Below are 114436 nucleotides of genomic sequence, written 5' to 3'. Positions count from 1 at the left end.
CGCTGCCGCGGGGCGGTCGGATCGTGGTGTTGTCCTACCACTCCCTGGAGGACCGCATCGTCAAACGCACCTTCGCCGACCGGGCGAAGTCGCGGACCCCCTTGGACCTTCCGGTGGAACTGCCCGGGCACGGTCCGGAGCTGCGCGTGCTCACCCGAGGGGCCGAGTTCGCCGACGAAGGGGAGGCCGCGAGCAATCCCAGGGCGAGTTCGGTGCGCCTGCGGGCGGCCGAGCGGATTCAGGAGGGGGTATGACCACTGCTTCGGCGCGCGGCGGAAGCCGAGGGGAGCGCGGAAGGGGGCGGAAACGGCAACGTGGTGAACAGCGCTCCGAGACGCGTGTCGACCGCGGGGTACGGGTACGTTCCTCCAGCGCGGAACGCGCCTACGAGCGCAAGCGTGAACGCGGGGAACAGGCGGAAAGACACCGGGCGAACAACAGCGGTGGGGACGCGTCCACCACCACGGTGAAGCGCGTGGCAGGACCCTCCGACAGCGGAGGCTCTCCGTCCTTCGGCACGAGGATGGTTCGTCCCGCGCGGGAGTTCGTCGCCCGGGGGGCGAGACGGCTGGCACACTCGCCTGCCCCCTTCGTGGGAACGGTCATGGTGGTGCTCGTGTCCGGAGTCGTCGCCACGCTGTGGTTGTCGATCGCCGCCGTGAGCAATTCGTACCGCATCCAGGACTCCAAGGAGCGGGTGCAGGCGTTGACCGAACGCAAGGAGGACCTGCTGCGTTCGGTCAGTAGGATGAGCTCCATCTCCGAGGTGCAGCGACGCGTCGAGGAGATGAACATGGTTCCGGCTCCCGAACCGGCCCATCTGGTGGTGGATCCGGACGGTTCGGTACGGCTGGTCGGTCACCCCCGCGCGGCCACCGCTCCGGAGGAAGCTCCCGAGGAGTCCGCTCACTCGGACGGGCAGGTCCCGGAAGGGGACACCGAGGACGCGGATCCGCACTCCTCACGGGAGGACACCTCCGACGGGCGGACAGCGGACCCCGAGTCGTCCCACTCGAACGATCCGTCGGCGGGACAGGAATGATGACTCCTCGCGACAGGAAACGTGTCAGCCCCCGTCAGGGCCCCCAACGAGCCGGAACGCGCCGCCGCACCCTGGTGCGTCCCACCGGCAAACGCCCCGAGGCCGGGCGGAAGGGAAAGCGACCACGACTCTCCCGCACCCCGCGGACCAAGGTCGCCGCCAGCGGGAGAAGACTGGGAATAGGCCGGTTGTTCCTCGTGCTCGTGCTGGTGGCCTCCGGGGTGAAGCTGGTGTTCGTGCAGGGGTTCGATGCCGGTGCGCTGTCCGAACAGGTCGACGACCAGCTGATGACCAGGCAACCCATCTTCGCCGAACGCGGGGCGATCACCGACGTCAACGGCAGGGTCCTGGCCTTCAGCGCGGAGGCCCGCCGACTCTATGCGAATCCCCGGCTGCTCACCGAGCAGCAACGGACGGCCCACCGGAAGGATCCCGAGAAACCGACCGCCGAGGAATGGAAACGCAGGATAGCACGGGGGATAGCGGAGATAACCCGAGGTCGGATCAGCGAACGGGAGGCCGCGGAGGCGCTGTTCTCCGACAAGCGGTTCCTCTACTTCGGCCCGTTGCTCGATCCCGGTGTCGCCAGGGAGGTCCACGAGCGGTATCCGCAGATCGGCAGTGAGTACCGGGCCGTTCGTCGTTACCCGGCCGGTTCGGTGGCGGGTGACATCGTGGGAGCGGCCTCCTGGCGCAAGGGGGAGCGCAAGATCCGCGGCACCGTCGGCCTGGAGAACGCGTTGGACGACAGGCTCAGCGGTGAGGACGGGGTCCGCATCTCGAACACCGCGATGGGCAGCAGCCTGGTCATCCCCGGAACGAAACGGATCAAGGCCGCCGAACCGGGTTCGGACGTGCGGTTGACCATCGACTCCGACCTGCAGTTCGTGCTGAGCCGGACGCTGAACTCCTACGTCGACGAGTACGGGGCTCTGGGGGGCAGTGCCGTGGTGCTCGACGCGCGGACCGGCAAGGTGCGTGCCCTCTCCCACGTGGACTCCTCCGGAGAGGAGGAGGGAAAGAGCCGGGCCCAGCGACACCTGAGCAACCCCGCGGTGACCACACCCTACGAACCGGGTTCCGTGAACAAGCTGGTCACCGCGGCCGGAGCGATCGAACACGGCATCGTCGGTCCCGACACCGTGCTGCGGGTTCCGGAGAAGATCGAGATGGGTGGAACCACGGTCAGGGACGCCTGGGCACATGACACCCTTCCGCTGACCTTCCGGGGGGTGGTGGCGAAGTCCTCCAACGTCGGAACCCTGATGACGGCGAAGAAGCTGGGCAAGGAGCGTTTCGCCGACCTGCTCGACGGCTTCGGACTCGGGCAGCGAACGGGTATCGCGCTGCCCGGGGAGAGCGCCGGAGTGGTGCCCGCACGCAAACAGTGGTCGGACACCCGATTCGCGAACCTGCCGATCGGACAGGGGTTGTCGATGACCGTGCTCCAGATGGCGGGGATGTACCAGGCGATCGCCAACGACGGAGTACGGATACCCCCGCGGGTCATCGAGTCCACGGTGGACGCTGACGGCACCGAGTCGGCCTGGCCACGTCCGGACGGGGTTCGGGTGGTCAGTGAGTCGACGGCCGAGACGCTGCGGAACATGCTGCGTGGGACGGTGCAGCGAGGTGAGACCACCGAGCAGACCGGCACCGCTCCGCAGGCCGCCCTGGACGGTTACCAGATCGCGGGCAAGACCGGTACGGCACAGAAACCCGATCCCGCCTGCGACTGCTACAGCAACTCCAAGTACTGGGCGACTTTCGCGGGCATCGTCCCGGCGGGAGATCCCAGGTACGTGGTGGGGATCATGCTGGACGAGCCGGAGAGCACGCACGCGGTCGCTTCGTTGTTCCACGACGTGGCCGCCGACCTGACACGTCGCTACGACATCCCGTTGTCGCCGGAGCCGGCACCGGAGCTGGCGCTGCGGGCGCGCTGAACGGTCCGGGGACGTGCTCGGTGGGTCACCCGGTTCCCGTCCGGGGGCCGGGTGACCCGCTGTTTTCCGTGTGGAGCGGGGGCGGGCGGCGTCACCCGCGTGGGGCGCCCACCGTGAAACCACTCCGTGGGGCGGTACGGGTAACCTTTTCGCCGTGCCTTCCGCGGTTGCGATTTCCCCGCCTCGTCCGACACGTGTCGAGCCGGTCAGCGTCCAACGGTTAGCAGCATCGATCGGTGCCCGTGTCGTGTCCGCCCACGGTGAGACCGTCGCGAGTTCCTCCGTGAGGACCACCGGTGTCACGTTGCGGGCGCAGCACGTCGCCGTGGGCGACGTGTTCGCCGCGTTGCCCGGTTCCCACACCCACGGTGCGGAACACGCCGCAGCCGCGCTCGACGCGGGGGCGTGTGCCGTACTGACGGACGAGGAGGGGGCACGGCGGTCGGCGCTGGCCACGCACCCGGCGGTGACCCGGGGGGACGTCCCGCTGTTGGTGCATCCTGAGCCTCGCCGGGTGCTCGGTGAACTGGCCTCCGAGATCTACGGCAGCCCCTCCGAAAGGCTTTCCGTGATCGGTATCACGGGGACCTCGGGCAAGACCACCACCAGTTATCTGGTGGAGGCGGGACTGCGCCGGGCCGGACTGGTCACGGGACTGGTCGGCACGGTGGAGACCAGGGTGGCCGGCAGCAGGCTGGACAGCGCGTTCACCACCCCCGAGGCCCCCGACCTGCAGGCCCTGTTGGCCGTGATGGTCGAGCGTGGGGTCACACACGTGGTCATGGAGGTCTCCAGCCACGCGTTGGCCCTCGGTCGGGTCTCGGGCGTCGGTTTCGCCGCGGGCGGTTTCACCAACCTGTCCAGGGACCATCTGGACTTCCATCGGGACATGGAGGACTACTTCGCGGCCAAGGCCATGCTGTTCGACGGGCGCTGTGCCCGGGAGGTGGTGTGCACCGACACCGAGTGGGGGAGACGGTTGGACCGACCCGGGGTGGTCACGGTGGCGACCCGGGGACGGGCCGACTGGACGGCCACCGACGTGGTGGCCCACCCGAGTGGGGAACAGTGCTTCACCGCCCACGGACCCGGCGGCGTTCGGACCGGGATCCGGTTGCGGCTGCCCGGACCGTTCAACATCGCCAACGCGCTGTTGGCCACGGCGCTGCTCCACGAAATCGGTGTGAGCGGTCCCGCCGTGGAGGAGGGACTGGCCGAGGTCGACGTTCCCGGACGGATGGAGCGTGTCGCAGCCGGACAGGACTTCGCGGCGGTGGTGGACTATTCCCACAAGCCCGATGCCGTCGAGGCCGTGCTCGAGGCCGCCCGCTCCCAGGCGGGGGGAAGAGTCCTGGTGGTGCTCGGCTGTGGCGGGGACAGGGACGCGGAGAAACGGCCGCTCATGGGGTCCACCGCCGCACGGCTGGCCGACCTGGTGATAGTCACCGACGACAACCCTCGTGGAGAGGACCCGGCCGCGATCAGGGCGAGCGTGCTCGCGGGGGCGCGTGAGGTCCCCGAGGAGGAGCGTGCCGTGCTGTGTGAGATCGGTGACCGGCGAGAGGCGATCGGCGAGGCGGTACGCCGTGCCGAGCGGGGTGACGTGGTCGTCGTCGCGGGCAAGGGGCACGAGACCGGACAGGAGGTGGCCGGGGTGACCCATCCCTTCTCGGACAGGGACGAGCTGGCCGCCGCACTGAGCGAACGACGTGGAAGTCCGCAGCGGAGCGAGACCGCCGCAGCGCGGCGGTCCCCGGGGCACACCCGGGACAGTGACGAGGAGGCAAGGTGATCCGGCTCAGCCTCGACGAGATCGCTGAGGCGGTCGGTGGCAGACTGCACCGCGCCGACGGTAGTGAGAGTGTCACCGCGGCCGTCGAATTCGATTCCAGGAAGATAACTCCCGGCGGGCTGTTCGTCGCGGTCCCCGGGGAACACGTGGACGGGCACCAGTTCGCCGAACAGGCGGTCGCCGACGGTGCCGTGGCGGTGTTGGCGGCGCGGGAGGTGAACGCCCCAGCCGTGATCGTTCCGCGTGTGGAAGCGGCCGACCGTTCCCGCGTGATGGCACTGTCCGGAGACACGGACGGGGCGGGGGCCGCCGTGCTGGTCGCCATGGCGCGGTTGGCGCGGTCGCTGGTGGACCGGTTGGAAGGGCTGACGGTGGTCGGCGTCACCGGTTCCTCCGGCAAGACCTCGACCAAGGACCTGATCGCGCAGTTGCTCGACCCTCTCGGCAGCACCGTGGCACCACCGGGATCGTTCAACAACGAGATCGGTCATCCCTGGACGGTGCTGCGTGCCGACGAGAACACGGCGCACCTGGTCCTGGAGCTCTCCGCCCGGGGCAAGGGCCACATAGCCGAACTGTGCCGCTCGGCCCCTCCCCGGATCGGGGCGGTGCTCAACGTGGGGAGTGCCCATCTCGGCGAGTTCGGCTCCCGGGAGGCCGTCGCGGAGGCCAAGGGCGAACTGGTGGAGGCGTTGCCCGCCGCGGAGTCCGGAGGGGTGGCCGTGCTGAACGCCGACGACCCGGCGGTCTCGGCCATGGCCTCCCGGACGGCGGCACGGGTCGTCCGTTTCGGGCAGCACCCCCACGCCGAGGTCCGCGCCGAGGACGTCGAGGTGGACGAGCAGGCCCGTCCCCGCTTCACCTTGGTCACCCCCGAGGGGAGCGCCGAGGTGCGGCTGCCGCTGCACGGTGAGCACCACGTGAGCAACGCGCTGGCCGCAGCCGCCGTGGCACGGGAACTCGGAGCGAGTCCGGCGGAGATGGCCAGGAACCTGGAAGGGGTTCGCCAACTGTCCGGAAAACGGATGGAGGTCACCGAAACCCCAGAGGGCGTGACCGTGGTCAACGACGCCTACAACGCGAATCCCGAGTCGGTGCGTGCCGCGTTGAAGGCGCTCGCCTCCATGACCCGGGACTCGCCGGGGAGGGGCTGGGCCGTGCTCGGCCCCGTCGGGGAACTGGGGGAGGAGGGGCCCACCGCTCACGACGAGATCGGTCGATTGGCCGTACGGCTGAACATCGACCGTCTGGTGGTGGTCGGTGAGCAGGCACGCGCGATGCACCAGGGCGCCTCGCTGGAAGGATCGTGGGGAGAGGAGTCGATTCTGGTGCCGGACGTCGAGGCCGCCGTCGAGCTGCTGAGATCCGAGCTGCGGCCCGATGACGTCGTGTTGGTCAAGGCGTCCAACGCCGCGGCGCTGTGGCGGGTCGCCGACGAACTGACCGCCGGGCGGAACCCCTCCCGGGGTGGTGGTACGGCGTGAAGAGCATCCTCGTCGCCGCAGCCGTGGGGCTGGTCGTCTCCATTCTCTTCACCCCCTACCTCATCCGGGTGTTCTCCAAACAGGGATTCGGTCAGGAGATCCGGGAGGAGGTACAGAAGTCCCACTCGGCGAAGCGGGGAACCCCCACCATGGGTGGGATGGCGATCCTCGTCGCCATGTGGGCCGGTTACCTGGCCACGCACCTGACGGTGTCCGAGGCGTTGCCCAGCGTCACCGCCCTGCTGGTGCTCGGACTGACCACGATGCTGGGTGTCGTCGGGTTCCTGGACGACTTCATCAAGATCCGCAAGCGGCGCAACCTGGGACTGAACAAGACGGCGAAGCTGGTGGGCCAGATGCTGGCCTCGGTGCTGTTCGCGATCCTGGCCTTACGTTTCCCGGACGAGAACGGTTTCACACCGGCTTCGGACAACCTGTCCTTCATCCGGGACATCAGCGTGGTGTCCTTCGGGGTGATCGGCTTCGTGGTGTTCGCCTACGTCGCCATCAGCGGCTGGTCCAACGCGGTGAACTTCACCGACGGCATGGACGGTCTGGCGGGGGGCACGGCCGCCATGGTGCTGGCCAGCTACGTGCTGATCTCCTTCTGGCAGTTCCGGAACTCCTGCGAACTGGTCTCCGACATCGGTCCGGCCTGTTACCAGGTACGGGACCCGTTGGACGTCGCGGTGGTGGCCGCGGCCGCCATGGGGTCCTGTGTCGGCTTCCTCTGGTGGAACGCGGCTCCGGCCAAGATCTTCATGGGCGACACCGGTTCGCTCGCCATCGGCGGTCTGGTCGCGGGGCTGTCGATGACCACCCGGACGGAGCTGCTGATGATCGTCATCGGCGGGCTGTTCGTGGTCGAGGCCCTCTCGGTGGTGTTGCAGATCGTGGTGTTCCGCACCTCGCGCAGGCGGCTGTTCCGCATGGCACCGTTCCACCATCATTTCGAGCTCGCGGGATGGGCCGAGACCTCGGTGATCATCCGGTTCTGGATACTGGCCGCCATCAGCTGTCTGTTCGGAGTGGGACTGTTCTACGCGGACTGGCTGGCTCTGGCCGGGGGAGGCTGACCTCCGGAACGGGAGTCGCGTGTCGAGCAGCGGTGACACGGTTGTCACGGGAATCGTGGGTGAGGTAATTGAGCAGGCTGGGTAGACGGGTGCTGGTCGCCGGGGCCGGTGTTTCCGGCAGGTCCGCTGCCGAGGCGTTGCTCGCCGAAGGAGCGGAGGTCACGGTCACCGACGCCTCGCGGGAGCGGCTGGCCGGGCTGGCGGAGCTGGGTCGTGCGGGGGCGCGACTGCTTCCCGCGCTGAGCGAGCCCCCGGAGGGCACGGATCTCGTGGTGACCAGTCCCGGCTGGCGTCCGGACTCCCCGTTGCTGGAGAACGCGGCGGCGAGGGGCACGGAGGTGATCGGCGAGACGGAGCTCGCCTGGCGGCTGGACAGGTCGAGGGAGAAGCCGGCCGAGTGGCTCGCCGTGACCGGTACCAACGGAAAGACCACCACGGTGGGGATGCTGGAGTCGATCCTGCGGGCGGCCGGGATCGACGCGGTCGCCTGCGGCAACGTCGGACTGCCCGCCGTCGACGCGGTACGTGCCGGGCACGAGGTGCTGGCCGTGGAGCTGTCGAGTTTTCAGCTGCACTGGTCGGACACGCTCGCTCCGTACGCGGGGGTGGTGCTCAACCTCGCCGAGGACCACCTGGACTGGCACGGCTCGCTGCGTGCCTACGGTTTGGCCAAGTCCGCCGTGTACCGGGGTAACACCGTCTCGGTGTACAACCTCGACGATCCCACCTCGACGCGTCTCGCGCGGGAGCACGTCGGTGCGGCGGGTGTCGGTGTCACCCTCGGCCCTCCTTCGGAGGGCCAGCTCGGCATCGTCGACGGGCGACTCCTGGACCGCGCCTTCGGGGGGGAGGGGACGACAGAGGGTGGTTCCGTGCCGCTCGCCGCGCTGACCGACGTCCGACAGGTGGGTGAGCACAATCTCTCCAACGCGCTCGTGGCGTGCGCGCTCGCCCGCTGCCGGGGGGTGCCCGCCCGGGCCTGTGCCGAGGGGCTGCGCGCGTTCGCTCCCGGACAACACCGCTCCGTTCCCGTGGGGGAGGAGGACGGTGTGGTCTATGTGGACGACTCGAAGGCCACCAACCCTCACGCGGCGGCGGCCGCCCTGCGTGCCCACTCCCGGTTGGTGTGGATCGCGGGTGGGTTGCTGAAGGGAGCCGAGGTCGACGAGTTGGTGCGGGTGCACGCCTCCCGCTTTCTGGGAGTGGTGCTCATCGGCACCGAGTCCGGGCGTATCGCCGAGGCCCTGGAGCTCCACGCTCCGGGGGTTCCGGTGGTGAGGATCCCTCCGGAACACGAGGATCCCATGGGGGAGGCCGTACGATCGGCGCGGGAGCTGGCCGAACCGGATTCCGCCGTGGTGCTGGCACCGGCGGCGGCTTCGATGGACATGTACACCGACTACGCCCACAGAGGGCGGGAGTTCGCCGCTGCCGTGCGTGCGGTGCTGGCCGGACCCGAGAGTGGGCCCGCCGAACGGCCCAGGGAGTGATCGCCCGTGGCGGACGGAAGGACCACCGTGGCCAGGGAACAGGGCAGACAGGGGCTCGGTGAGGGACTGCGTGGGGTGACCTCGGCGCTCACCGCCTGGTTGACCAGGCCGTTGGCCTCCTTCCACCTGTTGTTGGCGGTGTTCGGGCTGTTGGTCACGTTCGGCCTGGTGATGGTGCTTTCCGCCTCCAGTGTGGAGTCGTTCAGCGAGGCGGGGTCCTCCTACAGCATCTTCCTGAGACACCTGGCGCACTGTGCGCTGGGGGCGGTGGGGTGCTATGCGGCCATGCGCGTTCCGGTGTGGATGCTGCGCCGGTTCAGCCACGTGTTCCTGCTGGTTTCCCTGGTGCTGCTCGGGCTCGTGCTGACCAGCCTGGGGGCGAGGGACAACGGCGCCCAGAGCTGGCTCGTGCTGGGCCCGCTGTCCTTCCAGCCGGTGGAGCCGGCCAAGATAGCCCTGGCGCTCTGGGGGGCGCACGTGCTGGTCACCAAACGGGCGTTGCTCGGGCAGTACCGTCATCTGCTCGTCCCGGTGGTTCCGGCGGCACTGTTGATGTTCGCTCTGGTGATGATGCAGCCGGATCTCGGCTCGACGGTTCTGCTCGGCGTGGTACTGCTCGCGCTGCTGTGGTTCGCGGGGGCGCCGTTGCGGCTGTTCAGCGCGATCCTGCTCGGTGGCCTGACGGCAGCCGTGACCCTGGTTCTCGTGGGGGGCTACCAGATCGGGCGGGTGACTTCCTTCCTCGATCCGCAGAGCGACCCGCGGGGGGCGGGATTCCAGGCCAACCAGGCCCTGCTGGCGCTCGCGGACGGGGGGATGTTCGGTGAGGGCCTGGGACGGGGCTGGTCCAAGTGGCAGTACCTTCCCGAGGCCTACAACGACTTCATCTTCGCGGTCGTCGGGGAGGAGCTCGGTTTCGTCGGTTGTGCGACCCTGCTCGTGCTGTTCGGCGTCACCGCCTATGTGGGGATGCGGATCGCGGCGCGCAACACCGACCCGTGGATCAGACTGGTGGCCGCGACGCTGACCACCTGGTTGGTGGCCCAGGCCGCGATCAACATCGGTTATGTGGTCGGGTTGCTGCCCGTCACGGGGCTGCCGTTGCCGTTGATCTCCTCCGGGGGAACCTCGGTGGTGACGACGATGATCGTTTTCGGGTTGCTGGCGAACTTCGCCCGGCACGAACCGGAGGCCATCGCCGCCTTGCGTTCCCTGGGGCCGGGTAGGGTCGGCAGGCTGCTCAGACTGCCCACGCCCGCTCCCTACCGCCCTCCCGCCAGACGGTCCCCACCGGCGGGGAAACGGACGGTGCCCCCGGCGGAGAAACCCTCGGGCAAGTCCGGAGGGGGAGCCTCGCGGGCGAGGAGGAACCGGGCGAACACCGGATCCTCACGGAGGCCCCGCGCGAGCAGGTGACCGGAGCGGCTCCGGGCGGAACGTCCGTCCGAGGGGTGCGACACCCCGACATGATCGTATGAATCACCCGAACAGGTGGGCTGGTTGCGGAGGACCAGCGGCGAGCGTCGCGGTCCCACGAGACACGAGGAGGACTTAGTTGAACACACCACAGCCGGGTTCCCCCGCCGGAGGCGGCGAGTCCCCACACCCCGAACGGAAGGGGCCCACGGTCGTCGTGGCCGGGGGTGGCACTGCCGGACACATCGAACCGGCCATGGCCCTCGCCGACACGGTGCGCCGCCTCCGGCCCGACTCCCGGGTGGTCGCGCTCGGCACCGAGCGCGGTCTCGAAACGGAGCTGGTCCCCAAACGGGGGTATCCGCTGGAACTCGTCCCCCCGGTCCCGATGCCCCGCAAGGCCAGCGCCGAGCTGTTGCGGATGCCGATGAAGGTGCGTGACTCGGTTCGTCGCACCCGTGAGGTCCTGGACCGGGTGGGCGCCGACGTGGTGGTCGGTTTCGGGGGCTACGTCTCCCTGTCGGCCTACCTGGGGGCCCGTGGTCGGGTGCCGATCGTGGTCCACGAGGCCAACGCCCGCGCCGGACTGTCCAACAAGGTCGGAGCACGTCTGGCCGCGCGGGTGCTGGCCGCGGTGCCGGACAGCGGATTACCCGGAGCACGTGTCATCGGCATCCCGCTGCGGGAGTCGATCACGGGGTTGGACCGCGCCGCCCTGCGGGCACGGGCACGCGCGCACTACGGCCTGCATCCCGAGGCCCCGACGATCCTCGTTTTCGGTGGCTCCCAGGGCGCCCAGACGTTGAACACCGCCTTCTCCGGGGCGGCCGACGCGCTGGGACGGGCGGGAGTGGGTGTGCTGCACGCGCACGGCCCGAAGAACACCGTGGCGGTGCAGCAGGTCCCCGGTGCTCCCCCGTACGTCCCGGTCCCGTACCTGGAACGGATGGACCTGGCCTACGCGGCGGCCGATCTGGTCGTGTGTCGTTCCGGGGCGATGACCGTGGCCGAGGTCTCGGCGGTGGGACTACCCGCCGTCTTCGTTCCGCTTCCCCACGGCAACGGTGAGCAGGCGCTGAACGCCCAACCGGTGGTCAGTGCGGGAGGCGCCAGACTGGTCACCGACGAGGAACTGACCGCACAACGGGTGGTCGACGAGATCCTTCCGCTGGTCAAGGACCCCGACGTGCTCGCCCGGATGAATCGCGCGACCCTGGAGACCGGCCATCGCGAGGCAGATCGGGTGTTGGCCGAGACCGTACTGGAGGTGGCCGCGCGGTGAACGGCGACACAGCCGAGAACGACCCGCAACGGGCTTCGTCGACACGACAGTCCTCCCCGGCCGGGGAGGAACTGCTCCGTCGGGTGCATCTGGTCGGCATCGGAGGGGCCGGGATGAGCGGTATCGCCCGCATCCTGCTGGCCCGGGGGCAGTCCGTCTCCGGATCGGACGCCCGGGACTCCCGGACCGTGCTGGCACTGCGCACGCAGGGCGCGCTGATCGGCATCGGCCACCACGAGGACAACCTGGACCAGCACGGGCGGGAACCGAGTGCCGTGGTCGTGTCCACGGCCATCGACGCGGACAACCCCGAGCTGCGTGCCGCGCGTGAACGCGGGATTCCCGTGCTGGGCAGAGCTGAGGCACTCGCCGCGTTGATGCGGGGAGACCGGGTCGCCTGCGTGACGGGCACTCACGGCAAGACCTCGACGACCTCGATGCTCACTGTCGCCCTGCAACACTGCAAACTCGATCCCTCCTTCGCCATCGGAGGAGACCTCAACGACTCCGGGGCCAACGCCCACCACGGGGAGGGAGGCGTCTTCGTCGCCGAGGCGGACGAGAGTGACGGGTCCTTCCTGGAGTTCTCCCCCGAAGTGGCGGTGGTGACCAATGTGGAGGCCGACCATCTGGACCACCACGGAAACACCGAGGCCTACACGGGGGTGTTCGAGCGGTTCCTCGAACGCGTCGAGCCCGGGGGTGTACTGATCGCGGGTGTCGACGACCCCGGAGCGGCGTTGCTGGCCGACCGCGCCGAACAACAGGGGCTGCGGGTGCGCCGGTACGGTACCGAGGTGACCGGGGAGGCGGACGCGCTGATCGCCGCTTACCGTTCCGGTCACGGCCGGGGTTCGGTGGAACTGCGACTGCGGGTGGCGGGCCGCCCCCGGTCGGTGGAGCTGGAGGTCTCCGTCCCGGGGGAACACATGGCCGACAACGCGGTCGCCGCCCTGTTGGCCGGTCTCGAACTGGGAGCTCCGTTGGAGGGGCTCGTGGAGGGGTTGGCCGCTTTCGGCGGGGTACGTCGTCGTTTCGAGTTCAAGGGCAGGGCCGACGGGGTCCGGGTCTACGACGACTACGCGCACCATCCGACCGAGGTGCGGGCTCAGCTGCGCGCTGCCCGCACCGAGGTGGACTCGGGCAGGATGGTGGTGGTCTTCCAACCCCATCTGTTCTCGCGCACCGCCGCCTTCGCCGAGGAGTTCGCGCGGGAACTGGCCGTGGCCGACGAGCTGGTCGTGCTCGACGTCTACGGGGCCAGGGAACAGCCCAGGCCGGGTGTGTCCGGGGCGTTGATCGCCGATGCCGTGCCGCTGCCGGCGGAGCGGGTGCACTACGAGCCGTCGATCACCGAAGTGGCCCCACTGGTGGCCGGACTGGTTCGGCCGGGGGACGTCGTGCTGACCATGGGTGCGGGAGACGTGACCATGCTCGCCCCGGAGATTCTGGCCGAGATCGACAGTCGTTCGGCGGGCACCGCCGTACCGGACGGTTCGGAATCCTCATGAGGAAGTCGACGACGCGGGAGTCGTCCGGCGGACCCCGTGACCGGGGACGCCGCGGACAGGTGGAACCGCGGCGGAGGTTCCGAGCGGGGCGGTGGATCGTTCTCGTCCTGCTCGGCATGGTGACGGTGGCGGCGGTGCTCGTCTTCTTCACCCCGGTGTTCGGCGTTCGTTCGGTGCAGGTGCGTGGTACCGAGACGCTCAGTTCCGACCGCGTGCGTCAGGTGGCCTCCGTCGGGCAGGGGACACCCTTGGCGCGGGTGGACCGGGACGGGATCCGGCGGAGGCTGAACGAGCTGTCCCGAGTGGATTCCGTGCGGATCCGGTTGGTGTGGCCCTCGACCGTGAGCATCCGTCTCGTCGAGCGTGAACCGCTTCTCTTCGAACGGACTCCGGAGGGGATCCGCCTGGTCGACGACGACGCCGTCCCCTTCGCCGGCTCGGCTCAGCCCCCCGGCGACCTTCCGGAGCTGCGGTTGTCCGGGGAACACCCGGAGAGGGCGCGGCGTGCGGCCGTGGCCGCCTTCACCGCGCTGGACGAGCGGGTGCGTGCTCAGGTGCGGGTCGTGGAGTTCGTCCCCTCGGCGGGGGTGCGGATGTCGCTGACGGAGGACCGTACCGTCGAGTGGGGCGGTGCCGAGAAGTCGGCGCTCAAGGCGGCGATACTTCCCGCCCTGCTCACTCGGGAGGGAAACACCTACGACGTGACCAGTACGGAGCTGCCCACGGTCTCCTCGTGACCGAGGGCCGTCCGCACCACGGGTCCACCGAGGACGTCGAGCCGAACGTGGAGCACACCGGTCGAAAGGTCGCTCTCACCGGTGGCCCAGGTAGAGGTGGTACTCGGTCTCCGTCGTTCCCAGTGTCACCGGAATCTCCCGGTGGTCCACCCGGTCGAACACCGTCCGCATGGTCGCGGACAGTTCCGGTGCCGGTGCCGCCGACCAGACCGCCAGGGCCCCGGAGGGGCGCAGGGTGGCGCGGCACTCGGCGAGGAACCACCCGTCGTACACGGTGGAGTTCGCGGAGTGGACGAGGTAACCGGGTCCGTTGTCCACGTCGAGCAGTACAACGTCCAGGCTCTCCTCCCGCTGGGAGGAGACCAGGGCGGTCACGTCCTCGGAAACCAGGTGCGCCCGTTCGTCGAAGCGGTCCGGAGCGAGCTCCGGGACCAAGCCCTGTCGGAACCATTCGACCACCGCGGGTTCCAGCTCGGCCACCAGCACCCTGTCCACGCGAGGGTTGGCCAGTACCTCGTGCAGGGTGAAACCCAGTCCCAGCCCTCCCACCAGCACCGTCAGCGAGCGGTTCTCCTCCGTGGCGGCGGCCGGCGCCTCCAGCGCGACACGGGCGAGTTCACGTTCGCTGGCGGTGTGCAGTGTGTCCATGACGAACACCCCGTTCACCCGCAGTTCCAGCGCTCCGTTCTCCCGCCGCAGCAGGACGGTCTCCCCCCGGGGTGAGGTCGCGCTCGCGACCCGTCGTACGGTCACGGTCCTTTCCCCTCCCTGTCGTGCGTGGCGGGTACGATTCTCCTCCCGTCGGTCTTCGGCGGTGCCGGGTGGCCTTCGTGTTCCTGACGATCCGACCGAACCGGACATCGACCACGGTGGACTTCGCTCGGTGCGTGGTACTTCGCGGTACGGTGTGCACCGTGGTCGTGATACGGCGGAATGAACGCGTTCGAGGTGTCGTGGGTGGAGAGCGGACGCTTCCCGGAATCCGGGAGGGTACTCGTGGCGGGAACCTCCGGACGACACGCGACGGGCGACACCGGCGTGCCTGCTGGACTCGACCCGACCGCGGTACCTAACGTCCGATCACGTACGAGGTTGACGCCAGCCAACCCCGTAGCCGTTGATCGGCGACACGACCATGGGGCGCCAGCCGGCGTCCGCGAACAGGACCGTCAGGTCCACCACAGCGAGCGCTTCAGCCACGACCAGGAAGGCGGATGACGATGACGCCCCCGCACAACTATCTCGCGGTGATCAAAGTCGTCGGCATCGGTGGCGGCGGTGTGAACGCCGTGAATCGGATGATCGAGGTCGGGCTCAAAGGCGTCGAGTTCATCGCGGTGAACACCGACGCCCAGGCCCTCCTGATGTCGGATGCCGACGTCAAACTCGATATCGGCCGTGAGCTGACGCGCGGACTCGGCGCGGGTGCGGCACCCGACGTGGGGTATCAGGCGGCCGATGACCACAAGGACGAGATCGAGGAGGTGCTCAAGGGCGCCGACATGGTCTTCGTCACCGCGGGTGAGGGTGGTGGCACGGGGACCGGCGGTGCTCCGGTGATCGCCTCGGTGGCACGCAAACTGGGGGCTCTGACGATCGGGGTCGTCACCCGTCCGTTCTCCTTCGAGGGCAAACGCAGGGCCACCCAGGCGGAACAGGGCATCAAGGACCTGCGCGACGAGTGCGACACGCTGATCGTCATCCCGAACGATCGTCTGTTGCAGCTCGGCGACATCGGCGTCAGCCTCATGGACGCCTTCCGTTCCGCGGACGAGGTGCTGCTTTCCGGTGTCCAGGGCATCACCGACCTGATCACCACCCCCGGGCTGATCAACCTCGACTTCGCCGACGTGAAGAGCGTCATGTCGGACGCGGGTAGTGCCCTGATGGGCATCGGTTCCGCCCGGGGAGAGGGCAGAGCGGTGGAAGCCGCGCAGAAGGCGATCAACTCGCCGCTGCTGGAGGCTTCCATGGAAGGCGCACACGGTGTGCTGCTGGCCATCGCGGGCGGTTCCGATCTCGGACTGTTCGAGATCAACGAGTCGGCTTCCCTGGTACAGGAGTCCGCGCATCCCGAGGCCAACATCATTTTCGGTACGGTGATCGACGACTCGCTCGGCGACGAGGTTCGGGTGACGGTGATCGCCGCCGGTTTCGACGCGGGAGCCCCCACACACAAGAAGCTGGATCCGGACAGGGTCGGTTCGCGTGCCGACTCGGAGGACGCGGTCGCGGGCCGGGGGCAGGTGGTCGAGGGACAGGCCGAGCCGGTGCGACCGGAGGGAAGCACCCGGCAGGAGGCCGACCAGCCCGTCGGCTCCGGCGCCTCCTCGGCAGCCGCTGACTCCGAGCAGGGAGCCCGTGCCGCGAACGCCGGCGCCCAGCCGACGGGGGAGTCCGAGCGTGGCGGAACGTTCGGTGCCTTCCGTTCCCCCTCGACCGGTTCCGGTGAGGAGCGTCCAGCCGGAACGGCTTCGGAGCAGGCCGAGTCCCAGTTCGGTTCCGCCGAACAGCGTTCCACCCAGCACGTTGCCGGTCCGATCGGCACCGACGGCTCCACCATCTCCGGTGAGCAGCACGGTGGTGGAGTGCCTCCGAGGAACACGGGGGGACACACGGCCAGCGGCAGCGGTCTCGGTGGTTCGCTGCTCGGTCGTTCGCGGAACCAGAACGACGACGACAGCGACGACGACGAGGTGGATATTCCACCGTTCATGCGGCGATAGTCACTGAGGTGCTCCTCCCCCGAGCGGGTGCGGGACAATGGGGTTTCGTGACGGCGCCGTCGTCGGTGAGCGGCGCCTCGCGAGCAGTACCGCGAGCACTCGGGGAGGGCTTGTCTTGCTGATACGTCGTGTCGTCACGACCAGGGAGGGTGGGCGTTCCGCCCCACCCTTCGACTCGTTCAATCTGGGGGGCGGCCTCGGCGACGACCCGGAGGCCCTGGCCGCGAACCGGGCCAGGCTCGCCCGGGGGATCGGGATCCCCGAAGACCGCTTCGTGTGGATGGAACAGGTCCACGGCAGAACGGCCACCTCGGTGGACGGCCCTCGAGAGAAACCCGTGGAGGTCACCGACGCCCTCGTGACCGCGGTGCCGCGACTGCCGCTGGTGGTGCTGACCGCGGACTGCGTTCCGGTCCTGCTGGGCGATCCGGTGGCCGGTGTGGTCGCCGCCGTGCACGCGGGCCGCGTGGGGGCGCGGGTGGGAGTGTTGGTCTCCGCCCTGCGGGAGATGACCGCGGCCGGAGCCCGGCTCGAACGTGTCGAGGCGTTGCTCGGGCCGGCGGTGTGCGGGGACTGCTACGAGGTTCCCGGCGAGATGCGCGACGAGGTGGAACGGGCCCTGCCGGGAAGCGCCACCAGCAGCCGGGCGGGTGCTCCCGCCCTGGACCTGCGGGCTGGTCTGTGGGAGCAGCTGGCCGCGGCGGGAGTGGGCAGGATCGGTCGGGACCCGCGCTGCACCATCGAGTCCCCCGAGTTGTTCAGCCATCGCCGTGACGGCGGTCGCACGGGCAGAATCGCCTCCGTCGTGTGGTCCGAACCGGAAGGGACAGCCGAGTGAGTGACGGGGATACCGGGCGACGTCGTGCCGAGCTGGCCGAGGCACTGCGGCAGGTGCGGGGAAGGATCGATCGGGCCTGTGTCGCCGCCGGACGTCCTCCCGAGGAGGTCGAGCTGCTCGCGGTGACCAAGACCTTCCCCGCCGAGGACGCGGCGCTGCTGGCGGACCTGGGGGTGGTCGATCTCGCGGAGAACAAGGACCAGGAGGCCCGGGCCAAGGTGGAGAAGTTCTCCGAACTGAGGCCGCGTTCGGGGGTACGTTGGCACATGGTGGGACAGCTGCAGCGGAACAAGGCTCGCTCGGTGGCCCGTTGGGCCGACGTCGTGGAGTCGGTGGACAGCGGGCGCCTCGCCGAGACGCTGCGACGCGCCGTGGCGAACGCCCTCGAGGCGGGGGAGAGATCCGGCCCGCTGGACGTGTTGCTGCAGGTGAATCTGGACCAGCGTACCGACCGGGGCGGATGTGCTCCAGAAGATCTCCCCGAATTGGCGGAAATCGTGACGCGAATGTGTGAGATTCGACTCCGTGGTGTTATGGCTGTCGCCCCGTTGGGCGAAGATCCCAATGTGGCGTTCGCCACCCTTTCGGAGATTTCCGAGCGGCTCCGGCGGGACTTCCCCGACGCTCGGGACCTGTCGGCAGGGATGAGCGCGGACCTGGAGAGTGCGATAGCCCACGGTGCCACTCGGGTGCGTGTCGGAACGGCCTTGCTCGGCGGGCGCCGGTTAGTCTCGCCGTGAGCCACCGAGCGGGTCGAAGCTCTGCCGTCGCTGTACCTTTCGCGGAGGAAGGGGCTTGCCGATGAGTAAGCTACACAAGCTGAAGGCGTACTTCGGCATGGTCCCGGCCGAAGAAGTCGACGAGTACGGCGAAGCGCGGGATGGTTACGAGTCGGACTACGACGCGTACGACGCGCCCGAGGATCGTGTCGGGGGAAGCCGTCGGTTCTCCGGTGCGCGTGGCGCTTCCCAGGACGAGGAACACGAGGATGACAACGAGGACGAGCCGCGTCCCCGCATGGGGCGCGGGCGTAGGCAGTGGGCGAGTGAGCCCCCGGTACGTGGTTCGCTGGCCGTGGACCCGAACCTGGAACAGCCCCCACGGTTGCGCGCGGTGACCGACACGGGCAGTCACTACAGCCTGAGCCGGATCACGACCCTGCACCCGCGTAGTTACAGTGAGGCGCGGACCATCGGCGAGCAGTACCGCGACGGTACTCCGGTGATCATGAACCTGACGGAGATGGACGAGGCGGACGCCAAGCGGCTGGTGGACTTCGCCGCCGGACTGGCCTTCGCGATGCGTGGCTCCATCGAGAAGGTGACCAACCGCGTGTTCTTGCTCTCACCTCCCAACGTCGATGTCGCCGCCGAGGACAAGCGGCGCCTCGCCGAAGGGGCCTTTTTCAATTACGGGTGAGTGGTGGCAGAGTTGAGCTGTGCAATTGGCCCTGATCGTTCTGTACTATCTGCTGTTCTTCTTCTGGTTGCTTCTCATCGGCCGTATAGTGGTGGAGCTCGTTCGCGCGTTCGCTCGCGACTGGCGCCCCGGCGGTGGGGTTGCGATCGTGCTGGAGACCATCTACACAGTGACCGACCCACCCGTACGCTTGTTGCGTCGGGTGATCCCGACGATCCGGATAGGCAACGTCGGGTTGGACTTGTCCATTATGGTGCTGCTGCTGGTCGTGTACATCCTGATGCGACTGGCTCAACCCGGGTAACGGGGAACCCGGTGACTCGCAGCCGAGGAGTGCGTGAGGTGATCTTGTGGGCCTGACCCCCGCTGACGTTCATAACGTGGCGTTCAGCAAACCTCCGATCGGCAAGCGCGGCTACAACGAGGACGAGGTGGATGCCTTCCTCGATCTCGTCGAGGCCGAGCTTGCGCGGCTCGTGGAGGAGAACGGCGACCTGCGTAACCAGGTCGAGCAGTTGGAGGCGCAACTGCAGTCCGCTCATTCCGACCTCGACGAGGCCCGTAGCCAGCCCGCGCCGGCTCCGGAGGCGGGTGCCTCGGCCGCGGCCACGAGCTCCGAGGAACCCCGTCGTCTGCAGCCCGTGCCGCCCCCGGCTGCTTCCGAACAGACCTCGCCCGGTGGTGACCAGCACGTGCAGGCGGCCAAGGTGCTGGGGTTGGCCCAGGAGATGGCCGACCGACTGACCGGCGAGGCCAAGACCGAGTCCGACAACATGCTCTCGGAGGCCCGCACCAAGTCGGAGCAGTTGCTGTCCGACGCGCGGACCAAGGCCGACAGCATGGTCAACGACGCGCGCAGCAGGGCCGAGACGATGCTCAACGACGCGCGCAGCAGGGCCGAGACCCTGGAACGCCAGGCACGCGAGAAGGCGGCGGGGCTGGAGCGCGACGCGCAGCACAAGCACGCCGAGGTGATGGGCAACATCACCCAGGAGAAGAACGCGCTGGAGAAGAAGATCGAGGCGCTGCGCACCTTCGAGCGCGAGTACCGGTCACGGTTGCAGAGCTACCTGGAGTCCCAGCTGCGTGAGTTGCAGGAGCACGGTTCGGCCGCCCCGACGGAGAGCTCCGGTGGGGCCAGAGCCGCCGGACAGCAGCAGAGCGGTGGTTACAACTTCGGCGCCCGCGCCGCTGAGGCCGGCTGACCCCGTCAACGTGTCGGGCAGTGCGTGACGCGGGCACTGCCCGCTCGTTGACCCTCGGGGATCCCCGCGCGGCGCGGGTGTGCCCGTAGCCGACCGAAAGCGTGGACGTCCGTGTTGCTGATCGTTCTCCTTCTCCTGTTGGTCGCGGCGGGGGTGTTGGTTCTCGCCGTGTCCGCCGGACTCGCCCAGTGGGCCTGGCTCACGGTGCTGCTGTGCGCGGTGGCCGGTTTCGTGCTGCTGGTGGCCCGCAGGCGGGACCGGGCGCGGGCGACCGGTCGGGGGGAGGTCGAGGCCTCCGAACGGCCCGGTTCCTCCGACGGGGATCCCGGTGCGGTCGTCACCGGGCAGGAGGACGAGCGGGAGGGGGATCCGGAAGGGGGCGAGTCCCCCGCCGAGCCCGTGCTGGATCCGGAGACCGAGCCTCCGGAACAGCACACCGACGCCGCCGACGCGCTGTTGGTCGCCGAGTCCGCCATCGAGGTCCTCGTGATCGACGAACGGCCTCGGTACCACCTGGACTCCTGTTCCTGGGTGGGACGCAGGTCCACGGTGCCCCTGCCCGCCCACGAGGCCAGGGAGCTGGGGTTCACCCCCTGTTCGGTGTGCCGGCCCGACCACTCGATCGCACAGCGGGAACGCTCCCGCTGAGGTGGCCGGTCCCCCGGTGACGTTCGTGCTCTGTTCACTCCCGCGGGTGGCGTGTTTCCCCGGTACGAAACCGACTGGCGAGCACCCGCTATGCTGGTGCCAACGGCGTTGATCCGGCCATCACCGGGGAGCCTCCGGAAGAACGGGTGGAGTTCACCTCAGTAGAACCGGACGGGTAGGCCCGTGACAGCTGTGAAGGAGTGGCCGCGCACCTCGTGTGCGTGGCAAACGGGGTGGTACCGCGGTACGCGAGTGTCCCTTTGCCCGGGGCTCGCCGTGTCGTCCCCGTGCGGGTGCCGTCCGACCGGTGCCCGGCGAGGAGGAACCACGACACACTCGCGAGGAGCGCATCCGCGATGGCTTACCCGAAGGTCCCGTTCAACGGTGCGAGTTCCGAGGACCCCGAGCAGGCGGGGACCGTGGCCGCCCAGCCGTCCTTCCCCGCCGTCGAACGCGAGGTACTGGACTTCTGGGCGCGTGACGACACGTTCCGGGACAGCGTTCGGTCCAGGCGGGCGGGTGTCAACGGCGCCAACGAGTTCGTCTTCTACGACGGTCCCCCGTTCGCCAACGGTCTGCCCCACTACGGACACCTGCTGACCGGCTACGTCAAGGACGCGATCCCGCGCTACAAGACCATGCGTGGCTACCGGGTCGAGCGCAGGTTCGGATGGGACTGCCACGGTCTGCCCGCCGAGGTGGAGGCCGAGAAGCAGCTCGGCATCAACACGAAGTCCGAGATCGAGTCCATGGGCATCGCCGAGTTCAACGAGACCTGCCGCTCCTCGGTACTGCACTACACCGACGAGTGGCGGGACTACGTCACCCGGCAGGCCCGGTGGGTGGACTTCGCCCACGACTACAAGACGCTGGACCTGGACTACATGGAAAGCGTCATGTGGGCGTTCAAGCGTCTCTGGGACAAGGGGCTCGTCTACAACGGGTTCCGGGTGCTCTGGTACTGCTGGCGCTGCGAGACCCCCCTGTCCAACACCGAGACCCGGATGGACGACGTCTACCGGCAGCGCCAGGACCCGGCCGTGACCGTGGGGCTGCGCCTGCACGCCGAGAGCAAGTCCTTCGACGGGGCCCACGCGCTGGTCTGGACGACCACCCCGTGGACGCTGCCGTCCAACCTGGCCGCTGCGGTGCACCCCGACATCGAGTACGTGCTGGTGCGTCCGCCCGAGAGCGAGCGCCGGTACGTGCTGGCCGCCGACCGGCTCGGCGCGTACTCCCGCGAACTCGGGGGGGAGGACGCCGAGGTGCTGGACCGCTTTCCGGGAAGCGAGTTGCTCGGGGCCGGTTACGAGCCCCCCTTCGACTTCTTCCTCGGCAGGCCGAACGCCCATCGGGTGCTGGAGGCCGACTACGTCACCACCGAGGACGGCACCGGCCTCGTCCACATCGCCCCCGCCTTCGGTGAGGAGGACAAGGTCGTCACCGACGCCGCCGGGATCGAGCCGGTCGTGCCGGTGGACGCGCACGGCCGGTTCACCGAGGAGGTGGCCCCGTACCAGGGCCAGCAGGTCTTCGAGGCGAACAAGCGGATCATCCGGGACCTCAGGGACGCGGGACTGCTGCTACGGCACGAGACCTACGACCACCCGTACCCGCACTGCTGGCGCTGCGACAACGCGCTGATCCAGCGGGCCGTCTCGTCCTGGTTCGTCGCCGTAAGCCAGTTCAGGGACCGGATGGTCGAGCTCAACCAGCGGATCGACTGGGTCCCCGAACACATCCGCGACGGGCAGTTCGGCAAGTGGCTGGAGAACGCCAGGGACTGGAACATCTCGCGGAACCGCTACTGGGGTTCGCCCATCCCGGTGTGGGTCTCCGACGATCCGAACCACCCGCGCACGGACGTCTACGGCTCGTTGGACGAACTGGAGGCCGACTTCGGGGTACGCCCGAGCGACCTGCACCGTCCGAACATCGACGAGCTGACGCGGCCGAACCCGGACGACCCCACGGGCAGGTCCACCATGCGCCGGGTCCCGGACGTGCTGGACTGCTGGTTCGAGTCCGGGGCCATGCCGTTCGCCCAGGTGCACTACCCGTTCGAGAACACCGAGTGGTTCGAGCACCACTACCCCGGTGATTTCATCGTGGAGTACAGCGGGCAGACCCGGGGATGGTTCTACACGCTGCACGTGCTGGCCACCGCCCTGTTCGACCGTCCGGCCTTTTCCCACGTGGTCGCCCACGGCATCGTGCTCGGACACGACGGACTGAAGATGTCCAAGTCCAAGCGCAACTACCCGGACGTGCGTGAGGTCTTCGAGCACGACGGTTCGGACGCGATGCGGTGGTTCCTGATGTCCAGCCCGGTGCTGCGGGGAGGCGACCTGGTCGTCACGGAGAAGGGCATCAAGGACGCGGTCCGGCAGGCCGTGCTTCCGCTGTGGAACTCCTGGTACTTCCTGGCGCTGTACGCCAACGCCGAGGGGCTGGAGGGATCCTGGCGGACCGACAGTCGACACGTGCTCGACCGGTACGTGCTGGCCAAGACCCGGGACCTGGTCGAGGACGTGCAGTCCGCGTTGGACGGTTTCGACCCCGCCGGGGCGTGCGCCGCGGTCCGTGACTTCCTCGAAGTGCTGACCAACTGGTACGTCCGCCGTTCACGGGACCGCTTCTGGGCCGGGGACCGGGAGGCGGTCGACACCCTGCACACGGTCCTGGAGATCACCTGCCGGGTGCTCGCCCCGCTTCTCCCGTTGACCGCCGAGGCCGTCTGGCGTGGTCTGACCGGGGGGCGTTCGGTGCACCTGCAGGACTGGCCGGACGCCGAGCGTCTCCCCGCCGACGCCGAGTTGGTGGGGGCCATGGACAGTGTGCGGCGGGTGTGCTCCACCGCCCTGGGACTGCGCAAGTCGAACAAGCTTCGGGTGCGTCTGCCGTTGCGGCGGTTGACCGTGGCGTTGCCCCAGGCGGAGTCGCTGCTCCCGTTCGTGGAGCTGATCCGGGACGAGGTCAACGTCAAGAACGTGGAACCCACCACGGACGTCGCGGCGCACGGCCACTTCGAGGTCTCGGTCAACGCACGGGCCGCCGGTCCCCGGCTCGGCGGTGACGTGCAGAAGGTGATCAAAGCGGTCAAGTCCGGGGAATGGACCCGGACCCCGAGCGGAGGGGTGTCGGCCGCGGGGATCGAGTTGCGCCCCGAGGAGTTCTCCGAGCACCTGGTGTCCACCGATCCCGGTGCCGCCGCCGCGTTGCCGGGTGGGGAGGGGATCGTGGTGCTGGACACCGAGGTGACCGCCGACCTCGCCGCCGAGGGGCTGGCCCGCGACGTGATCCGGGTGGTCCAACAGGCCAGGAGGGAGGCCGGGCTGGTGGTCTCCGACCGCATCGTGGCCACGATCGCGGCTCCCGCCGCCGTGCGTGAGGCGATCGAGGAGCACCGTTCGTTCGTCGCCGGTGAGATTCTGGCCGACTCGGTGGAGCTGGTCGAGGAGTCCGACGGTGAGGCCCTGGTCGGCACCGTGGGGGACAAGGACACCGAGATCGCCGTGTCGGTGACCCGGTCCTGAGCCCAGGACTGTGGTACCTCGAGTGTGCAGCTCGGAGGGGTGAGGTAGTTCCCGCGCGAGGTGTCGTGGTCGTTTCCGTGGGGGCGTGTCCGGAGGGGGCACGCCCCCACGGGGTTTCACGCCTCGTGTTCGGAGCGGTCTCCGGCCCATTCGGTGTGGAACACGCCGTCGAGGTCGGTGCGCCGGTAGGTGTGGGCGCCGAAGTAGTCTCCGAACGCAAACGGCGCCCCCCGGAAGGTTCCGGGGGGCGCCGTGTGTCAGCGGCTCATTCGAAGCGGTTGTTCTTGACCGCCTCCAGGAACGCGGTCCACTGGCCGCGGGTGGTGGTGAAGTACCCGAGGTCGCGGTTCTTGGTGTCGCGCACGGCGGCGCCGTCGCCGAGGCGGCCGACCTCGACGCAGTTGGTGCGCAGGTTCGAGCGGCTGGATTTCCTCCAACCCTCAGGGTGTACCGTTGTCACAGGTTTGCCTCCATCTCCTTCGCGATGTTGGCGATGAGTTCCGCCGACGCCTCTGGGGTCATCGCCACGTCACGAAGGTTATCCGTCGCTTGCTGGTAGGACTGTATGTCCCCAGGGCGGCTCAGGAACGCATCTGAGCTCAGGTGTTCGACATGCACGACCGGGGCTGCCTTGGGGAACTCGAACAGCATGTACTGACCCGCGTGCATCGGCGTCCAGGCTCCCGAGCCGGTACGTACTACCTGCACAGTGACGTTGTTCATCTCCGACATCTTCACGATGTGCTGAAGTTGGTCCGCCATCGTGGCTTGATCGCCCATCGGTTCACGGAGCGCCCATTCGCCGAGGATGGCCAGGAACTCCGGAGCGTTCCGGTGGCTCAGCACGTCGCGGCGACCGACGCGCATCGTAACTTGTGCTTCGACTGCCTCCGGTGGCATTCCAGCTGACATGACTGCCCGTGCGTAGTCCGAAGTCTGAAGCAGACCGGGAATCATGATCGGAGCGACGTCGACGATGTTGGTCGCCGTGCGTTCGAACTCGATCAGTGCGATCAGGTCTTGGTCTGTGGCCGATTGGCCCCACTGGCCCCGAGGCTTGATCCAGTTGGATTCTTCTGTCGCATCGCGGGCCATGGCGGCGAGTCTGTCGCGGTCGGATTCTGGCGCTCCGTATGTCGTCAGCAGTGCGACAACGATTTCCGGTGTGGGTGGGATCTGTCCGGTTTCGATTCGGGCGACTTTCGAGTGGTGCCCGCCGATCCGGGTGGATACGTCGCGCACGGTCATTCCCGCGTTTTCGCGGTACTCGCGCAGTTCTGCACCAAGTGCGCGGATGCGTGGTGAGGTGCGTTTGGTGTTGGCCATGCGACAAGCGTATGTCGCTAGATCGTGGCTGTGTACCCACGTCAATCGATTGGAGCATTGTAGACGGCGCACGCGACGCAATAATGTCGCAGCATCAGAAAGGGGAAATCGAAAAGGATTGGATTCTATTCCATGTCGCAGATTCCGTTTGCGTGGGTGCCCGCCGGTGGGGGGCGCCATGTCAGCGAGGACAGGCGGCCGTCCGGGCGGACGCAGTTTCCGGAGGGGCAGGTGGTGTCCACCCTGTGTGGGCAGGCCCTGGAGGCCCGTGAGGGCGAGCTGGCGTGGTTGTGGTGGACGTGTCCGGAGTGTGACACCAGAGCCAGGGAGATCGTGGGGGCTCCGCCGCGTCGGGACACGGAGAGCCAGGCGTGAGCGGGCCGAGTGCGGCGGCCGGGCTGGCCGAGCTGCTGATGCGGGGCGTGTGGCTGGTGGAGCAGACCGCCTACGAGGTGGGCGGGCGCCGCGCCACCGCCGGGCGGTGTCGGGACGTGGCCGAGGCGTTGGACGAGCTGTCCGCCGCGTTGCGCGAGCACGCCGAGACACGGGAAACGGCTCCGGTTCCGGGGGAGAATTCGGCCAGCTACGGCGGCACCGATGCCTAGGCCCTTCTCACGGCCGGCCGAGCTGGGTCTGGCCGGGCTGTGCTGGCCCCGCCGGGTGTCCTGGCTCGCACCCTGCCGCTGGCGGCGGTGGCCAGACGCCGACCCGGCGGCTCCAACCCGGCGGGTCGGCGGCCCGAGCCTAGCCCGGAGCTGTCCCTGTCCCCGGACCGGGCGCTGTTGGCCCGCGTGCTGGCGCGGCTGCGCGCCCTGTAGAGACCACGGCCCGGTGCCTGCCTCCACCCGGCATCGGGGTCGTTCGGCCCGGCCGGTGCCTGCCCCCGACGGCATCGGCCGGGCATCCATCCGTGGCAGACCGCGAAGGCGGTCTGACTGTCCTCCCACGCTGAGAGGAGACCAGTGATGCTGGAAGAGATTCGCGGCCGGTTACAGCAGATCATCGACACCGCGCCCGCCGGCGAGCTGCAAGCCGTGCGGACCACGCTCGAGGAGCTGCGCGGACAGCTACACCAGGTCGCCGGGACCAGCACCAACCACGACGTACAGCAGGCGATGCAGCTTCTCGGGATTGCCCACGAGAAGGCTGGCGAAGCGGTCCAAGCCGTAGCGCAGGCCGCCGAGCATGTGCGTGCGTTCTCCGCCGTGCTGTGAAAGGGGGCCCGACCGTGTCCGAGGTGGAAGAGCTGGCCAACACTCTGGCCGGGATGTTCGGGCGGCTGCCTCCCGAACATCTACACCGGGTGCGGGCCTGGATCGAGGAGTACGCCCTGCCCACCCTGGCCGAGATCGGCCCAGGCAGCAGCTCGCCCGAGCTGGCCCAGGCCGTGGCGCTACTCGAACGAGCCCGCGAACGCGTCGACGAAGTCCTGGGGCTGTCCGAGAGCACCCGCGGGCATCTGGTGGGCTATCTGGCCACCCTCGGCATCAGCGGCGAGCAGCCCCCACCGAGCCTGCCGCACCCGTCGACCTACCGGCCACCGGTCAGCGACGACCCCGACGCGGTCGATGAGTGGGTACGCCACGCCCGCGAGAAACTACCGGAACGCCCCGGCGGGCGCGGAAAAACGGTTGGCATTCTGCGCGGTATCCCCGGATCCGGTGATGTGAAGGTGCAAAGCGGCGGCTCCGGCCGCCGTGTGTGGAAACCTGGAACCGAACGGTGGGAACGCGAACCCGAGGACGAACACAACGAGACACCACAGACTCGGCAGGAGCGTCAACTCATCGACCGGATCGACACCATGCTCGTCACCGTTGGTGAGCGGTTCCCGATCCCACGGCCGGATCTGGCCATGCCTGAGACATCGACCCACGTCGAGACCAAGGTGGCGATGCGGATGCGGGAAGCTGGAATCACCCACGCGGCGGTCGCCATCAACAACGAGATGTGCGACGGCCCGCTCGGGTGCCGGGCCGCGGTCGCCGCGATCCTGCCGAAAGGCTATGTGCTCGACGTGTACGAGCCAGGCGCGACACGACCAGTACGAATCGAGGGACAGGCATGACAGCGCTCGACACCGCAGCCGTACTCACGGTCATGTTCGACCAGCATCGCGGGTCGCAGTACGCCTACACTCCCGAGGAAACCGGGAGGCTGCTCGACCGCGTGGTCACCGAATCCACCGAGGGGAACCGCACCACCCTGGTCACGGTGTGGGACCGCCCTGCCCGGTCGCACCACGATGAGGACCAACCCCAGTACCCACCTGCCTATCTCCGTGTCGCGGTGAATCCCGACACCGGGTGGGGCGCGATGGCCTGGATCGACATGACCGCCGGAGACGTACTCGACACCTACAACCCGACTGACTCGACTGATCGTCCCGCGCTCATGTTCGCCGCCGACGAACCCACCTATTTCCCCAGCTCGGCGTCCCTGCCTCTCGAACGGATTCGCCACGCCCTCGGCAACTATGCCGCCACCGGCACGCGCCCCACCACCGTGCAGTGGCAGCAGGGCTACCTCGCCCTCTGACCCGGGAGTCGGCGCAAGTTCTGGCCTTTAGGCGGGAGTGAGTCGATTAGGAGTGTTCTTCGTCGGGCACGCTATGCAGGGCGACCCTGGTTTTCCACGTACTGTCGAATGATCGACAGCGGCGCCCCGCCGCACGAAGCGGCGAAGTACGACGGCGACCACAGATGCCCCGGTAGGTCCGCATTCGGAAGCGCTGTTTGAGGCGCCGGGAGGCCACGCCTTGAGGCTGTTCACCAGCTTCGACACGGCTACCTGCGGCGGATACTCCACGAGCAGGTGCACGTGGTCGTCTTCGCCGTTGCACTCGGTCAGGCTCGCGCCGAAGTCGGCGCAGACCTTCGCGAACACCTCACGCAGGAAGTCGTGGTGTTGGCCGGTGAGCACGTTCCTGCGGTACTTCGTCACGAAGACCAAGTGGACGTGCATTCCAAAAACACAGCGTCTGCCAGTGCGATAGTCCTCGGTGTTTGCCATAGACCAACATGGTGCAGTGATCAACGAAGGGAGGTGATCAGTCGTGCAACTGCGGTGCTGCTACCGGCTCTATCCGGACGAGTCCCAGCGTCAGGCGCTGGCGCAGGCGTTCGGCAACGCCCGTGTCGTGTACAACGACGCCGTGCGTGCCCGGCAGGACGCCCACGCGGCGGGGGAGAAGTTCCCCAGTGGCACCGTGCTTCAGAAGCGGCTGATCACCGACGCCAAGCACACCGACGAACGCGGCTGGCTCGCGGAGTGCTCGAACATCGTGCTGCAACAGGCCATCCGCGACTGCGACGCCGCCTACCGGAACTTCTTCGATTCGCTGAAGGGCAAACGTGCGGGACGTCGGGTGGGCACACCGAGGTTCAAGTCCAAGCGCGACCGGTGGCAAGCCGTTGGGAGTGCGCATCTGGTCCTGCCCGTGTGGAGCGGTGCACGACCGCGACATCAACGCAGCACGAAACATCCTCGCCGCCGGACGGGCGGAGAGGCTAAACGCCTGTGGAGGCGACGTAAGACCCCACACCGGGGCGGTTGCTGCGGAAGCAGGAAGCAGCGGAACCCCGCGAGGGAACGCCGCTCCGCACGCGGTATAGCCGCGTCGGAATCCCCGCCGTTCACGGCGGGGAGCACGTCAACAACGTCTGCTGCCGCCGCGTGGCCGGGTGGGGAGGGGCTCGTGGTGTTGGACACCGAGGTGTCGTGGTCGTTTCCGTGGGGGCGTGTCCGGAGGGGGCACGCCCCCACGGGGTTTCACGCCTCGTGTTCGGAGCGGTCTCCGGCCCATTCGGTGTGGAACACGCCGTCGAGGTCGGTGCGCCGGTAGGTGTGGGCGCCGAAGTAGTCCCGCTGTCCCTGTACCAGGGCGGCGGGCAGCCGTTCGGCGCGGACGGTGTCGTAGTAGGCCAGTGCGGAGGAGATCCCCGGTGTGGGCAGGCCGAACTCCGCGGCCGTGGCCACCACCCGTCGCCAGGACTCCTGGGCCCCGGACAGGGCCTGCCGGAAGTCCTCGTCGGCCAGCAGGCTGGCCAGTCCCGGGTTCTGTTCGTAGGCGGCGCGGATGCGGTCCAGGAACTTCGCCCGGATGATGCAGCCTCCGCGCCAGATCGCGGCCACCGAGGCCAGGTCGATGTTCCACCCGTAGGCGTGGCTTCCCGCGCGGATCTGGTCGAATCCCTGGGCGTAGGCGACGATCTTCGACGCGTACAGGGCCTGTTCCACGTCGGCGACGAACTGCTCCCTCTCGGGCGTCCGTGCACCACGGGGGCCGGGCAGCCCGGAGCCCGCAGCGCGCAGTTCGGTGTTGCCGGACAGGGAGCGTGCGAACACCGCTTCGGCTATTCCGCTGACCGGGCTGGCCAGTTCCAGGGCGTTCTGCACCGTCCAGCGTCCCGTCCCCTTCTGCTCCGCCTGATCCAGCACGACGTCCACGAACGGGCGACCGGTTCGCTCGTCGGTGTGGTCGAGCACCTCGGCAGTGATCCCGATCAGGTAAGAGTTCAGCCGCCCGCGGTCGAAGGAACGGAACGTTTCGGCGCTCTCCGCCGGAGTGTGTCCCAGCACCCCGCGCAGCAGGTCGTAGGCCTCGGCGATGAGCTGCATGTCGGCGTACTCGATCCCGTTGTGGACCATCTTGACGAAGTGGCCCGCCCCGTCGGGACCCACGTGTGTGACGCAGGGGACGCCCTCCACGTCGGCCGCGATCGAACGCAGCGTGGGTTCCAGGTCACGGTAGGCGCTGGAGTCCCCTCCCGGCATGATGCTCGGCCCGTGCAGCGCCCCCTCCTCGCCGCCGGAGACCCCGGCTCCGACGAACCGCACCCCCCGTTCGGCCAGCTCGGCCTCCCGGCGGCGGGTGTCCTCGAAATTGGCGTTGCCCGCGTCGACGACGATGTCCTGCTCGTCCAACAGGGGGACGAGTTCCGCCAGCACCGCGTCCGTGGGGCCTCCGGCCTTGACCATCACCACGACACGTCGGGGGCGTTGCAGGGAGTCCACCAGTTCCCGCAGCGAGTAGCTCGGCACGAACTCCCCCTCCGAGCCGAACAGCTCCAGCAGCTCGTCGGTCCGTTCCCGGTGCCTGTTGTGCACCGCCACCCGATGACCGTTGCGTGCGAGGTTGCGGGCCAGGTTGCGGCCCATGACCGCCAGGCCGGTTACCCCGATGTGGGCCTTGTCGCTCATGTGTGCTCCGTTCGTTCCCGATCCGGTGAGCCGGAGAGTTCCGTTCCGGTCAACATCGTCGACCGGGTGAGGTGTTCCCCCGGATTGCCTAGCTCATGTCGGTGCGGTGCGCAGTGTGGGTGTTCGCGCCCATCGCCTCAGTCCGGTGGAACGTCACCGGAGCACAGTGCTGGTCGTGGGAGGGGGCGGCGCATCCTGCTGGGCGCGGGCAGCTGTCGGTCGGGGACAATGGGGCCGTGAGCGAGAAACACCGCCAGTCCGGCCCGGGGGCCGGGGACGGAAAGCAGCACGTGTCGGTGGCCTCCGGGCAGGGCCCCCGCTGGGGTCTGCTGGGGCTGTTGTTCGGGATCGCGGCCGTGATGCTCGTGCTGGACGTGCTGACCAAGTCGTTGGCGGTGGCCAGGCTGGAGGGCGAACCTCCGGTCAAGCTGCTCGGCGGGGCGCTGTACCTGGTGCTGTACCGTAACCCGGGGGCGGCGTTCAGTATCGCCACCGGTCATACCTGGGTGTTGGCCCTGCTGGCGACAGCCATCGTCGGAGCCATCGTCTGGTTCGCGCCGAAACTGCGCTCCCGGGCGTGGGCCGTCGGCCTCGGTCTCGTGCTCGGTGGGGCCCTCGGGAACCTGGTCGATCGGATCTTCCGGGATCCGGCTCCGCTGCACGGCCACGTGATCGACTTCCTGTCGGTCTTCGCCCCGGACGGCAGTGTGTGGCCGGTGTTCAACCTGGCCGACTCGGCGATCGTCTGCGGTGGCGTGCTCATCGTGCTGCTCGCGCTGCTCGGCCGTGACTACGACGGAACCGTGCAGCGGGGAGGAAGTCGGGCGGCGGGGAGACGGGCCCGTGGTGGTCCCACCTCGGAACGAGGGGGTGGACACGGGGAACCGGACCGTTCCGACAGCGCTGATCCGGAACGCGGTAGCGACGAGGGGAAACGTGACTGATCTGCGAACACTTCCGGTCCCGGACGGTCTGGACGGGATGCGGGTCGACGCGGGACTGGCCCGGCTGCTGGGATTGTCCCGGAGCGCGGTCGCAGCGCTCGCGGAGTCCGGTGACGTGGAGCTGGACGGTTCTCCGGCGGGCAAGTCGGACCGCCTGTTGGCCGGGTCCTGGCTGGAGGTGCGGCTTCCCGGGCAGGAGGAGCCCGAGGCCCCCCCGGTGCCGGTCGACGGTCTGACCGTGGTGCACGAGGACGAGGACCTCGTGGTGGTCAACAAGCCCGTCGGCGTGGCCGTGCACCCCAGCCCCGGATGGGAGGGCCCGACCGTGCTGGGCGGGCTGGCAGCGGCCGGGATCAACCTGGCCGAGTCGGGGCCTCCGGAACGACGGGGCGTGGTTCACCGGCTGGACGCCGGAACCACCGGTGTCATGGTGCTCGCCAAGTCGGAGCACGCGTACTCGGTGCTGAAACGCGCGTTCCGGGAACGGACCGTGGACAAGCACTACCACGCGCTGGTGCAGGGACACCCGGACCCGAGCAAAGGGACGATCGACGCCCCCATCGACCGCCACCCACGTCACGACCACAAGTTCGCGGTGGTCTCGGAGGGCAAACCCAGTGTCACGCACTACGAGATCGTCGAGGCGTTCCGTGCCGCCTCGCTGGTGGACGTGAAGCTGGAAACGGGCCGCACCCATCAGATCAGGGTGCACTTCTCCGCGGTGCGCCATCCCTGTGTCGGGGATCTGACCTACGGGGCCGATCCGACACTGGCACGGCACCTCGGAATCACCCGTCAGTGGCTACACGCCTACTCCCTGGTCTTCGACCACCCCGCCGACGGCCGCCGCGTCACCTTCGACAGCGAGTACCCCCCCGACCTGCAGCACGCCCTGGACGTGCTGCGTGCCCAGGACCACTGAGTTCCTCCGGGCGAACCGCACCCAGCGCGGGGAGGGACTCACGAGTCCGTGATGTCCCAGACCAGGGAATGGGGTCCCGGTTCGGGTGTGGGAGACCACTCGACTGTGCTCAGCTCGGTTTCCTCCGGCAGGACGAAGACGGTGTGCCCCCCTCCCGTTTCCCCGGGCGAGACCGTGGGACCGTGCGGCGGCCGTGAGGACATCGACACCGAGGACTTGGAAACGGTCGTTCCCTCCGTGGTCACCAGGACCAGATGCCGGTCCGGTGGGGCCGTGAAGGCCGTGGGGCCCCGGTTGGTCAGCTCGGTGTGCACCACCACCGCCCGCTGTCCCTCGGAGAGCTGGTGACCCGCCGCGCTGAGCAGGAAGTCCGCCGGGTCCACCACTTCGACCAGCAACACGGAGACCGGTTCCCCGTTGGGGCCCACACCGTCCAGTTTGGTTCCGACCTTGCCCGAGCGTGGAACCGGTGGTCGCGGCGGTGCTCCGCTCTGGGCGGCGTGCGTGGCTCTGGTCCAGTTCCCGGAGGCCGGCGGTCCCCATCCGGTGGGGGCGCCCTGGGAGGGTGGAGCGGAGTGGCCGCGGGGTGGGGTGCTGGGACGGTGCGGAGGCGGTCCGGCGGCGGGCTGTTGTGGTGGTCCCTGTGGGGGGACCGGAGCCGGGTGTGGACCGCTCTGCGGGGGATAGGGGCCGCTCGCTCCTCCGTACACCGGGTGAGCCCCGCTGTGCGGGCCGGAGGGCTGGTTCGGTTGCCCCGCTTGGGGAGCGGGAGGAACCGGGTAACCCCCACTCGGTGGGTTCTGTGCCTGCGGGGGAGCGTACTGCGGTCCGGCGGGGACTCCCACTGCGGCCAACGCGTTACGAATTCCGTTCGGATCACATTCGACGCCGACCACGAGCGGAAGCCCGCTGGTGGACAGTGCCGCCAGGCGGGCCGCCACCTCGCGCACGTCCATGCCCAGATGAGCGGCGAGTTCGGGGATGGAGGCGCGCCCTGTCTCGGCGACGGCGTTCAGCAGGTGTATGTCCACGGGATCCGGTGCAGCCACATCAGGCCACGCTACCCGCCGGTGGAACGGGGGTGTCCCCGTGGTGCCCGCTCCGGGGTGGAAACAGTGAGGTCGCGGCGGGCCGTCGGTTGGCGGCCCGTCGAACATGAGGTCCTTTCGGGGGAAACGTGTCCCGACTCCGCTGATCGCGGGATGACAAGATCGCGGTAAACGGTGTCAACTGAGGACGGCACCGTGTTTGTCTGGAGGGCTTCATGACCGCGTCGCAACAGTGCCCGCACACCGCTCCGTCCGTTCTGGACGACGAGTTCCTGCAGGACCCCTACGTGCACTACGCCCGGATGCGGGAGAACGACCCCACCCGCCGGGTGAAGACGGTGACGGGGATGCCGGTGTGGCTGGTCACCCGCTACGCGGACGCCAAGGCCGCTCTCACCGACCAGCGGTTGCGCAAGGACTATCGCGAGATCCGCCGGGTGATGGACAACAAGGCGGCCGAGGAGGGGGCCGAACACCCGGACATCGGGGACGCGGTGCAGGCCCACATGCTGAACATGGATCCTCCGGACCACACACGCCTGCGCAAACTGGTGGTCAAGGCGTTCACCGCGCGCAGGGTGGAGGCGTTGCGCCCCCGGGTGGAGGAGATCACCCGCGAGCTGCTCGACGACATGGCCGCGCGGGCTGCCGTGGGAGAGACCGGGATCGACCTGCTGGACGCCTTCGCCTTCCCACTTCCCATCCGGGTGATCTGCGAGCTGCTCGGTGTTCCGGAGGACCGCAGGGACGACTTCCGTACCTGGTCCAACAACGTGGTATCGGGCAAGGACCCGCGCGCCGCCGAACACGCCGCCGCGGCCATGGCCGAGTACCTGCTCGAACTGATCGAGACCAAACGCACACATCCGGGCGAGGACCTGCTGACCGGCTTGATCGAGTCCAGTGAGGACTCCGATCGCCTCCAGGGCAACGAGCTCGTCGCCATGGTTTTCCTGCTGCTGGTGGCCGGACACGAGACGACGGTCAACCTGATCGGCAACGGCACGCTCGCCCTGCTGGACTCCCCCGAGCAGCACGAGAAACTGCGTACCGAACCGGAGCGGGCCGCGAAGGTGGTCGAGGAGGCCCTTCGGTTCGACGGTCCCGTGAACCTGGCGACGCTGCGTTTCACGAGTGAGCCGGTGACGGTGGGGGAGGTCGAGATCCCCGAGGGGGAACTGGTGCTGGTCTCCTTGGCCTCGGCGAACAGGGACGAGGACAGGTTCCCCGACGCGCAACGTTTCGACCAGGACCGGGCGACCGGTGGGCACCTCGCGTTCGGGCACGGCATCCACTTCTGTGTGGGTGCCCCGCTCGCCCGCCTGGAAGGGGAGATCGCGCTGCGCCAGTTGAGCGAGCGTTTCCCGAACATGACCCTGGCCGTTCCGCGGGAGGAACTGCGCTACCGGTTCAGCACACTCATGCGCGGTCTGGAGCGTCTTCCGGTGACACCGGCCTGAGAAGGGGACGTGCGAGTTCCACGCGGCCTCCGCTCCAGGACGGGCCGGTCACCGCCGCTTCGAGGGCGAGCCCGTCCTCACCGGCGTGCGATCACGGTGTAGGGCCCCACGCGGCGGGTGACGAACGCGGGATCCCGGAACAGCTCGGCATCGAACAACACCGGGTAGTTGTGCACGTTCGGCTGACGGGGGAAGGCGTCGGCCTTCAGCGTCAGGGACAGCGTGCCCTCGGGAGGATTGACCTTCTCGGCGTCGTCGAGGACCTGGGGGACGTACACCTCCTCCGAGTCCGAGTGGTGCCGCACGACGAACACCTCGGGTGCGGTGAACTCGGTGTCGTCGAGCATCCGGAGCAGCTCCTGGCTGCTCGTGGCGTTCGACCAGCGTCTGATCGTGGCCGCGCGGTGCTCGTACTCCGCCAGGGGGTTGGCGTAGTGCGGGGTTTCCTGCTGGAAACCCCAGTACGGGTGGTAGGGCAGCAGGTCGTAGTTCGTGGTGAGCAGCACGGTGTTCTGGGGAGGCTCGTCCGTGAGACCGGTGATCGTCGAGTTCAGCTCGTCCAGCCAGGCTCCCGGATCGTCCCGGTCGCTCTCGTCCAGCGCGGTTCTGCCGTTGGGGTAGTAGTCGTTGTAGGCGGACTCCGTCTCGGCCGCCAACCCCACCCGGAGTTCGTGCTGGAACACGCCCAGTGAGCCCGTGATCCCGAGGATCACGGCGAACACGGTCAGCCGCGGTCCGTACCAGCCGGAGAGTTTCCGGCGCAGCCAGCCGAACAGTTCCACCAGCCCCAGCGCTCCCGAGACCGCCAGCGCGCTCTCCAGCACCACCCTGAGCCGGAAGGCCAGTAGGGTGGTCTCGGCCAGCAGGGCCAGTGTGGACAGGCCGAACCAGATGTAGACGCCCCCGACCACGGTGAGCAGGGCCGGAGCGACGCGGCTGGTGGTGGACCGAACGATCAGCCACACCAACCCGCTCAGACACAGCAGGCCGAAAGTACCCACGTTCGTGAACGGAAGGGGCAGGAAGGCGCTGGACTCCGGCAGGTAGTGCTGTGCGGCGCTGCGTTCGAACAGCCCCCCGGCGAGCAGGAAGGGCAGCCACACGACCAGCGCCAGCAGCCCGCTGGTGATCCCGACCGGAACCAGCCGCAGGAACAGCTCCCACGCCGTCCTTCCGATCGCGGCGCCGTTGCGGACCCGCAGGATTCCCACGACCACGGCGAGGCCGACGATCAGCAGCACGCTGAATCCGAAGTGCAGGGTGTAGGTGACCGCCGCGAACCCGGTGAACACCCCGATGCCGATCAGTGTGGGCAGCGGGGGCCGGCCCGGGCGGCGCAGGGCGTACCAGGCCAGCACGATGATCGGGGGCAACCAGGCCGCCGACGGCCAGGCGTAGGGTTCGAGCAGTCCGTGGCGTGTTCCCGCGAGGACGGTGGCCAGCGCCGCGAGCAGGGCCAGCCGCCGTGACAGCACCAGGCTCCACAGGGCGAAGGCGACCACGGCGGTCACCGAGAACCAGAGCACGGCGTAGGGCTTGTAGGCGGCCCAGCCCTCCCATCCGATCAGCTCGGCGAAACGGCCGCCCAACCAGAACCATCCGGACGGGTAGTACGGGGGGATGCCCAGGTAGTTCATGTCGGCGGGCAACGCGTGTCCGGCCATGCGGGTCAGGTACTGCATACGGAAGGCGTTGTCCCCGCTGGAACCTCCGTAGTAGAACCGTGTTCCCTGCAGGGGCAGGGCGAGCAGCAGGGTGCTCAGCGTGGTCAGTACCGCCCAGGCACCACCGAGACGCAACCATTCCGCACGCGGTAGCCGTCCGGGAAGGACCACGGCGCCGAAAACGAGCACGAGCAGCCCCGTGGTGCTCAACACGGCCAGGGCGTCGGGACCGTAGCTCGGTTCGATGATGCCGATGTGAGCGACCACGAACTGGAGGGCGAGACTCAGGGCGGCAGCCGTGATCGCCCCGAGCAGGAGCTCGGCGACCGTCCGTCCGGCCGGTACTCTCGGCGCGGAGCGTGGACGTTCGCTCGGGGCGGGGGCCGGTCCGGTCGACGTGGGATCTGGCAAGGCGTCCGCCACTTTCCTGGTCCGGGAGTTCGGATATGACTGTGCACGAAGAATAATCGACGTACGGACGGGCCCTCGCGGACCCGCGAGCAACGGGGGCCGGACGCAGGTGTGTGAGGAGGACTCGTGGGATCGGTCGACGTGCCGGGAGGGGAGCCCGCTTTCGGTCGCGGTGCTCCGGAACCGGAGGAGGACGAACCACGGAGGAAACCTCGCGTGGTGGTCAGGGCGGATCTGCTTCCGGGGCTGAGCGTGTTCTCACTGCTCGCGCTGCTCGGACTTCCACTGGGCTGGGTCTGGTCGAGACTGGCGCCCGCCCAGGAGAGCGTCATGACCGCGGACGGCGAGCTGGTGCCCGTGCTGGTGGAGAGTTACCACGAGTTCGACGGTCTGGCGATCTTCCTGCTGCTCGGCCTCTCGGCCGGGGTGCTGGTGGCCGCGGCGCTGTGGCTGCTGCGTGGCAGGCGCGGGCCGGTGTTGTTACTGGCGGCGGTGCTGGGCTCGGTGCTGGCGGGATGGCTCGGCACCCGCGTCGGCACCTCGCTCGCGGCGGGGATGTACCCGCTGCCGGAACGGATGGAGGCGGGGGACCTGGTCGAGGTGGCCCCTCGGATCGACACCCCGGCGGCCCTGGTGACCCAGCCGTTGGCCGTGGCGTTGGTGTACGGTCTGCTCGCCTCCTGGAACGGGCTGGACGACCTCGGCAGACGCCGGGGCTGAGGACCTCCGTCCACCCGGCCGGCGCACACCGAGGGGTGCTCCGGCCGGGTGGGGGTCATCCGCTGCGTTCGAGCGTTCTCGACAGGCGCCCGCCCAGTCGACCGGCCAGCTCGACCAGCTTCGAGCGACGTCGTTGCCTGCCGGGGATCCTGCCCGCGACCACGTCCTCGATCAGGCTGCCGACCGTCTCCTTGGCGCAGCTCCGGTTCGCCCCGATCCCCCCGGAGGGGCCGCGTTTGATCCAGCCCACGACATAGGTCCCGGGCCTGTCCCACACGCGTCCCGCCGTGTTGGGGACGGTGCCGGTTCGTTCGTCGAAGGGGAGTCCGGCGACCGGTCGGCCCCGGTGGCCGATCGCCCGCACGACCAGTTCCGTGGGAATGTCGACGCTTCCGGAGTGTCCGGTCACCCGCACCCCCCGGACCCGGGTCTCGCCGAGGAACTCCTCGGGAGAGGAGTGGAACCTCAGGACGATGCGTTTCCGCCCGTGTGCCGGTGTGGCGTTCCAGTCGACGGTTTCCCGGGTGAGTCCGCGCAGCAGTCCCGCCTTGCTGTTGGAGGGGGCGGCGTCGACGGTGCGTGCGACGTCCGGGTCGTGGGTGTCCACGACCAGCTCGACATCCTCCCGCTGGACGAGGGCCAGCAGTTCGGGTCTGGTGTAGGCGGCGTTGTCCGGACCACGCCTGCCGAGCAGCACCACCTCGCGGATCCCGCTGGAACGGAGTTCGCGCAGTGCCCTCCGCGAGATCTCGGTGTGCTCCAACTCGTCCGGATCGGTGGTCAGGATGCGGGCCACGTCCAGGGCCACGTTGCCGTTGCCCACCAGCACGGCACGTTCGGCCGAGAGGTCGATCGTCGTCTCCGCGACGTCCGGGTGCCCGTTGTACCAGGCCACCGTGGTGGTGGCCGGCACGCTTCCCGGGAGTTGCTCACCGGGGACGTCGAGAGTGCGTGCCGCCGAGGCGCCGACCGCGTAGATCACCGCGTCGTACTCGGCGGCCAGCTCCTCGGTGGTGATGTCCCTGCCGACCTCGACCCCCAACCGCATCTCGACCCTCGGATGGGTGTGGAACCGGGCGAAGGTTTCGCCGATCTTGCGGGTGGAGGGGTGGTCCGGAGCCACGCCGTAGCGCACCAGACCGCCGGCTGTGGACAGGCGGTCGATGAGTGTGACGCGGCAGTTCGTGTGCAGCAACAGGTCCTCGACCGCGTACATGCCCGCCGGGCCGGTGCCGACCACGGCTATCTCCAGCGCCGGGAAGTCGCTGGGAATGGCGCGGTCGAACACCGGCGGTCCCCACGCGTGGAAGTTCGGTGAGTGCTCCTCTCCGGTGGAGGCGACGGGCTCGGACTCCCGGGCTTCGGCGTAGTAGTCGGCGTTGACCTGGGCGTAGGCCCGCATCGGACCCGTGAGGGCGTCCACCGGGAAGATCGCGTCGACCGGGCAGGCGTCCGCGCAGGCACCGCAGTCGATGCAACTGGCGGGGTCGACGTAGAGCATCTCGGTTCTGCCGAAGTTCGGCTCGTCCGGGGTCGGATGGATGCAGTTGACCGGACACGCCGCCACGCAGGAGGCGTCGGTGCAGCAGGTTTGTGTGATCGCGTAGGCCATGTCAGATCAGGTTCGCGCGTTTGTAGATCCAGGTCGACGCCTTGGTGAGCAGGCCCGCCGAACTCAGGAACTCCATCAGACCCGAGCAGCTGGAGCGCATCAGGGACTTGTGGTGCTGGTTCGCCTTGGCCTCGCGGACGGCTCGTCTGACGTCCAGCCCGGCCTTCTCGTAGACCTTCTTGTTCACCATGCTGGTGACGATGAAGTAGGAGGCCACGGCCACGACGAACGCGTTGATCTGCTTGCGCAGCCAGCCCGCCTTCTCCAGTCGCTCCTTGGTCTCCTGGCGGGCGAACTTCATGTGTCGGGACTCCTCGACCACGTGGATGTTGTTGACCGTGCGGACGAAGGGCACCACACGCTCGTCCCGCATCCAGTCCCGCTGCATGACGTCCAGGACCTCCTCGGCCACCAGGATCGCGGCGTAGGCGGCCTCGCCGAAGGCGAGTGCCTTGAACACGCGGCCCAGTTCGACCACTCCCCGGGGTGGCCGGTAGGCGGGGGCGCGGAGTTTCGCCGCCCCGCGCGCGAACATGATCGAGTGCCTGCACTCGTCGGCGATCTCGGTCAGCGCCCACTGGAAGGCCGGGTCGGTCGGGTCCTTGGCGTAGAAGTCCCGCAGCACCATCTGCTGCAGGATCATCTCGAACCAGATTCCCGTGCTCGCCACCGACGCGGCCTCCTGCCGGGTCAGCTCGCGTTGCTGCTCGGGAGTCATCTCCTTCCAGTACGCGGTGCCGTACAGGGTGCTCCACTCGGGGCTGGTGCCGTGGTAGTTCGTGTCCAGCGGGGTGTCCCAGTCGACTTCCTGGGCCGGGTCGTAGGACAGCGTTTCCGAGGACTCCAACAACCTGCGGGCCACGTCGTCGCGGTCGGGAGTGTCGGAGGGAGTCCCGTTCTCGGTGATGCTGCTGGTCATGGCTGCTCCCTGATGGGCTGACGATGACGGTCTGGTGTTACCGACATTTAGGGGTTACTGAAGGTAACACTTACTTGCTCGGCACGACGAGATCCCAATCACTGTGATATGAATCACAAAAATTGATGATTTCGGATGAGGGGGAAAGTCGTTCCCGAAGGGAGAGCCCGAGAGAGGCGGGAAACGGGATGAGGTCCGGGCGGAACAACCACGTCGCGGACCTCACGAGGGCGAACGGGGGCAGGTCGGGTGAGCGGAGCCCGTTTCCGGGTCGTGTGGGAGCGGCACCGGCCGCCGCGGCGGCCGGTGCCGGTCAGATCAGCCGCAACGACTCCAGTGAGCGGTCGATCTCCTCGGGGGAGACGCTTGCCACCGTCTCCTGGTCGGCGATGCCCACCAGAGCGACACTTCCTCGGTCGGTGGAGACCGTCACCACGCCGAGGTAGGTGGAAGGTGCCCCGCACGGGCCCACGGAGTCGGGGACGACCGTGCCGGACAGGAAGCTCCCCGTGATCGCTCCCCCGTCCAGCTCGACCGGGCGCGGATCGTCCAGTTCGGTCTTCGGGGGTGCTCCCTCCGGAGTGGTCCAGCCGAGTTCGGCGATCCGGCGCAGCACGTGCTCCGCCGCCGCGGCGGAGTCGGACTTCTCGACGGAGGTCAGCCCCACTATGGCCCGGTACGAGGTGGAGGCCTGTGAACAGAATCCGTCCAAGAAGGTCGAGTAGTTGCTCAGTGCCATTCGCTGGCCGGACTCGGTCTCGAAACCGGTGATCCCCTCGTGGTCGGTCTCCCAGAGCGGTGGGACGTCGTAGGCGATCCCGGCGTCGCGGACGGGAACCGCCTGCCACCCCGGTTCCAACGGGGAGACCGGAGTGCTCGGAGCGGCACTCGCCGAGGTCGTCGCTGCTCCCGCTCCGCCCGCCGTGGAGCCGTCCCAGGGTTTGACCAGCACCAGGGTGGTGACGATGGTGATGACGCTGGCCACGGCGGTGGAGGTCACCGCGATGGTGGGACCGTACCTGCGTAGTAGGGACTCTCGGGCAGTGCCGGCGCCCCCGGAGCCGGAGCTCTGGGGGTCGGCGGGAAAACGTCCCGACGTGCCGGCATCGGCGGAATACGGTCCGGACTGTCCCGGTCCGCTCCGGGGCGGGACGGGGTGCCGGGGGTGACCTCCCTCGTGGGAAAGCGGTTGCCCACTCAGTGGGTCGTAGTAGTGCCGCCCCGAGTTGTCCGTCCCGTGCCAGTTGTTCGACCCACCAGGTAACGACATGGTTCGTGATCCTAGCGAGCACCTGGCGGACGCCGTGCGGCGATCCGCGTGGTCGTGCCGGTCAGTTGATCCCGGCCTGCTCGGCGAACTCGGACAACTGGGCGGGAACGGCGCGGAGTCTGCGCACGAACTCGGTCTCCCTGATGAGCAGCGCACGGACCAGTCGCAGTCGCGCGAGCGGATCGGTCTCGGCCAGCAGGTCCTGGCGGTCCTCGGTGGCCAGGACACAACTTTCGGCCAGCCCGTAGGCGAGTGTGGAGGTGTCCGTGTTCTCGGGCGGTGTGGTGCTGCCCTCCACACGCAGTCCCGTGGCCAGGTAGCGCTCGTGCGCGGCGCGTGCCGAGGCGGCCAGACGTTCCCCGACCTGTTCGGTCTCCGGGTCGGGCTCGGTGTCGGGCAGCCACTCCACACGCGCCATCGGGTACGGCGCCGCCTCGGTGTCCAGCTGCAACAGTCTGAAGCGTTGTTCGCCGGTGCTGGTGGTGTCGTAGCGGCCCTCGGGAAGCTGCTGCACTTCGCCCATGCGGGCCGAACACCCTACTTCGTACATCGCGTCGACGTTGTTCTCGCCGACCTCCCAGCCCTGGCGGATCCCGACCACACCGAAACGACGGTCCGGGACCACTTCGTTGACCAGGTCCTGTACGAGTCGGCGGTACCGTGCCTCGAAGATGTGCAGCGACAGCGAGCCGCCGGGGAACAGCACGCTTCCCAGCGGGAACAGTGGGAGAGTCTCGGTCACTCCTCCAACCTACGTGCCCCGCCGCCGCACTGACCAACCGCGCGGCGGCGGGAGGGAGTCAGGTGGGTGGACGGAGCACGGCGAAGGCGTCGGTGATCTGCAGATCACGTGAGGTGAAGCGGAACAGCGCCGGGGGGCGTCCTCCCGCGGGCCCGGAGGACACCGTTTCCCCGGTGGCTTCCAGCGCGCCGCGTCGGGAGAGCACCCGTTGCAGGTTCGTGGCCGAGACGCGGTAGCCCAACGCCGCCGAGTAGATGTCGCGGAGCTCGGCCACGGTGAATCTCGGTGGGGCCAGGGCGAACCCGATGTTGGTGTAGGAGAGCTTCGCCCGCAGCCGTTCCCGGGCGGTCAGCAGGATCTCCTCGTGGTCGAAGGCCGTGGCCGGAAGGGTCTCCACCGGGTGCCAGGCCGTGTCCTCCGGCAGGGTCGGGTCGGCGTCGCAGGGGATGAGTCCGAGGAAGGCGGTGGCCACCACACGTTTTCCCGGTACGCGTTCGGGGGCGCTGAACACCGAGAGCTGTTCGACGTGGGTGAGTTCGCGCACGTCGACCTTCTCCGCCAGCTGCCTGCGGATGGAACGCTCCACCGTTTCGCCGGGGCCGAGTCTGCCTCCGGGCAGGGACCAGCGGTGCGTGTGCGGAGGTCTGGCGCGTTGCCAGAGCAGTGCCTGCAGGGCTTGGTCCCGGATCCGTAGGACACCGGCGAGCACCGCGTGCTCGACGGGTGAGTTCGCACACGGATGGTCCTCGGCTTCCGACGTGTTAGCATAGGGCACGTTTTCGATTATAAGACGAAAACCCTGGTTGGAAAATCAGGAGATCGAGGTCCCGGGGAATCGGGGCCCTTGGGAATCGGCGCGGTGCCCCTTCGCCGCGCCGGTGAGGAGGAGACATGGCCGCGACAGCAGCCAGTCACGGCGTCTCGGCCGGGCTCGACACGGCGGCGGTGCGGCGTACCGAGGACGGCTACACGGGTGTGTCGGCCACCGAGGAGTGGGCCGCCGAGGTCCGTCGTTTGGCGGAGCGGCGCAACGCCGTGCTGCTCGCGCACAACTACCAGCTTCCCGAGATCCAGGACGTCGCCGACCACACCGGCGACTCCTTGGCGTTGAGCCGGATAGCGGCCGAGAGCACGGCCGACGAGATCGTCTTCTGCGGCGTGCACTTCATGGCCGAGACGGCCAAGATACTGAGTCCGGACAAGACCGTGCTCATTCCCGACGAACGTGCCGGATGCTCGCTGGCCGACTCCATCACGGCCGAGGACCTTCGCTCCTGGCGGGAACGGTTCCTCGACGCGGGTGAGCCCGAACCGGTGGTCGTCTCCTACGTCAACACCACGGCCGAGGTCAAGGCGGAGACCGACGTCTGCTGCACCTCGTCCAACGCGGTGGACGTGGTGCGTTCGATTCCCGAGGACCGGCCCGTGCTGTTCTGTCCCGACCAGTTCCTCGGTGCGCACGTCAAACGGGTCACCGGCAGGCAGAACCTGCACGTCTGGGCCGGGGAGTGTCATGTGCACGCCGGGATCAACGGGGCCGAGCTCGCCGAGCGCGCCGCTTCCGAACCGGACGCGGACCTGTTCATCCATCCGGAGTGCGGCTGCGCCACCTCGGCGCTGTACCTGGCCGGGGACGGCACGGTGGACTCCGAGCGGGTGAAGATCCTGTCCACCGGCGGGATGCTGGACGCGGCACGCAGCACGGGCGCTTCCTCCGTGCTGGTCGCCACCGAGGTCGGAATGCTGCACCAGCTGCGCACGGCGGCCCCGGACATCGACTTCCGCGCGGTCAACGACCGCGCCTCATGCCGGTACATGAAGATGATCACTCCCGCGGCGCTGCTGCGGTGCCTCACCGAAGGCAAGGACCGGGTGGAGGTCTCCGACGAGGTGGCGCGGCGAGCCCGTTCGGCGGTCGAACGCATGATCAGTATCGGACGTCCCGGTGGTGGCGAATGACCTGGCGGGCCAAAGCCGATCTGCTGGTCGTCGGAACCGGGGTGGCCGGGTTGAGCGCGGCCCTGCGCGCCCGTGAGCTCGGCATGCGGGTGCTGGTCGTGAGCAAGGAGGAGGTCTCGGCGGGCAACACCTCCTGGGCCCAGGGAGGTGTCGCCGCTGTCCGCCCCGAGGAGAAGGACCCGGGCGACAGCGTGGGGAAACACGTACGGGACACGCTGGAGGCCGGAGCGGGACTGTGCTCACCCACGGCGGTGAACAGCATTCTCGGTGACGGAGCCGCCGCCATACGTCGGCTCCGCGCCTGCGGGGCACGTTTCGACACCACCTCCGGGGGAAGGCTCGCCCGCACCAGGGAAGGGGGGCACAGCGCTTTCCGGGTGATCCACGCCGGCGGGGACGCCACCGGCGCCGAGATCCAGCGTGCGCTGGGCACGACCGCCTCCGCGGAGGGGCTGCCGGTGCTGGAACGGCACTGCGTGGTGGAGCTGTTGCACACCGAGAACGGTGCCGTGGGAGGGGCTCTCGTGCTCGACCACGCCGGACGTCCCGGTGTGCTCCGTGCCCCGGCCGTGCTGCTGGCCACCGGCGGCCTGGGACAGCTCTACCGGGCCACCACGAATCCGGAGGTGGCGACCGGCGACGGGATCGCCCTGGCCCTGCGGGCCGGTGCCGAGGTGGCGGACCTGGAGTTCGTCCAGTTCCACCCCACCGTGCTGCACGTTCCCGGTGAGAACGAGGGCAGGCGACCGCTGGTCACCGAGGCGGTGCGTGGCGAGGGGGCGGTACTGGTCGACGCCCACGGCGAGCGGGTGATGCGGGACGAACACCCCGCTGGTGAGCTGGCCCCGCGCGACGTGGTGGCCGCCGCCATCGAGCGGCGGATGGCCGAGACCGGTACGGAGTCGGTCTACCTGGACGCCACCAGGGCGCTGGGTTCCGCGCTGCCCGACCGTTTCCCCACGGTGTACGCGGCGTGCCGTGCCGCGGAGATCGACCCTGTGGTCGAACCGATCCCGGTCACCACGGCGGCGCACTACTCCTGCGGCGGAGTCGTGTCCACGGTGGAGGGCAGGACCGGTGTGGCCGGACTGTACGTGGCCGGTGAGGTCGCCAGGACGGGACTGCACGGCGCGAACAGGCTGGCCTCCAACAGTCTGCTGGAGGGAGCCGTGCTGGGGGTACGGGCCGCGGAGAGCGCCCGGCACGACCTCGCCCGTGTCCACCAGGGACGTGCGAGACCGACACCGGAGCGGCTTCCCGCCGCCCCGGTGGTCGACCGGGGCGTGCTCCGGAGGATCATGAGCGGCCACGCCGGAATCGAACGCGACGGCGCGGGGCTGGACCAGGCCCGCACGGCGCTGGAGGCGGCCTCGGTGGTACGTCCACTGCGCACACGGGGAGAGGCCGAGGACGCGGCCCTGACGCTGACGGCCCACGCCCTGTTGGTGGCGGCCTCCCACCGCACCGAGTCGCGGGGATGCCATCGTCGACGTGACCACCCGGACACCGACGATCTCCACTGGCGGCGGCCCAATCCGCTGCGGCTGGACGCGTCCGGCTGGCTGATCCGCTCCGCTCCGGAGGAAACGAGGGACGTCGCGTGAACCTGTCCGAAGTCACCACCCGGAACCTGCGCGTGGCCGGACTGGATCCGGCCGAGTCCGAGGTGCTGGTCCGTGCCGCACTGGCCGAGGACCTCAGGTACGGCCCCGACGCCACCACCGAGGCGACGGTGTCCGAGCACTCCGTGGCCACGGCCGCGTTCAACACCCGCGTCTCCGGGGTCCTGGCGGGGCTGCCCCTGGTGCTCGCGGTGTTGGACCAGGTGGTCGGCGCCGACCGCTACCGCGTCGAGCACGCGGGCGTGGACGGCTCCCCGGTGGGGTCCGGCGAGTCCGTGCTCACGGTTCGGGCACCGGTGCGAATACTGCTCACCGCCGAGCGGACCGCGCTGAACCTGCTGACGCACCTCTCCGGAGTCGCCACGGCCACCGCCGCCTGGGTGGAGGCGGTGGCCGGGACCGGTTGTCGGATCCGGGACAGCCGCAAGACCCTTCCCGGCCTGCGGGTGCCCCAGAAGTACGCGGTGCGCTGCGGGGGTGGCGAGAACCACCGTTTCGGGCTCGGGGACGCGATGCTGGTCAAGGACAACCACGTGGCCGCGGCCGGTTCTCCCGGGGCCGCGCTGCGTGCCTGCCGCGAACACGCCCCCGGCCTTCCCCTCGAAGTGGAGGTCGGGGATCTGGACGAACTGGACGAGGTGCTGCGGCAGCGGCCCGGACTGGTGCTGTTGGACAACTTCACTCCCGAGCAGTGCGCCGAGGCGGTGCGACGTGCCGGCGCGGTCTCCCCGGAAACCGAGTTGGAGGCCTCCGGGGGGCTCACCCTCGACCGTGCCGCCGACTACGCGGACACCGGGGTGCACTGTCTGGCCGTCGGGGCGTTGACGCACTCGGCGCCCGTGCTGGACATCGGGCTGGACATGTAGGGAGGAACTCCGAGGCGCGGGCGCGCGATCGTGGGGCGACCGGCGGGCAGTCCGAGTCTCTCGGCCGGTGGGAGTTCAGCCCGGGGCGGGACGGGAGGACGCCCCGAAGGACTCCTCACCCCGCAGGTCGGGCACCTCCGGGGATGAGGTGTCCAGCGGGACGGTCCCGGAACGCACCATCCCGAGCTGTACGCACTGTCGCTGTGAGACCGCCTCCAGGGCCCAGTCGACCGCCACCCGCAACCGGTTCGCGGGCATAGCCATCAGGTGGTACCCCCGGGTGACCACCTTGGCGGGGAATCCCGACACGGGAACGTGCAGCGGGTTGGCCGCCGCCTGGTGCGCACCGAGGTCGACCACGAAGCCCAGGTCGCGGTGCCGGTATCCCCGCAGCTTCCCGTTCCGCAGGGAGGCCACCACGTTACTGGCCGCGAGCTTGCCCTGTCGGGTGGCGTGCTGGGCCGTCATGGGGGTGAGTCCGCCGGGATTGCCCTTGTCGGGGACACCGGCGGCGTCGCCGCAGGCGAAGATCCGGGGGTAGCCCGCGACGTTGAGCGTCTCGTCGACCGCGATCCTGCCCTGTCGGGTCTCCAGTCCGAGGGACTCCACGAGCGGGTCGGGACGCACCCCCACGCACCAGATCAGCGAGTGGGTGGGGACGTGTCGTCCGTTGTCGAGCGTGACCCCTTTCTCACCGGCCTGTTCGATCGAGGTCTCGGTCAACAGCTCGACTCCGCGGGCACGTAGCACGTCGGTGGCCGCCTCCGACAGCCTGTGGTCGAGCCCGGGCAGCACGCGCGGGGCCACGTCGAGCAGTTTCCAGTGGATCGGCTGGTTGGACAGCTCCGGGTGCCGGTCGGCCAGCAACCGGGTGAAGTCCGGTCCCTGGGCGGCCACCTCGGTGCCGGTGTAACCCGCCCCGACGACCACGAAGGTGCAGCGCGCGTCGCGTTCGGCCTGGTCGGTCGTGGCAGCGGCGAGTTCTATCTGCCTGGTGACGTGGTCGCGGAAGTACAGCGCCTCCGGGATGCCCCGGAAACCGTGCCCGTGGGTGGCCACTCCGGGAATGGGCAGCAGCTTGTTCACGCTGCCCGCTGCCAGGATCAGGCGGTCGAAGTCGAGTGCTCCGGTGTTGTCCTCGGGGTCGGTGTAGGTCAGCCGCTGACGGTCGGGATCGACCGAGGTGACCTCGCCGAGCACCAGACGCACCCGTGGCAGGGTTCCCGGAAGGGAGACCGTGATCGCTCGGGGGTCGAGGATCCCCGCGGCGACCTCGGGCAGCAGTGGCAGGTAGAGGAAGTAGTCGGTGGGATTGACCAGGACGATCTCGACTTCCTCCCGCCGGGTTTGCCGGGCCAGCCGCTCCGCCGCGTGATAGCCGGCGAATCCCCCGCCCACGATCACTACTCTGTTGCGTCCCATCGTGTCCCCAACTGGTCGGCTCGTCCTCGACGGCCGGGTACCCGGCGGGGAACTCGATCAAACCGGCCCGTCACCCGTGTGACGGTCGCCCGCCGACCCTCGTCCGCCGCGGAGCCGCACGCACGAGCCGCCCTCCGGGGAGGAAGGCGAGGAGCTTTCAGAGTTTCCGGTTGGCCAGCACCGGAAGGGCCTCCCTGGCCTGCTCGACCTGGGAGGGGTCGATGTCGGTGACCAGCACGTCGGGTTCGGCCTCCAGCTGGTCGTGGATCATTCCGTACGGTGTGACCACGGTGCTGTAGCCGATTCCGGTGGGGGCCTTCGGCGAGGGGTCCCTACCGATGCTGCGCGGATCCGCCTGACCACAGGCCACCACCCAGGAGGTGGAGTCGAGGGCCCGGGCGCGGACGAGCAGTTCCCACTGTTCGCGTTTGCCGCTTCCCGCCCCCCACGAGGCAGCCGTGAGCAGCACCGAGGCACCCCGTTCGGCGAGAGCGGTGTAGAGACCGGGGAAACGCAGGTCGTAGCAGATGCTCAGCCCCACGGTCGCGCCGGGCAGGGGAACCGTCACCGGTTCCTTCCCCGGCGAGACCGTCCGGGACTCGGTGAATCCGAAGGCGTCGTAGAGATGGATCTTGTCGTAGTGCGTGTGCTGTTCGGGGCCGGTGACCAGCAGGGTGTTGGTGACCCGCCCGTCGGCGGCCGGGGTGAACATGCCCGCGACCACGGTGATCCCCGCGTCCTCGGCCAGTCTGCCGACCTCGCCGGCCCACGCCCCGGTCAACGGCTCGGCCAGCGGAGCCAGCGGGGTCCCGAAGCACGCCATGGTCGCCTCAGGGAACACCGCCAACTCCGCACCCGCCTCGCCGGCACGGCGTACACCTCCGGCCACGAGCTCCAGATTCGCGTCGGGGTCCGATGTGGACGAGATTTGGCACAGTGCGACGCGCACCAGCTCACCTCCGCTCCGGCCGGGTCCGTCTCCGCCATCCTCCCATCCGCCCGTCCGGTCACGGGGAGAGCGGACCGGACTCTCCGGCAGGAGGACGGACGTCGCCCGAGGCGCGGGCGCGGAGAGTAGCCAAGATCTCATCGTGTTGCCAGGAACTTGCAGTAATCTCTAGAGTCTCGGCGTGTTCAACCGCCGCACCCTGATCACCTCGTCCCTGGCGGCCTTCGCTCTGGCGGGGACGGCCTGTTCGGCACCGTCGAACTCCGGAGGCGGCAGCGGGCCCCGCTCCATGCTGTTGGCCGACGGCTACGAACCGAGCAGCCTCAACCCGCTGCTGGGCTACGCCCGCTACGGAGCCGCCAAGTTCTACGACGGGCTGCTCGCCTTCGACGGTCGCGGGAAACTGCATCCGGCACTGGCCGCCGAAGAGCCCGAGTCCGCCGACGGCGCCCGCACCTGGACGGTGCGACTGCGGCGCGGAGTCACCTTCCACGACGGCTCCCCCTTCGACGCCCACGACGTGGTGGCCACCTACAGCGCGGCCGTCGATCCCGCCTACGCCGCGACGATCAGTTCCGACCTGTCCATGCTCGACGGTGTCGAGGCCGTGGACGACCACACGGTCCGCTTCCGACTGAACATCCCCTACGCGGCCTGGCCCGCCAGGATGCTCATGGGGATCCTGCCGAAGGACGCGCTCGCCGAGGCCGCGCCCCAGGACCGTTCCCCACTCAACACCGAGCCGGTGGGAACCGGTCCCTACCGGCTCGCGGAGTGGCGCCAGGGCGAACGGATGGTCTGGCGCGCGAACGAGGACTACTGGGGCGGGACCCCGGAGGTGGACGAGATCACGGTCGTGTTCGCCACCGACGACAACACCAGGGCACAACGTGTGCAGGCCGGGGAGTTCGACGGGACGGTACTGCCCCCCACACTGGCGGGACGGATAGGAGGGGACTCCTACCGCACCGTGCACCACGACACCGCCGACTACCGGGCCATCACCCTGCCCAGCGATCACCCGGTCACCGGCGACGCCGCGATGCGCCGGGCACTGAACCTGGCGGCCAACCGCTCGGGCATGGTCGAGAGCCTGCTCGGCGGACACGGAACCCCCGCCCACACCCCCGTGCCCGCCTCCATGGAGCGCTACCACGCTCCCGAGGCCCGTTTCGACTTCGACCGGCAGCGCGCACGCCGGGTGCTCGACGAGGCGGGATGGGCCCCCGGTCCGGACGGGATCCGGCAGCGGAACGGGACCCCGGCCAGGTTCACCGTCATGTACTTCGCCGACGACACGCTACGCAAGAAGTTCGCGGACGCCTTCGCCTCGGACGCGGAGCGGATCGGCGTCCGGGTCGAGCTCGCCGGGGTGGACCGTTCGGAGGCCGCCGAGCGCATCGGTACCGACGCGATCGTGCTGGGCGGGGGCTGCCCGGTCGATCCCGACATCCAGATGTACTCGGCGCTGCACTCCTCGATGATCGGAACCGGCACCTACCGGAACCCGGCCAAGTACCGCAACGACCGGGTCGACTCGGCGCTGGACGCGGGAAGGAACACGGTCGATCCCGCCGAGCGGGCCCGCCACTACAAGGAGGCCCAGCGGGCCTACGTCGCCGACCCCGGCCTGGTGTACCTGGCCTTCGTCCAGCACAGCTACGTGATGCGTCGTGGTGTCTGGAACGGCTACGAACCGGTGGTCGAACCGCACACCCACGGAACCACCTGGGGGCCGTGGTGGAACGTCGAGGACTGGACGCCGAAGAGTTGAGATCGGCGGTATGGTCGGCACACCGTGCCGGCGGTCGTTCCGCGGCGGTGCTGTGGCTGGTCCTGCGGAGACTGGTGTGGGCGGTTCCGGTGCTGCTGCTCGTGTCGCTGGGGGTCTTCCTGCTGGCGGCGGCGTCCCCGTTCGACCCGATCCACCAGTACTACGGGGTGCGGATCTACGACGCCTCGGCGGCGGACGTGGCCAGGGTACGGGCCGAACTCGGTCTGGACCGTCCGGTGCTGGCGCGCTTCTGGGAGTGGCTGAGCGGTCTGTTCTCCGGGGATCTCGGCGTGTCGCGGTCGATGCGCCAGCCCGTGGTCGAGGTGGTCGCGCAGCGCCTTCCGTGGACCCTGCTGCTGGCGGGCACCGGGCTCCTCCTCGCCGTGGTGTTCTCCCTGGTGGTGGGCACGGTCGCCGCCTGGCGGCAGGGAGGATGGCTCGACCGGACGGTCACGGCTGTCGGGCACGCGTTGGAGGGAGTGCCGCCCTTCGTGCTCGCCCTGCTGGCCATCGCCCTGTTCTCCCTCGGACTCGGGTGGCTGCCGGTGGCCGGACTCACCGACGCGGGCAGTTCGCTCGGCCTCGGGCAGGTGCTCGAACACCTGGTACTGCCCGCGGCGGTGCTCGGTGTCTCCCAGGCGCCCTGGCTGGTGCTGCACGTTCGTCAGTCGCTGCTGACCGCCCTGACCGAGGACCACGTCAACGGGGCACGGGCACGTGGGATGAGCGAACGGATCGTGGTGCTGCGCCACGCCTTGCCGACGGCGCTTCTGCCGTTCGTGACCCTGATCGGAGCGCGCGTTCCGGAGCTGGTCACCGGGGCCGTGCTCGTGGAGGAGGTCTTCTCCTGGCCCGGCGTGGCCTCCGCCGTGGTGACAGCGGCGAAAGCCGCCGACTACCCCCTGCTGGCCGTGCTGACGCTCCTGGCCACGGCTGCCGTGCTGCTCGGTTCGCTGCTGGCCGACATCGCCGCGATCCTGCTCGACCCGAGGGTGGCCACCGATGGTTGAACTCAGGCAGCACGACTCGCCCCCCTCGGGAAAGGGGCGGTGGCGTGACGTCGCCCGCTCGCGGGCGGGTACCAAGCGCGGGCGTGGCGCCACGCGCTCGCGCACCCGGCTCTCGGTGGCGGTGTTGGCGGTGTTGTTGCTGGCCGCCGTGCTGGTTCCGTGGCTGTCCCCGTCCACCGGCCTCGTGGACTACGGGTCGGTGCGAATGCCTCCCGGACCCGGGCATCCCTTCGGTACGGACACCTCGGGAAGGGACCTGTTCACGCGTTCCTGGGCCGGGCTGCGGATATCGTTGCTGGTGGCGGCCGTCAGCACCCTGGTCTCCACGGTGCTCGGCTCCGTGGTCGGCACCGTGGCCGGATCGTTCGGAGGATGGACCGACCGGCTGCTGATGCGGCTCGTCGACGCGGTCAACTCCGTTCCCCACCTGCTGCTCGGCATCGTCATCGTGGCCCTGTACAGCGGGACCGTGCTGGCCGTGGTGCTGTCCATCGGACTCACCCACTGGGCCACGGTCGCCCGTGTCGTCCGCTCCGAGGTGCTCGGCCTGCGGGAGCGCCCCTACGTCGATGCGGCGATCTCGGCGGGGGCGAGCAGGTGGTGGATCCTGCGCAGGCACATGCTGCCCGCCGTGGTTCCCCAGGCGTCCCTGTCGGCCGTGCTGCTGGTCCCGCACGCCGTGTTCCACGAGACGGCGCTGAGCTTCCTCGGCCTGGGGCTGCCCCCGCATCTGGCCAGTATCGGCAACATCCTCGGGGACGGACGGGAGGCGGTGTTGCTGGGCGCCTGGTGGATCGTCGCCTTCCCAGCCCTGTTGCTCGTGGCGACCACCCTGGCGGTGTCGGGACTAGCGGCCGCCTGGCGGGACCGTACGGTTCCGGCGCGCCGTTCCGAGTTGACGTTGTGAGTGCTGTTCGCCTGCCGGAGGACGGGGGTGTGGGTGTGGACCAGCACGGTCCGCTGCTGTCACTGGACGACATGTCGGTGCGTTTCCGACTCGGTGGTCGACGTGCGGCAGAGTCGGTGTACGCGGTCACCGACGTGCGGCTGAGGCTGTTGCCGGGGCAGGTGCTCGCGCTCGTGGGGGAGTCCGGTTGTGGCAAGTCGGTGCTGGCCTCCTGCCTGCTGGGGCTCCTCCCGGACAACGCCCAGGTGCGTGGCCGGGCCCGGGTGGGTGGCCGGGGCGGGGAGGTGGAGCTGCTGTCGGCCTCCGAACGGGTGCTGTCCCGGCACGTCCGGGGGCGCCGGATAGGACTGGTCCCCCAGTCCGCGAGCACGCATCTGACCCCGGTGCGCACCGCGCGGTCCCAGCTGGTCGAGACGGTGCGTCACCTGCGTGGACGGGGCAGGGAGGGTGAGGTGGACGAACTCGCCCGCCGGGTCGGACTGGCCCCGCGGGACCTCGACCACTACCCGCACGAGCTCTCCGGCGGCATGGCCCAACGTGTCGCCGTGGCCTCGGCTTTGGTGGGGGATCCTCCCGTGGTCGTCGCCGACGAACCCACCACGGGACTGGATCGTCCGCTGGTGGAACGTACCGTGGACCTGCTCGCCGAACTGGCGGACCGGGACCGGGGGGTGCTGTTGATCACCCACGACCTGGACGCGGCCCGGCGTGTCGCCACCCACGTGGCCGTGATGTACGCCAGTCGTCTCGTGGAGACCGGTCCGGCCGCCGAGGTGTTCGAACGTCCGTGGCATCCCTACACGGTGGGGCTGCTCAACGCTCTGCCCGAGGCCGGTTTCGAACCGATTCCCGGCCGACCTCCCGCCCTGACCGAACTCGACGTCCTCGAACGGAAGTGGGGTTGCGTGTTCTGCCAACGTTGTCCGGACATGCCCGGGGTCTCTCCCTGTGACGGAAACCCGGAACTGGTCGCCCACGGGGACCGTGCCGTCGCCGCCCATCCGCCATGCTGAGGGGACGGGGGCTGGTGGCCGGCTATCGGCGGGGGCGGCCCGTGCTCGACGGGGTGGACCTGGACCTTCCCCGCGGCGAGGTGCGGGGGTTGGCCGGGCCCAGCGGCTGTGGGAAGTCCACCCTGGCGCGGGTGCTCGCGTTGTTGCACCGCCCCTGGTCCGGTGTGGTGGAGTTGGACGGAAGACCGGTCGGCGGGTTCCGGCACGCCGCCTCCCGGCGGGAACGGACCTCCGTCGGTGTCGTCTTCCAACAGCCGCGTCCCGCCGTGGATCCCCGGATGTCCCTGCGCCGCGTGCTCGCCGAGCCCCTGCTGGCCACCGGTCGGGGGGAGGTCGCCGGGAGAGTGGCGGAGCTGGCGGAACTGACCGGTCTCGACGAGGAACTGCTCGACAGGCTTCCGCACGAGGTCAGCGACGGCCAGTTGCAGCGTGCCTGTCTGGGCAGGGCGCTCGCGCTGCGGCCGCGTTACCTCGTCTGCGACGAGATGACGGGGATGCTGGACGCCTCCACCACGGCGGCCCTCGTCCGTGTGGTCGAGGAGCAGGTACGTCGGGAGGGGACCGGAGTGCTCGCCGTCAGTCACGACGAGTCCCTGCTGCGCGCGTGGGCGGGGGGCGATGTCATCCGGCTGTGAGGCGTCCGGATGTGGCAGGGTGAGGTGGATCGCCGGCGCCACGCCGCCGGCCGGCAAGCCCAGATGGTTGTGGAGAGCATTGATGAGTGAACAGACCACGTTCATGCAATGGCGCGAACGCGCGAAGTCGGAGATCCGGCAGGAGCATCCGCAGCTGCGTTGGTTGTTGCTCACCGCCGGGGCCGTGGTGGTGCTCGCGCTCCTGGTGGGCGTCGTCGTCCTGCTGCTGGGGTGAACGTCCGCGCGGGCCCACCCCTGTGGAGTGGGCCCGGCGGGGTCGTTCAGCGACCGCTCTCCTCCAGCAGGATCGACACCGCCTCGTCGTTGCGGCTGGTTTCCCGCTGGATCACCTCGTCCGGCGGGTAGAAACCGTCGAGTCCTCCGCTGCTCGGGTACATCTCGAAGGTGAACGACAGGATTCCGTGCTCGGCCCACATCCAGTCGTTGACGCTGCCGTCGGTGACGTAGAGGTCACTGGACTGCATGGGGGTGTAGCCGTTGGTCGCCGCCATGCTCCTGCCGATCGAGGCGAACCTGCGGTACTCCTCCTCGGTCATGCCCGGAGCGGTGTCGGCCGTGGTGTAGCCGTAGGGCCACAGCACCAGTTCGGAGAAGGTGTGGAAGTCGATGTGGCCGGTCAGCTGCTGCGTGCCGTCCACCACCCTGGACTCCACGAAGTCCCGGATCGCGGAGGTCTCCGGAGCGGAGAACGGTGCCGGGCCACGGTAGGTCGGTGAGCTCGGACTGCCGCTGGAGCCGCCGCAGCATCCCCACTTGTGGCCCCAGTTCCGGTTCAGGTCGACCGGGGCGGGTTCCCTGTTGCGGCGCCAGCCCCGGTAGTAGGTCCCGCCGACGTCGTAGACGACCCCGTCCGGGTTGACCATCGGGACCACCCAGATCTCCCGGCTGTCGACCGTGTCGGTGATCGCCGGGTCACTGCCGTAGTTGTCGGTGTAGCGCCGCAGGATGTGCAGGCACATCTCGGCGGTCAGGTGTTCCCGTGCGTGCTGGTTGCAGGTGAACAGCACCTCGGGTTCGTTCTCGTCGGTGCCCGCGTTGTCGCTGATCTTCACGGCGGGGATGTCACGCCCCTGTGCGGAACGCCCCACGCTGGTCCTGTCGACGATCCCGGGGTGCTCGGTGGCGGCGGTGTCCACTTCCTCGGTCATCTCGGAGTAGGTGTGGTACCCGCTGTCCTCGGGTGGGAAGTCCCCGGGGGCGGCTCTGTCCGAGGATCCACGGTTGGGGACCGCCGCCCGGGACAGCCGCATCCCCGCCGAGCGTAGCCGCCGGGCCTGGTGCTCGTCCGCCTCGACGAAGGCGGTGTCCCCGGTCAGGGACAGCACCAGGGCGCCGGTGCGCTGGATCTCGGTTCGGGTCCGGCTGTCGGTGTCAGTGATCCGGTACACGGACGTGGCTGTGCCCCCGTCGGTGCCGGAACCACTGCCGTGGCGTTGTTCGGCCGCCGACTGGGTGGCGGGCAGCGCCAGCAGACATGCCGCGACGGACAGTGCCGCCGTGGCCCGTCGTCGTGATGCGCGCATGGTTTCTCCGATCGGTCGCGGATCAGGATCATCCGAGACTCGCTCCGATCACGGCGTGTGACAACCTACGTACGTGTGAGTCGGACTCCGCCGTTCCGGTGGGCGACGAGGGCGACGCGGGGGAGCAGCCGGTCGGGTGCCCGTCCCCCGCGGGCTATCCTGGCGACAGCGACGTTTGCGGAAGGATGTCCATGCTCAGCCGAATTGACCTGCGCGGTCGGGAACCCTCCGTGGGAGAGCTACGCACCAGGCTGCCCCGAGCCGGGATGGACGTGGAACACGCGCTGTCCGCCGTGCGCCCGGTGCTCGACGACGTGGCCGAGCGGGGCGTGCCCGCTGCCCTGGAGCACACCGAGCGCTTCGACGGAGTGCGTCCGGAAGGGGTCCGGGTTCCCTCCGGGGAGCTGCGGCGCGCCCTGGACGAGCTCGATCCGGAGGTGCGCAAGGCCCTGGAGGTCTCGGCGGAACGTGCCAGAAGGGTGCACGCCGACCAGCGGCGTGCGGACGTGACCACCGAGGTGACCTCCGGGGGGACGGTCACGGAACGCTGGGTTCCGGTCGCCAGGGTCGGCCTGTACGCCCCTGGAGGACTCGCGGCCTACCCGTCGAGCGTGGTCATGAACGTGGTCCCCGCCCAGGCCGCCGGGGTGGAGTCCCTGGTGGTGTGTTCCCCTCCCCAGACCGAGTTCGGAGGACGGCCGCACCCCACCACCCTGGCCGCCGCCGCGCTGCTGGGGGTCGACGAGGTGTGGGCCGTCGGCGGGGCCCAGGCGGTCGGTTTGCTCGCCTTCGGCGGCTCCGACACCGACGGGACACCGCTGCGGCCGGTGGACATGGTCACCGGCCCGGGCAACGTCTACGTCACGGCGGCCAAGCGCCGGCTGCGCAACGTCATCGGCATCGACGCCGAGGCGGGACCGACCGAGATCGCGATCCTCGCCGACGACACCGCCGACCCGGCACACGTGGCCGCCGACCTGATCAGCCAGGCCGAGCACGACACCCTGGCCGCCAGCGTGCTCGTCACCCCCTCCGAGGAGTTGGCCGGGGCCGTCGACGAGCAACTGCGCGAACGTGTTCCGGCCACCAGGCACGCCGAGCGGATCCGTGCGGCACTGACCGGACAGCAGTCCGGCTGTGTGCTCGTCGACTCGCTGTCGGAGGGGATCCGGGTGGTGGACGCCTACGCCGCCGAACACCTGGAGATCCAGACCGAGGACTCCTCCGCGGTGGCGGCCCGGGTGCGGAACGCGGGGGCGATCTTCGTGGGACCCTATGCCCCGGTCTCGCTCGGCGACTACTGCGCGGGCTCGAACCACGTTCTCCCCACCGGGGGGTGCGCCCGGCACTCCTCCGGGCTGAGCGTGCAGAGCTTCCTGCGCGGCATCCACGTGGTGGACTACACCAGGCAGGCGCTTCACGAGGTCGCCGACCATGTCGTCGCCCTGGCCGACGCGGAGGACCTGCCCGCGCACGGTGCGGCCGTGACGGCCCGCTTCGCATGAACGGTTCGGCATCCGGGAGCGGCGTGTCCGAACGACCGACGAATTGGTGGGAATCCGATGAGTGACGTGATCGGCGGCGAGACGACGCTGGCCGATGTCCCCCTGAGGGAGGATCTGCGGGGGCGCAGTCCGTACGGTGCTCCCCAGCTGGACGTTCCGGTGTTGTTGAACACCAACGAGAACCCGTTCCCTCCTCCCCGGGAGCTGGTCGAGGACGTCGTCGCCGAGGTGCGGGAACAGGCGGGAAGACTGAACCGCTATCCGGATCGGGACGCGGTGGCGTTGCGGACGGATCTGGCCGCCTATCTCACCGGCGCCACCGGGATGGCGGTGTCGGCGGCCAACGTGTGGGCGGCCAACGGTTCCAACGAGGTCCTTCAGCAGGTCCTGCAGGCCTTCGGTGGCCCGGGCCGCACCGCCCTGGGTTTCGAGCCCTCCTACTCGATGCACCCGATCCTGGCCTCGGGCACCCGTACCGAGTGGGTGCCCGCCCCGCGCCGTGCCGACTTCACCCTGGACGGGGCCGAGGCTGCCGCCGTGGTCGCCGAACGCGACCCGGACGTGGTTTTCGTGACCAGCCCGAACAATCCCACCGGGCAGTCGGTGGGATTGGCGGACCTGCGGGCCGTGCTGCGTGCCGCCCGGGGGTTGGTCGTGGTGGACGAGGCCTATGTGGAGTTCTCCGAGCGACACAGCGCGGTGGAACTGATCGAGGAGTTCCCCGCCCGGCTCGTCGTCAGCAGGACCATGAGCAAGGCCTTCGCCTTCGCGGGCGGGCGGCTGGGCTATCTCGTCGCCTCTCCCGCCGTGGTCGAGGCGTTGCTGCTGGTGCGGTTGCCCTACCACCTGTCCTCGGTCACCCAGGCCTCCGCCCGCGCCGCGCTGCGCCACTCCGAAGCGACCCTGGGCGGGGTCAAGCTGTTGGTGGACGAGCGCGCCCGTGTGGTGGGCAGGTTGCGTGAGCTCGGGTTCAGCCCGGTTCCCAGCGACGCGAACTTCGTGCTGTTCGGTCGGTTCCCCGACGCTCACCGAGCCTGGGAACGGTACCTGGACTCGGGGGTGTTGATCCGCGACGTGGGAATCGAGGGCCATCTTCGGGTCACCATCGGTTCGCCACGGGACAACGACGCCTTTCTCGCGGCCAGCGAGCACGTCAGTGAGGAGATCGTCAAGTGAACTCGCCTTCCCGGATCGGAAGCGTGCAACGGGAGACCAGGGAGTCCGCGGTCACCGTGGAGCTGAACCTGGACGGCCACGGTCGGGTGGAGGTGGACACCACCGTGCCGTTCTACGACCACATGCTGCACTCCCTGGGAACCCACGCCGCTTTCGACCTGCGGGTGCGGGCGCGGGGGGACACCCACATCGACGCACACCACACGGTGGAGGACACCGCCATCGTGCTGGGACAGGCCCTGCGGCAGGCGCTCGGCGACAAGTCCGGCATCCGCAGGTTCGGTGACGCCTGGATCCCGATGGACGAGACCCTGGCCCACGCGGCCGTGGACGTGTCCGGACGCCCGTACTGCGTGTTGGACGGCGAACCGGAACAGTACAACTCCTTCACGATCGGGAACAACTACCCGTTCGTGCTCAACCGGCACGTTTTCGAGTCCCTGGCCTTCCACGCGGGGATCAACCTGCACGTCCGTGTGATCCACGGCAGGGACCCGCACCACATCACCGAGGCCCAGTACAAGGCGGTCGCCCGTGCTCTCCGCGCCGCCGTCGAGGTGGATCCGAGGTTCGCGGACGCGGTCCCCTCCACGAAGGGGACCTTGTAGCGGTTCCCGCACCGGCGCGTGGGGTGGGACTCCACCGGGTGCCGCTGCCCGCGTCGTTGGCCACGGGCCGGTTCTCCCGGGGGTGGTGCGGCGTGCCCGTACTCCTCGTCACTCACCCGGACGGGGCTGCTGGGGCGGTCGCTCCTTGACAGCGCGCCGCATGAACAGCAATGTTGCTTATTGAGCAATGTTGTGTGTATCGCGCAACACGGCGTGTGTACACGGGGCTCTGCCGCCGGGACGACGAGGACAGGGGGTCCCCATGGGCAGGTCGTCGACAACGAGGGTGGGATCTCCGGCCGTGCCACCCACCCACGAGCACGGTTCCACCGGTTCGATCCTGAGTGCGATCGGGGACACCCCACTGTTGCTGGTGGAGGGGATACGGGCGAAGGCCGAGTTCCTCAACCCCTCCGGTTCGATCAAGGCCCGGGTGGCCGCCTACATGATCGAACGTGCCGAACGTGCGGGCCTGCTGCGTCCCGGCGACACCGTGGTGGAGGCGAGCAGCGGCAACACCGGCAACGCCATGAGCATGGTGGCCGCGGTCAAGGGTTATCCGATGCTCGTGGTGATGCCCCGGGAGGTCAGCGCCGAACGCGCCGCGATCTGCCGCGCCTTCGGGGCCGAGACGCGGACCGTCGGCGACTTCCACGTCAACGAGGCTCTGGAGACGGCCAGAACCCTGGGGCGTCAGCCCGGCTACTTCGCGCCCCGGCAGTTCGACAGCGAGTGGAACGTCGACGAGAACCGCACCTGGCTCGGTCCCGAGATCCTGCGGCAGCTCCCCACCGGGGTGGTTCCCGACGCCGTGGTGGGGGGTGTGGGTACGGGAGGAACGGTCATCGGCGTGGGGCAGGCCTTCCGCGCGGTCAACCCCTCCTGCCGTGTGATCGCGGTCGAACCGAACGAGTCGTGCACCCTGGCCACCGGCGAGGTGGACAAACACCTCATCGAGGGGATCTCGGACGGCTTCGTGCCCGACGTCTTCGCGCGCCACCGCGACGAGGTCGACGAGATCGTCGCGGTGGACAGTGCCGAGGCCCTGGAGCAGACCCGGCAACTGGCGCGTCGACACGGACTGTTCGTCGGCCCCTCCTCCGGAGCACACTTGGTGGCGGCGAAACGGATCAGACGGCGCAACCCCGAACTCCGGGAGATCGTGACCTTCCTGGCCGACGAGGGTGAGAAGTACCTCACCGAGCACTTCGACTGAACACGGTGCACCGTCGTGACCGGTGGCGGGGCACCCCGAACGGACCGGGCCGAACAAGAGGGCCGGACTCGCAGGGAAACGGGTGGATCGCGTGACAAGGCGCAATTCCGACGGCGACATCGACGAATCGGAACTCGACGTGCGCGCACCGGAACGGGCCGCGGTCGGTGTGAACGGGATCACCGTGGCGTTGCGACGCAGCCTGGAGCAGATGGGGGTGGCCCGGACGGCCAGAACCCTGCCGCTGCTGAACCAGCGCGACGGGTTCGACTGTCCGGGGTGTGCCTGGCCCGACCCTCGTGAGGAGGAGGGGGACTCCCGCAAGGCCGCCGAGTTCTGCGAGAACGGAGCCAAGGCGGTCGCAGAGGAGGCGACCAGGCGCACCGTGGACGCGGACTTCTTCCGCACGCACCCGATCGAACGGTTGGCCGAGCACACCGACTACTGGCTGGGGCAGCAGGGAAGGCTGACCCAGCCGGTGATCCGACGTGAGGGGGACACCCACTACCGCCCCGTCGACTGGGACGAGGCCTTCCGGGTGGTGGCCGACAAGCTCCGGGAGATCGGAGCCGAGCACACCGCGTTCTACACCTCGGGCAGAGCCAGCAACGAGGCGGCGTTCTGCTACCAGCTGTTGGCACGTTCCCTGGGGACGAACAACCTGCCCGACTGCTCGAACATGTGTCACGAGTCCTCCGGCACGGCCCTGAACGAGACGATCGGCGTCGGCAAGGGATCGGTGAGCCTGTCCGACGTGGAGAACGCCGACCTCGTGGTGGTGATGGGGCAGAATCCGGGGACCAACCATCCGCGGATGCTGTCTTCGCTGGAGCGGGTGAAACAGCGGGGCGGCAGTATCGTCGCCGTCAATCCGCTGCCGGAAACCGGACTGATGCGTTTCCGCAACCCCCAGCGTGTTCGCGGGGTCCTCGGCCCGGGAACCCGACTTGCCGACGAGTTCGCCCAGATCCGCATCGGCGGCGACCTGGCTCTGTTCAAGGCGCTCGGGGCCCTGTTGTTGCGGGCCGAGGACGAGGAACCCGGTACGGTGCTGGACCGCTCGTTCATCGAGGAGTACACCAGCGGCTTCGCCGAGTACGCCGCGCGGGCCCGGGACGTCGACTGGGCCGAGGTGGAACGGCTCACCGGATTGGAGCGTTCCCGGATCGAGCGCATCGCACGGATGTTCGCCGAGTCCCGTGGGACCGTGGTCTGCTGGGCGATGGGGATCACTCAGCACAGGCAGGCCGTGGCGACCATCCGTGAGATCGTGAACGTCCAGCTGCTGCGCGGCATGATCGGAAAACCCGGTGCCGGGGTGTGCCCGGTCCGGGGACATTCCAACGTCCAGGGAGACCGCACCATGGGCATCTGGGAGAGGATGCCCGAGTCGTTCCTGTCCGCCCTGGACGAGGAGTTCGGACTGGAGGTGCCCCGCGAACCCGGTTGGGACACCGTGGAGACGCTGCGTGCCATGCACGAGGGGAAGTGTCGGGCCTTCGTCGGGTTGGGCGGCAACTTCGCCGCTGCCACCCCGGACAGCGCCGCCACCGAACGGGCGCTGCGCGGTTGTGAACTGACCGTGCAGGTCTCGACCAAGCTCAACCGCTCGCACGTGGTCCCGGGGCGCACCGCACTGATCCTGCCGACACTCGGGCGTACCGAACGGGACCGCCAGCACAGTGGTGAGCAGTTCGTGACCGTCGAGGACTCCATGTCGGTGGTGCACACCTCGCGTGGACGGCTCGAACCCTGCTCGCCGCACCTGCTGTCCGAGGTGGCGATCATCTCCCGCCTGGCGCGTGCCCTGCTCGGCGAGCGTCACCCCGTGCCGTGGGCGGAGTTCGAACAGGACTACGACCGGATCAGGGACCACATCGCCACCGTGGTCCCGGGGTGCGACGACTACAACCGCCGGGTGCGGGAGCCGGACGGGTTCGTGCTGCCACACCCCCCACGGGACCGGCGGAGTTTCCCCACCACGACGGGCAGGGCCAACTTCACCGTCAACGTTCCCCACGCGATTCACGTGCCCGAGGGGCGGTTGCTGTTGCAGAGCCTGCGCAGTCACGACCAGTACAACACCACGGTGTACGGGCTGTCCGACCGTTACCGCGGAGTGGAGAACGGACGTCGGGTGGTGCTGGTCAACCGGGAGGATCTCGCCGAACTGGGGTTCGAGGACGGACAACTGGTGGATCTGGTCTCCGAGTGGGCCGACGGCTCCGGCGAGCTCCAGCAGCGTCGCGCCGAGGGGTTCCGGCTGGTCGCCTACTCCACTCCGCGCGGCTGCGCGGCGGCCTACTACCCGGAGGTCAACCCGCTGGTCCCCCTGGACTCGGTGGCCGAGGGGTCCAACACCCCGGTGTCCAAGGCGGTGGTGGTCCGGCTCGAACACCGCTGAGTCGGAAGGGGAGAATGCCACCGTTCCTGTCCCACCACCCCACACGGAGCAGCGGTGCGCGATCTCCTTCCTCTCCTCCTGCTGGCCCTCTCCGGTTTTCTCGCCGGGGGCGCCTACGCGATGTGGAAGAGCAGCCGCCTGTTCGCGGTGACGCTCGCGACCACCGCGGTGCTCGCCCTGGTGGGCGGGGTGCTGTGGTGGTCGTGACCGGGCGTGGGAGGGGCCGCGCGCCGTGGTCGGGACGACCGGACGGTTTCGCGGACCCACCCGGCTTCGGGATACCCGGCGGGGCCGCCGGGTACCTGCTCCCGAGCCCGGGCCGAACCCGGCCGGTCGTTTCCGGAAGGACTCCGCCGGGAACGGGCGGGAATCACAGGCCGCCGTCGTTCTTCGGGCGCAGCAGCGGGGCGGCGGGACCGTTGTCGGCCATCCGGTCGTCCGGGTTGTACAGCGAACACGTGTTCAGCGAGAGACAGCCACAACCGATGCAGCCGGTGAGGCGGTCCCTCAGCCGTCGCAACCCGTCGATGCGGGCGTCGAGCTCGTCCCGCCACCGTTCCGACAACCTCGCCCAGTCGGACTTGCCGGGGGCGTGGTTGTCCGGCAGGGTGCTCAGCGCGTCCGCGATGTCCTCCAGGCTGAGCCCCACCCGCTGTGCCGCGCGGATGAAGGCGAGTCGACGCAGCACACCACGTTCGTAGCGCCGTTGGTTGCCGCTGGTACGGGTCGAGCTGATCAGACCCCGGTCCTCGTAGAACCTGAGTGCCGTGGTCGCGAAACCACTGCGTTCGGCGACTTCTCCGATGGTCAGTTTCGGGGCCGGTTTCGACACGGCTCCAGGATACCGGGGCACCCGTTCGTGTGTGGTCCGCTTCGTGGCCGTGGTGGGCGCCGGTAGGCTGGAGACGTGGCACGAGTCGTCGTACTGGACTACGGGTCGGGCAATCTCCGTTCGGCCGAGCGTGCGCTGGAGCACGCGGGCGCGCGGGTGGAGGTGACCTCCGACCATCAACGCGCGTTCGAGGCCGACGGCCTGGTCGTTCCCGGAGTCGGGGCGTTCTCGGCCTGTATGCGGGGGCTGCTCGAGGTCGGCGGGGACAAGGTCGTCGACCGTCGGTTGAACGAGCGGCGTCCCGTGCTCGGGATCTGCGTCGGGATGCAGATCCTGTTCGAGCGTGGCGTGGAGCACGGGGTCGAGGCCGAGGGGCTGGGGCGCTGGCCCGGCACGGTCGAACGACTCCGTTCCGAACCCCTTCCGCACATGGGGTGGAACACCGTCTCCGCCCCCGGCGACAGCGCGTTGTTCGCCGGTTTCCCGCCGGAAACCCGCTTCTACTTCGTGCACTCCTTCGCCGCGCGTGACTGGCCCGACGCCGCCCGGGGGTTCGAAGAGGGCGGGCAGCCCCGGCTGATCCGGGCCGAACACGGGGACTCCTTCCTGGCCGCCGTGGAGGACGGCGTGTTGACGGCCACCCAGTTCCACCCCGAGAAGTCCGGCGAGGCCGGTATCGGTCTGCTGCGCAACTGGCTGGGGACCCTGTGAGGACCCGTCGGTACGGTCTGATGCGCCCCGGCGGCCCCGCCCGTGTGGTCGCCGCGGTGGTGTGCCTGGGCATGGTGGTCGGATACGCCTCGACGCACCTGCTCGTCTCCGGGGTGTCCGGTTGGGTGGTGCTGTTCGTGGCCCTGCTGGTGCTGGGGCTGCCGCTGGGAGCGGTGCTGCGTTCGGCGACCCGTTCGCGTCGACGCTGACCGCCACCTCCCGATGGGGAGGGGGCCTGTCGACCGACGTGGGTGGCGCCGGCTTCCCCGTGTGCGGATCGTAGGCTTGGGGAGTGACTTTCACGCTGCTTCCCGCCGTTGACGTGGCCGACGGGCAGGCGGTGCGCCTCGTCCGTGGTGCCGCCGGAACCGAGACCACCTACGGGGATCCGTTGCAGGCCGCCCGAGCGTGGCAGGACTCCGGGGCCGAGTGGATTCACCTCGTTGATCTGGACGCGGCTTTCGGGCGTGGTTCCAACCACGAACTGCTGGCCGAGGTGGTGAACCGGCTCGACGTGCGTGTCGAGCTTTCCGGAGGGATCCGTGACGACGCCTCGCTGCGGGCCGCGTTGGAGACCGGGTGCGCCCGGGTCAATCTGGGCACGGCGGCCTTGGAGGATCCGGAATGGACCGCCGGTGTGGTCCGTGAGCACGGACAGCGTGTCGCCGTCGGTCTGGACGTGCGCATCGGGCCGGAGGGACATCGGCTCGCCGCCCGGGGGTGGACCAGGGACGGTGGAGATCTCTGGGAGGTGCTGGACCGTCTGGACCGGGCCGGTTGTCATCGGTACGTGGTCACGGACGTGAGCAAGGACGGGACGTTGCAGGGACCCAACCTGGAGCTGCTGCGGGCCGTCTGTGAACACACCCCCGCCCCGGTGGTGGCCTCGGGAGGTGTTTCCACCGTGGAGGACCTGGTCGCGTTGTCCGAGCTGGAGCCGCTGGGACTGGAGGGAGCGATCGTGGGCAAGGCCCTCTACACCGGCGACGTCACGCTCCCCGAGGCGCTGGCCGCCGTACGCTCCTGAACCGTCACCCTCCCGGAAGGGCGCCGCGTGCCGCTCCGACGGGGCGGGCGCTTACCCTGGAGACATGGCTGTCGCGGTGCGCGTGATCCCGTGTCTGGACGTCGACGAGGGCAGGGTGGTCAAGGGAGTCAACTTCACCGACCTCGTCGACGCGGGAGATCCGGTCGAGTTGGCCCGGTTGTACAACGGTGAGGGAGCCGACGAGCTGACCTTCCTCGACGTCACCGCCTCCTCCGGTGACCGGGAGACCACCTACGAGGTGGTGCGGCGCACGGCCGACCAGGTCTTCATCCCGCTGACCGTGGGAGGGGGTGTGCGCTCCGCGGACGATGTGGATCGCCTGCTGCGTGCCGGCGCGGACAAGGTCAGCCTGAACACCGCGGCCGTCGCGCGGCCGGAACTGCTGGAGACCGCCTCCCGCCGTTTCGGTGCCCAGTGCGTGGTGCTGTCGGTCGACGCCAGGAGGGTTCCGGAGGGCGGAGAGCCCACTGCCTCGGGATTCGAGGTGACCACCCACGGTGGGAGGAAGGGAACCGGCATCTGCGCGGTCGGGTGGGCCGAGCGTGCCGAGAACCTGGGTGTCGGGGAGATCCTGCTCAACTCGATGGACGCCGACGGCACCAAGGAGGGCTTCGACCTGGAGATGATCCGGGCGGTTCGTGCCGCCGTGGGGGTTCCGCTGATCGCCAGTGGCGGTGCCGGCGACAAACACCACTTCGCCCCGGCGGTGCACGCCGGGGCCGACGCGGTGCTCGCCGCCAGCGTGTTCCACTTCGGTCAGTTGACCCTCGCGGAGGTCAAGAACGCCATGCGCGCGGAGGGGATCACCGTCCGATGAGCGGAACGGGAGCGGCCGAACCGGGACTGGCCCCGGCGATCGCGGACAGGCTCAAACGGAACGAGGCCGGGCTGGTCGCCGCCGTGGTGCAGCAGTACGACGACGGCAGGGTGCTGATGATGGCCTGGATGGACGACGAGGCGCTGCACCGCACCCTGACGACCAGGCGGGCCACCTACTACTCCCGGAGCAGGGACAGCCACTGGGTCAAGGGCGAGACCTCGGGAAACACCCAGTACGTACGCGAGGTGCGGCTGGACTGCGACGGGGACACCCTGTTGGTGCTCGTCGACCAGACCGGCCCGGCCTGTCACACGGGGGCGCCGGACTGTTTCGACGCCGACGTCCTGCTGTCCCCCACGGAGACCGGCGGGCACGGGGGAGCGTGAACCGGTCTCAGCGGTTCTCCAGGTCCCCGGTGAGATAGTGCTGCACGGTGGGGGCCATCGTGCGGGTGACCGTCTCCACGTCGGCCTCGTCGAGCGGGGAGAGTCTGATCACGTAGCGGATCATTCCCAGCCCGACCAGCTGTGAGGCGCACAGCGCGGCACGCAGGCCGGTCCGGTCCGCCCGCAGTTCCCGGAGCAACGGCTCCAACAGGGTGCTGGTGAGGAACTCCCGCAGCATCCGTCCCGCCTCCTCCCGGTCGGAGACGCTGCGCACCAGTGCGGTGAACTCACCTCCCCCCGCCTCGTCCCAGGTTCGCAGGAAGGTGCCCAGCACGCGCTCGCCGAGCCGTTCACGGGGACCGTCCAACAGGTCGGGAAGGAGGCGGGCCGGTTCCAGGGGCAGGGACACGGCCGCGGTGAACAGCCGTTCCTTGCCGCCGAACCAGTGTCGGACCATCGCCGGATCCACCCCGGCCCTGCGCGCGATGTCCCGCACCGTGGCCCCGTCGTAGCCGTTCTCGGCGAACGCCGTACGGGCCGCGGTGAGCAGTGCCCGTCTGGTTTCGTCCCCGCCCGCCCGCCGCCCTCTGCGCCGGTTCCCTCCCGTGCTCCGGTGATCCTCGTGCCGCACGGAGGACATCCTCACCGGTGTGGGCAGGGGACGCAATGCCGGGGTTAGTCGCGAGCCCACCGCGGGCGGCCTGCAACAATGGCGGTCATGGTCGGCGACGGTGACATCGGCACTATCAGTCCCTGCCAGGCCGAGTTCCGTGAACTGGCGCGGGGACGCAGAGTGATCCCCGTGGTGCGGCGTCTGCTCGCGGACGACGAGACACCGCTCGGTGTCTATCGCAAGCTCGCCCGGGACGAGTCGGGAACCTTCCTGTTCGAGTCGGCCGAGAACGGGCGTTCCTGGTCCCGCTGGTCCTTCGTGGGGGTACACAGCGCGGCCGCGCTGACGGTGCGTGACGGTCGGACCCACTGGATGGGACAACCCCCGGTCGGCGTTCCCACCGAGGGGGACCCGTTGGACACTCTGCGGGAGACGCTGCGTCTGCTGCACACCGACCCGCTTCCGGGAATGCCCCCGTTGACGGGGGGGATGGTCGGATACCTCGGCTACGACGTGGTGCGTCGCTTCGAACGGATCCCGGAGCTCACCGAGGACGACCTACGGCTTCCGGAGATGGTCATGCTGTTCGCCACGGACCTGGCGGCGCTGGACCACCACGAGGGAATGATCACCCTGATCGCCAACGCCGTCAACTGGGACGACAGCCCGGAGCGCGTGGACGCCGCCTACGACGACGCCGTTCGGCGTCTCGACCGGATGACCGCGAGGCTGCACGAGCCCAGCCCCTCCACCGTCGCCGCCTTCTCCCGAACCGAGCCGCGTTTCTCGCGGTACCGTTCCTCCGAGGAACACCAGCGGGCGGTGCTGCGTGCCAAGGAGGCGATTCAGGCGGGCGAGGCCTTCCAGGTGGTGGTCTCGCAGCGTTTCGAGATGCCCACCGAGGTGCCGGGGCTCGACATCTACCGCATTCTGCGGACCACCAATCCGAGCCCGTACATGTACCTGCTGCGGCTGCCCGACCCCGCCGGCGGGGAGCCGTTCGACATCGTCGGTTCCAGCCCGGAGTCGCTGGTGCGGGTCCGGGACGGGCAGGCCACGACCTACCCGATCGCGGGAACCCGGTGGCGGGGGGTCGACGAGGACGAGGACGTCGCCCTGGAGAAGGAACTCATCAACGACGAGAAGGAACGTGCCGAGCACCTGATGCTCGTCGACCTGGCCCGTAACGACCTGGGACGTGTGTGTCGTCCCGGATCGGTGCACCCGGTGGAGTTCTTCCGGGTGGAGCGCTACAGCCACGTCATGCACATCGTCTCCTCGGTCTCGGGCACCCTCGCCGAGGGGCGGAGCGCCTTCGACGCGGTGCGGGCCTGCTTCCCGGCGGGAACGCTCTCCGGGGCCCCGAAGCCACGTGCCCTGCAACTGATCGAGGAACTGGAACCCGTGCGCCGCGCCCAGTACGGGGGCGTGGTGGGGTATCTGGATTTCGCGGGGAACGCCGACACCGCGATAACGATCCGTACCGCTCTGCTGCGGAACGGAACGGCCCACGTCCAGGCCGGTGGGGGGGTCGTCGCCGACTCCGACCCGGAGGCCGAGGACCGCGAGTGCCTGAACAAGGCCATGACGGTGCTCAACGCGGTGGCCACGGCACAGACCCTGCGGAGTCCGACCACGGTGTCCGGGGGGACTGAAACGGTCGCGGCGGAGTCCGCCCCCGAACCGGCCGACGGGGTTCCGCGGGACGGGAAGGCGAGGTCGGTGTGACCGGGGAAGCCACGGGGGAACCACGCCCCCGCAGAGGCGGCCTGCTGGCCGTGTGCGTGATCGGGATCCTCGCCTCCGCGGTGGGCCTGTGGGCGGCCGGTTCGCTCGTCTGGCTGCGCCAGCGCTACGACACCCCGTTCTCCGGGGAGTCGGTGGCCGAGGTGAGTGGGTCCGTGGTACGCGGCGAGCTCTCCCCGCTGGCGCTGGCCACCCTCGCGGCGATAGCGGCCGTGCTTGCCACGGGCGGGATACTGCGCAGGCTGATCGGGCTGGTCGTGGTCGCCGAGGCCGTATTGCTGGGCTGGCGGCTGTTCGACTGGGCCGACGGTCCCCGGGGAGTCGCGGAGATACCGGGCACTCCGCCGGGCAGTCGGCCACTGGCCGTGGAGGAGGTGTCCCTCTTCGGGCCCGCGCTGATGGGGGCCTCCGCCGTGGTCCTGCTGGTGTGCGGGCTGCTCGTGCTGGTGGCCGCTCGTCGGATGCCCGCCATGGGGGCGAGGTACTCCGCCCCGCGACAGGGCGGACAGACCCGCGATCCGCAGCTGCGTGCCTGGGAGGACCTCGACGAGGGGCGGGATCCCACGATCGACGGGGACGCCGGAACGGGCGAGCCGCCTCGGGACTGAACTCGGCCACCGGAAACGGTGGGTTCGCCCGCCGCCGGGCCTCCCCGGCCCCGCTCGGGCGGGGGGACCGACTCCGCCACGGAGGGGATCCCACGGCCGCCGAACGAGGGAACGCGATGAACACCAGGGACTTAGGTCCTTGGTGCGCTGGGACGTTATTCCGCCCCCTGCGGCGGGTTTCACACCGATCGGGGTTAGCATCGGGAACGCGACCGGCACGGCGGGGAAGGGGAGTGTCGTGATCGAGCGCGATGAGACGATCCGCGCGTATTGCCACCTGCGAACAAGTGTCCGGCCGGCCCTAGGCGAGGTGCCCGCGTGAGCGTTCTGGACACGATCATCGAGGATGTGCGCAAGGATCTGGCCGCCCGCGAGGCGGCGGTGCCGTTCGAGGAGATCAAGCAGCGTTCCTCCGCGGCACAGCCGCCGAAGGACGTGTGGGCGGCGTTGCACGAACCGGGCGTCGGCGTGATCGCCGAGGTCAAGCGGCGCAGTCCTTCCAAGGGGGAGCTGGCCGACATCGCCGAACCCGCGGACCTGGCGGCGCAGTACCAGGAGGCGGGCGCGCGGGTGATCAGCGTGCTCACCGAACAACGCCGTTTCGGCGGCTCCCTGGCCGACCTGGACGCGGTGCGGGCGCGGGTGAGCGCGCCGATCCTGCGCAAGGACTTCATCATCAGCCCTTACCAGGTGCACGAGGCCAGGGCACACGGAGCGGACATGGTGCTGCTCATCGTGGCCGCTCTGGAACAGAACGCGCTGGAGGCGCTGCTGGACCGCGTCGAGTCGCTCGGTATGGCGGCTCTGGTGGAGGTGCACAACGCCGAGGAGGCGGACCGTGCCCTCGAAGCCGGCGGGAAGATCATCGGGGTCAACGCGCGGAACCTGCACACCCTGGAGGTGGACCGGGAGGTTTTCGGGCGGATAGCTCCGGGGCTGCCCGTCGACGTGCTCAAGGTGGCCGAGTCGGGGGTGCGCGGCCCCAGTGACCTGATGGCCTACGCAGGGTCGGGAGCGGACGCCGTGCTGGTCGGTGAGGGGCTCGTCAGCAGCGACGATCCACGAGCGGCTCTGACGCAGTTGGTTACGGCGGGATCGCATCCCGCCTGCCCCCGGCCGAGTCGCGGATAGGAGACCGGATGACAGCACGTGATCTTGGTGGGGCCGCCGACCCGGACGAGCTCGGTTCTCCCGACTCGGGCAGTCACGACCCCGACGAGGGAGGGCACTTCGGCCCCTACGGGGGCCGGTTCATGCCCGAGGCGCTCATCGCCGCCCAGGACGAGCTGGCCGCGGAGTACGACAAGGCCCGCCGCGACCCGGAGTTCGTGGCCGAACTCGACCGGCTGCTGCGGGACTACGCCGGGCGTCCCTCTCCGTTGACCGAGGCCGAACGGTTCTCCGCCCACGCCGGTGGGGCCCGGGTGCTGCTCAAACGGGAGGATCTCAACCACACCGGTTCCCACAAGATCAACAACGTGCTCGGACAGGCCCTGCTGGTCAAGCGCATGGGCAAGCGTCGGGTGATCGCCGAGACCGGAGCGGGTCAGCACGGCGTCGCCACGGCAACGGCCTGTGCCCTGCTGGACCTGGACTGCGTCATCTACATGGGAGCCACCGACACCCGACGTCAGGCGCTCAACGTCGCCCGTATGCGCCTGCTCGGCGCGGAGGTGCGTCCGGTGAGCACCGGCTCGGCCACGCTCAAGGACGCCATCAACGAGGCGCTGCGGGACTGGGTCACCAACGTCGCCGACACGCACTACCTGCTGGGAACCGCGGCGGGAGCCCATCCCTTCCCCCTGCTGGTCCGCAACCTGCACCGGGTGATCGGGACGGAGGCCCGGCAGCAGGTGCTCGAACGCACCGGAGGACTGCCCGACGCGGTGCTGGCCTGTGTGGGTGGGGGATCCAACGCGATCGGGATCTTCCACGGGTTCATCGACGATCCGGGGGTGCGGCTGATCGGTGCCGAGGCCGGAGGGCACGGTCTGGACAGCGGCGAACACGGTGCCGCCCTCACCAGCGGAAGCCCGGGAACCCTGCACGGGGCCCGCTCCTACCTGCTCCAGGACGAGGACGGTCAGATCGCCGAGGCCTACTCGATCTCGGCGGGCCTGGACTACCCCGGGGTGGGGCCCGAACACGCCTGGCTGGCCGACAGCGGCCGCGCGGAGTACCGGGCGGTCACCGACGAGGAGGCCATGGAGGCCTTCCGGTTGCTCTCCCGAACGGAGGGGATCATTCCCGCCGTCGAGTCCGCCCACGCCCTGGCCGCTGCCCTGCGGGTGGGCACCGAACTCGGTCCGGAGGCCGTGCTCGTGGTGAACGTCTCCGGACGCGGGGACAAGGACATGGACACCGCCGCGCACTACTTCGGTCTCGTTCCCGAGGCCGGGATCACGGGAGAGGACCAGCAGTGAGCCTGCAAGAGGTGTTCCGCAACTGCGCCGAACAGCGACGCTCCGCCCTGATCGGCTATCTGCCCGCCGGATTCCCCACCGTGTCCGAGAGCGTCGGGTTGTTCGAGGCCATGGTCCGGGGCGACGGGCACACCCCGGGGTGCGACATCGTCGAAGTGGGGCTGCCCTACTCCGACCCCGTGATGGACGGCTCCACGATCCAGTCCGCCGCCGAGCGGGCGCTGCGGAACGGTTTCCGCGTGCGACAGCTGTTCGACGTGGTCTCGGCGGTGGCCGCGAGCGGGGCGGTTCCCGTGGTGATGAGCTACTGGAACCCGATCCACCGTTACGGTCCGGACGCCTTCGCCCGCGACCTGCGTGCCGCCGGAGGGGCGGGGTTGATCACCCCCGACCTGGTTCCCGAGGAGGCCGGGGAGTGGATGGAGGCCTCGGAGGAGCACCGGCTCGACCGGATCTTCCTCGTCGCTCCCTCCTCCACGGAACACCGGCTGGCGCTGACCGCCTCGGCCGGTACGGGGTTCCTCTACGCCGCCTCGGTGATGGGCGTGACCGGCGCCAGGGAGTCGGTGTCCGACTCGGCGCGGGAGCTGGTGCGGCGCACCCGCGCGCACACGGAGCTGCCGATCGGGGTCGGGCTCGGGGTGCGAACCGCCGAGCACGCGGCCGAGGTCGCCTCCTTCGCCGACGGCGTGATCGTGGGTTCGGCCTTCGTCACCCGTGCCGAGCGGGAGGGGCAGGACGGGGTGTGTGCCTTCGCGGGGGAACTCGGCAGGGGAGTGCGAACCGCCTCCCCGGAACCCGCCGGTGGATGATCCGGAGCCCCCGGCGGGCACGTTTCCGGAGCCCGTTACCGTGGGCACGTGACTGTCGCTCTGCCGCAATCGGCGATCACCCACCTGGCCAACATCCCCAGTCCCGACCGGGGGGTGTGGTTTCTCGGCCCGGTACCCATCCGCGCCTACGCGCTGTGCATCATCGCCGGGATCATCGTCGCGATCGTCTGGGCGGAGCGACGGTGGGTGGCACGTGGGGGACGCAAGGGGGCGGTCACCGACATCGCCGTCTTCGCGGTCCCGTTCGGTCTGGTGGGCGGCAGGCTCTACCACGTCGTCACCGACTACTGGCGCTATTTCGGGCCCGACAGCCCCAATCCCTGGTGGGGAATATTCCAGATCTGGCAGGGCGGTCTGGGGATCTGGGGAGCCGTGGCCCTGGGGGCCGTCGGCGCCTGGATCGGCTGCCGTCGCCGTGGTGTCCCGCTGCCCGCCTTCGCCGACGCCGTGGCTCCCGGTCTGGTCACCGCCCAGGCCATCGGCAGGCTGGGCAACTACTTCAACCAGGAACTCTACGGTTCTCCGACCGACCTGCCCTGGGGCCTGGAGATCTACCGACGGGTGCCGGATCCGGTCACCGGTACGGCCGTCAACCACGTTCCCGTGGAGGTCGTGCACCCCACCTTCCTGTACGAGCTGCTGTGGAACCTGCTGGTGGCGGCCTTGGTCGTCTGGGCCGACCGCCGCTTCCAGATGGGGCACGGCAGGGTGTTCGCGCTCTACGTGGCCGGATACACCGCCGGGCGTTTCTGGATCGAGATGATGCGCACCGATCCGGCCTCCACACCGTTCGACCTCGGCATCAGGGTCAACGTCTACGTGGCCGCGCTGGTGTTCCTGCTGGCGGTGGCCTATCTGGTGCTCGTCCGGCGAGGCAGGGAGTCCCCCGAGCTCCTGTGGGGCCGACCGCTGCCCGGCGATCCGGACTACGGTGCCGCCGGCGACTCCCGCCGGGCGCGGGGTGCCGACTCCTCCGACGGGGAGAACGGGAGCGGTGCGGACTCCGCCGGGGCCCACGACGGCAACCCCTCCGGACGGGACGAGGCACACGGGGACTCCGAGGGTCGCTCGGGCTGAGGCGGCCCGACGGTCGTCCGCTCACCCCGCGGTGCCTGGCGCCGTACGTACGGGAACGACCGCCGGGGAACCGTCCGGTGCGGTCAGCAGACAGACCCGGGCGGAGTAGTGCTCGGCCAGCGTGGCACTGGTGAGCACGTGCTCGGGCGGGCCCTCCGCGTGGACACCGCCTCCGTCCAGCAGCAACAGCCGGTCGGAGTACTGGGCCGCCAGCGTCAGGTCGTGCAGTGTGCTCACGACCGTGGTGCCCCGCTCCCGCCGCAGCTGGTCGACCAGGTCCAGCAGCGCCTGGGCGTGACCGACGTCCAGGCCCGTGGTCGGCTCGTCGAGCAGCAGGACCCCGGTGCCCTGTACCAGAGCCCTGGCCAGCACGGCACGCTGGCGTTCCCCGCCGGACAGGGCGTGCAGGCCGCGGTCGGCCAGACGGGTGAGATCCAGCCGTTCGAGCACCTCCGCCACCGCGATGCGGTCCCGTGCGCTCTCCCGGGCGAGAACGCCCGTGTACGGGGTGCGGCCGAGCAGCACGTAGTCGGTGACGGTCAACCCGATGGGCAGCTGGGGAAGCTGTGGGGCGTAACCGAGCAGTCTGGCCCGCTCACGATGTCCCAGAGCGGCGACGTCACGGCCGTCCACACTCACTCTTCCCGTGTGTTTGACCAGTCCCAACACCGCCTTGATCAGCGTGGACTTCCCCGCCCCGTTCGGTCCGATCACTCCGAGCCAGCTTCCGGACCCCACCCTGGTCGACACCCCGGAGAGCACCGTGCGGTCCCGGTATCCGGCGGTGAGCCCGGACACGGTCACCTCGCTCATGCGCTCACCCCCGTACCGATCCGGTCTCGCACCACCCGGGTCCTCCTTCGGTCCTCGTCAACGGGCTCGGTTCGTGCGCAGCAGGAAGGCGAAGAACGGGGCGCCGGTGAACGCGGTCACCACCCCGATCGGCAGCTCGGCGGGGGCCATGAGGGTGCGCGCCAGCGTGTCGGCCGCGACGAGGAAGCTTGCGCCGAACAGCACCGACAGCGGCACGATCACCCGGTAACTGCCTCCCGAGGTGAGCCGCACCAGGTGCGGAACCACCAGCCCCACGAAACCGATCAGTCCGGACACCGAGACAGCGGCCGCCGTGGCCAGCGAGGCCGCAGCCAGCACCAGGGCCCGTACCCGTCCCGGACGGATCCCGAGGGTGGCCGCTTCCTCGTCGCCGACGCCGAGCAGGTCGAGCAGCCTCCCACAGGCGCACAACACCACCAGCGCGGGCAGCAGCGTGGGCAGCACCACGAGCACGTCGCCCCACCCCGCCGTGCCCAGATCGCCGAGGATCCACATGTACACGCGTTGCAGGGACTCCACGCGCAGCTGTTGGACGAAGGTCTGGGCCGCCGTGAGGAAGGCCCCCACCGCCACCCCGGCCAGGACCAGCGTGGCCGTCTCCGGTCCCGCCGAACGCCCGATCAGCCAGGTGAGCAGCACACCGCCGAGTGCCCCGCCGAAGGCGGCCAGTTGGGTGACTCCGGTGGTTCCGAGTCCGATCTGGGGGACCGTGACGGCCATGACGGTCACGCTCAACCCGGCTCCCGCCGCCGCGCCGAGCAGGTACGGCTCGGCCAGGGGGTTGCGGAACACCCCCTGGAAGGCGGCCCCCGAGATCGCCAACGCCCCACCGACCAGGGCCGCGAGCACCACTCTGGGGACGCGAAGCTGCCACAGGATCGCGGCCTCCCGCTCCGACAGGGGGGAGACCCCGCCGGTGACCTGGGCGCCGATCTCGGCGAGCACACGGTGCCATCCCAGGTCGGCGGCGCCGAGTAGCACGGAGAACAGGCTCACGCCCACGAGCGCGACCACTCCGTGGAGCACGTGGGTCGGGCGCAGGGTGCCGAGGTGTTCCCGCCGAGGGGAGGAGGCGGGTGCGCGGGCGAGGCCGGTGGTGGAGGAAGAGCCGCTCATCCGGCGAGTCAGTCCTCCCGCGCGGAGCGGATCGCCTCGCTGACGTCGCGCGCGAACTCCACCACACGCGGTCCCCATCGGCTGGCGGTGTCGTCATCCAGTTCGTGGACCCGTCCCCGGCGCACCGCCGTCAGGCTGTCCCAGCCGGGCCGTTCGGCGACCTTGTCCGCGGTCACCCCCGCCTCGGTGTCGGCGAGGAAGATCATGTCCGGGTCGGCCCGCAGGATCTCCTCCTCGGAGAGCTTGGGGAACTTCCCCTCGGCCGAGTCGGCGATGCTGTCGGTCAGCCCGAACTTCTCGTAGACGCTGCCGACGAAACTCGTCGAGGAGGCGGCGTAGTGGTTCGGTCCCACCTCGTGGTAGTAGGTCGTGCCCTCCTCCGGCCGGGGTGTCTTCCGGGCCAGTTCGTCCAGCTCGGAGCGCATCCGTTCCACGGTGTCGTCGGCGCCCTCGCCGTGGCCGGTGGCCTTGCCCAGCGTCCTGATCTGTTCGTAGGCGTCCCGGAGGTTCTCGGCGGAGGGGGTGAGCAGGACGGGGACGTCGACCTCCCGGAGTTCGGCGGCCAGTGAGTCCGCACCGCCCGCCTGGGCGATCACCAGATCAGGGTCGTACTCGGAGACGGCGCCCGCGTTGACGTTCAACGCCGAGAAGTCCTCGCGTGGGGCACGCGGCGGGTAGTCCGAGTTCTCGTCCACGGCCACCACCTGGTCACCGGCTCCGATGGCGTAGAGCACCTCGGTCGCCGTGGGACTGAGCGAGACGATCCGTTTGGGTTGTTCCGGAAGGGTGACCGGATCCTGCCCGGACAGCTCGATCCGTACGGGAAAAGCAGCGGCCGGGTCGTCGGTGGAGGGGGGCTGTTGGCCGGAGGGGGACCGGCTCGCGCACGACGTGACTGGAACGAGCAGCGCGAACACGGTCAGCAGCAGAGCCGCACCGCGGCGAAGTCCGATCGTCCGACTCATGGTGTCCTCGGGTTCGGCCGGTGCGGTGCGGAGCCCGCCGCACGACCGGCCGACCCCGCACTCCTACACCGGGAGTGTGCGGTCATCGACGTCGTACGAGGCGACCTGGCTTGGTCCGGTGGAACACGCCCACCGCTGCGGGCGCCGCCGGACTTCACAGTTGCGGAGACAGCACCGGAGTCACACCGGATTTCGCTCGCACGACACCTCCTGGACTGCCCGGAACCGGGCAGCAGGCATCTGAACAGCGAAGATACCATTCGCTGTGGTCGGAGCGTGTCGCAGCCCCGGCGGTGTTCGCCGTCTCCCCGGGCGAACACCCTCAGGAACGGTACGCCAGCGCTCTCAGAGTTCGAGCCCGCCCAACGGTTCGGGCAGATCACCGGTGTGCACCACGGCGAGTCTGGTGGTGCTCCTGGTCAGCGCCACGTAGACGTCGTTGATGCCGCGCTGTGACTCCTCCAGGAAACCGGCCGGATCGACCACGACGACGCTGTCGAACTCGAGTCCCTTCGCCTGCTCGACCGTCAGCACCGTCACGGGGGTCTCCAACCCCTCGGGCTGGGGGCCCACCGTCGCCTCGGGGAGCCGTTCCCGGACCGGGGGGCCGACCTCGGAGAGCCTGCCGGGGGGCAGGAGCACGGCCACCCTGCCACCGTCGACCGCCTCCAGCTCGTCGGCGACGGTCTCGGCGGCGCGGGCGGCCAGTTCCTCCTCGGAGACCCGGACTCCGTACGGTGGAACTCCCGTGCTGCGGACCGAGGTGGGCACCGAGACGTCCACGTCCATCTCGGACAGCAGCGGCGCGGCCAGGGCCATGATCTCGGACGGGGTCCGGTAGTTGATCGTCAGTTCCTCCAACCGCCAGCGCCGTGCCACGTACGGGGAGAGCACCTCGTGCCACGAGGCGGTTCCCGCCGCGGACCCGGTCTGGGCGATGTCACCGACGACGGTCATGGACCGGCTCGGGCAGCGGCGCATCAGCACCCGCCAGGCCATGGCCGACAGTTCCTGGGCCTCGTCGACGATCACGTGTCCGAAGGTCCAGGTGCGGTCCCCGGCGGCCCGCTCGGCGGCCGTCAGGTCGCTGTCCGTGCGGTGGCGCTGCGCCAGCAGGTCGGCGTCGAGCACGTCGGAGACCCGCAGCCGCTCCGGGTCGATGATCTCCTCGTCCTGTTCCATGATGTGCAGCACGCCCTCGGCGTAGGCGAGTTCCTCGCGTTCCTGCCGAAGCTGTTCCTGGCGGTGCTCCGTGTCGTCCTCGCCCAGCAGCTCGGCGAGTTCGTCGAGCAGCGGCGCGTCCGAGGGAGTCCAGGCCGATCCGGGTTCGCGCAGCAGGGTCGCGCGCTGCTGTTCGTCGAAGTACTTGCGTGCCGCCTTGCGCAGCATCTCCGGGGAGGAGAGCAGCGAGTCCAGGACCGTGGGCGGGTCGGTCTCCGGCCACAGCCTCTCCAGGGCCGCGCACACCTCCGGGTCGGCGCGCAGCTCGGAAGCTATGTCGTCGAGGTCGCGCTGGTCCAGCAGGTCCCGCCCGAAGCGGTCGGCCACCTGAAGCGCCAGCGCCGAGAACATCTCGCGCCGGAAGATCTTACGAGCCTCGTTGTGCGGTTTGCGTGACTTGCGCGCCTTGGTTCGTGCCTGGCTGCAGGTGCTCTTGTCGATGGAGAGCGGTTCCCGGTCGAAGGTCACCTCGATGTGGTCACGGGGAACCTGTTGCAGGTCCCGTACCGCCTTGTGCAGCACCGAGACCATCTCGGCCCGTCCCTTGAGTTCGGCCGCCTCGGCGGACTCCGAGCCGGTGGCCACCACCCCCGGATACAGCTCGCCGACGGTGGACAGCAGCACCCCGGTTTCGCCGAGGGAGGGCAACACCTGTCCGATGTAGCGCAGGAAGGTCGCGTTCGGACCGACCACGAGCACGCCGCGCTTGGTCAGCTGTTGCCGGTAGGTGTAGAGCAGGTAGGCCGCCCGGTGCAGCGCCACCGCCGTCTTGCCGGTTCCCGGACCGCCCTGCACCACCAGCACGCCGTTCATGCCGCTGCGGATGATCCGGTCCTGCTCCGCCTGGATGGTGGCGACGATGTCGCCCATCCTTCCGGTCCGGCGTTCGTCCAGCGCCGCCAGCAGCGTGGCCTCCCCGGCCAGGCCGAGGTGACTGCTCTGCTCGGCCGAGTCCAGGTCGAGGACCTCGTCCTCCAGCCCCGTGACCGTGCGGCGTGTGGTGCGGATGTGCCTGCGACGTACGACCCCGTCCCTGGAGGCGGCCGTGGCGAGGTAGAACGGGCGGGCGGCCGGGGCGCGCCAGTCGATGAGCAGCGGCGTGTACTCGTTCTCCTCGTCGAACAGACCGAGCCTGCCGATGTGGAAACGTTCCCCGCTGTCCAGGTCGAGCCTGCCGAAGCACAGCCCGTTCTCCACCGCGCTCAGTTGGGACAGCTTGTCGATGTGCATCCTGGTGGAAATATCGCGTTCGGTGCGCGCCTGGGGGGTCCCCCCGGTCTCCCGGAGGGTTTCGGCGAGACGCCTGCTGTTGTACCGACGCAGCTCGTCGAGCTTGTCGTAGAGCATCGAGACGTACTGCTGCTCGGCAGCGACGCTGTCGGTGTGGTCAAGTTCCCGATCGGCTCGGGTGTCGGACACGACTCCACCTCGTGCGGTCAAGAGCGTTGGGACAGGACGGCTACGCCAAGTGCGGGGCGGCGGTTTCAGGGCCAACACCGCGATCCCGCCGACAGGGCCGACCGACGAGTATACCTCCGGATCGGCTGTGCTCCGCCGCGCAGTGATCCGCTCTGCCTGGGTGACGTGTCGGCCGGTCGCCACGGACGGAGTGACTATTCTGGGCGCCCGGAAGATGCACGTGCCGTGCGACCGACATCTTCCGTTCGGGCCCGACCCGGGCGGGAGGAGCGCGGCGGCGAACGGAGCCAGCTTGAGCGGAGGACTGCACGGAAAGATCGTCGACGTTCTGGGGCGGGAGATCAGTGCCGGTGTCCATCCACCCGGCAGTGTGCTGCGCGTCGAGGATCTTGAGCAGCGTTTCGGTATCTCGCGCAGCGTGGTGCGCGAAGTGGTGCGCACGCTCGCCTCGATCCGACTGGTGGTGGGGCGTCAACGGATCGGCATCGTGGTCCGCCCGCGCGCCGAGTGGAACACCTTCGACCCGACGCTGATCCGATGGCTGCTGGAGGTGGACCGAACCAACCAGGTCAGGACCCTGGTGGAGTTGCGCACCGCGGTGGAACCGGTGGCGGCGGGAGCGGCGGCACACCGCGCCGAGACCGGTCAGGTCGAGGAACTCACCCGACTCGCGGGGCGGATGCGCGAGCTCGCCGTGGAAGGCGACCTGGAGGGGTTCCTGGAAGCCGACGTGGCCTTCCACTCCCTGGTGCTGAGCGCCTCCGGCAACGAGATGTTCGCCCAGCTGCACGAGGTGGTCCGGGAGGTGCTGCGCTGGAGGACCGAGCAGGGACTGATGCCCGCCCACCCGGAACCGATGGCCGTCGACCTGCACGGGGAGATCGCACGGTGCATCGGTGAGGGGAACAGCGCACGGGCGGAGGAGGCCGCCAGGGAACTGGTCGCCGAGTCGCTGCACGGGACACTGGCGCTGCTGGAGTCCTCTCCCGAGGCGTAACGCGCCGTGGGGACATCCTGCTTCCCTCCGGGGCGGAGGGAGGTCGCGGCGGGGTCAGGACTGTTCGGACTGCTGTCCCGCGACCCAACCGGCGATCTGGGCCCGTGAGGTGAAGTCGAGTTTCGTGAGAATGTGCTGGACGTGGCCCTCCACGGTTCTCAGGGCTATGACCAGCAGGTCGGCTATCTCCTTGTTCGTACGTCCCTGGGCGACCAGCCGGGCGATCTCGTGCTCCCGGTTGGTCAGCGGCATCGGGTGCACGTTGTCCCTGTTCGATCCGCGGCCGCGTTGTTTGATGTCCAGCGCGTAGTTCAACGCGGTCTCGGAGGACCACCGGTAGCCGCGGTCGAAGGCGTCGTTGTAGTCCTCGGCGCCGAGTTCCCGTTTCGTGGCGAGCAGATGGTCGCGGTGCTGCCCGGCGAAGGCGGTGTAGAGGTTCGGGGTGGAGCCGGCGGACTCCCAGGCCCCGCCGGCGGCGCCGAACAGGTAGGCGGCGCGTTTGTGGTTGCCGAGGTCGTGGGCGGCCCAGGCCATGGTGTCCATGGTGAAGGCGATGGCCAACAGGTTGCCCAGGCGACGCTGCAGGGTGAGCGCCTCCTTGAGCGCGGAGTCGGCCCGTTCCGGTTCCCCGGACAGGATCTTGAGGTAACCCAGTGCCCACAGTGTCCAGGAGCGCCAGTAGAGCTCCCCACGTCCCGTGGTGATCGCCAGGGCCTCGTCGAGCAGGTCGGTTCCCGCGCGTCCGTGCCCGCCGAGGGCCCGGGCCAGCCCCAGTCCGATCAGGGCGAACAGCTCACCCTGGGGGTCCCGGTGGTTCCGGAAGACGTTCAGCGCGTTCTCCAGCAGGCGGGGTGCGGACTCCGCGTCGCGGTCGAACAACGCCGCCATGCCGTAGACCTGGGTGAGATGGGCGCGTTCCAGCGGGGCGTGCTCGTTGCCGAGCGTGGTCAGGGCGGTGTCGAGGGAACGTCGTGCCCCGGAGACGTCCCCGTGCAGCAGGGTGAACCACGCGCTCATCGCCAGTGCCAGCGCCCGGTGATCCCGGGCGTGTTCCGTGGCGGTCAACGCCAGCGTCCGGTCGAGCCAGTGCCTGGCTTCCGCGTGCAGCCCGCGCAGCTGCCAGTAGCGTCCCAGTCCCATGGCCAACCGGAGCGCCCCCTCCGGCTCCGCGTTCGCCCGGTCGGGGGCGCTGGCCAGGTGCAGCGCGGCACGCAGGTTCGCCTGCTCCGCCCGGAGCCGCCGTACCCACCCGACCTGGTCGTCGCCGAGCCACTCGGCGGAGAAGCGTTCCACCATGCTCGCGTACCACCGGTGGTGTCGGGTTTCGGTCTCCGCCCGTTCTCCGGCCGCGCCGAGCTTCTCCAGTCCGTACTCGCGCAGCGCGTGTGACAGTCGATAACGGCTGGGTCCCTCGCCCGACTCGCGCAGCAGGATCGACTTGTCCACCAGGGAGTGGATCAGCGTGGCGGTGTTGCCCTGCGTCGCCTCCCCGAGCACGTACTCGGCTGCCTCCAGGTCGAAGCTGCCCGCGAACACCGAAAGACGGGCCCAGGCCCTGCGGTCCTGTTCGGTGCACAGCTCGTAACTCCAGTCGATCAGGGCTCGCAGGGACTGTTGGCGTCGGGGCGCGCCACGGCGCCCGGAGCTGAGCAGTTCGTAACGCTCGTGGAGTCGTTCCTCCAGCTGTTCCGGGGACAGGCTGCGAAGCCGGACTACGGCGAGTTCGATGGCCAGCGGGTTGCCGTCCAGCCGTTGGCACAGTCGCATCAGCACCGGGGCGTTGTCCGGAGTCACCTCGAACTCCGGAACCACGGCACGGGCGCGTTCGGCGAACAGCCGTACGGAGGCGTACTGCTCGTAGGCCTCCGGAGCGGGCAGCTGTTCCGGGTCCGGTGCCTGTAACGGGGGGACGACCAGGGTGCTCTCACCCACCGTGCCGAGGGACTGCCTGCTGGTGGCCAGCACCCGTACGCCGGGGCAGGAACTGACCAGGGTGTCCACCAGACGGGCGCAGGCCTCGACGAGGTGTTCACAGTTGTCCAGCACCAACAGGGTTTCCCGTTCCCGGAAGTAGCCGACGAGGTCGTCGAGTTCGGTGCCGCCGGAGGACTCGGGGATGTTCAGCTGGTCCACCACCGTGGCCGCGAGCAGGTCCGGGTCGTCGAGATCCCCCAGTTCCACCAGCCAGACCTTGTCGCGGAAGGACCTGCGCATGTTCGTGGCCACGCGCAACGCGAGTCGACTCTTGCCGATACCACCCGGACCGGTGAGGGTCACGATCCGGGAGTCGGCCAGCAGGCGTTTGGTGAGCGTGATCTCGCGCCGTCTGCCGACGAAGCTCGTGACCTCCGCCGGGAGATTGCCTCCGGCGGTACGCGAGCGAGCCCGTGCGGTGGAGTCCACGCAGCCGAGAATAACGCGACTCACCCGCGAAAACCGTGGATCTCGCTCGCTTCGTGAGGCTTTGACCTGCGACGAAGATCGCTCCTTCTGCGGTGCTCGCCCGTCGGTGGGAGCATGTGCGCGAGCAGCACACCGACGAGGTCCATCGCGACGTCCGCGGGGTCGCCGTGGCGGTTCACCGGCAGGACGGCCTGCAGCAGCTCGGACAGCGGGGCGTAGGCGACCAGCGCCGGAACCAGCACGGGACCGGGCAGACCGGCCAAGCGGCCGGTGGTGGTCAGCGCGAGGAAGAGCGTGAGGTGAACCAGCTTGTCCGTTCCCGGCGGCGCCGCCGGGACTCCGCTCGAAGGAGTGAAAAGTATCACCATGCTGGCCAGGCAGCACACGACGAAGAGCGTGCGGTGCAGGCGACTACTGAAAGGATCCAGCACTGTGGCCTCTCGGGACGTGGACAACGCCGACGGTGGCGTACTGCGCGCGCGATAGTACGGATTAGGCTGTGACATCGTGAGTCGACGAGCCAAGATCGTTTGTACTATGGGGCCAGCAACCGCCACCCCGGAGAAGGTGAGTGCGCTCGTCAGCTCCGGGATGAACGTCGCTCGGCTGAACTTCAGTCACGGTAGCCACGAGGATCATCGCCAGGTTTACGACATGGTCCGGACCGCGGCGGCGGAGTCCGGGCGTGCGGTGGGGATTCTCGCCGACCTGCAGGGGCCGAAGATCAGGCTGGGGACCTTCGCCGAGGGCGGGGTCGAGTGGAGCACCGGTGAGACGGTGCGTATCACGGTGGAGGACGTGACGGGAACTCACGACCGCGTCTCCACCACCTACGAGGGGTTGATCGGCGACGCCAGGGTGGGCGACCGTATTCTCGTCGACGACGGGAAGGTCGGGTTGACCGTCACCGCCGTGGAGGAGACCGACGTGGTCTGCGAGGTCGTCGAGGGCGGCCCCGTGTCCGACCACAAGGGGATCTCGCTTCCGGGGATGGACGTCTCCGTGCCGGCCATGTCGTCCAAGGACGTCGAGGACCTGGAGTTCGCGCTGGAGATGGGCGTGGACTTCGTGGCGCTGTCCTTCGTGCGGACTCCGGCCGACATCGACATCGTGCACCAGGTCATGGACCGGGTCGGGCGTCGGGCTCCGGTGATCGCCAAGCTGGAGAAGCCCGAGGCGGTGGACAATCTCGAAGCCATCGTGCTCGCCTTCGACGGGGTGATGGTGGCCCGGGGGGACCTCGGGGTGGAGCTTCCGCTGGAACACGTGCCGCTGGTGCAGAAACGGGCGATCAACATCGCCCGGGAGAACGCCAAGCCGGTGATCGTGGCCACCCAGATGCTCGACTCCATGATCGGGAACCCCCGTCCTACCCGGGCGGAGACCTCCGATGTGGCCAACGCTGTGTTGGACGGCACGGACGCGGTGATGCTCTCCGGCGAGACCAGCATCGGAGACTACCCGGTGGAAACCGTGGAGACGATGGCACGCATCGTCGAGGCGGTGGAGGCCGGCTCCTCGGAACCCCCGGAGCTCAGCCACGTGCCGCGCACCAAGCGCGGCGTGATCTCCTACGCGGCCCGGGACATCGGGGAGCGTCTCAGTGCCAAGGCCCTGGTGGCGTTCACCCAGTCCGGGGACACCGTGCGTCGACTGGCCCGGCTGCACACCAAGTTGCCCCTGTTCGCCTTCACCCCCGAGGAGTCCGTGCGGAGTCAGCTCGCTCTCACTTGGGGGACGGAGACGTTCCTGGTGCCTAGTGTGGAAACCACCGACCAGATGGTGCGCCAGGTGGACCAGGCGATGCTGTCACTGGGACGTTCGGAGACCGGTGACACCGTGGTCATCGTCGCGGGATCCCCACCCGGAACGGTGGGCTCGACGAACCTGGTCCGGGTGCACCGTCTCGGTGAGGAGGACCACGTCTGACCTCCCCGGAGTGTCACGGAACCGGAGTGCCGCGGTGCACGGCGCACCGTGCTCCGGCACTCCGTGCCCCGTGGGAGGACCCACCGATCGCCGACACGAGGAGCCCGAAGTGACCCGAGCGGCACGGGACGCGGCCGCGGACCCGGCAGGTACCAGCGGCCAGGCGTCCGTTCCGGTCGACGCCAGCGGTATGCCGCACGGACAGCCCGTGCTGGACAGGTTGGTCGCGTTACTGGATCTCGAACCCATCGAGGAGAACATCTTCCGGGGCGTCAGCCCCGCCGAATCCCCCGTGCGGGTGTTCGGCGGGCAGGTGGCGGGTCAGGCACTCGTCGCGGCCGGCAGAACCGTTCCGGACGACCGCAGGGTGCACTCGCTGCACGCCTACTTCCTGCGCCCCGGCGATCCGAGCGTTCCGATCGTCTACGAGGTGGACCGCACCAGGGACGGCCGTTCGTTCACCACCCGGCGCGTGGTCGCGGTGCAGCACGGAAAACCCATATTCTCGCTGTCGGCCTCCTTCCAGATCGAGGAACGGGGCATGGACCACTCCGAGCCCATGCCCGAGGTTCCCGCCCCCGAGAGCCTGCCCACCTACGGGGAGCGCATCGGGGACATGGCCGACGAGGTGGGTGGACTGGCGAACCTGCCGCGTCCCATCGACATACGACACGTCACCGAACCCCCCTGGTCGAGCAGGAAGGACGGCCCACGGGACGCGCGCAGCCGGGTCTGGATGCGGGCCGACGGGGAGCTGCCCGACGACGAACTGCTGCACGTCTGTCTGCTCGCCTACGCCTCGGACCTGACCCTGTTGGACTCGGTCCTCGTGCGGCACGGGGTGTACTGGGGGATCGACCGGGTTCACGGGGCCAGCCTCGACCACGCCATGTGGTTCCATCGTCGTTTCCGCGCCGACGAGTGGTTCCTGTACGACTGCAGTTCCCCCAGCGCCTCGGGAGCCCGCGGTCTGGCCACCGGGAACTTCTTCTCCAGGGACGGTTCGTTGATCGCCACCGTCGTGCAGGAGGGCCTGCTGCGGGTGGAGGACTGAATTTCGTTCGGCACGTTCCGGGTCAGGGCGCGTGACCGGCCACGAGGACGGACAACCGGGCGAACATCGTTCGGACCACGGTGTTTCTCGCCGTGTTCCCGGCCCGTCCTGCCGGGGTGTGTTTTCGCCCCGCCCGGAACGACTCCGGTTCTCCCCGTCGCCCCGCGTGACCGGAACTGTCATCCGCGTCTGCGTGCGGGCCGGGGGGCGCGCGGCGGAGTCAACGCACGGGTGTGGACCTGTTCGAGTACCACCGAGGTGGTGAAGTGGCGTACCTCGGTCCGGGCGGAGAGCTTGTCCACCAGGAAACTCTGTAGGTGGGCGCTGTCGGCCACCGCGACGTGCAGCAGGAAGTCCGCCTGACCGCTGACGTGCAGCAACGACCGCGTTTCGGGCTGGGCCATCACGAACTCGCGGAAGGAGTCCACCACGGCCCGGGTGTGCGGCCGTACGTTGATGGACACCACGGCCTCCAGGGTCAGCCCCGTGGCGGCCGGGTCCACGTCGATGTGTGATCCGGTGATCACCCCCTGTTCCCGCAGTCTGCGTACTCGTTGCAGACAGCTCGAAGCCGCCAGGCCCACCCGTTCGGCCAGGGTCCTGTTGGGCAGTGTCGCGTCGTTCTGCAACTCTTCGAGAATCCGCCAGTCGACCGAATCCAGTTCTGCGTTGGTGCTCATAACCGAACAATATACGTTGTAACTGGATTCAAGTCGAACTTCTGCTCCACTATTGCGATGTCCGTCGAAGATCGAACGATCCGATGTGGAGGAGTTGGCGTGCACATCGCCTGGGGTTCGTTCCTGCTCGCTCTGCTGGTGCTCATCCTGGTTCCGGGACCTGACTTCGTGCTGGTCACGAGAAACGCCGCCAGTGGGGCGCGATGGGGGTGGTTCGCCGCTGCCGGGGTCACCTGCGGGCTGCTCGTGCACGCGAGCGCGGCCACGGCCGGGCTCTCCGCGCTCGTGATGGCGGTGCCCGGCGCGTTGATCGTGGTCAAGGTGCTGGGGGTGGGATACCTGGCCTTCATGGGAGTGCAGATCCTGCGTCACGCGGGATCGGGAACGGCGGGGGAGGAGTCCGCGCCCGCCCCGACCTCGCGGCGTGCCGTGTTCTTCCGTGGAGTGCTCGTCGACGTGCTCAACCCGAAGGTGCTGCTGACCTTCCTCACCCTGCTTCCACAGGCGATGGACCCCGCGGGGGATCCCATGCCGCAGGCGATGATGCTCAGCGCGGTGGCGGTCTCCCTGTTCGCCACGTGGTGGCTGATCGTGGTGCCCTCGGTCGGCTGGCTGTCTGCCTTCCTGGCCGCCCCCAGGCGCAAGCAGGCCTTCGAACGCTGCTGCGGCGGGGCCCTGCTGGTGATGGCGGGCTCGATCGCACTGGCCTGAGCGGAACTCCCGGCGAACGCCCGCCGCGGCCGGTGCCGCGCCGGGCCGCCCGCCTCGCGGGACACACCGAAGGAGCAACCGCGTTGACCACGGACGCGCGCTGTGCTTCCTTGATCCGGTACGGAAGGTGTCCGACCGTGTCGGTTTCGTGGCCGGAGTCTCGGAGGCGGAGAGCGTGCGACGCGCGGTGGCTTTGCTGATCGGGTTCCTCGTGATGGTGCCGTTGACCACCGGCGCCGCCGCCCGGGAGGACGATCCGCACGAGCTGCGGACCGACCTGGACGGGATACTGGAGGACCCCCGCCTGGACGGAGCCACGGTGGGCGTGGTGGTCCGGGACCCCGAAACCGGCCGGACGCTGTACTCCAAGCACCCGCACCGGCGCATGACCCCGGCCTCCAACGCCAAGCTGCTCACCTCGGTGGCGGCGCTGCGCGTCCTCGGAACCGGGTTCCGTTTCCACACGCGGGTGCTGGCCACCGGCGAACGCCGTGGTCCCGTGCTGGCCGGGGATCTGTACCTGCGCGGAACCGGTGATCCGAGCATGCTCGCCCGCGACTACCGACGTCTGGCCGAGCAGGTCGCCGAAGCGGGCGTCGAGGTGGTCGACGGTGACCTGCTCGCCGACGACACCCGGTTCGACGACCCCGAACTGGCCAACGGGTGGATGGCGGTGGACGAGCCCTACCACTACGCCGCCCCGGTCTCGGCACTGACCGTGGCCCCCGACACCGACTACGACGCCGGATCCGTGATGGTCCGGGTCCGTCCGGCGGCCCCGGGACAACCGGTGCGCGTGAGCACCGTCCCCGAGACGGCGGCGATCCGGGTCGTGAACCGGGCTCGGACCACCACCGGGGACGCTTCCGGGGTCTCCGTCCACCGGGAGCACGGAAGCAACAGGGTGGTCGTCTCCGGCGGAATGTCCTCGACGGCCCGGCCACGTCGTTTCTTCCGCAGCGTGCCCGACCCCACCCGCTACGCGCTGGACGTGTTCCACAGCGCGCTGGAGCGCCACGGCGTGTCCGTCCGGGGAAGGACGGACACCTCCCGTGTCCCCGAGCACGCGCGCGTCCTGGCCGAACACCGGTCCATGCCGTTGGGGCGGCTGTTGGTGCCGTTTCTGAAACTGAGTAACAACGGCCACGCGGAGACACTGGTCAAGACGATGGGCCAGCGGGTCGCCGGGGAGGGGAGCTGGCGCGCCGGTCTTCGGGTTCTCCGACGGGAACTGGCGGAGCTGGGACTCGACCCGCGAGGTTACCGGCTGGTCGACGGGTCGGGTCTTTCCACGCTGAACACGATGAGTCCGGGGCAACTCGCGCGGTTGCTCGACGTCGTACGCGAGCAGCCGTGGTTCGACCGCTGGCGCTCCGCCCTGCCCGTGGCGGGGCTCTCCGAACGGATGGTCGGGGGGACTCTGCGGGGACGGATGGTGGGAACCGCTGCCGAGGGGAACGTGACGGCGAAGACCGGTTCGATGACGGGGGTGAGTGCCCTCTCCGGTTACGTGCACACCAGCACGGGGCGTGAACTGGTCTTCTCCGTGGTGTTCAACGACTTCCTCGGGACCCCGCCCCGGGACGTGCAGGACGCCCTGGCGGTGCGACTGGCCACGCACGGAAGTCCCCCGGGACAGCGGCGACCGGAGGAGGGCTCCGTGAGCGACGGTGGCCCCGAGGGGGTGGTGCGCGGGGAAGCCCCCTTCGATTCCCCGATCGAGTGTTCCTGGGTGAAGAGCTGCTGAAGCCGGTGGTACGGACACCCGGAGGTCCGGAGCTCGGGGAACTCCGGATTGGTGCGATCGTCCTCGCACGATAGCGTGGGTGGAAGTCGCCGGTCCGAGGAGTGTGTGTGTCTGTTGTCAGTGATCTGCTCGCCGCCGTCGCCGGACTGCCCCGGCCAGTTCTCGTGCTGGTGGTCGGTGCTTTGGTGCTGGGCGAGTGCACGCTGGGCATCGGATTTTTCGTTCCCGGGGAGAGCGGTCTGCTGATCGCCTCGGCCGCCGTCACCGACGTCGGGTTCTTCCTGACCCTGTCGTCGTGCGTGGCCGTGTGCGCCGCCCTGGGGGACAACATCGGCTTCTTCCTCGGACGGCGTTACGGCTGGCGGATTCGGGAGAGCGCGGCCGTGCGCAAACTGGGCCAGCGCCACTGGGACCGTGCCGGGGCGCAACTGCGGCGCTACGGGGTGGGGGCCGTGTTCGTGGCACGGTTCCTGCCGGTGGTCCGCACACTGACTCCCACGGCCGCGGGTGCCTGGGGTCTCGGCTACGGACGGTTCCTGCTCGCCTCCCTAGTGGGAGCCACCTCCTGGTCCGTGCTGCACGTGACACTCGGTTGGCTGGCCGGGGCCTCCGCCAAGTACATCGAACACATACTCGGTGGAGCGGGCTGGACCGCTCTGGGAGTGCTGCTGCTCTGCGGTGGGGGCGTCTGGTTGTGGCGGCGCCGTTCCGGCGGGCGGGCACGCCCCGCCGCCGAGGAGGTTCCCGGAACCGAGGAGGAGCCACAGGAACCCGTCGACGGAGCGGGTCGGTGGAGCTGGACCGACCGGGCCGCCTGAGCCCGCCGGTCGGCCCGGTTCCCTGTGTTCGGGCGGCCGGGGTCACCACGGGCGGTGGTTTCCCCGGGGCCGACGGAAGGTCCCGCCCGACGGGCGTTTCCCCCGACGGCTCCCACAGGACTTCCGCTCAGACGTTGGGGGCGAGGTCGGTACCCACGCCGCGCCTGCGGACGGTCACCAGGTCGTGCCGTTCCGGCGGCAGTGTGGTCTCCTCGGTGCCCTCCACGACGAAGCCGGCGTCGGTGATCAGCTGACGATCCTGGTCACCGGTCTGCCCCTCGCTGGTCAGATAGTCCCCGAGGAAGATCGAGTTCGCCAGGTGCAGCGCCAGCGCCTGCACGTTCCGCAGATGGATCTCCCTGCCCCCGGCGAGACGCACCTCCACGTCGGGGAAGAAGAACCGGTACAGCGCCAGGATGCGCAGACAGCGTTGCGGGGTCAGCCCCCACTGCCCCTCCAGCGGAGTTCCCTCCATGGGGATCAGGAAGTTGATCGGAACGGAGTCCGGATCGAGCTCCAGCAGTTCGAAGGCCAGGCTGATCACGTCCTCGTCGGTCTCCCCCATGCCGAAGATGGCTCCGGAACAGGGGGACAGTCCGGCGGAGGTGGCCTCGCGCACCGTGCTCACGCGGTCGGTGAAGGTGTGGGTGGAGCAGATGTCGCCGTAACGTCGTTCGTTCGTGTTCAGGTTGTGGCTGTAGGCGTGGACACCCGCTCCACGCAGCTGCTGCGCCTGCCCTTCGGAGAGCAGGCCGAGACAGGCGCAGATCTCCACCTCGGGCTGCTTGGCCCGGATGGCCTCGATGGTGTCGCTGATCCTGGTGATGTCGCGCTGTCCCGGGCCGCGCCCGCTGGCCACCAGGCAGATGCGTTTGGCCCCGGCCGTGGCCGCGGCGTCGGCGGCCGTGGCCGCCTCCTCGGGAGGGACCCACGAGTACTTGAGGATGTCCGAGTCGGCCCCGAGGCGCTGCGCGCAGTAGGTGCAGTCCTCCGGACACAGCCCGCTCTTCATGTTGATGATCGTGTTGAGCTTGACCCGGTTGCCGAAGAAGTGCCTGCGCACACGTGCGGCCGCGGCCACGACGTCGAGAACGTCGAACTCCGTGCCGAGCACCCGGGCGGCTTCCTCACGGGTGGGGGGCTGGCGGTCGAGAGCCTTGGTGACCAGTTCGTCCAGCGGATTCGTCATGCTGACGACGGTCGCCGACCACCGGCCGAACAACAAGATCGCGGAACCTACAAGATCGGACCCCGTGTTTTGTCGGATCCGGTTTCCGAGGGGACGAGCCGGTCACGGAAAAAGTGCCGCACCCCCACGGGGGTGCGGCACGACAGCGGTGACTTCCTCACAGGTTGGGGTAGAGCGGGTGCTTGGCAGCCAGCGCCTCCACCCGGGAACGCAGTTTCTTGCTGATCTCCTCGTCGAAGTCGGACTGCAGGGCGGTGGCGATGATCTCGGCGATCTCGGTGAAGTCCTCGGCGCCGAACCCTCGGGTGGCCAGCGCCGAGGTTCCGATGCGCAGGCCCGAGGTCACCATCGGCGGGCGCGGATCGTTCGGCACCGCGTTGCGGTTGAGCGTGACTCCGATCTCGTGCATCCGGTCCTCGGCCTGTTGACCGTTCAGCTCGGAGTCCCGCAGGTCCACCAGCACGAGGTGCACGTCGGTGCCGCCGGAGACGATCTTCACACCGGCAGCGGCCATGTCGGGCCGCTGCAGGCGCTCGGCGACGATCCGGGCGCCTTCGAGGGTGCGCCGCTGCCGGTCGGCGAACTCCTCACCCGCGGCCATCTTGAAGGCCACCGCCTTACCCGCGATGACGTGTTCCAGCGGCCCGCCCTGCTGGCCGGGGAAGACGGCCGAGTTGAACTTCTTGCCGAGCTCCTCCTGGGAGGACAGGATCACACCGGCACGGGGGCCGCCCAGGGTCTTGTGCGTGGTGGTGGTCACCACGTGGGCGTGCGGAACCGGGTTGGGGTGGAGCCCCGCGGCCACGAGGCCGGCGAAGTGGGCCATGTCCACCATGAGGTAGGCCCCGACCTCGTCGGCGATCTCCCGGAAGCGCTTGAAGTCGAGCTGACGCGGGTAGGCGGACCAGCCCGCGACGATCAGCTGCGGCCTGTTCTCCCGGGCGAGCCGAGCGACCTCGTCCATGTCGACGAGGTGGTTGTCCTCACGGACGTGGTAGGGCACCACGTTGTAGAGCTTGCCCGAGAAGTTGATCCGCATCCCGTGCGTGAGGTGCCCACCGTTGGCCAGGTCCAGCCCCATGATGGTGTCGCCGGGTTTGAGCAGGGCGAACATGGCGGCGGCGTTCGCCTGGGCGCCGGAGTGCGGCTGCACGTTGGCGTAGGCGGCGCCGAAGAGTTCCTTGACCCGGTCGATGGCCAGCTGCTCGACGACGTCGACGTGTTCGCAACCGCCGTAGTAGCGCTTGCCCGGATAGCCCTCGGCGTACTTGTTGGTCAGTACCGACCCCTGGGCCTCCAGCACCGCCTGCGGTGCGAAGTTCTCCGAGGCGATCATTTCCAGCGTGTTCTGCTGGCGGCGCAACTCGGCGTTGACCGCGTTGGCCACATCGGGATCGACCGATGCGAGCCGGTCGTTGAACAGATCGCCTGACGGCATGATCAATTACCTCCGTGTTCGTGGTTACCGGTGGACTCGGGTCGGCCGCGTTCAGCGGTTGCGGTTGTAGAAGGGCAGTTCGACGACCTCAGCCGCCGCGGCCTTACCGCGAATGTCCACCTGCAGCTCGGTACCCGGCTCGGCGTTGGCCCGGTCCACATAGGCCATCGCGATCGGGTGTCCCAGCGTGGGTGAGGGGGCACCGCTGGTCACGACGCCGACCTCGGTGCCGTCGTTGTCCAGCACCCGGTAGCCGTGTCGCGGTGCGCGGCGTCCCGTCCCGCGCAGCCCCACCAGAGTCCTCCGCGGTGGTTGTTCGGCGACGGCGGCGAGCGCCGCGCGGCCCACGAAGTCCGCGGACTTGTCCAGCCGAACCACACGCCCCAGGTTCGCGTGGAACGGAGTCAGGTCCGTCGAGAGCTCGTGGCCGTGCAGCGGCATGCCCGCTTCCAGTCGCAGGGTGTCCCGGCACGCCAGGCCCGCGGGTTGCAGCCCGTGCGGTGCGCCCGACTCGCTGAGCGCGTTCCAAACCGTAGCGGCGTCGGCGGTCGATGTGAACAGCTCGAAACCGTCTTCGCCGGTATAACCGGTCCGGGCGAGTAAAATGTCACAGTCGGCGACCTTGCTCGGATAGCCCGCGAAGTACCGCACCTGGGTGAGGTCGGTGTCGGTCAACGGGGCGAGGATCTCCGGTGCGGCCGGGCCCTGGACGGCGATCAGGGCGTACTCGGAGGAGAGGTCGGTGTAGTCGACGCGGAAGGAACGGGTCCGTTCGGTGAGTTCGGCGGAGACCGTCGCCGCGTTCGCCGCGTTGGCGACCACGAGGAACTCGTCCTCCGCGGTGCGGTACACGATGAGGTCGTCCAGGACTCCACCGGCTTCGTCGCAGATCATCGTGTAGCGGGCACGTCCGACCCTGATGCCGGAGGCGTTGGCCACCAGCGCGTAGTCCAGCGCCTCGGCGGCCTGTGGTCCGCTGAGCCTGAGTTCACCCATGTGGGTGAGATCGAACAGGCCCGCCGTGTTGCGGACGGCGTTGTGTTCCGCGGTGTCGCCGGAGTAGCGTAGCGGCATCTCCCAGCCCGCGAACTCGGTGAACGTCGCGCCCAGTCGCTGGTGGACCTCGTGCAGCGGGGTCTGGCGGGGTGACATGGTGTGCAACTCCTCTGGTAGGCGCCCTTCTCGGCGTCTCCCCGGAGTCATTGGCCTGAGAGTTTCACCGCGTGGCGGCTTGCACCGTGGGCGAGGGGCACCGGACCCCTGCTTTCCTCCGTGATCGCCTGGTGCCATGCGGTGATGGGGCCTGAGAGTTTGTGGGGAGTGTTTGCTCCTTCGGCGCTCCGCGTGCACGTCGGAACCCTTGCCGTGGCCGGGCGGCGTTGCCGCGAGCCGCTTGCGGAGTCTCTCCCGCATGACGTCATCGGCGCACTGTTCGGTTATGGACAGGACGCTACGGAGCCCCTGCTGCCGAGTCAAGCACTCCGCAGCGTGATCCTCACGATCCGGGGACGGTTTTCCGTGTGGCGGGAACAGGAGGCCGATGGTCGGTGTTCAGTCCTTCCCCGTCAGTTCGGCGTGGCGTCGGCGCAGCCCCTCGACGAAGGCCTCCAGGGCGAGTTCGAAGCTGGCGTGGTCGATCTCCGTGGCGTGTCGGGGCAGCAGGTGGGCGTGTTCCAGGTTGGGGAAGCGTTCCTCGTAGACCTCGGCCTCGGCGGGGAAACCGGCGGCGAAGGAGCCCATGGCCGAGCCGAGCACCAGGTACTTGACCGAGGCGCCGATCATGGTCGCGTAACGCGGGGGCCACCCCGCGCTGATCAGCCCTCCGTGGACCGCGTCGGCACGGCGCAGGGCGTTCTCCCTGCGCGCGGGACCCGAGGCGAGGAAGGGGACCAGGTTGGGGTGGGCCGCCAGCGCGGCCCGGTAGGAACGGGCCCACACCGTCAGCCCGGTGATCCAGTCGCTGTCGAATCCGGAGACGTCCACCTCCGACATCACCGAGTTGGCGATGTCCTGTAGCAGCTCGTCCTTGTTCGGCACGTAGTTGTACAGCGAGGCGGCGCGCACTCCCAGTCGTTCGGCCAGTTTCCGCATGGAGAGGGCTTCCAGCCCGGACTCGTCGATGATCTCCACGGCGTGTTCGCGGATGCGTTCCATCGACAGCAGGGGGGTGCTCGGTCGGGGCACGTCGTGACCTCCGGGGCCTCGGTCGTGGTCTCGGCGGCTCGCTCGGGGCGGGCGGCCTCGGTGCGTGCCGGGCCGGTGGTCGCACTGTGGCCGCGTGCGGTGGGGCGCAAGCCCGGGATCAATGTGGCATACCGGCGTGGTCGCGGTGCGACGGGTGGTGGTGCGCACGGTGTTCCGGTTGTTCGTTCGTCACTGTGCGCGGGCGAGCGGGATCCGTATGTGCCTCTGGTCAAAACGGGAGCGCGGTTGTAGGGTCACCAAAACTAACAATGTTAGTTAACTGGTGAGGCTGTCAGTCGCGGCGGTGCGTGCCGCACGCGGCAGCGGCTCCTGTCCGAGAGGAGATCGCTGATGAACGAGACCGCCCCCGGCGGAGACCTCCCGCCGGGTTCCGGAGCGGAGAAAATCCGGGCCACCCTCTCATCGGCCTCGTTGCTCGCCGAGCCGGCGACCCGCTTCCCCGGCAGAACCGCGGTCGTGGAGGGGGAGCACCAGGTCACCTACGGGCAGCTGTGGCGTCAGGCGCGCGAGCACGCTTCGGCGTTGCGGGCGCTGGGGATCTCCGCCGGTGACCGGGTGGCCCTGGTGGCCCCCAACGTCCTCGCGTTCGTGCGGGTCTACTACGCGGTACAGGCCCTGGGTGCGGTGGTCGTGCCGGTGCCGTTGCTGTTGCGTCCGGAGGAGGCGGCGCACCTGGTCTCCGACTCGGGGGCGAAGCTGGTCGTCGGCCACACCGCCCGGCTCGACCTCGCGCGGGGGTGCTCCCGACTGACCGGGACACCGCTGGCGCTCGTCGGCCCCCGCGACGACCACCCCGAGCCCGCTCTGGACGACCGGGCGGAGGCCGTGGGCAGCTTCGTCGCCCGCTCCCCGGAGGACCCCGCCGTGATCTTCTACACCAGCGGGACCACGGGAAAGCCCAAGGGTGCCGTGCTCACGCAGCTCAACATGGTCATGAACGCCACGGTCAACGCCTTCGACGCCAACGACACCGGACCGGGGGACCGGGTGCTCGGTTGTCTGCCCCTGTTCCACGTCTTCGGGCAGACCGTCTCGATGAACACGACCTTCCGTGCCGGGGCGAGCCTGGTGCTGCAACCGAGTTTCGAGCCGAGCCGGGCGCTGGAGCTGATCCGCGAGCACGGGATCACCCAGTTCCACGGGGTGCCCACCATGTACTCCCGGCTGCTGGAGGCCGCGGAACCGGGGCTGGAGCTGCCTACCCTGCGGCTGTGCGTCTCCGGGGGAGCGGCGCTGCCGGTGCGGGTGCTCGAACGTTTCGAGGAACGTTTCGACACCTGTGTGCTGGAGGGCTACGGGCTTTCGGAGACCTCGCCGAGTGCGACGGTGAACCAGCCCGCGCTGGGTACCCGAGCCGGCACGGTGGGGCATCCGCTCTGGGGGACGGAGGTGGGAATCGCCGACCCCGAGGCCGAGGGGATCGAGTTGCTCCCCGACGGGGAGACCGGCGAGGTGGTGGTACGCGGGCACAACGTGTTCGCCGGCTACCTGAACGATCCGGAGGCCACCGAGGCCGTGTTGGTCGACGGATGGTTCCGCACCGGAGACATCGGACGCAGGGACGAGGACGGTTTCCTGTCCATCGTCGACAGGAAGAAGGACCTGGTCATCCGCAACGGGTACAACGTCTATCCGCGTGAGGTGGAGGAGGTCCTGCTGGACCATCCCGCCGTGGAACAGGTCGCCGTCATCGGCCTGCCGGACGAACAACGCGGCGAAGAGGTCTGTGCAGTGGTGGTTCCTGCCGATAGTGTGGATACCGACCAGTCGGTCAAGGACGGGATCATCGACTGGTCCGCGCGGCGGTTGGCGGCGCACAAGTACCCGCGTCGGGTGAGCTTCGTGACCGAGCTTCCGTTGGGACCCAGTCACAAGGTCCTGAAACGCGAGCTCCGCGCCCGTCTCGTCGCGCGACAGGACACAACCGAGGACGCTCAGGAGTGAACATGAACCAGGAACTGAACGGGCGGGTTGCCGTGGTGACGGGCGCGGCCCGGGGAATCGGGGCCGCCATCGCCGAGACCCTGGCCTCGGCGGGCGCATCCGTGGCCGCGGTGGACCTCGAGGAGTCCTCCTGCGCCGACACCGTGGAACGGATCAACTCCTCCGGGGGCCGTGCCCTGGCGGTGGGAGCCGACGTGACCGACTCCGAGTCGGTGGCGAGCGCGTTCACCCGGGTCTCCGAGGAACTCGGAACGATCGGGATCCTCGTGAACAACGCCGGGGTGACCAAGGACAACATGCTGTTCAAGATGTCCGAGCAGGACTGGGACACCGTGATGGGAGTGCACCTGCGCGGTGCCTTCCTGTGCAGCAGGGAGGCCCAGAAGCAGATGGTCCCCGAACGGTGGGGCAGGATCGTCAACCTCTCCAGCGTCTCCGCGCTCGGCAACCGCGGCCAGGCCAACTACTCGACCGCCAAGGCCGGTGTCCAGGGGTTCACGCGCACGCTGGCCATCGAGCTCGGCCCGTTCGGGATCACCGTCAACGCGATAGCCCCCGGATTCATCGTCTCCGACATGACGGCGGCGACGGCCCAACGGCTCGGCATGGACTTCGAGGACCTCAAGCAGGCCGCGGCGGACGAGACCCCCGTCCGGAGGGTGGGACAGCCGCAGGACATCGCCAACACAGTGGCCTTCCTGACCGGTGAGAGCTCCTCCTTCGTCACGGGGCAGACCCTCTACGTCGACGGCGGTCGCAAGCTCGGCTGACCGTTCGACGGGGCGCGGTGCACCGGTCTGCCGGTGCACCACACACCCTCCCCTCTTTGTCGATTCTTCCCAGGAAAGGAACCGTGATGGTCGATTTCTCCCTGTCGGACACCGAGCGTGACATCCGCGACTGGGTGCGCAACTTCGTCCACCGTGAGTTGATGCCCCTGGAACAGCGGGTACTGGAACGGGAACGCCGCGGCGAACGCGGTTTGGAGAAGGAGGAGACCGAGCAGCTGCGCGAGAAGGCCCGTCAGGCCGGCTTCTGGGGGGTGCAGACCCCCGAGGAGTACGGGGGAATGGGGCTGTCCTCCGTGATGACCGCGTTGGTCGAGGTGGAACTGGGGCGCACGTTCGTGCCGTTCACCTTCGGCGGCAGCGCCGACAACATCCTCTACCACGGCAACGAGGAGCAACGGCAGCGCTACCTGATCCCCACCATCGAGGGGACACGCAAGTCCTGTTTCGCCATCACCGAGCCCGACGCGGGATCGGACGCCAAGAACATCCGCACCACCGCGCGGAAAGAGGGCTCCGAGTGGGTGATCGACGGGGAGAAGACGTTCATCACCGGCGGGATCGACGCCGACTTCGCGATGGTGTTCGCGGTGACCGACAAGGAGAAGGGCGCCGACGGCGGGGTGACCTGCTTCCTGGTGGACCGGGACATGGGGTGGACCTCCGAACCCATCGACATCATGGGGGAGTGGGACCGCCAGCCCGCCGCGTTGACCTTCGACGGAGTCCGGGTTCCGGAGGAGAACGTGCTCGGCGAGGTCGGTGGCGGTTTCGCGCTGGCCATGCAGTGGATCGGCCGGGGCCGGTACCTGCTGCCGGCCCGCGCGCTCGGCGGATGTGAACGGATGGTGGAGATGGCCACCGAGTACGCGTGGTCGAGGAAGACCTTCGGAGCCCCCATCGCCGACCGCCAGGCCATCCAGTGGATGATCGCCGACTCCGCCGTCGACATCGAGGCCCTGCGCTGGCTGGTGCTGCAGGCGGCCTGGCAGGCCGACCAGGGGATGGACTCCCGGCACGCCCAGTCCATCGCCAAACTGCACGGGGGTGTGCGGGCGAACGAGATCGTCGACAGGGTCATGCAGATCCACGGCGGGATGGGCTACACGCGGGAACTTCCCATCGAGCGCTGGTACCGGGACCTGAGGTTGCTGCGCATCTTCGAGGGCACCGACGAGATCCAGCGCCGCACCCTGGCGAGGAACCTGCTCAAGGGCAACGCCTCGGTGCGTGGCGTGCTCGGGTGACGCCCGGTGTCCGTCCGGGTCCGGTGCGTGGTGGTCGCGGTCGACTCGGCGCGTGCGGTGGGTAGGCTGGACCCCGGAGTCCCGATTCGACGGCAGGAGTGGCCATGTCGATTTTCCGGAAGATCACCGACATCGCCAGGAGCCAGCAGGGCCGGAAGGCGCTGGAACAGGCGAAGCGTTACGCCAGGGACCCGAAGAACAAGGAGAGGATCGACCGGGTCGTCAACAGGGTCAGGGGCCGGGGAAAGGGGCACTGACCGATCCGGCGCGAGCGGGTCCCGCCGACGGGCGGGACCCCACCGTCGCCGTTTCCGGCCGGAGCGGGTGAGCCCGGTCCCTCGGATCCCGGCGGAGGACTGTCCCGCGGACGGATCGATCAGTAGAGTGCCACACGCATGATCATCGATCGAGCGCGGGAAGTGATATGGGTAGCGTGTACGTCGTCGGCACCTTCGACACGAAGGGCGCCGAGTTGACCTACGTGACCGAACTGCTCCGTCGGGACGGGTCCTCCGTGGTGACCGTGGACGTGAGCACCGCGGCGCCCGTGGAACGCTCGGTCACGGTGTCGGCGGAGTCGGTGGCCGGCTGCCATCCCGAGGGGCGGACGGCCGTGTTCACCGGTGACCGGGGCACAGCGGTGTCCGGGATGGCCGAGGCGTTCCGCCGTTTCCTGTGCGACCGCGAGGACGTGGCTGGTGTGCTCGGGCTGGGGGGTTCCGGGGCCACGGCGCTGGTCACCCCGGCCATGCGGGCGCTGCCGGTGGGGATTCCCAAGTTCATGGTCTCCACCGTCGCCTCGGGCGACGTCTCGGGCTACGTGGATGCCAGCGACACGGTGCTGCTGCCCGCCGTGACCGACATGGCGGGGCTGAACAGGATCTCGCGTCGGGTGCTGGCCAACGCCGCCCATGCCCTGCACGGGGCCGCGAGCGCGGAGCCCGTACCGGCGGGAACGGACAAACCCGCCGTGGCGCTGTCCATGTTCGGCGTGACCACTCCCTGTGTCTCCGCTCTCGTCTCCGAACTGGAGGCCGAGTACGAGCCCCTGGTCTTCCACGCCACCGGGACCGGCGGGCGCGCGATGGAGAAACTGGCCGGCGACGGGGTGCTGCGCGCCGCGCTCGACGTGACCACCACGGAGATCTGCGACCTGGTCGCGGGCGGGGTGATGAGTGCCGGCGAGCAACGTCTCGACACGCTGGCGAGCAGTGGCATCCCCTACGTGGGTTCGTGCGGCGCGTTGGACATGGTGAACTTCGGTCCCGTGTCCACGGTGCCCGCCGAGTACGCCCACCGGACCCTCTACGAGCACAACCCCCAGGTCACCCTGATGCGCACCACCCCGGAGGAGTGTGACCGCATCGGCCGTTTCCTGGCGGACAAACTCAACGCCTTCACCGCGCCGGTACGGTTCCTGTTCCCCGAGGGCGGTTTCTCCCTGCTGGACACCCCGGGCGGGCCCTTCCACGATCCACGGGCCGACGCCGCGCTGTACGAGGCCTTGGAGAACAATCTGGCCCAGCACGAGGACCGACGTCTGGTTCGGGTTCCGTACCACGTCAACGACCCCGAATTCGTGCGCGAACTGATGAGCTCCTTCACGGAGGTGGTGCGGAGATGACCCCGAACCGGGACGGGGAGAACGAGGGGCCGGGGAGCCGCTCCGGGATCCTGCGCGGGCTGCGGGAGAAGGCGGCCCGGGGGGTGCCGATCGTCGGCGGCGGAGCCGGGACCGGTCTGTCGGCCAAGTGCGAGGAGGAAGGCGGAATCGACCTGCTGGTCGTGTACAACTCGGGGCGCTACCGCATGGCGGGGCGTGGTTCCCTGGCCGGTCTGCTCGCCTACGGCAACGCCAACGACATCGTCGTGGAGATGGCCCACGAGGTGCTCCCGGTGGTGCGTGAGACCCCGGTGCTCGCCGGGGTGAACGGGACGGACCCCTTCATGCTCCGCGACAGGTTCCTCGCGGAACTGCGGGCTCTCGGGTTCGCGGGGGTGCAGAACTTCCCCACAGTGGGGCTCATAGACGGAACCTTCCGGGAGAACCTGGAGGAGACCGGCATGGGCTACGACCTGGAGGTCGAGCTGATCCGCGCCGCCGCGGAGGCCGACATGCTCACCACCCCCTACGTGTTCTCGGCCGAGGACGCCCGCAGGATGACCCGGGCCGGAGCCGACGTGCTCGTGTGCCACATGGGACTGACCACCGGGGGCAGCATCGGTGCGCGCACGGCCAAGAGCCTCGACGACTGCGTCGGTCTGATCGACGAGTGCTCCGCAGCCGCCGCCGAGGTGCGCGACGACGTCCTCGTGCTGTGCCACGGAGGGCCGATCAGCGCTCCCGAGGACGTGGAGTACGTGCTGTCCCGAACCCGCCGCTGTCACGGTTTCTACGGGGCCAGCAGCATGGAACGGTTGCCCACCGAGCGGGCACTGGTCGAGCGGACCGAGGCCTTCCTCCGGGCTGGCGGCTGACCGCCGGTCCTCGCACGGGGGGTTTCCGGTTCCAGCACACACGAGCGTTGTCCGGGAGGAACACCGTGGCCGAGTCGTACGCGAGCATCGTGATCGCCGCCCCCGCGCGGCGGGTCTGGCAGTGGTTCGGGGACTTCGGCGGTCTCGCGCAGTGGCATCCGGGGATCGCCGAACTGGAGATGGAGGATGGGGCCGGTCCCCGTGAGGTGGGAGCGGTCCGGAGACTGTGGTTGGGCGACGGGACCAGGGTCCGCGAACGTCTGGTGGCGCTCGACGAGGTCGGCCACAGCCACACCTACGAGATGCTGGAGGGGCCGTTCCCGATCCGGAGTTATCGGGCCACCGTGCGGGTGAGACCGGTCACGGCCACCGGGGAGAGCTTCGCGGAGTGGTGGGCCCGCTACGACGCCGACGCGGAGCGGGAGGCCGAGTTGGACCGGACTTTCGCCGAGGGAGTGTTCGCCACGGGGCTGGCTGAGCTGGCCCGTCGGCACGCCGAAATATGAAAACATTTGAATGAAACGGTGTGGCCAGGGAGTTCGTTCCGGATCTTGCGAGGGGACGGGTTCGCGCGACACGAACAGCGCAACGGTTAGAGTCATATGCGTGCCAAGCAGCTTTGTGCAGTCCGCAGCGAAAACAGATGATCCGGAATCCGAGGCCGAACGTGTCATCGTGACCGGGGGGGCCGGCTTCGTCGGTCGTGCCGTGGTCCGGGCCTTCGCCGACCGGGGCAGCCCGGTGACCGTCGTCGACCGCGCCGAGCCGGAGATCCGGGAGGAACACCGCCATCTGGTCAGTCACGTCGCGGGGGACCTGACCGACCCGGATGTTCGTGACGCGGCCGTCACCGAGGGAAGCGCGGGAATCGTTCATCTGGCGGCCATCACCTCCGTGCTGCGTTCGGTGGACAAGCCCACCGAGACGTTCACCGAGAACGTGGAGGTCACCCAGGGGCTGCTGGAGCTGGCGCGTCAGCGCGGTGTTCCGCGTTTCGTGCTGGCCTCCACCAACGCGGTGGTCGGTGACATCGGATACGGCACCATCTCCGAACGGTTGCCCCTGCGTCCGCTGACTCCCTACGGAGCCACCAAGGCAGCCTGCGAGATGCTGCTTTCCGGCTACACCGGCGCCTACGGACTCTCCGCGGCGGCGCTGCGTTTCACCAACATCTACGGTCCGGGCATGGGGCACAAGGACAGCTTCGTCCCACGTCTCATGCGCGCGGCCCTCGCCGACGAGGGAGTGGAGGTCTACGGCGACGGATCGCAGAGCCGGGACTTCGTCCATCTCGACGACGTGGTCCGGGCCGTCACCGCGGCCTGGGACCGGCACTACAGCGGAACGGCCGTCATCGGGTCGGGGCAGTCCGTCTCGGTGATGGAACTGATCGAGACCGTGCGCGCGACCACGGGCAGGCGGATCCCGGTGACGCACGTGGAGGCCAAGAACGGTGAGATGCCCGCGGTGATCGTCGAGATCGAGAAGGCCGGAAGGGAACTCGGTTACCAGCCGAACGTACGGTTCACCGACGGGCTGCGCACCGTGTGGGACGACTTCCGTCGTGCGGCCGACGGCAGTGTGCCCGTGGCGACATGACCGGTGGCGTGGTGCGTGTTCTCCGGCGGCACTGGCTGCTGGCGCTGTTGCTGCTGGCCGGAGTGCTGTTGCGTGTCGTGGTGGAGATCGCCTACCAGCCCGCCCTGCTGTACATCGACTCCGCCCGGTACCTGAAGGATCTCGGGATCTTCTACCCCGGCAACATCAACCCCATCGGCTACGAGCTGTTGTTGTTGGGGCCGGTGCTGCTCGTCGGGGACCTCGGAACGGTCGTGCTGGTGCAGCACCTGCTCGGTCTGGCCTTGGCCGTGGCCGGGTACTGCCTGTTGCTGAGGTTGGGGTGTCGACGGTGGCTGGCCGCTCTGGCGGTGGCCCCCGTGCTGCTCGACGCCTACCAGCTGCAGATCGAGCACCTGGTCATGTCCGACCTGTTGTTCCAGGTGCTGCTGCTGACCGTGATCATCCTGCTGACCTGGTGGGGAACCCCGGGGCCCCGACTGGCGCTGCTGGCCGGAGCCCTGCTGGCCTTGTCGGTGCTCGTCCGCCTGGTGGGGCTGACCCTCGTGGTCCCGGCGGCGGTGTTCGTGGTACTGGCGGCCGGACTGCGTCCCCGTGACGGGTGGAAACGACGCCTGCGGGCGGCGGGGGCGCTGGTGGGCGGTTTCGTGGTCGTGATCGGTGGTTACGCCGGATACCACGCACTCTGGACCGGAGTACCGGGTCTCGGAGGCTCGACGGGAAGCGTGGTGTTCGGGCGCACGGCCATGGTGGCCGAGTGCGAGAAGCTGGACCTGTCCAGGGCACAACAGCTGGTGTGCCCGGAGGAACCGGTTCCCGAGCGCAAGCGCAAGGGGATCGACTACTACATGCACTTCTTCCAGGGGCGGGTCGACACCGACGAGCTGCCCGAGGACGTCACCTACTCGCAGGCTCAGCACTCCCTGGCCTTCGAGGTGCTGCGCAGCCAGCCCCTCGACGTTTTCGGAGGTGTCGCCAAGGACTTTCTCAAGGGCTTCGCCCCCATGCGCACCCAGTCTCCCGGTGATGTTCCGCTGGCGCGGTGGCATTTCCAGACGGAGTACCCGCTGTACTTCTCGGAGTGGTCACTGAACGGGTGGCTGGAGTACTACGACGGTGGCAGCTACTCGGTCAACGAACGGGCCGCGGGCTTTCTGCGCGCCTACCAGCTCGGTGGGGGCTACACTCCCGGTACGGTCCTCGGTTTGGCATTACTCGTGGTCATAGCTGCGATTCTGGGGGTGGGACGTGCCAACCGGAGTGGCCTCAGAGCGGTGTGCCTGCTCGTCGGAGGAATTCCCTCCGCCGCGTTGCTCACCGCCGCGGCGATGGAGTTCTCCTGGCGTTACCAGCTTCCGGGACTGTTGTTGCTGCCCCTGGCCGGGGCCCTGGGAATCACGGCCGTCCTCGGCCACCGATCAGAGACACAGGATTCCACGACGAACCGGTAGCCGCGAACACGGCTTGAAGGAGCACACGATGTCGACGACCTTTCCGGACGAGGTCGATGAGCAAGCGCTCGCCGAGTACACGGCGCGCTACGGTGATCACAACTTCGCCCCGGTGGTGGTGCTGATCGCCGCCTACAACGAGGAGGACGCCCTACCGGCCGTGCTGGACGGGATGCCCACGAGCAGTTGCGGTCTCGGGGTGGACACCCTGGTGGTGGTCGACGGTGCCACGGACGCCACGGCCGAGGTCGCCCGGCGTCACGGCGCCTACACGTGCACCGCTCCGCGGAACAGGGGACAGGGTGCCGCGTTGCGACTCGGTTACCGACTGGCCGCGCAGCAGGGAGCGCGTTACGTGGTGACCACCGACGCGGACGGCCAGTACGAGATCGGGGAACTACCCACCCTGCTGCGTCCGCTCATCGACGATGAGGCGGACTTCGTCACCGGCTCGCGTCGTCTCGGCAGCAGCGAGAACCCGCAGTTACTGCGTCGGGTGGGAACCTACGTGTTCGCCTGGCTGGTCAGTGCGTTGACCGGGCAGCGCATCACGGACACCTCGTTCGGCTTCCGCGCCATGCGTGTCGAGGTCCCGAACTCGGTCCGCCTGGAACAGCAGCAGTACCAGTCCTCGGAACTACTGGTCGGGGTGTTGGCACGCGGTTACCGGGTGCGGGAGTGCGCCATGACCATGCGCCAGCGTCTCGCCGGTTTCAGCAAGAAGGGCAACAACGTGCTCTACGGCTACCGCTACACCAGGGTGGTGTTGGGCACGTGGTTGCGGGAACGCAAGGCGCGCCGTATGGACCGTTCGTCGACCGGTTCCTCGGTGGACGAACAGCTCAGCGAGCCGGCTCGTGCTGCCCGCGACTAGCGAAGACCACGCGGTCCATCAGGAAGAACTTGACCACGAACATGACCAGATAGGTCCCCAGGTAGGCGCTCCATACCAGGACAACGCGCGGGGTGTGGGCATCGTGGAACACGTGCAGGGCCAGGGTCTCGGTGTAGTGGGTCGCCGTCGCGGCCGCCAGCGCCGTGAGCACCGAGATCGGCAGGAAACGGACGAGTTCCCCACGCAGCCCGGCTCGTCCCCTGCTGCCCCACGTCCTCCTGTTCAGCAGGAAGTTGGGGACGGCTCCCGACAGCCACCCCAGCACGGTGGCGACCGTCGTGCCGGCTCCCAGCGCGTAGGAGAGCCCGAACACGAACTGGCTGCTCACCGTCGCCACGGCGGAGGCTCCGGCGAAGCGGCGGAGCAGCCGCCAGTAGCGTCCCGCTCCGGAGGTTCGCGGTTCCGGCGTGGCTGTCACGGTGTGCTCCCTTCCTGTGGGAAGAGTGGAGGGCATGGATTCACTCCACGAATGTACGGAGACGGCTTCGCCGGCCTCCGGTCGGATGAGAACATGCCACTCCGTGAAGGCGGGGCAAGCTGTCACAGTGTGACGGTTAGCCTTTCACATCGGGCACGATCGTGTGAGACGGTCTTGGTTCTCGTGCGTCGTGTCCGGGGTATTAGATTCCGTGGACACCCGCGCTCGTCGGGGTCGCGGAAGCGGACTTTGCCAGGTGGTGAACACGACGTCGTCACGGACGGTGTCGTGGAAGCCGATATTGTGTAGAGGAGAAGAAGGCGTGCGAATCCTCGTCCTCGGCGGCGACGGCTATCTCGGTTGGCCGACCGCTCTGCATCTGTCCGACTGTGGCCACGAGGTGGCCGTGGCCGACAACTTCGCCCGTAGGTCCTATGACGACGAGATGGGCGTACGCAGCCTGGTACCGATCGAGCCACTGCAGACACGGATCGATGCCTGGCGCGAGGTTTCCGGTCAGCACATCAGGATGTACTACGGTGATCTCGTCGACGCCGAGTTCACCATGGAGATGATCCGGGACTTCCATCCCGACACCATCGTGCACTTCGGTGAGCAGCGTGCGGCCCCCTACTCCATGATCGACCGCAAGCACGCGGTCTACACCCAGCAGAACAACGTGATCGGCAACCTCAACGTGCTGTTCGCGATCCGGGAGGTGGATCCGGAGATCCACCTGGTCAAGCTGGGCACGATGGGGGAGTACGGAACTCCCAACATCGACATCGAGGAGGGCTGGCTGGAGGTCACCCACAAGGGGCGGACCGACCGGATGCTCTACCCGAAGAAGCCCGGGTCCTTCTACCACCTCAGCAAGGTGCACGACAGCCACAACATCGAGTTCGCCTGCCGTATCTGGGGGCTGCGGGCCACCGACCTGAACCAGGGCATCGTCTACGGCCAGGAGACTCCCCAGACGGTGCGCGACCCGAGGCTGGCGACCCGGTTCGACTACGACGCCATCTTCGGCACGGTGCTCAACCGGTTCGTGATCCAGGCCGTTCTCGGGCATCCGCTGACCGTGTACGGCAGTGGTGGTCAGACCCGCGGTGTCATCGACATCAGGGACACGGTGGAGTGCATCCGCCTGGCCTCCGAGAACCCGGCCGAGGCCGGTGAGTTCCGGGTGTTCAACCAGATGACCGAGAGCTTCTCGGTCGAGGAGCTCGCCAAGACCGTGGCCAACAACTACCACGGCGACGTCGAGGTGGAGTACCTGGAGAACCCGCGTGTGGAGCAGGACCAGCACTACTACAACGTGGTTCACACCGGGTTGGTCGAGCTCGGACTCGACCCGCATCTGCTGTCCAACACGCTGATCAACTCGCTGTTCGGTGTGACCGAGCAGTACAAGGACCGGGTGGATCTCGCCGCGATGCGCCCCACGGTGCAGTGGCGGACCGCCTCCAGCCCGCTGCGTGCCCAGCAGAACTGAGAATCGTTCGCAACGGTTCGTCCGGGTGGCCGCGACTGGCGACACGCGACGACGTTCCATCGGCCTAGGAGCCGGAACGACGACGTGTCGCGCTCGCGGCCACCCCGCTGAGCAGTGTCCCTATCGCCAGCCCGACCAGCAGGTTCAGTACGCATGTCGCGAGCTGGGTCTCCAGCGGTGCCGGTGTGGTGAACGGGCGTACGGCTATCGCGACCGTGCCCAGGGCCACGATCCAGCCGAAGAAGGTGCCCGGTCGTGGCGTGCTCAGCAGCAACAGGTGCATCAGCCCCGTGGCCAGCAGGGCGGCCAGCGCGGAGAGCAGACACATCCAGACGGTGCTGACGTCGCCGAGGGTTCCGTGTCGTGAGGGGCCGAGTACGGGGATGTGCAGTACTCCGCGCGCCGTCACCACCCCCACCAGCGCGACGAGCGCCGCGACGAGGGCGGTGGCCGCCCCGCCGGTCCACAGCTGACCGGCGTTGGTCTCGGAGGCCCCCGCGGTGCGCCCCGGGGGCCGAGTGTCGTCCTCGGACACGTTTCCCTCCCGGCGCGGGACGAAGACCGGGTGACTGTCGATGTTCGCGCACTGTTCGTCGTGCCGCAATTCCGGTGCGCGTCCGTCCGTCCCGTGGGTGGGAGTTTCCTTCGTGCGGCAGCACTCGCCAGGAGTGGGCCGAGGTTCCTCGCACAGCGTGACCGTTCCCGTGCGGTGTGGTTCCGGAGGGATGTTCGACCGGAAAAGTGTCGCATCCACGTGTCGGACGTCACTTTTGCGGCTTGTTCGTTCTAGCCTCGCCCCCGATGTGTTTCGTCGATCATCCTTCCGGGAACCGACGTCGCGTTTTCCCGCGATCTCCACGAGATCGATACGCCGGTGCGAGTGATCGGAAATCAGGCAGTGAAAAGGATCTTCGCGTTTTTTGGCGCGGCGTCTTACCAGCGAAATCGCCGGAATCAGCGATGTTCGATCCTCGCGGTCGCGACGTCGCCTCCCGCCGTTGGCGTGTCGGGGGAAGGTGATCGCGGCCAAGTGGGCGTTTGGTTGACTCGTTATCCGATCGCGACCTTACGCTGAATACACAGCGTGTCATAACGGATTGGTCTCGTGCTTTTTTCCTCCCCTGAAAGGGGGAGGGCTTGAAGCAACAAACACGTAAAGCTACGTTGCGGCCGGTACGTCACGGTTCGGTCACGACGCACTCGACCCCCGAGAGTGCACCCCGACCCCCGACGGGAAGTGGCCGAACCTCCCCGAGACGGAAAGGCGAGCATGGCCGAAAAACACGACAAGGGCGGTCGTGGCACACTCTCCGCCCTCACCTCGCGTGTCCCCCGAGCACTTCGCAGTCCTTTTTCACGTTCGGGACACCATTCCACGCGGAACAGGATTCTCGCCGGAGTGGTGGCGACCGGTGCCTTCGTCGCGGTCGGTTCCCCCCTCGTGGCGGTCACCGACGACCAGGGCGGTGGCTCGAACAACCGTGACGTGGCCCCGGTGGCCGAACAGAGTCCGCTGAGCGCCGCCGTCAACGGCACCCCCGAGGCCCCCGAGTCCGTGCGGCTGGGTAGCGGCGGCTCGAACGAGGACGACTCCGAGAAGCGCGACCTCGACAAGAGCGAGCGGGTACGGCAACAACGTGCCGCCGAGAAGGCCAGGCAGGACGAACAACGCCGCGAGGCCGAGCAGAAGAAGGCGGTCCAGGAGCAGACCGCGAAGAAGAAGGCCTTCGCCCGCGAGGCCGAACAGCAGGAGAAGCAGCGGGCCGACAGGGCCGCCAAGGCCGCCGAGGCACCGGCTCCGAAACCGAGGAAGCTGGTGGCCGAGGGCTTTCTGACCTCGGGCTTCCACACACGTGGTGGCGCCCACGCCGGTATCGACATCGGCGCCGACACCGGCACCCCGATCCACGCTCCCCAGGCGGGAACCGTGATCAGTTCCGGTCCGGCCAGTGGGTTCGGCCTGTGGGTTCGGGTGCGCCACGATGACGGTACGGTCACCGTCTACGGGCACATCCACAGCTCCCAGGTGCACGTCGGCCAGCGTGTGGAGGCCGGGCAGCAGATCGCCACCGTGGGCAGCCGCGGGCAGTCCACGGGGCCACACCTGCACTTCGAGGTCCGCCTCGGCCCCGGAGCTCAGGAGATCAATCCCATTCCGTGGTTGAAGCAGCGGGGCTACAGCCTCGGCTGACGCCCACGGTGATGTCGTTGCCGGGGACCCGTGCCACCCCCGACGCCGGGTCCCCGGCAACTTTCCACGTGTGGGAGACCTTCCGGAACCACGCGGCAAGACTCGGTCCCGGTCAAGACCCGGTCCCGGTGGGGCCACCGCGGGATGCTCCCTCCCGGCCTCTTCGCGCCTGCAGGAGCGGACAGGGCGAACGCGGTGGGATCAGTCGCTCAGGGACTCGGCCGGAACGTCGACCTCGATACGGTCCCGCAGCCGGCTCAGCGTGCGGGCCAGCAGCCGCGAGACGTGCATCTGTGAGATCCCGACCTGCTCGGCGATCTGGGTCTGCGTCATCGACCTGAAGAAGCGTAGTACCAGGATGCGGCGTTCCCGCTCGTCCAACTCCTCCAGGAGCGGACGGATCGCCGCCCGGTTCTCCACCTCGTCCAGCTCGGTGTCCGAGGAGCCGATGGCGTCGCCCAGGGGGATCTCGTCGGTGTCGCTGAGCAGCTCGTCGAGGGAGCTGCTGCGGTAGGCGTTGCCCGCCTCCAGCCCCTGGTGGACCTCCTCCCGGCTGATGCCGAGGTGCTCGGCGATCTCACTGGGGGTGGGAGCCCTGCCCAGGCTCTGGGAGAGGGTCGAGATGGCCGCCGAGATGGACAGGTGCCTTTCCTGCAGGCGTCGGGGTACACGTACCGTCCATCCGGTGTCGCGGAAGTGGCGCCGCACCTCGCCCATGATGGTCGGAACCGCGTACGACAGGAAGTCGACACCCCGATGCGGGTCGAACCGGTCCACGGCGTTGATGAGACCGAGGGTGGCGACCTGGACCAGGTCCTCCTGGGCCTCCCCTCGGTTGCTGAACCTGCGTGCTATGTGCTGTGCGATGGGAAGGTGTTCGGTGACCAGCCTGTCCCGGAGCTCGGCGTAACGCCGATCCCTCTTGTCCAGATCCGCGAATTCGACGAACAGCGGGGCCAGTTCCTCGTAGTTCTGACCTCGGTAGGCGTGTTCGGAGTCCGCCCGCGTCACTCGTGGACCATCCGTCCCTTGCTCAGCTGTATACGCACGACGTGTCCGTCAGCGTTGTCTCCGGCTTCCCGCACCGAGGATGCCACGTTGTCGGTCAGCGCGCTGAGTACACGCCAGCTGAAGGTGTTCGTACGTGGCCCGGAGGCCTCCGGGCTGGTAACTTCGGCGGTGAACTCCAACAGGTTCTCCGCGCTGCGGAAACGTCCGACGAGGGGACTCTGCTCCGCGGCGATCCGCACCAGCGAGGAACAGGCCTCGTCCACCGCGAGCCGCAGGTCCGCGATGGTGTCGACGTCGAAGTCGGCACGCATGGCGAGGTCACCGACCACGGCGCGCATCACGGGCAGTTGTTCGGGCACCGCCATGACCCGGACCTCCACCGCGTGCGGGTCGGTGGCCGGGTTCGGCGTGTCGGGATCCGGCGCGGAGCTTTCCACGGATGCCGGATGACGATCCGAATAAGGTGCTGACACGTGGACTCCTCGTTCCAACCTCATGTGAGACCACCGCACATCGAACCAGAGGGACGCGGCCGGTCGACTCCACGGGGGTGTGTCCCCCGGGAGCGTCTGTGGGAATCCTGCCCCGGCGACGGCGGGGGACGGAACGCGATGCTCATAGCCGCCTGATACCCGGCAGCGGAAGCGGGCAAACGGATGTTCGGCGCGGGCGGGAGCGGCCGGAGCGTGCCGGTGTGGCTCCTTCTTCCTCCGGTGGAGGGCAGGGGACCGTGGGAGGACCCCCGCCGGGCCCGGAAGAACGCCCGGGCGGGGGTCACGACGTGAGGGACCTCCCGTGACCGCCGGGCGGGAGACCGCCCGACCCGGGGCGAGGTCAGAGCAGGCTGCTCCAGTAGGTCCAGAACGCTTCCAGGATCATCCCGACGATGACCAGGTACCACACCAGCAGTAGCACGGTGTGCACCCGCGCGGCGCCGAGAACGACCGGTCTGACCGGCCCGACCGGCACGTGCCTTCGTTCGAGATTGTGCAGCGTCGTGTACCAGAAGATCGCTATGGTGACGACCCACACGACCATGCAGTACGGGCACAGTGCGTGGATATCGTACAGACTCTGCCAGATCAACCAGTGGACGAAGCCGACCCCGAAGATCGTTCCCAGCTGCATACCGATCCAGTACCAGCGTGGGGGCCGGAAACCGGACAGCATGGCCACCCCGGTGGTGGTCACGACCGCGAAGGCGGCCACCCCGATCAGCGGGTTGGGGAAGCCGAAGGCCGTGGCCTGCTCGCTTTCCATGACGGAGCCGCACGAGACCACCGGGTTGATGCTGCAGGTGGTCACGTAGTCGGGGTTCAGCAGGCTCAGGTACTCCTCGACGCTGAGCGCGAAGGCGGCGAGGAAACCGATGCCGCCGCCGATCAGGTACAGCCACCCCAGTCCGCGTCCGAACAGGGGAGGCTCGGTCCGTTCCGGGGGCACGGCTTCGGGGCCCTCGTGGCGGGTGGTGTGCGTGGTGGCTGTCACTTGGCCAGCGCTCCGTCCAGTTTCTCCCGCAGTTGCTCGGCCGGGCTGCTTCCCTTGTCGAACTGGATCTGCTCACCGTTCAGGAAGTAGGTGGGGGTTCCGCCGACGCCGGCCTCGGCGCCGTCCTGGCGGTCCCGCTGGATGCGCTGCCCGACCTGGTCGGAGTTCATGTCCTGGCGGAACTTCTCCACGTCCAGGCCGATCTGTTCGGCGAACGTGGTGAACTGCTCGGTGGCCCGCTGCTTGTCGTCGCTGACGCCCTGGCCTTCCCGCACGGCCCAGGAGGAGTAGTTGTCGAACAGCTTGTGGTACATGGCGGTGAACTCGCCCTGCATGGCGGCCGCCTCGGCCGCCCGGGCCGCGGGTTCGGCCAACGGGTGCATGTCCAGGGGGAAGTTCCGCACCACGAAGTTGATCTTGCCCTCGTACTCCTTCTCGATCTTGGTGTTCAGGGTGTTGTAGTAGGAGTGGCAGCCCGGGCACTGGTAGTCGGCGAACTCGACCAGTGTCGGTGCGTCCGGGCCCGCGTCGAGCACCTTGTTGCTGCCCTCGGGGTTCAGGACGGAGGAGGCGACCCGGTCCGAGCCGTTCCGCTGGGTGTCGCCACCCCCGAAGTACATGACGCCACCGATGACTGCGACTGCCACGACCAGCACTATCGCGGTCAGGATGATGTTGGTCGAAGCCCCGCTGCGCTTCGCCACCGGATTGGTTGTCTTGGGCATCGGCCTGTTACACCTTCGACGGTCGTTCTCCGCGCGAGCGTGTGCCCGCGCACGGGCTTTCGTTCAGTTTCCCCTACTCACACGATCGTGAAATCCGCCGGGGTGCGTGATATCACTACCGTGACCACGGGGGTGGTGCGGTGGCAGGTATTCGCCACCATCATGCCTGTCCTGAAAAGCCGAACGCTCGTGCGAAAGAGTGAACTCGACTACGCTCCGCGTACCAGGGAACGGCCGCTGTGGTCCTCCGGTGGGGGTTTCCGCTCAGTTCGTCACCATCCGTGGCACCGCAGCGTTCTCGTGTCCGGCGGGCAGCGCCGGTTCGGCGGGGAACCAGGTGGCCAGTACGACGGTCAGCACCACCATGAGCACGGTACCGGCTACCGATGCGATCACCTGACGAGTACTGACGTGCATGTTCGCGACCCCCGCGTGCGCCCTGTCGAGACGTTTCGCGATGCCCGCCCTTCCGGCATCGCAAGATCACCACACCCGGGTATTCGTGCCTCGCTGCCGAATCGTTACAACGATGTTGTCCGAAGTTGTCAGGACTCGCTCGACCAGGTGTGTTGCTCGTCGAGATGGGCGACCAGCGATTCCCCCAGCCCGCGAAGGTGCTCGTACATGGCCTGTTCGGCCCCGGCGCCGTCGCCCTTGGCCGCCGCGTGGAGCACCCTCGGGTGCTCCCGGCCGCACACTTCGGGCCACCCGGCGGCCACCAGCTCGCGTTCCCGGGGGAGGTAGCGTCTGGTCAGCTCGAAGAACCAGGCCAGCTTGTCCGCCCGTGCCGCGCCGGCGAGTTCGGTATGGAACCGCCCGAGCAGTTCGACGGCGGTGGTCGGGTCCTCGGGCTCGTGGCAGCCGTTCAGTTCCCGTTGCAGCGTGTCCAGCCGCTCCAGGGAGGTCCGGTCGGCCACCTCCGCGCACCGACGCGCGAGCCTACCCCCGATCAGGGCCCGCAACTCGAAGACGTCCAGCAGGTCCGTCCGACTCGGAGCGGCCACGGCGAACCCCTGACGCGGTTCGAGTTCCACGAACCCCTCCGCCGCGAGGGTGATCAACGCTTCCCGCACCGGGGTGACACTGATACCGAGGTCCTCGGCGAGCTGGTCCAACCTCAGGTACTCCCCGTCGAGCACCTGGCCGGTGATGATCTGTTCGCGGATGTGGACCGCGACTTCCTCGGGTAGCTGGGATCTGCGTCCCCGGGATGCTGATCCGGACAGGGCCATCGAACTCCCGTCGTCACGTGGCTGGGGCCGTCCACTCTCGGTGGCTTCCGCCGTCCCCCGTACAAGGGCCGAGACCCGAATTGTCGGTGAACACCCCGAAGGACGCATCGCGTGCGAGACGGCCCGTCGCGGTTCTTTTCCCGGTCCCGGGAGTGCGTGCCCGGCGGAATCTCCTTCGGTCCGGGTCGGAGGGCCGTTCGACGCGTATCGTCTGGGGACGTGGTGGCTGATCCCTTCACGGACGGTGTCCACGGGGCGCGCACCCGTACGCCCCCCGACGGATCCACCGAACGAATCACGCATTCACTGGCCGCGGCCAAGCTCGACGAGGTCCCGGAGCTGGCGCAGCGGCTCATGTCCGCGATCTTCACCGACAACCCGGAGTGGACCGACTACAGCCCCGTCCCCAGGGAGGACCTGTGGGAGGGGTGTGCCAACTACCTCGCCCGGGTGCTGGACATCCTCAGCGGGCGGGTCGCCCGCAGCGAGGACGACAGCGTGGCCGCCGCCATCGGCAGAAGGCGCGCCGAGCAGGGCGTCCCCCTCGAAGTGATGCTGCGGACCTTCCGGCTCGGCGGGCGCATCGTCTGGGAGGCCCTGGTCGACCAGGCACACACCGACCGTGTCGACCCGGACGCGGTGCTCGGCGCGGCCACCGCCATGTGGACGGTCA

110 protein-coding genes, 2 pseudogenes and 2 riboswitches (2 of these 114 only partly in view) are annotated in these 114436 nt (G+C 69.0%); of the genes and pseudogenes, 76 read left to right on the top strand and 36 right to left on the bottom strand.

Going from position 1 to position 114436, the window contains the following annotated elements; genetic code table 11:
• From rsmH to ACTMO_RS0110950, 11 genes are all read left to right on the top strand, one after another.
• Nucleotides 1-254 carry the 3' end of a 16S rRNA (cytosine(1402)-N(4))-methyltransferase RsmH gene (rsmH, locus tag ACTMO_RS0111000; RefSeq protein WP_026449100.1) on the top strand. 676 nt of this gene lie to the left of the window's left edge, so 254 of the gene's 930 nt are visible here — the last part of the coding sequence; its start codon lies off the left edge, out of view; it ends in the stop codon at nt 252-254.
• Nucleotides 251-1042 carry a cell division protein FtsL gene (gene ftsL, locus ACTMO_RS22005; RefSeq protein WP_019854746.1) on the top strand — a complete coding sequence of 264 codons (792 nt, stop codon included), beginning with the start codon at nt 251-253 and terminating at the stop codon, nt 1040-1042. Before rsmH ends, ftsL begins: the two co-directional genes overlap by 4 nt.
• Nucleotides 1042-2988: a peptidoglycan D,D-transpeptidase FtsI family protein gene (locus tag ACTMO_RS0110990; protein WP_084792107.1), complete on the top strand. Its 1947-nt coding sequence runs from the start codon at nt 1042-1044 to the stop codon at nt 2986-2988. The genes ftsL and ACTMO_RS0110990 overlap by 1 nt, the downstream gene beginning before the upstream one ends.
• A gap of 154 nt (nt 2989-3142) precedes the next feature.
• Nucleotides 3143-4780 carry a UDP-N-acetylmuramoyl-L-alanyl-D-glutamate--2,6-diaminopimelate ligase gene (locus ACTMO_RS0110985; protein WP_157062865.1) on the top strand — a complete coding sequence of 546 codons (1638 nt, stop codon included), beginning with the start codon at nt 3143-3145 and terminating at the stop codon, nt 4778-4780.
• Nucleotides 4777-6264: a UDP-N-acetylmuramoyl-tripeptide--D-alanyl-D-alanine ligase gene (locus tag ACTMO_RS0110980; protein WP_019854743.1), complete on the top strand. Its 1488-nt coding sequence runs from the start codon at nt 4777-4779 to the stop codon at nt 6262-6264. Before ACTMO_RS0110985 ends, ACTMO_RS0110980 begins: the two co-directional genes overlap by 4 nt.
• Nucleotides 6261-7340 (top strand): phospho-N-acetylmuramoyl-pentapeptide-transferase, encoded by a 1080-nt coding sequence (mraY, locus tag ACTMO_RS0110975; protein WP_019854742.1) that lies wholly within the window; start codon nt 6261-6263, stop codon nt 7338-7340. Before ACTMO_RS0110980 ends, mraY begins: the two co-directional genes overlap by 4 nt.
• Before the next feature lie 68 nt (nt 7341-7408).
• Entirely contained in the window at nt 7409-8830 is a 1422-nt protein-coding gene (gene murD, locus ACTMO_RS0110970; protein WP_033401528.1) for a UDP-N-acetylmuramoyl-L-alanine--D-glutamate ligase, read from the top strand.
• Nucleotides 8831-8836: 6 nt separating this feature from the next.
• Nucleotides 8837-10246 carry a putative lipid II flippase FtsW gene (gene ftsW, locus ACTMO_RS0110965; RefSeq protein WP_019854740.1) on the top strand — a complete coding sequence of 470 codons (1410 nt, stop codon included), beginning with the start codon at nt 8837-8839 and terminating at the stop codon, nt 10244-10246.
• A 139-nt stretch (nt 10247-10385) separates the two neighbouring features.
• Nucleotides 10386-11528, top strand: coding sequence for an undecaprenyldiphospho-muramoylpentapeptide beta-N-acetylglucosaminyltransferase (gene murG / locus ACTMO_RS0110960; protein ID WP_019854739.1), 1143 nt, complete (start codon nt 10386-10388; stop codon nt 11526-11528).
• A 113-nt stretch (nt 11529-11641) separates the two neighbouring features.
• Nucleotides 11642-13039 carry a UDP-N-acetylmuramate--L-alanine ligase gene (gene murC / locus ACTMO_RS0110955; protein ID WP_157063032.1) on the top strand — a complete coding sequence of 466 codons (1398 nt, stop codon included), beginning with the start codon at nt 11642-11644 and terminating at the stop codon, nt 13037-13039.
• Nucleotides 13036-13776 carry a cell division protein FtsQ/DivIB gene (locus ACTMO_RS0110950; protein WP_019854737.1) on the top strand — a complete coding sequence of 247 codons (741 nt, stop codon included), beginning with the start codon at nt 13036-13038 and terminating at the stop codon, nt 13774-13776. Before murC ends, ACTMO_RS0110950 begins: the two co-directional genes overlap by 4 nt.
• Nucleotides 13777-13851: 75 nt before the next feature.
• Here ACTMO_RS0110950 and ACTMO_RS0110945 read toward each other — a convergent pair whose 3' ends face one another.
• Nucleotides 13852-14529: a spermidine synthase gene (locus ACTMO_RS0110945; RefSeq protein WP_019854736.1), complete on the bottom strand. Its 678-nt coding sequence runs from the start codon at nt 14527-14529 to the stop codon at nt 13852-13854.
• 467 nt (nt 14530-14996) lie between these two features.
• Here ACTMO_RS0110945 and ftsZ point away from each other — a divergent pair, with 467 nt between their 5' ends.
• From ftsZ to ileS, 8 genes are all read left to right on the top strand, one after another.
• Nucleotides 14997-16502 carry a cell division protein FtsZ gene (ftsZ, locus tag ACTMO_RS0110940; protein WP_026449096.1) on the top strand — a complete coding sequence of 502 codons (1506 nt, stop codon included), beginning with the start codon at nt 14997-14999 and terminating at the stop codon, nt 16500-16502.
• Nucleotides 16503-16617: 115 nt separating this feature from the next.
• On the top strand, nt 16618-17340 hold the full coding sequence (pgeF, locus tag ACTMO_RS0110935) for a peptidoglycan editing factor PgeF (RefSeq protein WP_019854734.1): 723 nt from the start codon (nt 16618-16620) through the stop codon (nt 17338-17340).
• Nucleotides 17337-18080 (top strand): YggS family pyridoxal phosphate-dependent enzyme, encoded by a 744-nt coding sequence (locus tag ACTMO_RS0110930; protein WP_019854733.1) that lies wholly within the window; start codon nt 17337-17339, stop codon nt 18078-18080. Before pgeF ends, ACTMO_RS0110930 begins: the two co-directional genes overlap by 4 nt.
• 61 nt (nt 18081-18141) lie before the next feature.
• Complete coding sequence (locus tag ACTMO_RS0110925) at nt 18142-18759, top strand: cell division protein SepF (protein WP_019854732.1); 618 nt, start codon at nt 18142-18144, stop codon at nt 18757-18759.
• Between the two features lie 19 nt (nt 18760-18778).
• Complete coding sequence (locus tag ACTMO_RS0110920) at nt 18779-19063, top strand: YggT family protein (RefSeq protein WP_019854731.1); 285 nt, start codon at nt 18779-18781, stop codon at nt 19061-19063.
• A gap of 46 nt (nt 19064-19109) precedes the next feature.
• The gene (gene wag31 / locus ACTMO_RS0110915) at nt 19110-19964 is read left to right on the top strand and encodes a DivIVA-like cell division protein Wag31 (RefSeq protein WP_026449095.1); all 855 of its coding nucleotides are present in this window, start codon (nt 19110-19112) and stop codon (nt 19962-19964) included.
• Between the two features lie 111 nt (nt 19965-20075).
• Complete coding sequence (locus tag ACTMO_RS20930; protein ID WP_019854729.1) at nt 20076-20612, top strand: hypothetical protein; 537 nt, start codon at nt 20076-20078, stop codon at nt 20610-20612.
• 356 nt (nt 20613-20968) lie between these two features.
• A complete protein-coding gene (gene ileS, locus ACTMO_RS0110905) occupies nt 20969-24148 on the top strand; it encodes an isoleucine--tRNA ligase (protein ID WP_019854728.1) in 3180 nt (1059 codons plus the stop codon).
• A 265-nt stretch (nt 24149-24413) separates the two neighbouring features.
• On the opposite strand, the gene ACTMO_RS0110900 is transcribed toward ileS, so the two are convergent.
• Entirely contained in the window at nt 24414-24608 is a 195-nt protein-coding gene (locus tag ACTMO_RS0110900) for a DUF397 domain-containing protein (RefSeq protein ID WP_019854727.1), read from the bottom strand.
• Nucleotides 24605-25474 carry a helix-turn-helix domain-containing protein gene (locus ACTMO_RS0110895; protein WP_026449094.1) on the bottom strand — a complete coding sequence of 290 codons (870 nt, stop codon included), beginning with the start codon at nt 25472-25474 and terminating at the stop codon, nt 24605-24607. Before ACTMO_RS0110895 ends, ACTMO_RS0110900 begins: the two co-directional genes overlap by 4 nt.
• Nucleotides 25475-25606: 132 nt before the next feature.
• On the opposite strand from ACTMO_RS0110895, the gene ACTMO_RS0110890 reads away from it, so the two are divergent.
• The 6 genes from ACTMO_RS0110890 to ACTMO_RS0110865 all read left to right on the top strand — a co-directional run bounded on the left by ACTMO_RS0110890 (nt 25607) and on the right by ACTMO_RS0110865 (nt 28012).
• On the top strand, nt 25607-25849 hold the full coding sequence (locus tag ACTMO_RS0110890; protein ID WP_019854725.1) for an HC3 family zinc finger protein: 243 nt from the start codon (nt 25607-25609) through the stop codon (nt 25847-25849).
• Nucleotides 25846-26079: a hypothetical protein gene (locus tag ACTMO_RS20925; protein ID WP_019854724.1), complete on the top strand. Its 234-nt coding sequence runs from the start codon at nt 25846-25848 to the stop codon at nt 26077-26079. The genes ACTMO_RS0110890 and ACTMO_RS20925 overlap by 4 nt, the downstream gene beginning before the upstream one ends.
• A 39-nt stretch (nt 26080-26118) precedes the next feature.
• Complete coding sequence (locus tag ACTMO_RS22940) at nt 26119-26292, top strand: hypothetical protein (RefSeq protein ID WP_157062863.1); 174 nt, start codon at nt 26119-26121, stop codon at nt 26290-26292.
• Between the two features lie 147 nt (nt 26293-26439).
• A complete protein-coding gene (locus ACTMO_RS0110875; RefSeq protein WP_019854723.1) occupies nt 26440-26688 on the top strand; it encodes a hypothetical protein in 249 nt (82 codons plus the stop codon).
• Between the two features lie 14 nt (nt 26689-26702).
• Nucleotides 26703-27542 (top strand): DddA-like double-stranded DNA deaminase toxin, encoded by an 840-nt coding sequence (locus tag ACTMO_RS0110870; RefSeq protein ID WP_245556131.1) that lies wholly within the window; start codon nt 26703-26705, stop codon nt 27540-27542.
• On the top strand, nt 27539-28012 hold the full coding sequence (locus ACTMO_RS0110865; protein WP_019854721.1) for an Imm1 family immunity protein: 474 nt from the start codon (nt 27539-27541) through the stop codon (nt 28010-28012). Before ACTMO_RS0110870 ends, ACTMO_RS0110865 begins: the two co-directional genes overlap by 4 nt.
• A 71-nt stretch (nt 28013-28083) precedes the next feature.
• Here the strand turns inward: ACTMO_RS0110865 and tnpA are convergent.
• Nucleotides 28084-28486: pseudogene (gene tnpA / locus ACTMO_RS22395) on the bottom strand (IS200/IS605 family transposase).
• Between the two features lie 43 nt (nt 28487-28529).
• Between tnpA and ACTMO_RS24100 the strand changes: the two are divergent.
• Both ACTMO_RS24100 and ACTMO_RS23475 read left to right on the top strand, forming a co-directional pair.
• Nucleotides 28530-28889 (top strand): annotated as a pseudogene (locus ACTMO_RS24100) (helix-turn-helix domain-containing protein); the annotation flags it as partial.
• Nucleotides 28828-29088, top strand: coding sequence for a zinc ribbon domain-containing protein (locus tag ACTMO_RS23475; RefSeq protein WP_342670132.1), 261 nt, complete (start codon nt 28828-28830; stop codon nt 29086-29088). The pseudogene ACTMO_RS24100 and the gene ACTMO_RS23475, both read left to right, overlap by 62 nt.
• 157 nt (nt 29089-29245) lie before the next feature.
• Here the strand turns inward: ACTMO_RS23475 and gndA are convergent, their stop codons facing one another.
• Nucleotides 29246-30676 carry an NADP-dependent phosphogluconate dehydrogenase gene (gene gndA, locus ACTMO_RS0110860; RefSeq protein ID WP_019854720.1) on the bottom strand — a complete coding sequence of 477 codons (1431 nt, stop codon included), beginning with the start codon at nt 30674-30676 and terminating at the stop codon, nt 29246-29248.
• A 236-nt stretch (nt 30677-30912) separates the two neighbouring features.
• On the opposite strand from gndA, the gene lspA reads away from it, so the two are divergent.
• Both lspA and ACTMO_RS0110850 read left to right on the top strand, forming a co-directional pair.
• Nucleotides 30913-31620 carry a signal peptidase II gene (gene lspA, locus ACTMO_RS0110855; RefSeq protein WP_019854719.1) on the top strand — a complete coding sequence of 236 codons (708 nt, stop codon included), beginning with the start codon at nt 30913-30915 and terminating at the stop codon, nt 31618-31620.
• Nucleotides 31613-32542, top strand: coding sequence for an RluA family pseudouridine synthase (locus tag ACTMO_RS0110850; RefSeq protein ID WP_019854718.1), 930 nt, complete (start codon nt 31613-31615; stop codon nt 32540-32542). Before lspA ends, ACTMO_RS0110850 begins: the two co-directional genes overlap by 8 nt.
• Before the next feature lie 38 nt (nt 32543-32580).
• Here the strand turns inward: ACTMO_RS0110850 and ACTMO_RS0110845 are convergent, their stop codons facing one another.
• Nucleotides 32581-33591: an AsnC family protein gene (locus ACTMO_RS0110845; protein ID WP_026449093.1), complete on the bottom strand. Its 1011-nt coding sequence runs from the start codon at nt 33589-33591 to the stop codon at nt 32581-32583.
• A 215-nt stretch (nt 33592-33806) separates the two neighbouring features.
• Here ACTMO_RS0110845 and ACTMO_RS0110840 point away from each other — a divergent pair, with 215 nt between their 5' ends.
• A complete protein-coding gene (locus ACTMO_RS0110840) occupies nt 33807-35051 on the top strand; it encodes a cytochrome P450 family protein (RefSeq protein WP_019854716.1) in 1245 nt (414 codons plus the stop codon).
• Nucleotides 35052-35128: 77 nt separating this feature from the next.
• Here the strand turns inward: ACTMO_RS0110840 and ACTMO_RS0110835 are convergent, their stop codons facing one another.
• Nucleotides 35129-37126, bottom strand: coding sequence for an arabinofuranosyltransferase (locus tag ACTMO_RS0110835; protein ID WP_245556128.1), 1998 nt, complete (start codon nt 37124-37126; stop codon nt 35129-35131).
• 126 nt (nt 37127-37252) lie between these two features.
• Here ACTMO_RS0110835 and ACTMO_RS0110830 point away from each other — a divergent pair, with 126 nt between their 5' ends.
• Entirely contained in the window at nt 37253-37846 is a 594-nt protein-coding gene (locus ACTMO_RS0110830; protein WP_019854714.1) for a DUF2567 domain-containing protein, read from the top strand.
• 55 nt (nt 37847-37901) lie between these two features.
• Here the strand turns inward: ACTMO_RS0110830 and ACTMO_RS0110825 are convergent, their stop codons facing one another.
• The 5 genes from ACTMO_RS0110825 to ACTMO_RS0110805 form a co-directional block, all read right to left on the bottom strand.
• Nucleotides 37902-39458 carry an FAD-dependent oxidoreductase gene (locus ACTMO_RS0110825; protein ID WP_019854713.1) on the bottom strand — a complete coding sequence of 519 codons (1557 nt, stop codon included), beginning with the start codon at nt 39456-39458 and terminating at the stop codon, nt 37902-37904.
• Between the two features lies 1 nt (nt 39459).
• Nucleotides 39460-40377 carry an AurF N-oxygenase family protein gene (locus ACTMO_RS0110820; RefSeq protein ID WP_019854712.1) on the bottom strand — a complete coding sequence of 306 codons (918 nt, stop codon included), beginning with the start codon at nt 40375-40377 and terminating at the stop codon, nt 39460-39462.
• Nucleotides 40378-40690: 313 nt separating this feature from the next.
• Complete coding sequence (locus ACTMO_RS0110815) at nt 40691-41377, bottom strand: DUF8017 domain-containing protein (protein ID WP_019854711.1); 687 nt, start codon at nt 41375-41377, stop codon at nt 40691-40693.
• A 331-nt stretch (nt 41378-41708) separates the two neighbouring features.
• Nucleotides 41709-42389: an LON peptidase substrate-binding domain-containing protein gene (locus ACTMO_RS0110810; RefSeq protein WP_019854710.1), complete on the bottom strand. Its 681-nt coding sequence runs from the start codon at nt 42387-42389 to the stop codon at nt 41709-41711.
• Nucleotides 42390-42447: 58 nt separating this feature from the next.
• Complete coding sequence (locus tag ACTMO_RS0110805) at nt 42448-43098, bottom strand: NUDIX domain-containing protein (RefSeq protein ID WP_019854709.1); 651 nt, start codon at nt 43096-43098, stop codon at nt 42448-42450.
• Nucleotides 43099-43280: 182 nt separating this feature from the next.
• Here ACTMO_RS0110805 and nadA point away from each other — a divergent pair, with 182 nt between their 5' ends.
• Genes nadA through nadC form a run of 3 tightly spaced genes read left to right on the top strand, consistent with a single transcriptional unit; the run spans nt 43281 to nt 46836 of the window.
• Entirely contained in the window at nt 43281-44348 is a 1068-nt protein-coding gene (gene nadA / locus ACTMO_RS0110800) for a quinolinate synthase NadA (RefSeq protein WP_019854708.1), read from the top strand.
• Nucleotides 44345-45952: an L-aspartate oxidase gene (locus ACTMO_RS0110795; protein ID WP_019854707.1), complete on the top strand. Its 1608-nt coding sequence runs from the start codon at nt 44345-44347 to the stop codon at nt 45950-45952. Before nadA ends, ACTMO_RS0110795 begins: the two co-directional genes overlap by 4 nt.
• Nucleotides 45949-46836 carry a carboxylating nicotinate-nucleotide diphosphorylase gene (nadC, locus tag ACTMO_RS0110790; RefSeq protein WP_019854706.1) on the top strand — a complete coding sequence of 296 codons (888 nt, stop codon included), beginning with the start codon at nt 45949-45951 and terminating at the stop codon, nt 46834-46836. Before ACTMO_RS0110795 ends, nadC begins: the two co-directional genes overlap by 4 nt.
• Nucleotides 46837-46911: 75 nt before the next feature.
• On the opposite strand, the gene ACTMO_RS0110785 is transcribed toward nadC, so the two are convergent.
• Together ACTMO_RS0110785 and ACTMO_RS0110780 are read right to left on the bottom strand one after the other, a co-directional pair.
• The gene (locus ACTMO_RS0110785; protein WP_019854705.1) at nt 46912-48258 is read right to left on the bottom strand and encodes an NAD(P)/FAD-dependent oxidoreductase; all 1347 of its coding nucleotides are present in this window, start codon (nt 48256-48258) and stop codon (nt 46912-46914) included.
• Nucleotides 48259-48415: 157 nt separating this feature from the next.
• On the bottom strand, nt 48416-49207 hold the full coding sequence (locus tag ACTMO_RS0110780) for a carbon-nitrogen hydrolase family protein (protein ID WP_019854704.1): 792 nt from the start codon (nt 49205-49207) through the stop codon (nt 48416-48418).
• Between the two features lie 181 nt (nt 49208-49388).
• On the opposite strand from ACTMO_RS0110780, the gene ACTMO_RS0110775 reads away from it, so the two are divergent.
• The 6 genes from ACTMO_RS0110775 to ACTMO_RS23305 all read left to right on the top strand — a co-directional run bounded on the left by ACTMO_RS0110775 (nt 49389) and on the right by ACTMO_RS23305 (nt 54781).
• Nucleotides 49389-50981 (top strand): ABC transporter substrate-binding protein, encoded by a 1593-nt coding sequence (locus tag ACTMO_RS0110775; protein WP_019854703.1) that lies wholly within the window; start codon nt 49389-49391, stop codon nt 50979-50981.
• On the top strand, nt 50978-51991 hold the full coding sequence (locus tag ACTMO_RS0110770; protein WP_051099271.1) for an ABC transporter permease: 1014 nt from the start codon (nt 50978-50980) through the stop codon (nt 51989-51991). The genes ACTMO_RS0110775 and ACTMO_RS0110770 overlap by 4 nt, the downstream gene beginning before the upstream one ends.
• Nucleotides 51984-52898 carry an ABC transporter permease gene (locus ACTMO_RS0110765; protein WP_019854701.1) on the top strand — a complete coding sequence of 305 codons (915 nt, stop codon included), beginning with the start codon at nt 51984-51986 and terminating at the stop codon, nt 52896-52898. The genes ACTMO_RS0110770 and ACTMO_RS0110765 overlap by 8 nt, the downstream gene beginning before the upstream one ends.
• Nucleotides 52899-52969: 71 nt before the next feature.
• On the top strand, nt 52970-53911 hold the full coding sequence (locus ACTMO_RS0110760) for an oligopeptide/dipeptide ABC transporter ATP-binding protein (protein WP_033401886.1): 942 nt from the start codon (nt 52970-52972) through the stop codon (nt 53909-53911).
• On the top strand, nt 53905-54546 hold the full coding sequence (locus ACTMO_RS0110755) for an ABC transporter ATP-binding protein (protein ID WP_019854699.1): 642 nt from the start codon (nt 53905-53907) through the stop codon (nt 54544-54546). Before ACTMO_RS0110760 ends, ACTMO_RS0110755 begins: the two co-directional genes overlap by 7 nt.
• 82 nt (nt 54547-54628) lie before the next feature.
• Nucleotides 54629-54781, top strand: coding sequence for a hypothetical protein (locus ACTMO_RS23305; protein WP_019854698.1), 153 nt, complete (start codon nt 54629-54631; stop codon nt 54779-54781).
• A 46-nt stretch (nt 54782-54827) separates the two neighbouring features.
• On the opposite strand, the gene ACTMO_RS0110745 is transcribed toward ACTMO_RS23305, so the two are convergent.
• Entirely contained in the window at nt 54828-56090 is a 1263-nt protein-coding gene (locus tag ACTMO_RS0110745) for a M14 family metallopeptidase (protein WP_019854697.1), read from the bottom strand.
• Nucleotides 56091-56281: 191 nt separating this feature from the next.
• On the opposite strand from ACTMO_RS0110745, the gene hisD reads away from it, so the two are divergent.
• From hisD to ACTMO_RS23300, 6 genes are all read left to right on the top strand, one after another.
• Nucleotides 56282-57595 carry a histidinol dehydrogenase gene (hisD, locus tag ACTMO_RS0110740; protein WP_026449088.1) on the top strand — a complete coding sequence of 438 codons (1314 nt, stop codon included), beginning with the start codon at nt 56282-56284 and terminating at the stop codon, nt 57593-57595.
• Nucleotides 57596-57652: 57 nt separating this feature from the next.
• On the top strand, nt 57653-58771 hold the full coding sequence (locus ACTMO_RS0110735; protein ID WP_019854695.1) for a histidinol-phosphate transaminase: 1119 nt from the start codon (nt 57653-57655) through the stop codon (nt 58769-58771).
• Nucleotides 58768-59379, top strand: coding sequence for an imidazoleglycerol-phosphate dehydratase HisB (gene hisB, locus ACTMO_RS0110730; RefSeq protein WP_019854694.1), 612 nt, complete (start codon nt 58768-58770; stop codon nt 59377-59379). Before ACTMO_RS0110735 ends, hisB begins: the two co-directional genes overlap by 4 nt.
• Before the next feature lie 262 nt (nt 59380-59641).
• Nucleotides 59642-60595, top strand: a complete 954-nt coding sequence (locus tag ACTMO_RS0110725) for a PLP-dependent cysteine synthase family protein (RefSeq protein WP_051099071.1) — start codon at nt 59642-59644, stop codon at nt 60593-60595.
• A gap of 91 nt (nt 60596-60686) precedes the next feature.
• Entirely contained in the window at nt 60687-62999 is a 2313-nt protein-coding gene (locus ACTMO_RS0110720; protein WP_026449086.1) for an FdhF/YdeP family oxidoreductase, read from the top strand.
• Between the two features lie 54 nt (nt 63000-63053).
• Nucleotides 63054-63206, top strand: coding sequence for a hypothetical protein (locus ACTMO_RS23300; RefSeq protein WP_019854691.1), 153 nt, complete (start codon nt 63054-63056; stop codon nt 63204-63206).
• Nucleotides 63207-63369: 163 nt separating this feature from the next.
• Here the strand turns inward: ACTMO_RS23300 and soxR are convergent, their stop codons facing one another.
• Complete coding sequence (gene soxR, locus ACTMO_RS0110710) at nt 63370-63831, bottom strand: redox-sensitive transcriptional activator SoxR (RefSeq protein ID WP_019854690.1); 462 nt, start codon at nt 63829-63831, stop codon at nt 63370-63372.
• A gap of 75 nt (nt 63832-63906) precedes the next feature.
• Between soxR and hisH the strand changes: the two genes are divergently transcribed.
• From hisH to hisI, 5 genes are all read left to right on the top strand, one after another.
• Nucleotides 63907-64542: an imidazole glycerol phosphate synthase subunit HisH gene (gene hisH, locus ACTMO_RS0110705; protein WP_019854689.1), complete on the top strand. Its 636-nt coding sequence runs from the start codon at nt 63907-63909 to the stop codon at nt 64540-64542.
• Entirely contained in the window at nt 64539-64751 is a 213-nt protein-coding gene (locus ACTMO_RS0110700) for a hypothetical protein (RefSeq protein WP_245556124.1), read from the top strand. The genes hisH and ACTMO_RS0110700 overlap by 4 nt, the downstream gene beginning before the upstream one ends.
• An 83-nt stretch (nt 64752-64834) precedes the next feature.
• Nucleotides 64835-65569, top strand: a complete 735-nt coding sequence (priA, locus tag ACTMO_RS0110695) for a bifunctional 1-(5-phosphoribosyl)-5-((5-phosphoribosylamino)methylideneamino)imidazole-4-carboxamide isomerase/phosphoribosylanthranilate isomerase PriA (protein WP_019854687.1) — start codon at nt 64835-64837, stop codon at nt 65567-65569.
• Between the two features lie 64 nt (nt 65570-65633).
• Entirely contained in the window at nt 65634-66407 is a 774-nt protein-coding gene (gene hisF, locus ACTMO_RS0110690) for an imidazole glycerol phosphate synthase subunit HisF (protein WP_019854686.1), read from the top strand.
• Complete coding sequence (gene hisI, locus ACTMO_RS0110685; protein ID WP_019854685.1) at nt 66404-66796, top strand: phosphoribosyl-AMP cyclohydrolase; 393 nt, start codon at nt 66404-66406, stop codon at nt 66794-66796. The genes hisF and hisI overlap by 4 nt, the downstream gene beginning before the upstream one ends.
• A gap of 7 nt (nt 66797-66803) precedes the next feature.
• Here the strand turns inward: hisI and ACTMO_RS0110680 are convergent, their stop codons facing one another.
• Nucleotides 66804-67436: a TetR/AcrR family transcriptional regulator gene (locus tag ACTMO_RS0110680; protein WP_019854684.1), complete on the bottom strand. Its 633-nt coding sequence runs from the start codon at nt 67434-67436 to the stop codon at nt 66804-66806.
• A 69-nt stretch (nt 67437-67505) separates the two neighbouring features.
• On the opposite strand from ACTMO_RS0110680, the gene ACTMO_RS0110675 reads away from it, so the two are divergent.
• The 6 genes from ACTMO_RS0110675 to lgt all read left to right on the top strand — a co-directional run bounded on the left by ACTMO_RS0110675 (nt 67506) and on the right by lgt (nt 74096).
• Nucleotides 67506-69137, top strand: coding sequence for an anthranilate synthase component I (locus tag ACTMO_RS0110675; RefSeq protein ID WP_019854683.1), 1632 nt, complete (start codon nt 67506-67508; stop codon nt 69135-69137).
• Nucleotides 69134-69763, top strand: a complete 630-nt coding sequence (locus ACTMO_RS0110670; protein ID WP_019854682.1) for a Trp biosynthesis-associated membrane protein — start codon at nt 69134-69136, stop codon at nt 69761-69763. Before ACTMO_RS0110675 ends, ACTMO_RS0110670 begins: the two co-directional genes overlap by 4 nt.
• Before the next feature lie 318 nt (nt 69764-70081).
• The gene (trpC, locus tag ACTMO_RS0110665; RefSeq protein ID WP_019854681.1) at nt 70082-70894 is read left to right on the top strand and encodes an indole-3-glycerol phosphate synthase TrpC; all 813 of its coding nucleotides are present in this window, start codon (nt 70082-70084) and stop codon (nt 70892-70894) included.
• Between the two features lie 8 nt (nt 70895-70902).
• A complete protein-coding gene (gene trpB, locus ACTMO_RS20920; protein WP_019854680.1) occupies nt 70903-72186 on the top strand; it encodes a tryptophan synthase subunit beta in 1284 nt (427 codons plus the stop codon).
• Nucleotides 72183-72998 (top strand): tryptophan synthase subunit alpha, encoded by an 816-nt coding sequence (gene trpA / locus ACTMO_RS0110655; protein WP_019854679.1) that lies wholly within the window; start codon nt 72183-72185, stop codon nt 72996-72998. The genes trpB and trpA overlap by 4 nt, the downstream gene beginning before the upstream one ends.
• 48 nt (nt 72999-73046) lie before the next feature.
• Complete coding sequence (lgt, locus tag ACTMO_RS0110650) at nt 73047-74096, top strand: prolipoprotein diacylglyceryl transferase (RefSeq protein ID WP_019854678.1); 1050 nt, start codon at nt 73047-73049, stop codon at nt 74094-74096.
• Between the two features lie 21 nt (nt 74097-74117).
• Here the strand turns inward: lgt and ACTMO_RS0110645 are convergent, their stop codons facing one another.
• The 4 genes from ACTMO_RS0110645 to ACTMO_RS0110630 form a co-directional block, all read right to left on the bottom strand.
• Complete coding sequence (locus ACTMO_RS0110645; protein ID WP_019854677.1) at nt 74118-74909, bottom strand: ABC transporter ATP-binding protein; 792 nt, start codon at nt 74907-74909, stop codon at nt 74118-74120.
• Nucleotides 74910-74966: 57 nt separating this feature from the next.
• Nucleotides 74967-76046 carry a FecCD family ABC transporter permease gene (locus tag ACTMO_RS0110640; RefSeq protein WP_019854676.1) on the bottom strand — a complete coding sequence of 360 codons (1080 nt, stop codon included), beginning with the start codon at nt 76044-76046 and terminating at the stop codon, nt 74967-74969.
• 8 nt (nt 76047-76054) lie between these two features.
• A complete protein-coding gene (locus ACTMO_RS0110635; protein ID WP_019854675.1) occupies nt 76055-77011 on the bottom strand; it encodes an ABC transporter substrate-binding protein in 957 nt (318 codons plus the stop codon).
• A 345-nt stretch (nt 77012-77356) separates the two neighbouring features.
• Nucleotides 77357-79651 carry a HelD family protein gene (locus tag ACTMO_RS0110630; RefSeq protein ID WP_019854674.1) on the bottom strand — a complete coding sequence of 765 codons (2295 nt, stop codon included), beginning with the start codon at nt 79649-79651 and terminating at the stop codon, nt 77357-77359.
• Nucleotides 79652-79871: 220 nt separating this feature from the next.
• Between ACTMO_RS0110630 and ACTMO_RS0110625 the strand changes: the two genes are divergently transcribed.
• The gene (locus tag ACTMO_RS0110625; RefSeq protein ID WP_019854673.1) at nt 79872-80648 is read left to right on the top strand and encodes a FadR/GntR family transcriptional regulator; all 777 of its coding nucleotides are present in this window, start codon (nt 79872-79874) and stop codon (nt 80646-80648) included.
• 54 nt (nt 80649-80702) lie between these two features.
• On the opposite strand, the gene ACTMO_RS0110620 is transcribed toward ACTMO_RS0110625, so the two are convergent.
• Nucleotides 80703-83075, bottom strand: a complete 2373-nt coding sequence (locus ACTMO_RS0110620) for a LuxR C-terminal-related transcriptional regulator (protein ID WP_245556122.1) — start codon at nt 83073-83075, stop codon at nt 80703-80705.
• On the bottom strand, nt 83072-83482 hold the full coding sequence (locus tag ACTMO_RS0110615) for a VanZ family protein (protein ID WP_019854671.1): 411 nt from the start codon (nt 83480-83482) through the stop codon (nt 83072-83074). The genes ACTMO_RS0110620 and ACTMO_RS0110615 overlap by 4 nt, the downstream gene beginning before the upstream one ends.
• A 76-nt stretch (nt 83483-83558) precedes the next feature.
• Between ACTMO_RS0110615 and pyk the strand changes: the two genes are divergently transcribed.
• Nucleotides 83559-84980 carry a pyruvate kinase gene (gene pyk / locus ACTMO_RS0110610; protein WP_084792104.1) on the top strand — a complete coding sequence of 474 codons (1422 nt, stop codon included), beginning with the start codon at nt 83559-83561 and terminating at the stop codon, nt 84978-84980.
• Nucleotides 84981-85089: 109 nt separating this feature from the next.
• Nucleotides 85090-86034: an acyl-CoA thioesterase II gene (tesB, locus tag ACTMO_RS0110605; RefSeq protein WP_019854669.1), complete on the top strand. Its 945-nt coding sequence runs from the start codon at nt 85090-85092 to the stop codon at nt 86032-86034.
• 179 nt (nt 86035-86213) lie between these two features.
• Here the strand turns inward: tesB and ACTMO_RS0110600 are convergent, their stop codons facing one another.
• Nucleotides 86214-86714, bottom strand: a complete 501-nt coding sequence (locus tag ACTMO_RS0110600) for an Lrp/AsnC family transcriptional regulator (protein WP_019854668.1) — start codon at nt 86712-86714, stop codon at nt 86214-86216.
• Nucleotides 86715-86813: 99 nt separating this feature from the next.
• Between ACTMO_RS0110600 and ACTMO_RS0110595 the strand changes: the two genes are divergently transcribed.
• The 3 genes from ACTMO_RS0110595 (at nt 86814) to ACTMO_RS0110585 (ending at nt 89990) form a co-directional block, all read left to right on the top strand.
• Nucleotides 86814-87425, top strand: a complete 612-nt coding sequence (locus tag ACTMO_RS0110595; RefSeq protein WP_019854667.1) for a LysE family translocator — start codon at nt 86814-86816, stop codon at nt 87423-87425.
• 127 nt (nt 87426-87552) lie between these two features.
• The gene (gene dacB / locus ACTMO_RS0110590) at nt 87553-89172 is read left to right on the top strand and encodes a D-alanyl-D-alanine carboxypeptidase/D-alanyl-D-alanine endopeptidase (protein WP_019854666.1); all 1620 of its coding nucleotides are present in this window, start codon (nt 87553-87555) and stop codon (nt 89170-89172) included.
• 107 nt (nt 89173-89279) lie between these two features.
• Nucleotides 89280-89990 carry a DedA family protein gene (locus ACTMO_RS0110585; protein ID WP_019854665.1) on the top strand — a complete coding sequence of 237 codons (711 nt, stop codon included), beginning with the start codon at nt 89280-89282 and terminating at the stop codon, nt 89988-89990.
• A 127-nt stretch (nt 89991-90117) separates the two neighbouring features.
• On the opposite strand, the gene bioB is transcribed toward ACTMO_RS0110585, so the two are convergent.
• The 4 genes from bioB to ACTMO_RS0110565 all read right to left on the bottom strand — a co-directional run bounded on the left by bioB (nt 90118) and on the right by ACTMO_RS0110565 (nt 94801).
• Nucleotides 90118-91179, bottom strand: a complete 1062-nt coding sequence (gene bioB, locus ACTMO_RS0110580; protein ID WP_026449081.1) for a biotin synthase BioB — start codon at nt 91177-91179, stop codon at nt 90118-90120.
• A gap of 157 nt (nt 91180-91336) precedes the next feature.
• Nucleotides 91337-92617: a serine hydroxymethyltransferase gene (gene glyA, locus ACTMO_RS0110575; RefSeq protein ID WP_019854663.1), complete on the bottom strand. Its 1281-nt coding sequence runs from the start codon at nt 92615-92617 to the stop codon at nt 91337-91339.
• Nucleotides 92618-92668: 51 nt separating this feature from the next.
• The gene (gene gcvT, locus ACTMO_RS0110570) at nt 92669-93769 is read right to left on the bottom strand and encodes a glycine cleavage system aminomethyltransferase GcvT (RefSeq protein ID WP_019854662.1); all 1101 of its coding nucleotides are present in this window, start codon (nt 93767-93769) and stop codon (nt 92669-92671) included.
• Between the two features lie 34 nt (nt 93770-93803).
• Nucleotides 93804-93898, bottom strand: a riboswitch (glycine riboswitch).
• A riboswitch (glycine riboswitch) is annotated at nt 93899-94037 on the bottom strand.
• A gap of 131 nt (nt 94038-94168) precedes the next feature.
• Nucleotides 94169-94801: a TetR/AcrR family transcriptional regulator gene (locus tag ACTMO_RS0110565; RefSeq protein WP_019854661.1), complete on the bottom strand. Its 633-nt coding sequence runs from the start codon at nt 94799-94801 to the stop codon at nt 94169-94171.
• Between the two features lie 351 nt (nt 94802-95152).
• Between ACTMO_RS0110565 and ACTMO_RS0110560 the strand changes: the two genes are divergently transcribed.
• The 10 genes from ACTMO_RS0110560 (at nt 95153) to ACTMO_RS23465 (ending at nt 105182) form a co-directional block, all read left to right on the top strand.
• A complete protein-coding gene (locus ACTMO_RS0110560) occupies nt 95153-96766 on the top strand; it encodes a long-chain-fatty-acid--CoA ligase (RefSeq protein ID WP_019854660.1) in 1614 nt (537 codons plus the stop codon).
• Nucleotides 96767-96768: 2 nt separating this feature from the next.
• Entirely contained in the window at nt 96769-97536 is a 768-nt protein-coding gene (gene fabG, locus ACTMO_RS0110555) for a 3-oxoacyl-ACP reductase FabG (RefSeq protein ID WP_033401527.1), read from the top strand.
• A gap of 86 nt (nt 97537-97622) precedes the next feature.
• Nucleotides 97623-98801 carry an acyl-CoA dehydrogenase family protein gene (locus tag ACTMO_RS0110550; RefSeq protein ID WP_026449079.1) on the top strand — a complete coding sequence of 393 codons (1179 nt, stop codon included), beginning with the start codon at nt 97623-97625 and terminating at the stop codon, nt 98799-98801.
• Nucleotides 98802-98905: 104 nt separating this feature from the next.
• Nucleotides 98906-99058 (top strand): hypothetical protein, encoded by a 153-nt coding sequence (locus ACTMO_RS23295; RefSeq protein ID WP_019854657.1) that lies wholly within the window; start codon nt 98906-98908, stop codon nt 99056-99058.
• Between the two features lie 167 nt (nt 99059-99225).
• Nucleotides 99226-100425, top strand: a complete 1200-nt coding sequence (locus ACTMO_RS0110540) for a Tm-1-like ATP-binding domain-containing protein (RefSeq protein WP_026449078.1) — start codon at nt 99226-99228, stop codon at nt 100423-100425.
• On the top strand, nt 100422-101279 hold the full coding sequence (locus ACTMO_RS0110535; protein ID WP_019854655.1) for a phosphoenolpyruvate hydrolase family protein: 858 nt from the start codon (nt 100422-100424) through the stop codon (nt 101277-101279). Before ACTMO_RS0110540 ends, ACTMO_RS0110535 begins: the two co-directional genes overlap by 4 nt.
• A 65-nt stretch (nt 101280-101344) precedes the next feature.
• Nucleotides 101345-101785: an SRPBCC family protein gene (locus ACTMO_RS0110525; protein ID WP_019854654.1), complete on the top strand. Its 441-nt coding sequence runs from the start codon at nt 101345-101347 to the stop codon at nt 101783-101785.
• A 115-nt stretch (nt 101786-101900) separates the two neighbouring features.
• On the top strand, nt 101901-102878 hold the full coding sequence (locus tag ACTMO_RS0110520) for an NAD-dependent epimerase/dehydratase family protein (protein WP_425394330.1): 978 nt from the start codon (nt 101901-101903) through the stop codon (nt 102876-102878).
• Complete coding sequence (locus ACTMO_RS23470) at nt 102875-104308, top strand: hypothetical protein (protein WP_211212943.1); 1434 nt, start codon at nt 102875-102877, stop codon at nt 104306-104308. The genes ACTMO_RS0110520 and ACTMO_RS23470 overlap by 4 nt, the downstream gene beginning before the upstream one ends.
• A gap of 28 nt (nt 104309-104336) precedes the next feature.
• Nucleotides 104337-105182 carry a glycosyltransferase family 2 protein gene (locus ACTMO_RS23465; RefSeq protein WP_211212942.1) on the top strand — a complete coding sequence of 282 codons (846 nt, stop codon included), beginning with the start codon at nt 104337-104339 and terminating at the stop codon, nt 105180-105182.
• Here ACTMO_RS23465 and ACTMO_RS0110510 read toward each other — a convergent pair.
• Complete coding sequence (locus tag ACTMO_RS0110510; RefSeq protein WP_019854652.1) at nt 105151-105621, bottom strand: GtrA family protein; 471 nt, start codon at nt 105619-105621, stop codon at nt 105151-105153. The two genes, ACTMO_RS23465 and ACTMO_RS0110510, sit on opposite strands and share 32 nt — an antisense overlap.
• 322 nt (nt 105622-105943) lie before the next feature.
• Here ACTMO_RS0110510 and ACTMO_RS0110505 point away from each other — a divergent pair, with 322 nt between their 5' ends.
• Nucleotides 105944-107116, top strand: coding sequence for an NAD-dependent epimerase/dehydratase family protein (locus tag ACTMO_RS0110505; RefSeq protein ID WP_019854651.1), 1173 nt, complete (start codon nt 105944-105946; stop codon nt 107114-107116).
• Nucleotides 107117-107180: 64 nt separating this feature from the next.
• Here the strand turns inward: ACTMO_RS0110505 and ACTMO_RS0110500 are convergent, their stop codons facing one another.
• Nucleotides 107181-107651: a DUF6069 family protein gene (locus ACTMO_RS0110500; RefSeq protein WP_157062861.1), complete on the bottom strand. Its 471-nt coding sequence runs from the start codon at nt 107649-107651 to the stop codon at nt 107181-107183.
• A gap of 864 nt (nt 107652-108515) precedes the next feature.
• Between ACTMO_RS0110500 and ACTMO_RS0110495 the strand changes: the two genes are divergently transcribed.
• Nucleotides 108516-109307 (top strand): peptidoglycan DD-metalloendopeptidase family protein, encoded by a 792-nt coding sequence (locus ACTMO_RS0110495; RefSeq protein ID WP_245556118.1) that lies wholly within the window; start codon nt 108516-108518, stop codon nt 109305-109307.
• A gap of 201 nt (nt 109308-109508) precedes the next feature.
• Here ACTMO_RS0110495 and ACTMO_RS0110490 read toward each other — a convergent pair whose 3' ends face one another.
• From ACTMO_RS0110490 to ACTMO_RS0110465, 6 genes are all read right to left on the bottom strand, one after another.
• Nucleotides 109509-110318, bottom strand: a complete 810-nt coding sequence (locus ACTMO_RS0110490; RefSeq protein ID WP_019854648.1) for an RNA polymerase sigma factor SigF — start codon at nt 110316-110318, stop codon at nt 109509-109511.
• Nucleotides 110315-110791 carry an ATP-binding protein gene (locus ACTMO_RS0110485; protein ID WP_245556117.1) on the bottom strand — a complete coding sequence of 159 codons (477 nt, stop codon included), beginning with the start codon at nt 110789-110791 and terminating at the stop codon, nt 110315-110317. The genes ACTMO_RS0110490 and ACTMO_RS0110485 overlap by 4 nt, the downstream gene beginning before the upstream one ends.
• Nucleotides 110792-111152: 361 nt before the next feature.
• Nucleotides 111153-111806 carry a vitamin K epoxide reductase family protein gene (locus ACTMO_RS0110480; protein WP_019854646.1) on the bottom strand — a complete coding sequence of 218 codons (654 nt, stop codon included), beginning with the start codon at nt 111804-111806 and terminating at the stop codon, nt 111153-111155.
• Nucleotides 111803-112531, bottom strand: coding sequence for a DsbA family protein (locus ACTMO_RS0110475; protein ID WP_019854645.1), 729 nt, complete (start codon nt 112529-112531; stop codon nt 111803-111805). Before ACTMO_RS0110475 ends, ACTMO_RS0110480 begins: the two co-directional genes overlap by 4 nt.
• 264 nt (nt 112532-112795) lie before the next feature.
• Entirely contained in the window at nt 112796-112927 is a 132-nt protein-coding gene (locus ACTMO_RS23915; RefSeq protein ID WP_019854644.1) for a hypothetical protein, read from the bottom strand.
• Between the two features lie 149 nt (nt 112928-113076).
• Entirely contained in the window at nt 113077-113763 is a 687-nt protein-coding gene (locus ACTMO_RS0110465; protein ID WP_019854643.1) for a GntR family transcriptional regulator, read from the bottom strand.
• 219 nt (nt 113764-113982) lie between these two features.
• On the opposite strand from ACTMO_RS0110465, the gene ACTMO_RS0110460 reads away from it, so the two are divergent.
• Nucleotides 113983-114436, top strand: partial view of a PucR family transcriptional regulator gene (locus ACTMO_RS0110460; protein WP_019854642.1) — the beginning only. Its footprint extends 791 nt past the window's final position; only the first 454 of its 1245 coding nucleotides appear in the window; the start codon lies at nt 113983-113985; its stop codon lies off the right edge, out of view.

Source organism: Actinopolyspora mortivallis DSM 44261 (assembly GCF_000384035.1).
Taxonomy (GTDB): domain Bacteria; phylum Actinomycetota; class Actinomycetes; order Mycobacteriales; family Pseudonocardiaceae; genus Actinopolyspora; species Actinopolyspora mortivallis.
The sequence above is the reverse complement of the archived record's forward strand: the minus strand, read 5'-3'. Positions and strand labels throughout refer to the sequence as shown.

Excerpts from the sequence above, each read along its gene's own strand:
- ACTMO_RS0110795 (WP_019854707.1), top strand. The coding sequence starts at position 44,345 with ATGACCTGGCGGGCCAAAGCCGATCTGCTGGTCGTCGGAACCGGGGTG.
- ACTMO_RS0110865 (WP_019854721.1), top strand. The coding sequence starts at position 27,539 with ATGACAGCGCTCGACACCGCAGCCGTACTCACGGTCATGTTCGACCAG.
- ACTMO_RS23465 (WP_211212942.1), top strand. The coding sequence starts at position 104,337 with ATGTCGACGACCTTTCCGGACGAGGTCGATGAGCAAGCGCTCGCCGAG.
- ACTMO_RS0110475 (WP_019854645.1), bottom strand. The coding sequence starts at position 112,531 with ATGCCCAAGACAACCAATCCGGTGGCGAAGCGCAGCGGGGCTTCGACC.
- gndA (WP_019854720.1), bottom strand. The coding sequence starts at position 30,676 with ATGAGCGACAAGGCCCACATCGGGGTAACCGGCCTGGCGGTCATGGGC.
- murC (WP_157063032.1), top strand. The coding sequence starts at position 11,642 with ATGAGCGGTATCGCCCGCATCCTGCTGGCCCGGGGGCAGTCCGTCTCC.
- ACTMO_RS0110840 (WP_019854716.1), top strand. The coding sequence starts at position 33,807 with ATGACCGCGTCGCAACAGTGCCCGCACACCGCTCCGTCCGTTCTGGAC.
- ACTMO_RS23295 (WP_019854657.1), top strand. The coding sequence starts at position 98,906 with ATGTCGATTTTCCGGAAGATCACCGACATCGCCAGGAGCCAGCAGGGC.
- ACTMO_RS0110825 (WP_019854713.1), bottom strand. The coding sequence starts at position 39,458 with ATGGCCTACGCGATCACACAAACCTGCTGCACCGACGCCTCCTGCGTG.
- bioB (WP_026449081.1), bottom strand. The coding sequence starts at position 91,179 with ATGACGAATCCGCTGGACGAACTGGTCACCAAGGCTCTCGACCGCCAG.
- ACTMO_RS0110895 (WP_026449094.1), bottom strand. The coding sequence starts at position 25,474 with ATGGCCAACACCAAACGCACCTCACCACGCATCCGCGCACTTGGTGCA.
- ftsZ (WP_026449096.1), top strand. The coding sequence starts at position 14,997 with ATGACGCCCCCGCACAACTATCTCGCGGTGATCAAAGTCGTCGGCATC.
- gcvT (WP_019854662.1), bottom strand. The coding sequence starts at position 93,769 with ATGTCACCCCGCCAGACCCCGCTGCACGAGGTCCACCAGCGACTGGGC.
- ACTMO_RS0110540 (WP_026449078.1), top strand. The coding sequence starts at position 99,226 with ATGGGTAGCGTGTACGTCGTCGGCACCTTCGACACGAAGGGCGCCGAG.
- ACTMO_RS0110550 (WP_026449079.1), top strand. The coding sequence starts at position 97,623 with ATGGTCGATTTCTCCCTGTCGGACACCGAGCGTGACATCCGCGACTGG.
- ftsL (WP_019854746.1), top strand. The coding sequence starts at position 251 with ATGACCACTGCTTCGGCGCGCGGCGGAAGCCGAGGGGAGCGCGGAAGG.
- ACTMO_RS0110875 (WP_019854723.1), top strand. The coding sequence starts at position 26,440 with ATGCTGGAAGAGATTCGCGGCCGGTTACAGCAGATCATCGACACCGCG.
- ACTMO_RS0110925 (WP_019854732.1), top strand. The coding sequence starts at position 18,142 with ATGAGTAAGCTACACAAGCTGAAGGCGTACTTCGGCATGGTCCCGGCC.
- ACTMO_RS0110560 (WP_019854660.1), top strand. The coding sequence starts at position 95,153 with ATGAACGAGACCGCCCCCGGCGGAGACCTCCCGCCGGGTTCCGGAGCG.
- glyA (WP_019854663.1), bottom strand. The coding sequence starts at position 92,617 with ATGCCGTCAGGCGATCTGTTCAACGACCGGCTCGCATCGGTCGATCCC.
- ACTMO_RS0110640 (WP_019854676.1), bottom strand. The coding sequence starts at position 76,046 with ATGAGCGGCTCTTCCTCCACCACCGGCCTCGCCCGCGCACCCGCCTCC.
- hisI (WP_019854685.1), top strand. The coding sequence starts at position 66,404 with ATGAGCGGAACGGGAGCGGCCGAACCGGGACTGGCCCCGGCGATCGCG.
- ACTMO_RS0110600 (WP_019854668.1), bottom strand. The coding sequence starts at position 86,714 with ATGAGCACCAACGCAGAACTGGATTCGGTCGACTGGCGGATTCTCGAA.
- fabG (WP_033401527.1), top strand. The coding sequence starts at position 96,769 with ATGAACCAGGAACTGAACGGGCGGGTTGCCGTGGTGACGGGCGCGGCC.
- ACTMO_RS0110820 (WP_019854712.1), bottom strand. The coding sequence starts at position 40,377 with ATGACCAGCAGCATCACCGAGAACGGGACTCCCTCCGACACTCCCGAC.
- ACTMO_RS0110725 (WP_051099071.1), top strand. The coding sequence starts at position 59,642 with ATGGGCAGGTCGTCGACAACGAGGGTGGGATCTCCGGCCGTGCCACCC.
- ACTMO_RS0110890 (WP_019854725.1), top strand. The coding sequence starts at position 25,607 with ATGTCGCAGATTCCGTTTGCGTGGGTGCCCGCCGGTGGGGGGCGCCAT.
- ACTMO_RS0110990 (WP_084792107.1), top strand. The coding sequence starts at position 1,042 with ATGACTCCTCGCGACAGGAAACGTGTCAGCCCCCGTCAGGGCCCCCAA.
- ACTMO_RS0110535 (WP_019854655.1), top strand. The coding sequence starts at position 100,422 with ATGACCCCGAACCGGGACGGGGAGAACGAGGGGCCGGGGAGCCGCTCC.
- ACTMO_RS23305 (WP_019854698.1), top strand. The coding sequence starts at position 54,629 with ATGAGTGAACAGACCACGTTCATGCAATGGCGCGAACGCGCGAAGTCG.
- ACTMO_RS0110745 (WP_019854697.1), bottom strand. The coding sequence starts at position 56,090 with ATGCGCGCATCACGACGACGGGCCACGGCGGCACTGTCCGTCGCGGCA.
- ACTMO_RS0110785 (WP_019854705.1), bottom strand. The coding sequence starts at position 48,258 with ATGGGACGCAACAGAGTAGTGATCGTGGGCGGGGGATTCGCCGGCTAT.
- trpB (WP_019854680.1), top strand. The coding sequence starts at position 70,903 with ATGACAGCACGTGATCTTGGTGGGGCCGCCGACCCGGACGAGCTCGGT.
- ACTMO_RS0110760 (WP_033401886.1), top strand. The coding sequence starts at position 52,970 with ATGTCGGTGCGTTTCCGACTCGGTGGTCGACGTGCGGCAGAGTCGGTG.
- ACTMO_RS0110680 (WP_019854684.1), bottom strand. The coding sequence starts at position 67,436 with ATGTCCTCCGTGCGGCACGAGGATCACCGGAGCACGGGAGGGAACCGG.
- ileS (WP_019854728.1), top strand. The coding sequence starts at position 20,969 with ATGGCTTACCCGAAGGTCCCGTTCAACGGTGCGAGTTCCGAGGACCCC.
- hisD (WP_026449088.1), top strand. The coding sequence starts at position 56,282 with ATGCTCAGCCGAATTGACCTGCGCGGTCGGGAACCCTCCGTGGGAGAG.
- hisF (WP_019854686.1), top strand. The coding sequence starts at position 65,634 with ATGGCTGTCGCGGTGCGCGTGATCCCGTGTCTGGACGTCGACGAGGGC.
- ACTMO_RS0110950 (WP_019854737.1), top strand. The coding sequence starts at position 13,036 with ATGAGGAAGTCGACGACGCGGGAGTCGTCCGGCGGACCCCGTGACCGG.
- ACTMO_RS0110635 (WP_019854675.1), bottom strand. The coding sequence starts at position 77,011 with ATGAGTCGGACGATCGGACTTCGCCGCGGTGCGGCTCTGCTGCTGACC.
- ACTMO_RS0110735 (WP_019854695.1), top strand. The coding sequence starts at position 57,653 with ATGAGTGACGTGATCGGCGGCGAGACGACGCTGGCCGATGTCCCCCTG.
- ACTMO_RS0110675 (WP_019854683.1), top strand. The coding sequence starts at position 67,506 with ATGGCGGTCATGGTCGGCGACGGTGACATCGGCACTATCAGTCCCTGC.
- ACTMO_RS0110755 (WP_019854699.1), top strand. The coding sequence starts at position 53,905 with ATGCTGAGGGGACGGGGGCTGGTGGCCGGCTATCGGCGGGGGCGGCCC.
- ACTMO_RS0110765 (WP_019854701.1), top strand. The coding sequence starts at position 51,984 with ATGGTTGAACTCAGGCAGCACGACTCGCCCCCCTCGGGAAAGGGGCGG.
- ACTMO_RS0110645 (WP_019854677.1), bottom strand. The coding sequence starts at position 74,909 with ATGAGCGAGGTGACCGTGTCCGGGCTCACCGCCGGATACCGGGACCGC.
- ACTMO_RS23470 (WP_211212943.1), top strand. The coding sequence starts at position 102,875 with ATGACCGGTGGCGTGGTGCGTGTTCTCCGGCGGCACTGGCTGCTGGCG.
- nadA (WP_019854708.1), top strand. The coding sequence starts at position 43,281 with ATGGCCGCGACAGCAGCCAGTCACGGCGTCTCGGCCGGGCTCGACACG.
- ACTMO_RS0110465 (WP_019854643.1), bottom strand. The coding sequence starts at position 113,763 with ATGGCCCTGTCCGGATCAGCATCCCGGGGACGCAGATCCCAGCTACCC.